The sequence below is a fragment of the Micromonospora sp. NPDC050686 genome, from assembly GCF_040654475.1.
Lineage (GTDB): Bacteria > Actinomycetota > Actinomycetes > Mycobacteriales > Micromonosporaceae > Micromonospora.
This window is the reverse complement of the sequence record NZ_JBFAID010000021.1, coordinates 1-90,328: the sequence shown is the minus strand read 5'-3', so window position 1 is coordinate 90,328 and position 90,328 is coordinate 1. Positions and strand designations below refer to the sequence as shown.

General features: G+C 73.6%; 90 protein-coding genes, 2 tRNA genes and 2 pseudogenes. 42 read left to right on the top strand and 52 right to left on the bottom strand.

What is annotated here, in order from left to right; genetic code table 11:
- Positions 1-90 precede the first annotated feature (90 nt).
- Positions 91-942 (bottom strand): 16S rRNA (cytidine(1402)-2'-O)-methyltransferase, encoded by an 852-nt coding sequence (rsmI, locus tag AB0H57_RS16505; RefSeq protein WP_357507129.1) that lies wholly within the window; start codon positions 940-942, stop codon positions 91-93.
- An 83-nt stretch (positions 943-1,025) separates the two neighbouring features.
- Here rsmI and AB0H57_RS16500 point away from each other — a divergent pair, with 83 nt between their 5' ends.
- The 3 genes from AB0H57_RS16500 (at position 1,026) to AB0H57_RS16490 (ending at position 5,047) form a co-directional block, all read left to right on the top strand.
- Entirely contained in the window at positions 1,026-2,696 is a 1,671-nt protein-coding gene (locus AB0H57_RS16500; protein ID WP_357507127.1) for a phospholipid carrier-dependent glycosyltransferase, read from the top strand.
- Between the two features lie 288 nt (positions 2,697-2,984).
- On the top strand, positions 2,985-4,265 hold the full coding sequence (locus tag AB0H57_RS16495) for a VWA domain-containing protein (RefSeq protein WP_357507125.1): 1,281 nt from the start codon (positions 2,985-2,987) through the stop codon (positions 4,263-4,265).
- Positions 4,266-4,267: 2 nt separating this feature from the next.
- Entirely contained in the window at positions 4,268-5,047 is a 780-nt protein-coding gene (locus tag AB0H57_RS16490) for a peptidase (RefSeq protein WP_357507123.1), read from the top strand.
- Positions 5,048-5,124: 77 nt separating this feature from the next.
- Here AB0H57_RS16490 and AB0H57_RS16485 read toward each other — a convergent pair whose 3' ends face one another.
- Positions 5,125-5,394 carry a hypothetical protein gene (locus AB0H57_RS16485; RefSeq protein WP_357507121.1) on the bottom strand — a complete coding sequence of 90 codons (270 nt, stop codon included), beginning with the start codon at positions 5,392-5,394 and terminating at the stop codon, positions 5,125-5,127.
- Positions 5,395-5,620: 226 nt separating this feature from the next.
- Here AB0H57_RS16485 and AB0H57_RS16480 point away from each other — a divergent pair, with 226 nt between their 5' ends.
- Positions 5,621-6,277: a 4'-phosphopantetheinyl transferase superfamily protein gene (locus AB0H57_RS16480; RefSeq protein ID WP_357507119.1), complete on the top strand. Its 657-nt coding sequence runs from the start codon at positions 5,621-5,623 to the stop codon at positions 6,275-6,277.
- Positions 6,278-6,414: 137 nt separating this feature from the next.
- On the opposite strand, the gene AB0H57_RS16475 is transcribed toward AB0H57_RS16480, so the two are convergent.
- The 4 genes from AB0H57_RS16475 to AB0H57_RS16460 all read right to left on the bottom strand — a co-directional run bounded on the left by AB0H57_RS16475 (position 6,415) and on the right by AB0H57_RS16460 (position 9,870).
- Positions 6,415-7,305 (bottom strand): aminoglycoside phosphotransferase family protein, encoded by an 891-nt coding sequence (locus AB0H57_RS16475; RefSeq protein WP_357507146.1) that lies wholly within the window; start codon positions 7,303-7,305, stop codon positions 6,415-6,417.
- A 156-nt stretch (positions 7,306-7,461) separates the two neighbouring features.
- Positions 7,462-7,773: an NIPSNAP family protein gene (locus tag AB0H57_RS16470; RefSeq protein WP_357507117.1), complete on the bottom strand. Its 312-nt coding sequence runs from the start codon at positions 7,771-7,773 to the stop codon at positions 7,462-7,464.
- A 306-nt stretch (positions 7,774-8,079) separates the two neighbouring features.
- Positions 8,080-9,306, bottom strand: coding sequence for an MFS transporter (locus AB0H57_RS16465; RefSeq protein ID WP_357507115.1), 1,227 nt, complete (start codon positions 9,304-9,306; stop codon positions 8,080-8,082).
- A gap of 78 nt (positions 9,307-9,384) precedes the next feature.
- The gene (locus tag AB0H57_RS16460; RefSeq protein ID WP_357507144.1) at positions 9,385-9,870 is read right to left on the bottom strand and encodes a hypothetical protein; all 486 of its coding nucleotides are present in this window, start codon (positions 9,868-9,870) and stop codon (positions 9,385-9,387) included.
- Between the two features lie 437 nt (positions 9,871-10,307).
- Between AB0H57_RS16460 and AB0H57_RS16455 the strand changes: the two genes are divergently transcribed.
- Positions 10,308-10,784 (top strand): hypothetical protein, encoded by a 477-nt coding sequence (locus AB0H57_RS16455; protein WP_357507113.1) that lies wholly within the window; start codon positions 10,308-10,310, stop codon positions 10,782-10,784.
- Positions 10,781-10,999: a hypothetical protein gene (locus AB0H57_RS16450; protein WP_357507111.1), complete on the top strand. Its 219-nt coding sequence runs from the start codon at positions 10,781-10,783 to the stop codon at positions 10,997-10,999. Before AB0H57_RS16455 ends, AB0H57_RS16450 begins: the two co-directional genes overlap by 4 nt.
- Positions 11,000-11,127: 128 nt before the next feature.
- On the opposite strand, the gene AB0H57_RS16445 is transcribed toward AB0H57_RS16450, so the two are convergent.
- Positions 11,128-11,508, bottom strand: coding sequence for a MerR family transcriptional regulator (locus tag AB0H57_RS16445; RefSeq protein ID WP_357507109.1), 381 nt, complete (start codon positions 11,506-11,508; stop codon positions 11,128-11,130).
- A gap of 89 nt (positions 11,509-11,597) precedes the next feature.
- On the opposite strand from AB0H57_RS16445, the gene AB0H57_RS16440 reads away from it, so the two are divergent.
- Together AB0H57_RS16440 and AB0H57_RS16435 are read left to right on the top strand one after the other, a co-directional pair.
- Positions 11,598-12,503, top strand: a complete 906-nt coding sequence (locus AB0H57_RS16440) for an MBL fold metallo-hydrolase (RefSeq protein ID WP_357507107.1) — start codon at positions 11,598-11,600, stop codon at positions 12,501-12,503.
- On the top strand, positions 12,398-12,790 hold the full coding sequence (locus AB0H57_RS16435) for a tyrosine-type recombinase/integrase (RefSeq protein WP_357507105.1): 393 nt from the start codon (positions 12,398-12,400) through the stop codon (positions 12,788-12,790). The genes AB0H57_RS16440 and AB0H57_RS16435 overlap by 106 nt, the downstream gene beginning before the upstream one ends.
- On the opposite strand, the gene AB0H57_RS16430 is transcribed toward AB0H57_RS16435, so the two are convergent.
- From AB0H57_RS16430 to AB0H57_RS16395, 8 genes are all read right to left on the bottom strand, one after another.
- Entirely contained in the window at positions 12,791-13,459 is a 669-nt protein-coding gene (locus tag AB0H57_RS16430) for a hypothetical protein (RefSeq protein WP_357507103.1), read from the bottom strand.
- Positions 13,460-13,591: 132 nt separating this feature from the next.
- Complete coding sequence (locus tag AB0H57_RS16425) at positions 13,592-14,107, bottom strand: hypothetical protein (protein WP_357507101.1); 516 nt, start codon at positions 14,105-14,107, stop codon at positions 13,592-13,594.
- Positions 14,108-14,998: 891 nt separating this feature from the next.
- Positions 14,999-15,072: transfer RNA gene (locus AB0H57_RS16420), tRNA-Ala, on the bottom strand.
- A 133-nt stretch (positions 15,073-15,205) separates the two neighbouring features.
- The gene (locus AB0H57_RS16415; RefSeq protein ID WP_357507099.1) at positions 15,206-16,000 is read right to left on the bottom strand and encodes a hypothetical protein; all 795 of its coding nucleotides are present in this window, start codon (positions 15,998-16,000) and stop codon (positions 15,206-15,208) included.
- A 181-nt stretch (positions 16,001-16,181) separates the two neighbouring features.
- Positions 16,182-16,826 carry a GNAT family protein gene (locus AB0H57_RS16410; RefSeq protein WP_357507097.1) on the bottom strand — a complete coding sequence of 215 codons (645 nt, stop codon included), beginning with the start codon at positions 16,824-16,826 and terminating at the stop codon, positions 16,182-16,184.
- 16 nt (positions 16,827-16,842) lie between these two features.
- Complete coding sequence (glp, locus tag AB0H57_RS16405) at positions 16,843-18,156, bottom strand: gephyrin-like molybdotransferase Glp (protein WP_357507095.1); 1,314 nt, start codon at positions 18,154-18,156, stop codon at positions 16,843-16,845.
- A complete protein-coding gene (locus AB0H57_RS16400) occupies positions 18,153-19,106 on the bottom strand; it encodes a UTP--glucose-1-phosphate uridylyltransferase (protein WP_357507093.1) in 954 nt (317 codons plus the stop codon). The genes glp and AB0H57_RS16400 overlap by 4 nt, the downstream gene beginning before the upstream one ends.
- 9 nt (positions 19,107-19,115) lie before the next feature.
- Positions 19,116-21,323, bottom strand: coding sequence for a diguanylate cyclase (locus tag AB0H57_RS16395; RefSeq protein ID WP_357507091.1), 2,208 nt, complete (start codon positions 21,321-21,323; stop codon positions 19,116-19,118).
- Between the two features lie 81 nt (positions 21,324-21,404).
- Between AB0H57_RS16395 and AB0H57_RS16390 the strand changes: the two genes are divergently transcribed.
- The 3 genes from AB0H57_RS16390 to AB0H57_RS16380 all read left to right on the top strand — a co-directional run bounded on the left by AB0H57_RS16390 (position 21,405) and on the right by AB0H57_RS16380 (position 23,396).
- Positions 21,405-22,091 (top strand): 5-formyltetrahydrofolate cyclo-ligase, encoded by a 687-nt coding sequence (locus AB0H57_RS16390; protein ID WP_357507089.1) that lies wholly within the window; start codon positions 21,405-21,407, stop codon positions 22,089-22,091.
- 40 nt (positions 22,092-22,131) lie between these two features.
- On the top strand, positions 22,132-22,521 hold the full coding sequence (locus AB0H57_RS16385) for an FmdB family zinc ribbon protein (protein ID WP_357507087.1): 390 nt from the start codon (positions 22,132-22,134) through the stop codon (positions 22,519-22,521).
- A gap of 359 nt (positions 22,522-22,880) precedes the next feature.
- Positions 22,881-23,396: a flagellar biosynthesis protein FlgA gene (locus AB0H57_RS16380; RefSeq protein ID WP_357507085.1), complete on the top strand. Its 516-nt coding sequence runs from the start codon at positions 22,881-22,883 to the stop codon at positions 23,394-23,396.
- 5 nt (positions 23,397-23,401) lie between these two features.
- On the opposite strand, the gene AB0H57_RS16375 is transcribed toward AB0H57_RS16380, so the two are convergent.
- Positions 23,402-23,617 (bottom strand): hypothetical protein, encoded by a 216-nt coding sequence (locus AB0H57_RS16375; protein ID WP_357507083.1) that lies wholly within the window; start codon positions 23,615-23,617, stop codon positions 23,402-23,404.
- Between the two features lie 109 nt (positions 23,618-23,726).
- Here AB0H57_RS16375 and AB0H57_RS16370 point away from each other — a divergent pair, with 109 nt between their 5' ends.
- The gene (locus AB0H57_RS16370) at positions 23,727-24,071 is read left to right on the top strand and encodes a hypothetical protein (protein ID WP_357507081.1); all 345 of its coding nucleotides are present in this window, start codon (positions 23,727-23,729) and stop codon (positions 24,069-24,071) included.
- Between the two features lie 64 nt (positions 24,072-24,135).
- Here AB0H57_RS16370 and AB0H57_RS16365 read toward each other — a convergent pair whose 3' ends face one another.
- Entirely contained in the window at positions 24,136-24,618 is a 483-nt protein-coding gene (locus AB0H57_RS16365; protein ID WP_357507079.1) for a DUF2231 domain-containing protein, read from the bottom strand.
- A gap of 181 nt (positions 24,619-24,799) precedes the next feature.
- On the opposite strand from AB0H57_RS16365, the gene AB0H57_RS16360 reads away from it, so the two are divergent.
- Both AB0H57_RS16360 and AB0H57_RS16355 read left to right on the top strand, forming a co-directional pair.
- Complete coding sequence (locus tag AB0H57_RS16360) at positions 24,800-25,228, top strand: Fur family transcriptional regulator (RefSeq protein WP_357507077.1); 429 nt, start codon at positions 24,800-24,802, stop codon at positions 25,226-25,228.
- A gap of 46 nt (positions 25,229-25,274) precedes the next feature.
- Entirely contained in the window at positions 25,275-26,129 is an 855-nt protein-coding gene (locus AB0H57_RS16355; RefSeq protein WP_357507074.1) for an oxygenase MpaB family protein, read from the top strand.
- A gap of 18 nt (positions 26,130-26,147) precedes the next feature.
- Here the strand turns inward: AB0H57_RS16355 and AB0H57_RS16350 are convergent, their stop codons facing one another.
- The 11 genes from AB0H57_RS16350 to AB0H57_RS16300 all read right to left on the bottom strand — a co-directional run bounded on the left by AB0H57_RS16350 (position 26,148) and on the right by AB0H57_RS16300 (position 34,456).
- Positions 26,148-26,969: a PD-(D/E)XK nuclease family protein gene (locus AB0H57_RS16350; RefSeq protein ID WP_357507142.1), complete on the bottom strand. Its 822-nt coding sequence runs from the start codon at positions 26,967-26,969 to the stop codon at positions 26,148-26,150.
- A 165-nt stretch (positions 26,970-27,134) separates the two neighbouring features.
- Positions 27,135-27,749, bottom strand: coding sequence for a MarC family protein (locus tag AB0H57_RS16345; protein ID WP_357507072.1), 615 nt, complete (start codon positions 27,747-27,749; stop codon positions 27,135-27,137).
- A gap of 32 nt (positions 27,750-27,781) precedes the next feature.
- Positions 27,782-28,642 (bottom strand): PHP domain-containing protein, encoded by an 861-nt coding sequence (locus AB0H57_RS16340; protein ID WP_357507070.1) that lies wholly within the window; start codon positions 28,640-28,642, stop codon positions 27,782-27,784.
- A 20-nt stretch (positions 28,643-28,662) separates the two neighbouring features.
- On the bottom strand, positions 28,663-29,871 hold the full coding sequence (locus AB0H57_RS16335) for a hypothetical protein (protein WP_357507068.1): 1,209 nt from the start codon (positions 29,869-29,871) through the stop codon (positions 28,663-28,665).
- A gap of 56 nt (positions 29,872-29,927) precedes the next feature.
- A complete protein-coding gene (locus AB0H57_RS16330; protein ID WP_357507066.1) occupies positions 29,928-30,653 on the bottom strand; it encodes a SigE family RNA polymerase sigma factor in 726 nt (241 codons plus the stop codon).
- A 104-nt stretch (positions 30,654-30,757) separates the two neighbouring features.
- A complete protein-coding gene (locus AB0H57_RS16325; protein ID WP_357507063.1) occupies positions 30,758-31,621 on the bottom strand; it encodes a PH domain-containing protein in 864 nt (287 codons plus the stop codon).
- A gap of 6 nt (positions 31,622-31,627) precedes the next feature.
- A complete protein-coding gene (locus AB0H57_RS16320; protein ID WP_007455302.1) occupies positions 31,628-31,786 on the bottom strand; it encodes a hypothetical protein in 159 nt (52 codons plus the stop codon).
- 117 nt (positions 31,787-31,903) lie between these two features.
- The gene (locus tag AB0H57_RS16315; RefSeq protein WP_357507140.1) at positions 31,904-32,587 is read right to left on the bottom strand and encodes a DUF6758 family protein; all 684 of its coding nucleotides are present in this window, start codon (positions 32,585-32,587) and stop codon (positions 31,904-31,906) included.
- A gap of 80 nt (positions 32,588-32,667) precedes the next feature.
- Complete coding sequence (locus AB0H57_RS16310) at positions 32,668-33,291, bottom strand: RNA methyltransferase (RefSeq protein ID WP_357507061.1); 624 nt, start codon at positions 33,289-33,291, stop codon at positions 32,668-32,670.
- A gap of 61 nt (positions 33,292-33,352) precedes the next feature.
- Positions 33,353-33,841, bottom strand: coding sequence for a hypothetical protein (locus AB0H57_RS16305; RefSeq protein ID WP_357507059.1), 489 nt, complete (start codon positions 33,839-33,841; stop codon positions 33,353-33,355).
- Positions 33,842-33,940: 99 nt separating this feature from the next.
- The gene (locus AB0H57_RS16300; RefSeq protein WP_357507056.1) at positions 33,941-34,456 is read right to left on the bottom strand and encodes a MaoC family dehydratase; all 516 of its coding nucleotides are present in this window, start codon (positions 34,454-34,456) and stop codon (positions 33,941-33,943) included.
- A gap of 577 nt (positions 34,457-35,033) precedes the next feature.
- Here AB0H57_RS16300 and trxA point away from each other — a divergent pair.
- The 3 genes from trxA (at position 35,034) to AB0H57_RS16285 (ending at position 37,093) form a co-directional block, all read left to right on the top strand.
- On the top strand, positions 35,034-35,396 hold the full coding sequence (trxA, locus tag AB0H57_RS16295; protein WP_357507054.1) for a thioredoxin: 363 nt from the start codon (positions 35,034-35,036) through the stop codon (positions 35,394-35,396).
- Positions 35,397-35,546: 150 nt separating this feature from the next.
- The gene (locus AB0H57_RS16290; protein WP_357507052.1) at positions 35,547-35,984 is read left to right on the top strand and encodes a hypothetical protein; all 438 of its coding nucleotides are present in this window, start codon (positions 35,547-35,549) and stop codon (positions 35,982-35,984) included.
- The gene (locus AB0H57_RS16285; protein ID WP_357507050.1) at positions 35,981-37,093 is read left to right on the top strand and encodes an HTTM domain-containing protein; all 1,113 of its coding nucleotides are present in this window, start codon (positions 35,981-35,983) and stop codon (positions 37,091-37,093) included. The genes AB0H57_RS16290 and AB0H57_RS16285 overlap by 4 nt, the downstream gene beginning before the upstream one ends.
- Positions 37,094-38,271: 1,178 nt before the next feature.
- Here the strand turns inward: AB0H57_RS16285 and AB0H57_RS16280 are convergent.
- Both AB0H57_RS16280 and AB0H57_RS16275 read right to left on the bottom strand, forming a co-directional pair.
- Positions 38,272-40,119, bottom strand: a complete 1,848-nt coding sequence (locus AB0H57_RS16280) for a dynamin family protein (protein ID WP_357507138.1) — start codon at positions 40,117-40,119, stop codon at positions 38,272-38,274.
- A 102-nt stretch (positions 40,120-40,221) separates the two neighbouring features.
- Positions 40,222-41,139, bottom strand: a complete 918-nt coding sequence (locus AB0H57_RS16275) for an IniB N-terminal domain-containing protein (RefSeq protein WP_357507048.1) — start codon at positions 41,137-41,139, stop codon at positions 40,222-40,224.
- Between the two features lie 298 nt (positions 41,140-41,437).
- Between AB0H57_RS16275 and AB0H57_RS16270 the strand changes: the two genes are divergently transcribed.
- The 3 genes from AB0H57_RS16270 to AB0H57_RS16260 all read left to right on the top strand — a co-directional run bounded on the left by AB0H57_RS16270 (position 41,438) and on the right by AB0H57_RS16260 (position 46,315).
- Positions 41,438-42,703: an Hsp70 family protein gene (locus tag AB0H57_RS16270; RefSeq protein ID WP_357507046.1), complete on the top strand. Its 1,266-nt coding sequence runs from the start codon at positions 41,438-41,440 to the stop codon at positions 42,701-42,703.
- A gap of 5 nt (positions 42,704-42,708) precedes the next feature.
- Entirely contained in the window at positions 42,709-45,282 is a 2,574-nt protein-coding gene (locus AB0H57_RS16265) for a LuxR C-terminal-related transcriptional regulator (protein ID WP_357507044.1), read from the top strand.
- Between the two features lie 307 nt (positions 45,283-45,589).
- Positions 45,590-46,315, top strand: a complete 726-nt coding sequence (locus tag AB0H57_RS16260) for a cellulose binding domain-containing protein (protein ID WP_357507042.1) — start codon at positions 45,590-45,592, stop codon at positions 46,313-46,315.
- A 37-nt stretch (positions 46,316-46,352) separates the two neighbouring features.
- Here the strand turns inward: AB0H57_RS16260 and AB0H57_RS16255 are convergent, their stop codons facing one another.
- Complete coding sequence (locus AB0H57_RS16255; RefSeq protein ID WP_357507040.1) at positions 46,353-46,769, bottom strand: DUF393 domain-containing protein; 417 nt, start codon at positions 46,767-46,769, stop codon at positions 46,353-46,355.
- Between AB0H57_RS16255 and AB0H57_RS16250 the strand changes: the two genes are divergently transcribed.
- The 3 genes from AB0H57_RS16250 (at position 46,768) to AB0H57_RS16240 (ending at position 50,167) form a co-directional block, all read left to right on the top strand.
- Positions 46,768-48,927, top strand: a complete 2,160-nt coding sequence (locus AB0H57_RS16250) for an intein-containing Rv2578c family radical SAM protein (protein WP_357507038.1) — start codon at positions 46,768-46,770, stop codon at positions 48,925-48,927. The two genes, AB0H57_RS16255 and AB0H57_RS16250, sit on opposite strands and share 2 nt — an antisense overlap.
- Positions 48,928-48,954: 27 nt before the next feature.
- Complete coding sequence (locus AB0H57_RS16245) at positions 48,955-49,674, top strand: hypothetical protein (RefSeq protein WP_357507036.1); 720 nt, start codon at positions 48,955-48,957, stop codon at positions 49,672-49,674.
- Positions 49,675-49,759: 85 nt separating this feature from the next.
- Positions 49,760-50,167 carry a CoA-binding protein gene (locus tag AB0H57_RS16240; protein ID WP_357507034.1) on the top strand — a complete coding sequence of 136 codons (408 nt, stop codon included), beginning with the start codon at positions 49,760-49,762 and terminating at the stop codon, positions 50,165-50,167.
- A gap of 10 nt (positions 50,168-50,177) precedes the next feature.
- Here AB0H57_RS16240 and AB0H57_RS16235 read toward each other — a convergent pair whose 3' ends face one another.
- The gene (locus tag AB0H57_RS16235) at positions 50,178-50,780 is read right to left on the bottom strand and encodes a TetR family transcriptional regulator C-terminal domain-containing protein (RefSeq protein WP_357507032.1); all 603 of its coding nucleotides are present in this window, start codon (positions 50,778-50,780) and stop codon (positions 50,178-50,180) included.
- A 96-nt stretch (positions 50,781-50,876) separates the two neighbouring features.
- Between AB0H57_RS16235 and AB0H57_RS16230 the strand changes: the two genes are divergently transcribed.
- Positions 50,877-51,524 carry a hypothetical protein gene (locus AB0H57_RS16230; RefSeq protein ID WP_357507030.1) on the top strand — a complete coding sequence of 216 codons (648 nt, stop codon included), beginning with the start codon at positions 50,877-50,879 and terminating at the stop codon, positions 51,522-51,524.
- Positions 51,525-51,954: 430 nt separating this feature from the next.
- On the opposite strand, the gene AB0H57_RS16225 is transcribed toward AB0H57_RS16230, so the two are convergent.
- Positions 51,955-53,151, bottom strand: coding sequence for an acyl-CoA dehydrogenase family protein (locus AB0H57_RS16225; RefSeq protein WP_357507028.1), 1,197 nt, complete (start codon positions 53,149-53,151; stop codon positions 51,955-51,957).
- A 178-nt stretch (positions 53,152-53,329) separates the two neighbouring features.
- Here AB0H57_RS16225 and AB0H57_RS16220 point away from each other — a divergent pair, with 178 nt between their 5' ends.
- Positions 53,330-53,758, top strand: coding sequence for a DUF4190 domain-containing protein (locus AB0H57_RS16220; protein WP_357507025.1), 429 nt, complete (start codon positions 53,330-53,332; stop codon positions 53,756-53,758).
- A gap of 9 nt (positions 53,759-53,767) precedes the next feature.
- Here AB0H57_RS16220 and AB0H57_RS16215 read toward each other — a convergent pair whose 3' ends face one another.
- Positions 53,768-54,604: an SDR family NAD(P)-dependent oxidoreductase gene (locus tag AB0H57_RS16215; protein ID WP_357507023.1), complete on the bottom strand. Its 837-nt coding sequence runs from the start codon at positions 54,602-54,604 to the stop codon at positions 53,768-53,770.
- Positions 54,605-54,787: 183 nt separating this feature from the next.
- Between AB0H57_RS16215 and AB0H57_RS16210 the strand changes: the two genes are divergently transcribed.
- Complete coding sequence (locus tag AB0H57_RS16210; protein WP_357507021.1) at positions 54,788-55,321, top strand: DUF4190 domain-containing protein; 534 nt, start codon at positions 54,788-54,790, stop codon at positions 55,319-55,321.
- 46 nt (positions 55,322-55,367) lie between these two features.
- Here the strand turns inward: AB0H57_RS16210 and AB0H57_RS16205 are convergent, their stop codons facing one another.
- On the bottom strand, positions 55,368-56,324 hold the full coding sequence (locus AB0H57_RS16205; protein WP_357507019.1) for a CoA ester lyase: 957 nt from the start codon (positions 56,322-56,324) through the stop codon (positions 55,368-55,370).
- 116 nt (positions 56,325-56,440) lie between these two features.
- Here AB0H57_RS16205 and AB0H57_RS16200 point away from each other — a divergent pair, with 116 nt between their 5' ends.
- Complete coding sequence (locus AB0H57_RS16200) at positions 56,441-57,265, top strand: SDR family NAD(P)-dependent oxidoreductase (RefSeq protein WP_357507136.1); 825 nt, start codon at positions 56,441-56,443, stop codon at positions 57,263-57,265.
- 40 nt (positions 57,266-57,305) lie between these two features.
- Positions 57,306-57,617, top strand: a complete 312-nt coding sequence (locus AB0H57_RS16195; protein ID WP_357507017.1) for a hypothetical protein — start codon at positions 57,306-57,308, stop codon at positions 57,615-57,617.
- Here AB0H57_RS16195 and AB0H57_RS16190 read toward each other — a convergent pair.
- Positions 57,607-59,778 carry an APC family permease gene (locus tag AB0H57_RS16190; RefSeq protein WP_357507015.1) on the bottom strand — a complete coding sequence of 724 codons (2,172 nt, stop codon included), beginning with the start codon at positions 59,776-59,778 and terminating at the stop codon, positions 57,607-57,609. The two genes, AB0H57_RS16195 and AB0H57_RS16190, sit on opposite strands and share 11 nt — an antisense overlap.
- An 87-nt stretch (positions 59,779-59,865) precedes the next feature.
- Positions 59,866-60,807, bottom strand: a complete 942-nt coding sequence (locus tag AB0H57_RS16185) for a DMT family transporter (protein ID WP_357507013.1) — start codon at positions 60,805-60,807, stop codon at positions 59,866-59,868.
- Positions 60,808-60,919: 112 nt separating this feature from the next.
- Between AB0H57_RS16185 and AB0H57_RS16180 the strand changes: the two are divergent.
- Positions 60,920-61,432 (top strand): annotated as a pseudogene (locus tag AB0H57_RS16180) (HAD-IA family hydrolase); the annotation flags it as partial.
- Positions 61,433-61,607: 175 nt separating this feature from the next.
- On the opposite strand, the gene AB0H57_RS16175 reads toward AB0H57_RS16180, so the two are convergent.
- The gene (locus tag AB0H57_RS16175) at positions 61,608-62,123 is read right to left on the bottom strand and encodes a hypothetical protein (protein ID WP_357507011.1); all 516 of its coding nucleotides are present in this window, start codon (positions 62,121-62,123) and stop codon (positions 61,608-61,610) included.
- A 54-nt stretch (positions 62,124-62,177) separates the two neighbouring features.
- Positions 62,178-63,047, bottom strand: coding sequence for a PhzF family phenazine biosynthesis protein (locus AB0H57_RS16170; protein WP_357507009.1), 870 nt, complete (start codon positions 63,045-63,047; stop codon positions 62,178-62,180).
- Positions 63,048-63,080: 33 nt separating this feature from the next.
- On the opposite strand from AB0H57_RS16170, the gene AB0H57_RS16165 reads away from it, so the two are divergent.
- The 3 genes from AB0H57_RS16165 to AB0H57_RS16155 all read left to right on the top strand — a co-directional run bounded on the left by AB0H57_RS16165 (position 63,081) and on the right by AB0H57_RS16155 (position 66,212).
- Positions 63,081-64,364 (top strand): CBS domain-containing protein, encoded by a 1,284-nt coding sequence (locus AB0H57_RS16165; protein WP_357507007.1) that lies wholly within the window; start codon positions 63,081-63,083, stop codon positions 64,362-64,364.
- Positions 64,357-64,956, top strand: coding sequence for a DUF1003 domain-containing protein (locus tag AB0H57_RS16160; protein WP_357507005.1), 600 nt, complete (start codon positions 64,357-64,359; stop codon positions 64,954-64,956). The genes AB0H57_RS16165 and AB0H57_RS16160 overlap by 8 nt, the downstream gene beginning before the upstream one ends.
- Before the next feature lie 110 nt (positions 64,957-65,066).
- A complete protein-coding gene (locus AB0H57_RS16155; protein WP_357507003.1) occupies positions 65,067-66,212 on the top strand; it encodes an Mrp/NBP35 family ATP-binding protein in 1,146 nt (381 codons plus the stop codon).
- A gap of 282 nt (positions 66,213-66,494) precedes the next feature.
- Here the strand turns inward: AB0H57_RS16155 and AB0H57_RS16150 are convergent, their stop codons facing one another.
- Positions 66,495-66,938, bottom strand: coding sequence for a preprotein translocase subunit TatB (locus tag AB0H57_RS16150; RefSeq protein WP_357507001.1), 444 nt, complete (start codon positions 66,936-66,938; stop codon positions 66,495-66,497).
- 74 nt (positions 66,939-67,012) lie between these two features.
- Entirely contained in the window at positions 67,013-68,332 is a 1,320-nt protein-coding gene (locus AB0H57_RS16145) for a trypsin-like peptidase domain-containing protein (protein ID WP_357506999.1), read from the bottom strand.
- Positions 68,333-68,597: 265 nt separating this feature from the next.
- Between AB0H57_RS16145 and AB0H57_RS16140 the strand changes: the two genes are divergently transcribed.
- Positions 68,598-69,218, top strand: coding sequence for an O-methyltransferase (locus tag AB0H57_RS16140; protein ID WP_357506997.1), 621 nt, complete (start codon positions 68,598-68,600; stop codon positions 69,216-69,218).
- Between the two features lie 77 nt (positions 69,219-69,295).
- Here AB0H57_RS16140 and AB0H57_RS16135 read toward each other — a convergent pair whose 3' ends face one another.
- A complete protein-coding gene (locus AB0H57_RS16135; protein WP_357507134.1) occupies positions 69,296-70,765 on the bottom strand; it encodes a leucyl aminopeptidase family protein in 1,470 nt (489 codons plus the stop codon).
- A gap of 145 nt (positions 70,766-70,910) precedes the next feature.
- Entirely contained in the window at positions 70,911-71,078 is a 168-nt protein-coding gene (locus AB0H57_RS16130) for a DUF3117 domain-containing protein (RefSeq protein WP_013283866.1), read from the bottom strand.
- 190 nt (positions 71,079-71,268) lie between these two features.
- Here AB0H57_RS16130 and AB0H57_RS16125 point away from each other — a divergent pair, with 190 nt between their 5' ends.
- On the top strand, positions 71,269-72,087 hold the full coding sequence (locus AB0H57_RS16125) for a PaaX family transcriptional regulator C-terminal domain-containing protein (protein ID WP_357506995.1): 819 nt from the start codon (positions 71,269-71,271) through the stop codon (positions 72,085-72,087).
- A 3-nt stretch (positions 72,088-72,090) separates the two neighbouring features.
- A complete protein-coding gene (locus tag AB0H57_RS16120; protein ID WP_357506993.1) occupies positions 72,091-72,882 on the top strand; it encodes an enoyl-CoA hydratase-related protein in 792 nt (263 codons plus the stop codon).
- Positions 72,883-72,903: 21 nt separating this feature from the next.
- Here AB0H57_RS16120 and AB0H57_RS16115 read toward each other — a convergent pair whose 3' ends face one another.
- The 5 genes and pseudogenes from AB0H57_RS16115 to AB0H57_RS16095 form a co-directional block, all read right to left on the bottom strand.
- Positions 72,904-73,656 (bottom strand): SDR family NAD(P)-dependent oxidoreductase, encoded by a 753-nt coding sequence (locus tag AB0H57_RS16115; RefSeq protein WP_357506991.1) that lies wholly within the window; start codon positions 73,654-73,656, stop codon positions 72,904-72,906.
- Between the two features lie 67 nt (positions 73,657-73,723).
- On the bottom strand, positions 73,724-74,368 hold the full coding sequence (locus tag AB0H57_RS16110; RefSeq protein WP_357506989.1) for a hypothetical protein: 645 nt from the start codon (positions 74,366-74,368) through the stop codon (positions 73,724-73,726).
- A gap of 63 nt (positions 74,369-74,431) precedes the next feature.
- Entirely contained in the window at positions 74,432-75,019 is a 588-nt protein-coding gene (locus AB0H57_RS16105) for a DNA-3-methyladenine glycosylase I (protein ID WP_357506987.1), read from the bottom strand.
- A gap of 34 nt (positions 75,020-75,053) precedes the next feature.
- On the bottom strand, positions 75,054-75,551 hold the full coding sequence (locus AB0H57_RS16100; RefSeq protein ID WP_357506985.1) for an SRPBCC family protein: 498 nt from the start codon (positions 75,549-75,551) through the stop codon (positions 75,054-75,056).
- Positions 75,552-76,051: 500 nt separating this feature from the next.
- Positions 76,052-76,402, bottom strand: a pseudogene (locus AB0H57_RS16095) (DivIVA domain-containing protein); the annotation flags it as partial.
- 174 nt (positions 76,403-76,576) lie between these two features.
- Here AB0H57_RS16095 and folP point away from each other — a divergent pair.
- Positions 76,577-77,446 (top strand): dihydropteroate synthase, encoded by an 870-nt coding sequence (folP, locus tag AB0H57_RS16090; protein ID WP_357506983.1) that lies wholly within the window; start codon positions 76,577-76,579, stop codon positions 77,444-77,446.
- 44 nt (positions 77,447-77,490) lie between these two features.
- On the opposite strand, the gene AB0H57_RS16085 is transcribed toward folP, so the two are convergent.
- Positions 77,491-77,868: an NADH-quinone oxidoreductase subunit A gene (locus AB0H57_RS16085; protein ID WP_357506981.1), complete on the bottom strand. Its 378-nt coding sequence runs from the start codon at positions 77,866-77,868 to the stop codon at positions 77,491-77,493.
- A 132-nt stretch (positions 77,869-78,000) separates the two neighbouring features.
- Here AB0H57_RS16085 and AB0H57_RS16080 point away from each other — a divergent pair, with 132 nt between their 5' ends.
- From AB0H57_RS16080 to AB0H57_RS16070, 3 genes are all read left to right on the top strand, one after another.
- Positions 78,001-79,473 (top strand): hypothetical protein, encoded by a 1,473-nt coding sequence (locus AB0H57_RS16080; protein WP_357506979.1) that lies wholly within the window; start codon positions 78,001-78,003, stop codon positions 79,471-79,473.
- Positions 79,474-79,757: 284 nt separating this feature from the next.
- Positions 79,758-81,605 carry a 2-oxoacid:acceptor oxidoreductase subunit alpha gene (locus AB0H57_RS16075; protein WP_357506977.1) on the top strand — a complete coding sequence of 616 codons (1,848 nt, stop codon included), beginning with the start codon at positions 79,758-79,760 and terminating at the stop codon, positions 81,603-81,605.
- Positions 81,598-82,632 carry a 2-oxoacid:ferredoxin oxidoreductase subunit beta gene (locus AB0H57_RS16070; RefSeq protein WP_357506975.1) on the top strand — a complete coding sequence of 345 codons (1,035 nt, stop codon included), beginning with the start codon at positions 81,598-81,600 and terminating at the stop codon, positions 82,630-82,632. The genes AB0H57_RS16075 and AB0H57_RS16070 overlap by 8 nt, the downstream gene beginning before the upstream one ends.
- 82 nt (positions 82,633-82,714) lie before the next feature.
- Here the strand turns inward: AB0H57_RS16070 and AB0H57_RS16065 are convergent, their stop codons facing one another.
- A complete protein-coding gene (locus tag AB0H57_RS16065) occupies positions 82,715-83,746 on the bottom strand; it encodes a potassium channel family protein (RefSeq protein ID WP_357506973.1) in 1,032 nt (343 codons plus the stop codon).
- A 156-nt stretch (positions 83,747-83,902) separates the two neighbouring features.
- Here AB0H57_RS16065 and AB0H57_RS16060 point away from each other — a divergent pair, with 156 nt between their 5' ends.
- On the top strand, positions 83,903-84,538 hold the full coding sequence (locus tag AB0H57_RS16060) for a helix-turn-helix transcriptional regulator (RefSeq protein ID WP_357506971.1): 636 nt from the start codon (positions 83,903-83,905) through the stop codon (positions 84,536-84,538).
- 131 nt (positions 84,539-84,669) lie between these two features.
- Positions 84,670-85,266: an ATP-dependent Clp protease proteolytic subunit gene (locus tag AB0H57_RS16055; protein ID WP_357507132.1), complete on the top strand. Its 597-nt coding sequence runs from the start codon at positions 84,670-84,672 to the stop codon at positions 85,264-85,266.
- An 832-nt stretch (positions 85,267-86,098) separates the two neighbouring features.
- Here AB0H57_RS16055 and helR read toward each other — a convergent pair.
- Positions 86,099-88,300, bottom strand: coding sequence for an RNA polymerase recycling motor ATPase HelR (helR, locus tag AB0H57_RS16050; protein WP_357507130.1), 2,202 nt, complete (start codon positions 88,298-88,300; stop codon positions 86,099-86,101).
- 624 nt (positions 88,301-88,924) lie between these two features.
- Positions 88,925-89,000, bottom strand: a tRNA-Arg gene (locus AB0H57_RS16045).
- An 851-nt stretch (positions 89,001-89,851) separates the two neighbouring features.
- Between AB0H57_RS16045 and AB0H57_RS16040 the strand changes: the two genes are divergently transcribed.
- Positions 89,852-90,103, top strand: a complete 252-nt coding sequence (locus tag AB0H57_RS16040) for a hypothetical protein (RefSeq protein ID WP_357506969.1) — start codon at positions 89,852-89,854, stop codon at positions 90,101-90,103.
- Positions 90,104-90,328: the final 225 nt, after the last annotated feature.

The window sequence follows — 90,328 nt, the reverse complement described above, 5'->3', positions numbered from 1 at the left end:
TCAAAACCGGCACGCCCTACAACGAGACGACCGCCTGGCCACACCACACCGCCGAACCCGCTACTTGACACTCGTACGTCCTGGGATGTCTTACACCTCGTGCACGAGGCCGTAGACCTCGCGGCGGCGCAGCCCGTATCCGGCGGCGACCTCGGTGATGGCGTCCCGCCGGGACAGCCCGGCGGCCTCCCGCTCGGCCACCGCGGCGCGCAGCGCGTCGTCGTCCGGCCGCTCTGCCGGCGTCGCCGGCGCCCCGGCGACCACCAGCGTGATCTCGCCGCGCGGCTCACCCGCCGCGGCCCACTCGGCCAGCTCACCGAGGGGCCGGCGGACGACCTCCTCGTACGTCTTGGTCAGCTCGCGGCAGAGCGCGGCCGGACGGTCCGCGCCGAAGGCCGCGGCCAGATCGGCCAGCGCCCCGGTGATCCGGTGCGGGGCCTCGAAGAAGACCAGCGTGCGCTCCTCGGCGGCGAGGGCGCGCAGCCGGGAACGCCGGCCGCCGGGGCTGCGGGGCAGGAACCCCTCGAAGCAGAACCGGTCGCAGGGCAGGCCGGACAGGGCCAGCGCGGTGGTCACCGCGCTCGGCCCGGGCGCCGCGGTGACCGGGAAACCGGCGTCGAGCGCCGCGCGGACCAACCGGTAGCCGGGATCGGAGACGCTGGGCATCCCACCGTCGGTGACCAGCGCGACCGTGTAGCCGGCGGCCAGCACCTCGACCAGTTCCGGGGTACGCCGTTCCTCGTTGCCCTCGAAGTAGGAGACGATCCGGCCGGGCACCGACACGGCAAGGTCCCGGGCCAGCCGGGTGAGCCGGCGGGTGTCCTCGGCGGCGACCACGTCGGCGGCGGCGAGCACCTCCCGGAACCGGGCGGAGGCGTCGGCGGGGTTGCCGAGCGGCGCGCCGAGCAGGATCAGGCGGCCGGTTTCGGACATAGCACCCACTGGCGGCACTCCTTCGTCGAGATCGGTCCCGGCTTCGGGGACGACGTACGCCACCGGGCACCTCCGCAGCCTACGATCGCCGGGTGACGAGTGCGTCGACAGCGCAGAGCGCGAGCACGGACCCGGCCGGCCCGGAGGCGACGGCGGGTGACCCCGGGGCCGGGCGGCCGCCGGCGGCGAGCGGCGGTGGCGTCCCCGCCGTGGTACGCCGCCGGCTGGCGACCGTCGAGGCGGGCCTGGCCCTGCACTCCTGGCTGGCCACCGGGGTGGTGGTGGCGATCGCGGCGATCCTGCGTTTCTTCAGGCTCAGCCACCCGCCGGGCAAGGTGTTCGACGAGACGTACTACGCCAAGGACGCCTGGGGCCTGGTCGACAAGGGCGTCGAGTGGAGCTACAAGGACAACGGCCCGTCGTACGTGGTCCACCCGCCGCTGGGCAAGTGGCTGATCGGGCTCGGCGAGTGGGCCTTCGGCTACCAGGACGCGGAGAGCGGCATCTCGGTGCCGGGGCACCTGATGACCACCGCCCCGGAGTTCGGCTGGCGGGTCTCCGCGGCGATCGCCGGCACGCTGTCGGTGCTGCTGCTGGTACGCATCGGCCGGCGGCTGTTCCGGTCCACCATGCTCGGCTGCGCCGCCGGGCTGCTGCTCGCCCTGGACGGCTTCCACCTGGTGCTGTCCCGCACCGCCATCCTCGACATCTTCCTGCTGCTGTTCGTGCTGGCCGCGTTCGGCGCGCTGGTGCTGGACCGGGACGCGCGCCGCCGCCGCTGGACGCGGGCGCTGGCCGGCGGGCTGGATCCGGCCACCCCCGGGCGGGCGGGCCGGCCCGCCAACGGATGGCGGGACTGGCCGTGGTGGCGGCTGGTCGCCGGGGTGCTGCTCGGCTGCGCCTGCGCGGTGAAGTGGAGCGCGGTGTACTTCGTCCCGGCGTTCGCCCTGCTGGTGATCCTCTGGGAGGTCGGCGTCCGCCGCTCGGCCGGGGTACGCCGCCCGTGGCGGGACGCCCTGCTCGACGAGCTGCCCTGGCTGGCCGTGGCCGGCGTGCTGATGGTGTTGACCTACGTCGCCACGTGGTCGGGTTGGCTGCTGACCGACATCGGCTACTACCGGGACGCCGCGCGCTACCCGAACAGCGGGCTGAGCGACAACCCGCTGTACAACCTCTGGAAATACCACGAGGCCGCGTACGGGTTCCACAAGCAGCTGGACGACCCGCACAAGTACCAGTCGTGGCCGTGGCAGTGGCTGCTGCTGGGCCGGCCGGTGGCGTTCTACTGGTCGGGGGTGGGCGCCTGCGGGGCGCCGAGCTGCGCGTCGGAGGTGCTGCTGCTCGGCACGCCGCTGCTCTGGTGGTCGTTCCTGCCGGCGCTGGCCGGGCTGGCCTGGCTGGGCGCGGCCCGCCGGGACTGGCGGGCCGGTGCGATCCTGCTCCCCGTGGCGGCCGGGCTGCTGCCCTGGTTCTGGTTCGCGCTGGACGGCCGGACGATGTTCTCGTTCTACGCCGCGCCGGTGCTGCCGTTCCTGGTGCTGGCCGTGGTCTACGTGCTGGGCGCGATCATCTCGCCGGCCGGCGCGTCGGCCGTCTCGGCCGAGGACGGCTACGACCGCCGGCTGGTGGGCGGGGTGATCGCCGGGGCGTACCTGCTGCTGGTCGCGCTCTGCTTCGCGTACTTCTACCCGGTCTTCGTGGGGCAGGTGCTGCCGTACGACGGGTGGTCGGCGCGGATGTGGCTGGACGGCCGCTGGATCTGATCCGCCCAGGGGCCGGCGGATACCCGGGGTTGGCAGATACGAAGACGCGCGCCCCGATCGCCTGCCACGGGGGAAGCGGGCGATTGGGGCGCGCACGAAAAGCTTAACCACGGATGCAGCACCGGCACAACGGGTCGAGTTAAGTCAGATTTCTGACGCCTACCTCACCCGTCAAGAGGTTTACGACCAGGAAATGACCGTACGCCATCCGCCGACCACCGTCCGACACGAGCGACGGCCGGCCGCCCCCGATGATCATCCAAAGTGGATCTCACTACACTTCGCCCGGTGATCAACAAAAGAAGATCAACGGTCGTCCTTCTCGGACTGCTGGCCGCGACCGTGCTGACCGGCCCCCCGCCCGCGGCGGCCGACGACACCACCGAGCCGGCGGCGGAGCCGCCGAAGGTCGAACTGGTGCTCGACGTCAGCGGCTCGATGCGGGCCCGGGACATCGACGGCCGGAGCCGGATCTCGGTGGCCCAGCAGGCGTTCAACGAGGTGGTCGACGCACTGCCGGAGGAGACCCAGCTCGGCATCCGGGTCCTCGGCGCCACCTACCGGGGCAAGGACAAGAAGCAGGGCTGCCTGGACACCCAGCAGATCGTGCCGGTCGGCCCGGTGGACCGTACGCAGGCCAAGGCGGCGGTGGCCACCCTGCGGCCGACCGGCTTCACCCCGGTCGGGCTGGCGCTGCGCTCCGCCGCGCAGGATCTCGGCACCGGTGCCACCGCCCGGCGGATCGTGCTGATCACCGACGGCGAGGACACCTGCGCCCCGCCCGACCCCTGCGATGTGGCCCGGGAGCTGGCCGCCCAGGGCACCCGGCTGGTGGTGGACACCCTCGGCCTGGCACCGGACGCGAAGGTACGCCGGCAGCTGCTCTGCATCGCCGGCGCGACCGGCGGCACGTACACCGCGGCGGAGAGCGCCGAGGAGCTGACCGGCCGGATCAAGCAGCTCGTCGACCGGGCCAAGGACACGTACACCGCCGCGCCGACGGTGGTCGACGGCGCCAACGGCTGCGCCGGCGCCCCGCTGCTCTCCCCCGGCGTCTACACCGATCGGCAGGAGTTCTCCGCGCACCGCTGGTACCGGGTGCCGGTGCCGCCCGGCCAGGAGCTGCGCGCCTCGGTCAGCGTGGCCCTCGACCGCCCGGTACGCCCCGACTACGGCATTCTGTTGCGGGCCACCACCGGCGACGGCCGGGAACTGGTCCGGGGCGTGGACGCCGGCAGCGGCCGGACCGACGTGATCTCCACCGGGCTGCGCTGGTCCGACGCGTCCGCCTCACCGTCGCCGCGACCGAGCGCGGGCACCCTGGTCGAGCCGGACGTCGTCTGCCTGGTGGTGAGCAACGCGTTCGCCCCCCGGTCGGGCACGGAGGCCAAGCCGGGCATGCCGCTGGAGCTGACCATCGGCGTGGTCGCCGCCTCCCCGGCGCCGACCGGGCCGGACCTGGGCCGGGGTTGGCTGCTGCTCGCCCTGCTGACCGTGGCCGGGCTGCTCACCGGGCTGCTCGCCGGGCTGCTCACCCGCTGGTGGGTCGCCACCTGGAGGGAGAACTGAGGATGCGTACCCTGTCGATCGCCGCGGCGGCGCTGGTCGCCGCCGGGGGCCTGGCGCTGCCGGCCACCGCGGCCGGCGCCGCGCCCACCCCCTCGCCCGGCGCCGAGACCGTCACCAAGGCCGGCACGGCGTTCCTGACCGCCACCCCGATCACCGCCGGCCAGCCGGTCCGGGTCGGCGCGTCCACCGGCGACCACCTCTACTGGTCGTTCACCGCCGGGGCCGGCCAGGTGCACGAGATCACCGCCACGGTCTCCTTCCCCCGGGCGCGCACCGGCCCGTCCACCTGGTCGGTGGACGTCTTCGACGGGCTGCGCCGCCGGCAGGCCTGCACCGCCGGGGCGCAGACCCCGACGGTCGACGCCGCCGCGGACAGCGTCACCCTCGGCTGCCGGCTGCCCGAGGTGCGGCCGTGGGCCGAGGCGTGGTCCGCCGACCCGTTGCCCGGCACCTACTACGTCCGGCTGTCCGTGGTGAACCTGCCGGAACCCGACCTCGGCCTGCCGGTCGAGGTGGACCTGCTGCTCTCCGCCACCGGCCACGGCGGGTCGTCGGCCGAGGACGGCGAACTGAAGGCGTCGCTGACCGCCGACAACCGGGCCGGCAGGGTGCTGACCGCCGAACCGACCCCGGCGCCGGTCGCCGAGAACACCGGCACCGGCCTCACCGGCTGGCTGCCCCAGCCGGGCTCGCGGTGGGTCTGGACCACGGCCGGCGGGATCCTCGCCGCGGTGGCCGGGGTGGTCGGCTTCGCGCTGACCCGCCGCCCGCGCCGCCTCTGACCCACCTCCGCGTCCCCGGACTCCGGCCGGCCGGAGTCCGGGGCCCGGCCGAACCGGCAGCGGCCCCGGCCGTGGCGTCAGGCGCCGCGCGGGCCGCGCGGCACCCAACCGATGAAGCGGGTCCGCAGCACCGGCATCGAAGCCCCGCGCAGGTCCTCGGCCGCGGCCGCCAGGCAGGAACCCAGGTAGACGCTGAGCGAGGCGCGGTCGATTCCGTACTCGCGCAGCAGCCGCTCGCGTTTCGGCGGGCAGGGCCAGTCCTCGCCGCAGGAATCACAGCTCCACCCGGGTGTCACCGGGACGTGCTCGTCGGGCCGTCGGCCGGGTGGTTCCGCGCCTGCGGTCATGCAACTCCCCTTCGCGCCTGGCTCGTCGACGCCGGCTCGAGCCGTCCCTCGACAATGGAGGCAACCCTGCCGGTGTCGACCAAGAGGCGTCACGCGACGCTCCGGCGTTACATGCGTGCGGTACGTTCACCTGCCATGGCCCTCCCCACCCTGACCGCCGGGCGGATCCCGGCCCGGCGGACCGCCGGCCGGGACCGGGCGCGGGCGTACCCGAGGGGTGCCGGCGATGCGTGACCTGCTGCCGCCGGCGGTCGCCGTGGCGGTCGCCGGGCCGGCGGACTGGGCCGGCGAGCTGCTGCCGGACGAGCGGGCCTGCCTCGGCGAGCGGGCGGTGGCGAGCCGGCGGCGGGACTTCACCGCCGGGCGGGTCTGCGCCCGGCGGGCGATGGCCACGCTGGGCCTCGCGCCGGCCGCGGTACCGGCGGCGGCCGACCGCTCGCCGGTCTGGCCCGCGGGGGTGGTCGGCGCGATCACGCACACCCGGGACTACTGCGCCGCCGCGGCGGCGCGGTCCGCCGACGTCCGGTCCGTGGGCATGGACGCCGAGCGGCACAAGACCCTGAGCCCGGAGGTACGCCGGGTGATCTGCCTGCCCGAGGAGGAGGAACACTGTGCCCGGCTGCCCGCCGGCACCTCCTGGCCGATGGTGATCTTCAGTGCCAAGGAGACCGTCTACAAGGTGTGGCACCCGATCGTGCGGGGCTGGTTGGACTTCCTCGACGCCCTGGTGGAGCTCGACCCGGCGGCGGGCACCTTCACCGCCCGGATCGCCCCGGCCCGGCTGGACGCCGCCGCGGCGCTGCGCCCACCGGCGGTGCTGACCGGGCACTTCGCCGTGGCCGACGGGCTGGTCCGCACCGCCGCCGTCCTGCCACACCACTGACCCGGCCAAGGCGCACCGGCCGCGCCGGTCCGGATGGCCGGTAACGCGCCGGGTGGCTTCTGCCGTCGAAGGCGGCGTTCGTTGGACCGCGAGGCGGACCCGGCGACCCGCGAGCGGGTGCGGCGTTTCGCGGCGGCTCAGCCCTCGGCCAGCAGTCGGTCCAGGGTGCGCCGGCCCAGCCGGCTCATCGGCGGGTTGGTCTCGGCGTAGTACCAGACCAGCCCCATCGCCTGCTGGAACGCCCAGGCCATCCCGCGCCCCCACTCCACGTCACCGCAGCCCAGGGCCCGGCGGAGCGCCGCGCGGGGCGGCCCGTCGAGCAGGTGCCAGCCGGCGACGAGATCCAGCGCCGGGTCCGCCGGCCCGAACCCGCCGGTGTCGAGTACGCCGACGAGCCGCCCGTCGCGCACCAGCACGTTCCCCGGTATCAGGTCCGTGTGGGACATGACGTCCGGTCCGGTGCGCGGCAGCGTACGGAGCTCGCCCCAGAGCCGGCGCAGCCGGGCGACGTCGAGCAGCCCTTCGCTCTGCCGGAAGCAGGTCTCCATCCACTCGTCGTGATCCGGCAGGTTCCCGCCCCGGCCACCGCCGGAGAACCGGCGGCCCCGGGTGTCGGCCGCCCGCAGGGCGGCGATGAAGTCGGCGAGATCCTGGGCGAAGGCGAACGAGCCGCCCGGGTCGTCCAGGGTGGCGACCCGGCCGGGCAGCCAGGTCTGCACGCTCCACGGCAGCGGGAAGCCGTGCCCGGGGGCGCCCAGCGCGATCGGCACCGGCACCGGCACCGGGCTGCACCCGGCCAACTCCCGGGCCGCGTCGGCCTCCGCCGTCAGCCACGCCAGCGCCTCGGCCGGGTCCATGGCCCGCAGCGGGAAGCGCGCGGCCAGTTCGTCGCCGACCCGGAAGATCGCGTTCACCGTGCCGTCGGACTCGACCGCGCGCAGCGGCAGGTGCCGCCACTGCGGGAACTGGTCGTCAACGAGCCGCCTGGCCATCTCCCCGGTCAGCTCGACCTGGTCCTCATGCATCATCACGCCGCCACCCTGGGCGACCGGCACGCCCCTGACAACACAATTCCCCGCCGGCCCCCACTCCTCGCCGCCAGATCACCCGCGATCTTGGGCACTTACCGTTCCGCGCGAACGGTAGGTGTCCAAGATCTGCCGGCGGCACCCGCAGCGCACGGGTCAGTCGGTGGGGAGGAGGGGGCGCATGAAGGTGCGCTCGTAACGGAGCACGCAGCCCGACTCGTCGCGGATCCGGTCGGCGGCGACGAACTCCGGGTCGGTGCCGAACCGGGCCCGGTAGCGCTCGTACGCGGCCAGGCTCTCGAAGCTGAACAGCGCCTCCGCCCGGTCGCTGGCCCCCTCGGCGGGCAGGAAGTAGCCGTGGTGCACCCCGCCGTGCTTCGCGACCAGCCGCATCCACTCCCGCGCGAAGCGTTCGAACGCCTCGATCTGCCCGGGGTCGATGGTGTAGTGCACCACGCAGGTGATCATTGGCTCACCCTACGGGCCGGGATCGGTTCGGCCGGGGCGGCACGACCTCACCGCAGGGCCTTCACGAAGCGGGCCTACCGCGCGCAGGCGTCCTGGAATCCCAGCCGTCGGTAGAGCCGATGGGCGCCACTCCGACCAGCCCCCCACCGAGGTCGGCGCCGATGAGTACGCTCGCCGGGTCGCCGAGCCAGTGGTTCAACCGCTCGTCCACTGCCGACGCTTCGACCGGATAGCCGAGTTGTCCCAGCAACGTGGCCAGTCGCGGGGCGTCCGGCCGGGCGACGGGGCGCAGGTGCAGTCGTCCGCTCAGGGATGGCCCCCGGTGACGGTCGCGGGCGGGACGACGGGGTCGCCGGAACTCCCGTCCCGTTCTTCTCGCTCGGGCGGGATCGGCCGGCGGGCGGCGACGGCCGCGGCGGTGAGGCAGAACGCGGCGGCAGCGATCAGCGGCGTGGCGCTGCCGAGCTGGACGGCCGCGGCGCCGAGCGGGATGGCGAGGGCGATGGGCCCGAACATCACGGTGTTGGCTGTTCCGGAAATCCGCCCGAGCAGCTCCGCCGGGGTGTGCGTCTGGATCGTGGTGACCGCCGCGACCAGCGCCCACGGCAGGCCGACGCCCGCCACCACCGACGCGGCGACGGTGCCGGGCCACCAGGGCAGGCAGCGGCCCAGGCAGCCGGCGGCGAACAGGACCGTACCGGCCACCGCGATGGCGGTCGCGCCCCGCCGGGTGATGAGGCGGCCGACGATGAGTCCACCGAGGATGGAGCCGAGGCCCTGGGCGCTGACCAGCACGCCGAGGAACGTCGCCGGCAGGTTCAGCTCTCTGGTGACCACCGCGTAGAAGCCGGCGGTCGCGAAGCCGGACATCGAGATCGAGACGGCGGCGAGCAGAACGGGCACCCGGATCGCCGGCCGCTCGAACACGGCGGCGAGCCCGGCGCGCAGGTCGTGCCGCCGCTCGACCGGCGGTGCGGGCGGCTGCTGGGCCAGCCGCAGGGTGGCGTACAGGCCGGCGACCAGGACCGGCATGAGCGCGCTGATCGCGACGACCGGGTGGGCACCGCGCCACGCGTAGAGGCCTGCGCCGGCCAGCGGGGCGACCAACTTCATGCCCTCCTGGGCGCTGGACCGCCACCCGTTGACATCGGCCAGTTCGGCGGCGGAGAGCGCGGACGGCAGTAGGGCCGTCTCGCCCGCGTCGATCAACACGTAGCTGACGCCGTACGCGAACGAGACGGCGAAGATCAGCCATGCGTCGCTCGGCCCCCGTACGGCGAACAGGGCCGACAGGGCGGCGGCGAGCGCGAGGTTGACCCCGATGATCAGCGGTCGCCGGGGGGCCCGGTCGAGCACGCCGCCGAGCCATGGCCCGGCGAGCACGGGGGCGTAGACGCAGAGCTGGGCGAGCGCGGCGAGGCCACTGGAACCGGTGAGGTCGAGGATCCAGATGCCGGACACCAGCGACATGGCGCTGCTCCCGAAGCCCGACACCAGCGAGATCGCCACGAACAGGCCAGGGTTGCGACGCACGAGTCCTCCACACTTGAGCCGGGACGACTCACATCCTCGGATCCTGAGAGCGTCGACGGCAATACCGTGGAGACTGCGTCAATCTTCTGTTGACAGCGCCGTCGCCAGGCGATCGGCCACCGCCCGCACCGGCAGGGGCAGCCGCTCCCGCCCGGCGCCGGCCAGGTCCTCGGCGAGGTGCGCCGCCAACGCGTACAGCGAGCCCGGTGCGGCGTCGAGGGCCAGCGCCGTCGTATGGCGCACCAGCGCCGCCCGTGGGAACCGGCCGTCCCACCCACGGTCCGCGTCGCACCACCGCTGGAGATCGGCGAGCACCCCGCGCAGCACCGCGATGCGGTCGGAGTAGCCGAGATCAAGCTGCCGTCGTCTCGACCGGCGGGCCGCCGCGAGGCGTTGGCGGCGCTGCTCGGCGGCCTGCCGGCTGCCCAGGCCCAGCGCGGCGGCTATCTCGGCCCAGGTGGCGCCCGCATGGCGCGCCCGGTCGATGAGATCGAGCTCCTGCTCGTCCAGGCGGATCCGGGTGTCGCCGAGTTCGGCCAACTGAGCTACCTCTACCTCAGGGATCACCCGTCAACAGTACGTTGACAAACGCGACCGCCTACACCCTTCCTTCTGCGATCATCGCCAGCGCCCGGCGCGGGACTCGTGCCGCAGCGCGGCCCCGCCGAGGAACGCACCCCCTGTCACGGCGAAGACCTCCCCGAGGCCCCATGACGCCGGGCTCCCGCCGAACGGGTGGTCCCCCGCCCACAGCTCGATTCAGCAACACCGTCATCCGCGCCGGCGGCCCGGGCCGAACCCCGTTGGGGAAGTTGCCTCACCGCGCTGCCAGGGTGGGTGCCCGGTTGTTGGCCTAGCTGCCGTCCGAGAGTCCCCTCCTGCGCGGGCAGGACGGGATTCTCGTCCGGAGCAGCGAACGGGCCGACACCTGTCGGGGTGTAGGCAGGCGCGACGCCGGGTACCTCGCGCCCGACCCCCGTACCCCTGCCCAGGAGGACCGCATGACCGTCGTACTCGCCGTCGTCTGCAGCGACGGGGTGGTGATCGGCGCGGACTCCCAGATCACCGAGAGCGACCGCGGTCTGAGCTTCCCCGCCCAGAAGCTTCACCCGCTGGGCTCCTGCGCCGCCTGGGGCGGCAGCGGCCCGCGGGGAGTACTCAACGACCTGCGCCCCCTCCTCCAGGACTCGGCCACCGCCATCCTCGAAGCACCCGACATCGGCGGCGAGTTGCAGGAGCGCGTCCTGCCCGTCTTCAAGAAGCACTACGAGAACTACATCCCGGACCTGCCCGGCGAGGACGGCGGCGGCGGGGTGTCGGCGTACCTGCTCGCGGCCGGCTACAGCCAGGGCGGTGGGTCGTGGAGATCAACCCCAACGGGCTCATCGGCCGCTACGAGGACGTGGGCTTCCACGCCATCGGCTCCGGCGCGCCCATGGCCCAGCAGGCCGGCGCGCTGCTGTCCCACTTCCGGATGACCACGCGCACCGCCGAGTACGGCGTGGTGGGCGTGGTACGGGTGCTGGAGGCGCTGGAGCGGACCTCGCCGTCGGTCGGCGGGCCGTTCAGCGTCGCGTCCATCCGCGAGGAGGGCGCCCACCACCTCGACGAGAAGGAGATCGCCAAGGCGCTGAAGTACGCCCAGCGCTGGCGCGACCTCGAACAGGAAGCGCTCGACCGGCTGTTCGACTGACGCCGGCGGGGGTCGGCGACGACCGGCATTGGTGGCGGCCCGTCGGGGCGTCCCCGGTGCCATGAGGGCGAGTTGCCGGCTTGAGCGGATCGCCGGGGTACCCGTCGGGGTCAACTGGAGTGTCCTGGTCATCTTCGCCCGGCGGCGAAGCTGCTGCACTCGGGGCAGGTCGACACCATCGGGTGCGCGCATGCGAGTACGTGATCAAGGAAGTCCTGCGCGGCGTGTAGTCGGCGGATCTGGTCGGCGATCCGATTCCGTCGGTCACGCACCAGCGCGGCGCGGCGCTGACCGTCGCCGCGATACAGGTCTCCGATCTCGGTCAGTGACATGCCAGCTCGCTGGCAGAGCCGGATCAGACGCGCCTGCGTGATCGTCTCGTCGTCGTAGATCCGGTGCCCGTTGGCAAGCCGGGCCGGTTCGAGCGCCCCGACCTCCTCCCAATGCCGCAGCACATGGGTCGGGACGCTGACCAGCGCCGCCGCGTCTCCGATTCGCCACGTCGTCACGCAGGCTCCTTACGAATTGACTTCAGGTCAACCTGAACTTCTACGGTCCACCCATGGCGCGCGATGCGCCAGGGTAAGGGGAGAAGCTCATGATCCACACGATCCGCCAGGCCACGGTGGCGGCCGGTGCGCTGGCTGCGGTGCCGTACCGCCTGATCCGGCCGCGTCCGATCGACCGGCGCTTCCTGGCCGGGCTGTCCGACGCCGGTCTCCCGCGCGGGGATGTCGAGGTCGAGCTGATCGCATTGAACCAGACGGTGCGGCCGGTGCCGACGCCACTGATCGCCGAGGCCGTCCGGAAACCGCGCCAGGTCGGCAACGCCCTGACCACGTACGTGATCCGGCATCCGGAGGTCACCGTGCTGCTCGATCCGTCGGTCTGTGTCGACGTCGGCGACCGGGTGATCGGCGAGTTGCCGTGGACGTTGCGGCCGGCGGTGCGGCCGCGCTATCAGGTGCTGCCGACCACGACGGCGCTGGAACGGGCCGGCATTCCGGCCGACACGATCGACTTCGCACTACCCACCCATCTGCACTGGGACCACGTCTGCGGGCTGCTCGACCTTCCCGGGCTGCCGGTCATGGTGCGGGAGCGGGAACGGGACTGGATGATGTCCGGCGACGCTGCACCAGCAGGCGGCGTCCGAGCCGCGCTGCAGGGCCGCCGGCTGGACAGCTACGAGTTGGAGGGGCCGCCGGTGCTCACCTTCGAGCGCAGTCACGACCTGCTCGGCGACGGGTCAGTGATCATGGTCGAGCTGGCCGGGCACACGCCGGGGAGTGCCGGTGTCCTGCTGCGTACCCCCAACGGACCAGTGCTGGTCGCCGGTGACGCAGCCTGGCACGGGCTGCAGATCGAACACGTCCGGCAGAAGGCGCCGTACCCGGGGTGGCTCGTCGACGACGATCGCGACGCAGCCTTCCGTACACTGCACCGGCTGCACGCCGTCCGGAACCAGGTCCGCATCATCCCGACCCACGATCCGAGCGCCTGATCCTGATCTTCACCACCCGCCTCGGGACGCCGGTCGAGCCGAGGAACTTTCACCGGAAGTTCAAGACCCGCTGCCGCAAGGCCGGCGTCCGGGAGATCTCTGTGCACACCACCCGGCGCACCTGCGCCACCCTGCTGGTGGCGCTCGACGTCCACCCCCGGGACATGATGCGGATCCTGCGGCACAGCCAGATCGCCTTGACCATGAACATCTACAGCGAAGCCACCTCGGAGGCGGCCCAAGCCGCCTTGAAGCGACTTGGTGGGCGGCTCGATCCCTGTCCGTAGTCAGCCGACCGAAGCCAGCAAATCTTCAACCAAAGCAGAAGCAGCGGCCGAAACGACGGGGGGATCTCCGATACCTTCCTCAGCTCTACCCGCCATTACCGATCCGAGCGCATCGGGGCCTGCCGCGAATAGGTCCGCAGCAAATCCCAGGGCTTGGTCAGTAACTTGTCCAGCTAGATCATCAGCCCGCAACTCCCGTAGCTTGGCAGCAAGCTGCCCAGTTGGCACGGCTACGAGCAGACGGTAAATATCGTGCGCATCCTTGTCTACAAGGCGCTTAGGCGTTTCCTGGCGCTCGCCGATCTTGTGCAACTTGGCCACGAGCAAAGCGGCAGGGCCTGCAACATTGGCCGTATAGACCCGGCTGTCCCCCGGGGCGAGCGCATGTATTTCAACCGCATCATTGTCGACGACCGCAGCCTCCAATCCGACCGCTCGCCTCGCAGCACTTTTGGAGTGAGGTGGGATTTTCACTGCGCGGCGACTTGATCCCCCAGCAAGCGCTTCCGGAACCATCAAGTCAACGGGAATGCCTTTGGGGTTCAGCCACGCTCCAGGCTGGTGCGCTTGAACATCGAGATGAAAGCCGGCTGCGCGCATGGCCTCCTCTAGCAACGGCTCCTGCGGGAGCGCACGTGCGTCGAGCGCAAGGTCACAATCCTTGGTCACCTCAGCTAAGGCGATCGGCGCGGCCCCGTGTGCAGATATATGGCTTGCGCTCCCACTACGACCACAGCGTCGGCATGCTCACGGAGGGCTTCCAGTGCATCCAGTAACGCGCTACGTGCGGCTACCAGTAGGTCAGCGTCGCCAAGCCCGCTCATGCTTCTCCATCCAATCGAGGAGTTCTTGTCCCTCAGCAGGAGTCCGCCCAGGACCTGTTAGTAGATCGACAGCAGCTTGGCTCGGAGCCACATAAAGTAGACCGTCATCCTGCACCAGTCGATCGAATACGACGTCATATTTGCCTTGAGCGACAAGTACGTTTGCGCCGGTATCAACGGCGCGCAGCTTGAGTCTTTCAGCGGCTTGGTCTACGTCGTCTACATAAACCATCGCTAGTTTGGCGGGAGCATACGGTGCTAAGCGATGGGCCGCCAGAGAACCAGTCAAGGCGTAGCGCAACCCCTGGGCTTCCCGCAGGCTTTCCTGCAACGCCGGCAGACCTCGCAGACTCAAGTAAGAGTTGACAGTGTTGCTGCGCTGAAAACCGTAATCCTCGCTCCATCGCTCTAGGATTCGACGCCACTCGACGTCCACCATCGGGCCGCGTCCATCACGTCTAACAAGCGCTTCGCGCTCAAGGAACTCAACCACTCGGTACGTCGCACCTGTCGACGCCCCAGACAGGCGTATCAAGTCCGGAACGGTCATGGGCTCAGCGATATCGACCAAGGCACGCACAACACGGGCTGCTGGAGCCCCCTGCAAAGTTCCGCGCGGCCTGCCTGGCCCACGCCAGGGATCTCGATCAGCGCCCCTGTCACGCAGGTACAACGCTGGACGTTCAAGCAGGACGTGCATGTTCCCAGTAGCGTCAACGTAGGAAACCCTGCGTTCTTCTAGCCATGCGCGAGCGGAAGATCCGATGTATCGCGCGGCGAGCATAGGCACCGGACGATCGATGTGAGGCAGGCTGTAGGAGCGAAGTTGGTCAAGGGCCGCAGCAAGATCGCTCGTGACGACTGAGCGCTTTGCCTCAATGAAGAAGACCGCTTGCGTCCCATCAGGAGCGGTTAACTCGGCTACACCGTCGATCCGGCGGTCCACCCCATGACCAGCAAGGCGGATCGACCACCCAGGCGGCAGGCGATCCTCCACGAGTGCCACGGCGCGGCGGAGGACATCGACCTCGCGCTCCGGCGGCGCATCAAGGGAAGCTTTGCGTGAGGTTCGCACGCCTCACCCCCGTCACTTGGTTCGGGTAATTAGTTAGTTCCGTTCCGAACGGAAACATCATATATCCAGAACCCGTCAAGGTCGACCATCGCGCCGAAACCCGGCACGCTTGCCTCCTTGGCCAGGCGGAATTCAGAGACGAACGCTAGGAAGATGCGACTCAACCTGGAGAGACTCGCGGTCGAGCCCACCTCGCAGCCCCCTCTGGCCACCTCGTCCTGGCGACCCAGCTCGCATGACTGCTGTACTTCGCTGCTGTACAAGACAAAAAGGCCGTCTCCCACCACGGGAAACGGCCTTTGAACTGGGTGGAGCTGAGGGGATTTGAACCCCTGACCCCCTCGATGCGAACGAGGTGCGCTACCGGTCTGCGCCACAGCCCCTCCGCTGGCGTACCAGCGTCGATCCCGCCCGGCTTTCACCAGGCGGGCCGGCGACAAGGCTAACAGGTCACCGACCCGCCGTGCGAATCGCCCCACCGGACACGGGATCTTGCCCGTCGAGGGGACGCAGTTCTCAGGCGCTGTGCGAGCCCCGGCCCGCCTCGTAGGCCCGCCCGCGCAGGCCACCGGCGCGCCGGTAGGAGACCGAGCCGCCGTTGGCCGCCGCCGGCAGGTCCGTCGGCCGGTCCAGGCCCATCGCCGTACGCCGGACCGCCTCGCGCTGGGCGGCCAGGCGGCGCTGCGCCTCCCGGCGGGCGGCCGCGCGGCGGGCCTGCTCGCGGCGCACCTCGGCCTGCCGGGCGGCCAGCCAGGCGGCCTCCCGGGCCTGCGCCCGACGCCGGCGCCGCTCGGCGAGCGCCCGGCTGCGCAGGTGGCCGACGTAGACCAGCAGCAGCGCGCCGGTGACCGAGACGCTGATCCAGAAGCCGGGCCCGACGGCGATCACGCCGATCAGCTCGACGAAGTTGAGCAGCAGCAGCGCGGCCAGCACCCGCCGCCGGCGGTAGACCGCCGGGGTGTGCGGACGCCGCCGTGGCGGGTTCCGTCGACGGGACCGCCGGTCGCTTGGGGGGACCGCGCGCAGCCGGCTCGGCCGACGCGGGGCCGGCGGCCCGGAGACCGGCGCGGAGAGACCGCCAGTAGCCACGTCTTCACTCAGGGTGACAACGAGCGCACGCGCCGGATTGACCGGTCGGCGGCCCGGGACAGTACGGCGCCGCCGGCGGCGCTGGAGCACCCGCGCCGTCGACTGCGCCCGCTCCGCCACCAGCCGCTCGGTGGCGTCGTACCGGCGGACCAGCGCCGGAGCGAGGGCGAGCAGGCCGGCGGCGGCGAGGACGGCGAGGAGCACCGAGGTCGGCACCCTCACCCCTCCCGTCGCCGAAACTCTTCGGCGAGCGCCACTCGGCCGCAACTTCTTCCGCTGACCGTCGTTTGCGGCGCAGATCGTACGGGTGGGCAGCGCTTGCCACAGCTTGCAGTTACTTGAGGTTACGGGCCGCCGACCCGGTTGGCAGCGCGCCGCGCCGGGCGGGGCGGTCGGGAACGCGTCACGCCCCGCCAGGGCGTACCCGGTGCCAGCGGGCCAGCAGGCCGCCTTCCCCGGCGACCTCCTCGCTGGTCATCGCGTATCCGATGTGGTCACGCCAGGCGCCGTCGATGTGCATGTACCGCACGTGGTACGACTCCTCGCGGAAGCCGAGCTTCTCCACCACCCGCCGGGACGGGCCGTTCTCCGGCCGGATGTTCACCTCGACCCGGTGCAGCCCGCCCGGGCCGAACGCGTGGTCGACGGCGAGCGCCATCGCGGTCGGGATGACGCCCCGGCCGGCGACCCGGGAGTCCACCCAGTAGCCGACGTAGCCGGAGCAGAACGCGCGGCGCACGATGCTGCCCACGTTCAGGTGGCCGACCAGCCGTTCCCGCCCGCCCTCGCGCAGGCAGACCGCGAACGGCATCCCCTCGCCGGTACGCGCCGAACGCTGCTGGTCCTTGCGGACGTAGCGGAACGAGGCCGGCGAGTTCACCTCCGCCCAGCTGCCCGGCAGGTGGGACTCCCAGGGAGAGAGCCATCGCTCGTTGGCCCGGCGCACCTCCGACCAGGCCGCCGCGTCCGACCGCCGGTACGGGCGCAGCAGCACCGGCCCGTCGGCGAGCACCACCGGCCACCCCGGCGGCCGGCGCAACAGACTCACCGCGGTCCCGCCGGGCTCATCGACGGCGGTCCAGCAGGAGCACGTCCACGGTGGAACCGGCCGCCGCCGTGTTGACCCGCTCGCCGAGCACCATCAGCCCGTTCGCCTCGGCCAGCCCGGACAGGGTGAACGGCCCGCCGGGCAGCGGCTGGACCGTGTAGCCGCCGCCGCGCCGCTCGGCCACGTGGGCGGGGCGGAACTCGCGCAGCCCGACGGGCGAGGTGATGGTCTCCAGCAGGTGCGCCCGCACGCTGGGGCGGAACACCGGTTCCGCGCCGGCCAGCAGGTTGATCGCCGGCCGGGCCAGCACCTCGAAGCCGATCAGCGCCGCACCGGGATCACCGGGAAGACAGACCACCGGCACCTCCTCGGCGCCGACCGTACCGAATCCGAGGGCCGTACCGGGATAGAGGGCCACCTCGGTGAAGGTCACCGGCCCGGCGCGGGTGCCCTCCCGCCGGGACAGGATCCGCCGGACCATGTCGCCCGGCCCGGTGCCGGTGCCGCCGGTGGTGATGATCAGGTCGGCCCGCAGGGTCTGGTCCTCCAGCAGGCCGCGCAGCCCCTCCGGGTCGTCGTCGCAGATCCCCACCCGGTACGCCAGCGCGCCCACCTCGGCGGCGGCGGCGGTCAACGCGTGCGAGTTCGCGTCCACCACCTGGCCGGGTTGGCTGCCCCGGCCCACGTCGACCAGTTCGTCGCCGGTGGCCACGATGACCACCCGCGGGCTGGGCCGGACCACCACGTGGCCGATGCCGGTGGCGGCGAGGACGGCGACCAGCGCCGGCGACACGTACGTGCCGGCGCCGGCGAGCAGCGTGCCGGCGGACAACTCCTCACCGGTGCGGCGCAGGCCGTACCCCCGCTTGGGGGCGCGGAAGATCTCCACCGCGGCCATGCCCTGGTCGGTCCACTCCACCGGGACGACCACGTCGGCGCCGGCCGGCAGCGGCGCCCCGGCGGCCACCGAGAAGCACGAGCCGGGGGTGAGCCGGACCGGGCGCCAGCTCGCCGCGCCCAGGTCGCCGACCACGTTGAGCCGGATGCTGCGCCCGCCGGGCGCTCCGGAGGGGGCCGGGATGTAACCGGGCCCCCGGCTCCCCCCGGAGATGTCCTCCCAGCGGGCCGCGTACCCGTCCACCGCCGCCTGGTCGAAGGCGGGGAACGAGTGCGGCGCGACGACGTCCTCGGCGAGGACGTTGCCGTACGCCTGGGTGAGGTCGAGGTCGAGCGGAGGCAGCGCGCGTAACCTGCGCAGCACGCTGCCCAGGTAGTCGGCGAGCGGCGTCAACTCGTTCGCGGCCGCCTCGGCGTCGGCCGTCGCGGTCATGTACTGGAACCGCCCGACGCGTCGGCGTTGACGAACTCGGCGAGCCACTTGCGGAACTCGGCGCCCAGGTCCTCGCGCTCGACCGCGATCTGGACCACGGTCTGCAGGTAGCCGAGCGGCATTCCGGTGTCGTAGCGGGTGCCCCGGTAGACGATGGCGTGCACCGGCACCCCCTCGGTACGCAGGATCTCCATCGCGTCGGTCAGCTGGATCTCACCGCCGCTGCCCGGCTCGGTCCGCCGGATGGCGTCGAAGATCCGGCCGGGAAGGACGTACCGGCCGAGGACGGCGAGGTTGCTCGGCGCCTCCTCCGGGCTGGGCTTCTCCACCATCCCGGTGACCTTGACGACCTCGCCGACGTCCGCGTACTCCGGCTCGGCCGGCTCGACGGAGGCGATGCCGTAGCGGCTGGTCTCGGCCGGGTCGACCTCGAAGAAGGCCAGCACCACGCCGCCGGTGCGGGCCTGCAACTCCAGCATGGCCGGCAGCAGCGGCTCGGACTGCTTCACGAACTCGTCACCGAGCAGCACCGCGAAGGGGTGATCGCCGACGTGCGACTCGGCGTACCCGACCGCGTGGCCGAGGCCGAGCTGCTCCGGCTGCCGGCAGGTGTAGATCGCGGCCAGGTCCTCGGTCCGCTTGACGGCCGCCAGCAGCTCGGGCTTCTTCTCCAGCCGCTCCTCCAGGTCGGGGCGGCGGTCGAAGTGGTCCACCATCGACGTCTTGCCCCGGCCGGTGATCAGCAGGACGTCGTTGATCCCGGCCTGGACGGCCTCCTCGACGATGTACTGCAGGACCGGACGGTCGACCACCGGCAGCAGCTCCTTCGGCACCGCCTTGGTGGCCGGCAGGAATCGGGTGGCCAGCCCGGCGGCCGGGATGACGGCCTTGACCGCACGGGGGCGGCCGGTGGCGGCAGCCGCTGAGGGGTTCGCTGAGTGCTCCGACATGTCGCGAGACTATCGGCCACGGCTCTGCCGCGGCGGGTGAGGACCGGAAGACGCGCCGCCCGGTGACGGCGCCGGCGCCGGGCGGACGGGATCGGTCCGGGCCGGGCCGGGTTCGGCCGCACCGGCCCGGGGCAGGCCGTCCGCCGGGCTGGCCGCCCCCGCCGGTACGGCGATCTCCTCGGTCAGCGGCCGGGGCCGCGGCTCCGCCACCCGGTAGGTGTCCCGGCCGGCCGCCTTGGCGGCGTAGAGCGCGTCGTCCGCGGCGTCCAGCACCCGCTGCCCGGTGGTGGCGTGGTCCGGATAGACGGCGATGCCGATGGAGACGGTCACCCGCACCGGCACCGGCGCCCCGGACTGCCCGTCGACCGGGATCGGGCTGTCCCGGACCACCGCGCCGAGCCGCTCGGCGACGATCGCCGCCCCCCGGGCGTCGGTCTCCGGCAACAGCAGCACGAACTCCTCGCCGCCCTGCCGGAAGGCCAGGTCCACCTCGCGGATCTCGCCGCGTACCCGGCGGGCGAACTCGGCCAGCACCGTGTCGCCGGCCGCGTGCCCCCAGGTGTCGTTGACCTCCTTGAACCGGTCCAGGTCCAGGGCGAGGACGCTGAGCATCCGGCCGAACCGGCTGGCCCGCTCCACCTCGCGCCGCAGCGACTCGCGCAGGTAGCGGCGGTTCCACAGGCCGGTCAACGGGTCGGTGAGGGAGAGCCGCTGGGCCTCCTCGTGGACCCGGACGTTGTCCACCGCCACCGCCGCGTGCCCGGCGAAGGTGCGCAGGGTGCCCAGGTCGTCGTCGTCGAACTCCTCGCCGCCGAGCCGGTCGTAGAGGGCCAGCACCCCGAGCGCCGCGCCCGGGCCGCCGCCGTCCGGTGGCTCCGCGCCAACCCGGCCCACCGGGTCGGTCCCGCCGGGCGCCGCGAAGGGCACCGCGACGTACGTCTCGCAGCGCGGCTCCCCGGCGGACGCGGCAGCGGGCTCCCACCGGCCGCGCCGCGGCACTCCGGTGGCGGCCACCGCACCGAGCACCCCAGCGCCCAGCGGCACCCGCAGCGCGGCCGGTTCGGCCCGCAGCCACCGCCCGTCCAGGCCCTCGGCGCACTGCCCGACCAGCTCCCCGCCGCCGTCGAGCAGCAGTACCGCGCCGGCCCGGGCGCCGGTGGTGGCGATCGCGCTGTGCAGGATCAGCCGCAGGATCCGTTGCAGGTCGTGGGTGCTGGCCAGGGTGTCGCCGAGCACCCCCAGGTGCCCGCGCAGCTGGTCCCGGCTGCTGGTCAGCGCCGCCACGTAGGTGCCGGTCTCCCGGGCCATCCGGTTGAACGCGCCGGCCAGCCGGCCCAGCTCGTCGCGGGTGCGCACCGGCACCCGGGCGGTCAGGTCGCCGCGCGCCACCCGGTCCACCGCGCCGGCCAGCTCGACCAGCGGCCGGGTGGTCACCCGGGCCAGCCGCCCGGCCACCAGCACGGCCAGCAGGGCGGCGAGCAGCACCGCGCCGGCCAGCGCGGGCCACCGGCCGGGCGGGCGCTCGCCGGGCACCGAGAGCACCAGCGGCAGCGGCTGGTCGGGGGACGGGCCGACCCGGCGCACGTACCGGCCGTCAGTGGTCTCGACGACCCGGTCCCCGACCGTGGCCGGCGCGGCGGCGAGCACCGCGTCGCGTACGTCGGTGGGCTCGGTGGTCTGCGCGACCCGGTCGGGACCGCCGTCGAGCAGGGTGACCCCGGCCCCGGTCGCGGCCCGCAGCCGGGCCAGGAACCCGGCATCGACCGGCTGGGCGGCGGCCACCGTGCCCAACCCGACGCCGGCCCGGTCGCGCAGCTCCACCCGGGCGGCGAGCGCGGGCACCGCACCGGCGGTCGCCGGGCCGCCCGAGCAGTCCCACCAGGGGGCGGCGGGCCCGCCCGCGGTGGCGTACGTGGTCCGGCCGGTCCCGTCGGTGACCGTCACGGCGGCGGCCAGCCCGCGGCCGACCAGTTGCTCCGCCGCGGCGGACCGGCCGGCCGGGTCGGCGTGCAGGGCGACCGCGTCGGCGGCGGCCCGCAGCTGCTGGCAGAGGGCGTCCACGGAGGTCCGGGCGGCCGCCGCGGCGAGGCCCAGCCGCTCGGTGGCCCGGCTCCGGTCCAGGGCGGTCAGCGTGGACCCGATGAAGAAGGCGCCGAGCAGCACCGGGCCGAGCACCACCGCGAGGAAGGCGGCGGTCAGTCGCCCGCGTAGCGTCACGCTAACCCCCGGAAGTTCCACCCGATGCTGCGATGCTGACACAGGGCGACCGGCGGACCCACGTTGCGTCAGGAGTGTTGCGTGCCGGATTTTTCTGATGGAGCGGAACCGGCCCACGAGGCGAAGCGGCGGGCGCGGGTGGACCTGCTCGCCCACCGCCACCGGCTCGACCCGGCCGACCGGGCGGCCGCCGCCGCGCTGGTGCAGGCCGCCCTGGCCGCCCTGGTCCGCCGGCTGCGCCCGGCGCGGATGACGGCGTACGTCCCGGTCGGCTCGGAGCCCGGCGGGCCGGACCTGCCGGAGGCGCTGCGGGCGGCGCTGCCGGCGGGGGCCGAGCTGCTGCTGCCGGTGCTCCGCGACGACCTGGACCTGGACTGGGCCCGGTACACCGGGGCCGGCTCGCTGGTGGCGGCGGGCCGCGGGCTGCGCGAGCCGGCCGGCCCCCGGCTCGGCGTGGCGGCGGTCTCGACGGCGCGGCTGGTGGTGGTGCCGGCGCTGGCGGTGGACCGGCGCGGGATCCGGCTGGGCCGGGGCGGTGGCTCCTACGACCGGGCGCTGGCCCGGGTGCCGGCGGCGACGCCCACCGTGGCCCTGCTGCACGACGGCGAACTGGTCGAGCGCGTGCCCGGCGAGCCGCACGACCGCCCGGTGCGGGCGGTGATCACCCCGGCGGGCGGGCTGCGCCCGCTGGACCCCGGTCCGGTGTCGCTCCCGGCACTTCCGCTGGACGAACCCGGGTCCGATGACGCAACATTGGCACTCGAATAGTGCGAGTGCCAAGAGGCCGACCCACGATCCGGAGGAGAACGTGCCCACGTACCAGTACGCCTGCACGACGTGCGGCCATCAGCTCGAGGCGGTGCAGTCGTTCTCGGACGACCCGCTGACCGAGTGCCCGGCGTGTGAGGGGCGGCTGCGCAAGGTCTTCAACTCGGTCGGGGTGGTCTTCAAGGGCTCCGGCTTCTACCGGACCGACTCCCGCTCGTCCGGCTCGGAGAGCAAGGGCACCCCGGCCACCGGCGGCGCCAAATCGGACTCGTCCGGGGGCTCCTCGACGTCGTCCGGCTCCTCGGGCGGCGGCTCGTCGAGCCCGGCCACCGGCGGCTCCGGCTCGTCCTCCGGCGGCTCGTCCTCCGGCGGCTCGTCCTCCGGCGGCTCGTCCGGCAAGGCCCCGGCCGCCAGCACCGCCGCCTCCTGACGGCGGTCCCGGGCCCGGAACCTGTTCCGCTTCGCCTGGCCGGCCCGCGCCGGCGGTCAGGCGAAGTCCTCCGGGGTGAATTCCCGAGGCTCGACCAGCACCAGCCAGTTGCCCGAATTGTCCCGGGGCCCGGTTCATCGCCGAGACCATCTCCGGCGAGTACGGCGGACCGGGCCGGTCCAGATCCCGTCGCACCCGGCGACGCATAGCAGATCATCGGGCAGCGCGGGCGTTGTCCACAGCCGCCCCGGTTGTCCACAGGCCGGCGCCGGTGGCCCGCCGCGCTGACCGCTCCACCCCTAGCGTGCCACCCGGGGCTGCGACGGTCCCGGGGGCGACGCGGGGCGAACGGGGGCGGCATGGGTGGCGGTGCGGATTCGCTGCGGCCGGTACGCCGGCCACGGCTGCCCCGGGGCGGCACCCTGTTGCGGATCACGCTGGTGGCCGCCCTGCTCGGGCTGGCGGCGGCGGTCCTGCGGACACCGGCCGGCTGCCCGACCGCTCCCGCCAGGCCCGGGGCGCGGCCGGTGGCTCCCGCCACCACCGCCGGCGGGCCGGCCGCCGTACCGCAGCCGTCCCCCGGCGGCGCGCTGCCGCTGCCGCCCGGCGCGGTGGGCGTACCGGTCCGGTTGGCCGAGCCGGCCGCGCTGGCGGTGCTCCGGCCGGGCGCCCGGGTGGATCTGCTGGTGGTGCCGGCGGGCGGGCGGACCGCCGAGGCGGTGCTGGTCGCCGCCGACGCCCGGGTGCTCGACGTGGTCGGGGCGGGCGCGGCGGACGGCTCCTCGGCGCTCTATCTCGCGCTCACCCCGGAGCAGGCGCGGCGCGCCGTCGGCCAGCCGGAGGGCAGCCGCTTCGCCGTGGTGGTACGCGGCTGACCGGCTCAGCCCCAGTGCGGCGGGCGCTCGGCCAGCAGCCACTCGTCGCTGCCGCCGCCGTGCTCGCCCCAGCCCCGGTCGGTGTCGTCGGCCGTCTGCTCGGGCAGCACCACGAAGTCGTCGCCGAGGTCGACGGCGCGGTCGTCGTCGCCGCGGGCGACCGCAGGATAATCGTCGCCGGGTGCCTGAGTGCCGGGGTCCTCGCTGCTCACGAAGGGCAAGACTAGCCGAGGTCCGGGTGCCGGCGCGGATCCGTCCGGCGGCGGGCCGGCACCGCCCGGCGGCGCGGATCCGGGCGGCCCGGGTCGCGCGTTGGTAGCGTCGGACGGCGTGACGACCCCCAGCGGCGCCAGCCCCGACGACGACTACTGGCGGCGGCCGGACCCGACCGCCACCGGCACCCCCGGCGCGGCGACCGGCGGGCCGCCGGGCCCCGGCACCGGGCCGGGCGGGTACGCCGGGCCGCCGGCGACCACCCCGCCCCCACCGGGCTGGCGACCGCCGGTGCACGTGCAGGGCACCCCGCCCCGGCGGCTGCCACCCCAGGACATGGCGGCGCTCGACGCCGACGAGCAGCAGGCCCAGCGGGTCACCTGGGTGCTGGGCGCGGTGGCCGGCGTGGTGCTGCTCGGGCTGCTCTGCCTGCTCTGCTCCCGGGCCTTCCTGCGCGGCTGACTCCGCCCGGCCCGATCCGACGGAGCGGCTACTCCGGGCGGCCCGGGCGCCGGACGAACGCCGTCTACAGCGTGTTGCCCCAGACCGACTGGGCGCCGGAGTCCCCGGTCCAGTAGACGTAGAGCAGCGACAGGGCCGCCAGCACGATCACCACCACGGTCAGCGCCGGCACGGCGAACCCGGGCAGCCGGGGCACCCGGGGGTGGCCGCTGGTCAGCACCAGCAGCACCAGCGCGGCGATGGCCAACCCGACGACGAACCAGAGCAGGTTCTCGCCGTACTCGGCATGCTCGTGGATCTTTTGGAGGGCGTCGGCCGGGTAGCCGCGTTCCGCCAGCGCCTCCTCGAAGGCCTCGCCGGACTCGGTGGCCACGAAGGCGAAGATCGGGGTCACCACCGCAAGCGCGGCCACCGCCCAGCCGAGCCGCGACCGCCAGCGGGGCAACACCCCGTACGCCACCGACAGCAGCGCCAGCAGCGGCACCAGCACCACCACGGCGTGCACGATCAGCACGTGGCCGGGCAGACCGGCAATCTCCCTGAACACCGACACCTCCGATGGTCGACGTGGGCTGGCGCGAAGAGCAGAGTACGACGGATGGGTCCCGTCGATCGATTACACGCCCGGGCGCCCGGATCGGTTCAGCCGGTCTTCGGCCGCTGTGGCCGTCGCCACCCCCGACCCCGGGTCGGTTGTCGCCCCGTCGGCCGCGTGCTGTCATTGCCGCGTGACCAGCGGCGAGGAACTGCTCCGGTCGAGGGGCCTGCGGGTCACCCGGCCGCGCCTCGCCGTACTCGACGTGCTGGCCGGTGGCGGGCACCTGGAGGTCGACGAGATCAGCCGGCGGGTGCGCGAACGCCTCGACTCGGTCTCCACCCAGGCCGTCTACGACGTGCTCGGCGCCCTCTCCCGGGCCGGCCTGTCCCGCCGCATCGAGCCGGCCGGGAGCCCCGCCCGGTACGAGGCCCGCGCCGGCGACAACCACCACCACGTGGTGTGCCGGGGCTGCGGCGAGATCGCCGACGTCGACTGCGCGGTCGGCAGCGCGCCCTGCCTCGACCCGGCCGGCGCGGGCGGCTTCGAGGTCGACGAGGCGGAGGTGACCTTCTGGGGCCTCTGCCCCGCCTGCCGGGCCCGCCGCTCCACCGACCGCTGACCCTCGCGGCATCCGGCGCGCCGGCCGGGCGTGGCACGCTTGGTCGGTGGACTCCGATGACCTCGGCCTGTTCGGTCCCGGATCGGTCACGTGGAAGCTGCACGAGGAACCGATCCTGATCGTCGCCGGCCTCCGCTCGCTCTACCTCCAGGCGTTGCATCCCCGGGCGATGGCCGGGGTGGCGCAGAACAGCAACTACCGGCGGGACGCGTGGGGCCGGCTGGTCCGCACCGCCGAGTACGTGGGCACCACCGTGTACGGCACCACCGCCGAGGTCGAGGCGGCCGGCCGCCGGCTGCGCGCGCTGCACGCCCGGCTGCGGGCCACCGACCCGGTCACCGGCGAGGTGTTCCGGATCGACGAGCCGGACCTGCTGCGCTGGGTGCACGTCACCGAGGTCGAGTCGTTCCTCAGCACGGCCCGCCGGGCCGGGGTGCCGCTGACCGGCGCCGAGGTGGACCGCTACTACACCGAGCAGCGGCGCTCGGCCGCCCTGGTCGGCCTGGACCCGGGCGACGTGCCGGGCACCGCCGCCGAGGTCGCCGACTACTACCGCCGGGTCCGTCCCGAGCTGCGGATGACGAAGGAGGCGGCCGAGACCGCGCTCTTCCTGACCGCGCCGCCGATTCCGTGGAAGGTCAGCCTGCCGGTGAAGCTCGGCCTGCACCTGGGGCCGCCCCGGTGGGCGTATCTCGGGATCGCCGGCACCGCCCTGGCGCTGCTGCCGGCCTGGGCCCGCCGGATGTACGGCGGCCTCGGGCTGCCGACCACCGCGCTCTCGGCGGACCTCAGCGTCCGCGCGCTCCGGCTCGCCCTGGCCGCCCTGCCCCGCCGCTATCGGGAGGGCCCCCTCCAGCAGGCCGCCAAGGCCCGGGCGGCCCGCCTGTCCGCCGCGGCCTGACCGAGCCTGGGGGGCCGGTCAGGTCGAGGCGGCGATGGCCGACCAGGGATCCTTGCCGGGGGTCTGGGCGCCGGTGGGGCAGGTGCGGCGGTAGTCGCACCAGCCGCAGCGCGGCCCCGGGGCGGTCGGGAAGGAATCGTCGGGGTCGCCGCCCTCGGCGACCGCCCGCTCGGCGGCCATGATGTCCCGCGCGGTCGCCTCGGCCCGGTCGAGCTGCCGGGCCAGCGAGTCGGCGGTGTGCTCGTGCCCGGCGACCGTGCCGGTGGGCAGGTGGTGCAGCTCGACCCGTCGGCAGGGCCGGCGGAAGGTCCGCTCGGCCGCGTACGCGTAAAGCGCCAGCGCCTGCGAGCCCCGGGCGTCGTCGGCGTCCAGCCCGGTGCGGCCGGTCTTGTAGTCGACGATCACCAGCTCCGGCCCGTCGGGGCCGGGGCGGGAGTCGATCCGGTCGGCGCGGCCGTTGAAGGCCAGCACCCCGGTCTTGACGGCGACCACCCGCTCGACGCCGAGCGGATCCTCGGCCGGGTCGAGGGTCGCCACGTAGGACTCCAGCCAGCCCAACGCCCGCCGGTACGCCGCCCGCTCCTGCTCGTCGTCGCGGTAGCCCTCGCGCACCCAGGTGCCCTTGAGCAGGGTCGGCAGCGCCTCGGGGCGGCGCCGGTCGGCGGGCAGCGCGTACCAGTTCTTGAGGGCGGTGTGCACGCTCGCGCCGAGCGAGTTGTGCGCCCACGGCGGCCCCTTGGGCGGGGCGGGCCGGTCGACGTAGGAGTAGCGGTAGCGGCGGGGGCAGTCCTCGTAGGCGCCGAGCTTGCTGGGGGTGCAGACGAACAGCCGCTCCGGCATGCCCTCGAAGCCGAGCTGCTCGGGCTGCTCGGCCCGGGGCCGGGGAGCCCGGCTGCGGTCCTGAGGCCGGGAAGCCCGGCCGCTGGTGGTGGGTCGCCCGGAAGGGGAGGATCCTCGCACACCGCCGATCCTGCCATCCCGGTCCGACAGCGACCGGCCGGGGCGTCAGGCCATGTTGATGTACTGGGTCACGAAGGCGGCCACCGCGTCCGCGATGAGCTGCACCGCGATCGCGGCCAGCAGCAGGCCGGCGATCCTGGTCAGCACCTCGATGCCGCCGGGCCGGAGGACCTTCACGATGCCACCGGAGAAGCGCAGCACGACCCAGACCGCGACCATCACCGCGACGATGGCGGTGGCGATCGCCGAATAGTCGCCGAGCCCCTCGGCCTGCTGCACGAAGAGCATGGTCGCCACGATCGCACCCGGGCCGGCCAGCAGCGGCGTGCCGAGCGGCACCAGCGCGATGTTCGACGTCACCTGCTGGCTCGGGTCGTCCGCCTTGCCGGTCAGCAGTTCCAGCGCGACCAGCACCAGCAGCAGGCCACCGGCGGCCTGCAGCGCGGGCAGGTCGACGTGCAGATAGGCCAGCAGGGTCTGGCCGGCCACCGCGAAGATCACGATCACGCCGAGCGCGAGCGCGACGGCCTGCCAGGCGGCCCGGTTCCGGTCTCGCGCGGCCAGCGGCCCGGTCAGCGCGAGGAAGATGGGCATCATGCCCGGCGGGTCGACGATGACCAGCAGGGTCACGAAGACCTCGCCGAAGAGCTTGACATCCACTCGGACACGGTAGCGGCGTGGGTGCCGGTGGATCAGGTCGAGATGACCGGCGTCACCCCGCGGGCCTCGGCGATGATCCGTTCGTACGCCTCCTCCGCGGTGGTCTGCGCGCCCAGCCGGACCGTCTTGTGGCTGCCGTGGAAGTCCGACGAGCCGGTCACCAGCAGGCCCAGCTCGGCGGCGAGCCCGCGCACGTGCGCCCGCTCGGCCGGGGAGTGGTCCTCGTGGTCGGCCTCCAGACCGGCCAGCCCGGCGGCGGCCAGCTCGGCGATCAGCTCGTCGGGCACGATCCGGCCGCGCCGGGTGGCCCGCGGGTGGGCGAAGACCGGCACCCCGCCGGCGGCCCGGACCAGCGCCACCGCCCGGAACACGTCGATGTCGTCCTTGGGCAGCCGGTACCGCTCGCCCAGCCAGTCCGGCCCGAACGCCTCGGCGGTGGTGGCGACCAGCCCGGCCCGGATCAGCGCCGCGGCGATGTGCGGGCGGCCCACCGTCCCGCCGCCCGCCCCGGCCAGGATCTCCGGCCAGCTCACCTCGATCCCGTCGGCCTGAAGCAGCCGGACGATCCGCTCCCCGCGCTCCCGCCGGGCCTGCCGGACCCGGGCCAGCTCGGCGACGAGTTCCGGCTCCGCCGGGTCGAACAGGTATGCCAGCAGGTGCAGCGGCACCGCCGGTTCCGTCCCGTGCCACCGGCAGGACAGCTCCGCGCCGCGGACCAGGGCCAGGCCGGGCGGCAGGGCCCGGACCGCGGCGTCCCACCCGGCGGTGGTGTCGTGGTCGGTGAGCGCCACGACGTCCAGCCCGGCGTCGGCGGCGGCCCGGACCAGCTCGGCCGGGGTGAGGGTGCCGTCGCTGGCGGTCGAGTGGGTGTGCAGGTCAATCCGCGAGGTCATCGGCCGACGCTACCGGGCGGTCAGCCGACCTCGCCGGGCACCACCACCGGGCGGTCGGCCGGCGCCACGGCGGCCACGTCACCGGTGGCCCGCTCGCCGGCGAGCACCCGGTCGACCTGGAACCGTTTCAGCGCGCCCTCGCCGGCGACGTACACCGCGGCCTGCGGCGACGCCCAGGCGACGTCGCCGGTGAGCTCGGGGCCGGCGGGCCGGGCGACGGCCCGGCCGAGGGCGGCCAGGTCCACCAGGTACGCCCCGGTGGCGCCGTCCTTCTCGCCGTTCACCAGCAGCCAACGACCGTCGGGCGACACCCCGCCCCGCCCGTCGGCGCGCAGCGTCAGCTCGCAGTCGGTGCGGACCGGGGCCAGGTCACGGCTCGGGTCGAGCAGCGCCAGGCAGGCCCGGTCACCCTGGTCGGGGACGATCTGGCCGACCACCCGCCCGTCCGGCAGCACCCCGTAGACGGCGGTGGTGCGCCGGTCCGGGCCGGCCGTCAGTGGACCGGCGGCCGGGCGCCACACCGTGAGGCCCGGTTCGAGTTCGTCCCGCTTCACCAGGACGGCGTTGCCGACGAAGGCGGCGGGCGCCGCGCGGACCGGCGCGGCGACCCGGGTCGCGGCCACCAGCTGGTTACCGACCAGCATGGCGGTGGCCAGCTGGTGCCCCTCCCGCCAGGCGACGTGACGCCCGTCGGGCGCGAAGACGATCGACTCGGCGCCCGCCAGCAGCACCTGCGGGGGCGTGTCCCGGCGCACCAGCCACAGCGTCCGCCCGGCCACCGTCCGGGCGCCCGCCACCAGCCAACTGTCGGTGCCGGCGACGCGCTGCGCCCGGTCGACCGGCCCGAGGCCGGCCAGGTCCACCCGCCAGCCGCCGCGCGCGTGCAGGCTGCCCGCGATGATCAGGTCGACCTCGGCGCGGACGGTGCCGCCGGCCGCCGCCGAGCGGGGGGCGGCCGGGGTCGGTGCGGCGGTGACATCCGGGTCGGCCAGCACCACGACCGGGGCGGCCGGCCCGCCGGCCAACCCGCTGAACTGGCCCAGCCCCACCGAGCCCAGGACGGTGGCGACCGCGGCCAGCGCGGCACCGGCGAAGGTGCGCCGACGCCGCCCCCGGTTGGCGCGGCGGATGGCCAGACCGGCGTGGTCGGCGACGCCGGGCGTCCGCCGCTCACCCGCCTGCCGGGAGAGCATCTCCCGCAGCGCCCGCTCCAGCTCGTCCTGTCCCACGGCTGTAGAACGCTCCGGTGGGGCCGTCCGGTTGTCGGTGTCGGGGCGGCCGGCGTTCACGAGGTCTCCCGGGCCGCGCCGACGGTGGAGGCGGTCGCCGTCCCGCCGGCCAGGGCCGCGCTCCGGGCCGGGCCCGTCGGGGCCGGCGGCACGCTGGGCAGCGGCGCGGCGAGCGGCGCCGGGGCGGGGCGCCGCGCCGGGCGGGCCGCGGTCGGCGCCGGCCGTTCGGGCGTACGGGGGGCGGGCCGGGCCGGTGCCGCCGACTCCCGCTCGGCCAGCTCCGCCGCCTCGGTCTCGCCGAGCCGGCGGCGCAACGTGGCGAGGGCCCGGGAGGTCTGGCTCTTGACGGTGCCCGTGGAGATCTCCAGCAGGGCGGCGGTCTGCGCCTCCGACATGTCCTCGTAGAAGCGGAGCACCAGCACGGCCCGCTGCCGGGCCGGCAGGGCGGTCAGGTGTCGCCAGAGGACGTCCCGGTCGAGCTGCTGCTCGATCTCGTCGGCGCCGGCCCGCTCGGGCAGCACGTCGGTCGGGCGCTCGCCGTGCCAGCGCCGCCGCCACCAGCTGGTCGACGTGTTGACCAGGACCCGCCGGGCGTACGGCTCGATGGCCTCGATCCCACCGAGCCGCTTCCAGGCCAGGTAGGTCTTGGTCAGCGCCGTCTGCAACAGGTCCTCGGCGGTCGCCCAGTCACCGGCAAGCAGGTAGGCGGTCCGCAGGAGGGCCGGTGAGCGCGCCGCGACGAACTCGCGGAACTCCTCCTCCAACGGGTCCCTCGCCGCCACCGATCACCTCCTCGCCCCCGTTCCTGGAGGAAGGCTGCCACGGCCGGGCGGCCCGGGTCGAGGGCAAAAGGTGTGGAACTCCTCCGATCATCGGTCGGAAAGTTTCACGCCCCGTCGTCGGCCTTGGCCTCGTCCGCTTCCTTGCCCAGCCGCGCCTCGACGGCCTGCGGCTCGTACATCTCCTCGACCACGCGCAGGTAGAGCTCGTTGGGGTTGGGCAGGTTCTTGACCTCGCGCAGCGCCTGCTCCTGACCAGCGGACTCCAGCACGAAGGTGCCGTAGTTGAGCGCCCGGCCGGTCGGGGTCTGCTCGTACTTCATGTCGGTGACCCGGACCAGCGGCATCATCGCGACCCGGCGGGTGACGATGCCGTTGACCACCATCACCCGCTTGTTGGTCAGGATGAACCGGTCGTACCACCAGTCGGCGACCCGCCAGGCCACCCAGCCCATCACCGCGAACCAGAGCAGCACCGCGACCGTGGTGAGCGCCCCGACGTCCTGCCCGGCCAGGAAGCCGGAGAGGTAGCCCAGGACGAAGGTGGCGCCGATGCCGATCAGGATCGGCGTGGTGAGGTGGATCCAGTGCCGCTTCCACTCGCCCCGGTAGCGCTCGGTGGGGAAGAGGTAGCGGGCGACCAGGGAGCTGGGCTCGTCCTCCAGGGGCAGCACCCGGCGGGGGCCGAGCGGCATGCCGGAGGCGTCCACCCGCAGGCCGGCCAACTCCTCCTCGGAGATGACCGGCGGCTCGTCCGGGTCGCGGGCCCAGGTGCGGCCCTCGCCCGCGTAGCCCGGCCCCGGCCCGTAGCCGACGTCGTCGGAGAAGGAGGCGCCGTCGGACAGCCCGGCTCCCGACCCGTAGCCCGGCCCGTCGTCCGGGCGGTGCCGCGGGATCGGCTCCGTGTCGCGCTCCCGGCGCTCCCGATCGGGGTCGTCGGGATCGAAGGGTGGTCCGGAGGGGCTTCCCATCGGCGGCTAGGCCACGAGGCTGGTGAAGAAGTCGCCGAAGCCCTGGGCGATGTCCATGATGCCACCCCCGAGGGACTTGAACACGTCCGCCGCGGAGTTGGGCCGATAGGCGACGAAGAAGATCAAGAATGCGATTCCGGCCCAGGTGAGGACCTTCTTGACCATGGCGGGCCATCCTCTCGCGCGGCGCCGGGTCCGTTTACCGCAGCGGCACCCAGAGTATCAGCATCGTGTCTTACAGTGAATATCTGCGCACCGGCTCCGACGCACTCGGGTCGGCCGTCAGGCCGCACCGTGCAGGTACGGAGATGGTGCGCCGTACACGAGCTCGGGTGGAGTCCACTCGGCAAGGTCGTGCAGCATGACCTCTTCCGCGAGGAGGTGACCCGCGCTCGCCGGCCAGGCTATCGCATGCAGCCACATTCCCCGAGCCTCGCCGGCGTACGCGCTTCGATTCGTCGAGGAATTCACCAGCCACAGTGGAGTGGGGTGCCCGGCGACCCGGATCTTCGCGTGGGCCACCCGTTCCGGGTGGCCCCGCCCGGGCTCGGCCAACGCCTCCGCCAGCTCCGGACCGGGATCCGGGCCGGCCGTCCCGGCGAACCGGCTGCCCAGCCCCACGCCCGGCTCCTCGGCGACGAAGACCAGGTCGGCCGGCCCGCCGCCGAGCGGAGCCGGGCCGGCGCAGGCCACCGCCGTGGCCCGCACCCCGCCGCCCTCGTCCCCCGCCCAGGCCACCCCGGTCATGGTCCAGCCCGGAGGCAACGGCCACGGGCACCACAGCGGCGGCCGCGGCCCTTCCGGCTCGTCGGCGCCGGTGATCCGCTCGACCACGCTCGCCACGATGTCCGGGTTGATGTGCTCGGGGACGTGCAGCGGGGGGACCGGCCCGCACCGGGCACAGCGCGAGCCGCTGTGCATCAGGTCCGGCGCCCGCACCGCGCCACCGCACCTGGGACAACTCACCGCGACAGTCACCACTCCACGGTCACCCCGGGCCGCCCGCCCGTCAAGCGGAGCGGCTCCACGACACCCGGCCCGGCGACTCAGTCCGGCGGCGGTCCGGCGTACGCGCGGACCCAGGCGTGCATGGCGATGCCGCTGGCCACCCCGGCGTTGATGGACCGGGTCGAGCCGTACTGGGCGATCGAGAAGAGCTCGGCGCAGGCCGCCCGGGCCGGCTCGGACAGCCCCGGCCCCTCCTGACCGAAGAGCAGCACGCAGCGGCGCGGCAGCACGCTGCTCTCCAGCGGCTTCGAGCCGGGCAGGTTGTCGATCCCGACCATCGGCAGCCGCTCCCCCGCCGCCCAGGCGACGAACTCCTCGATCGTCGGATGATGCCGGACGTGCTGGTAGCGGTCGGTCACCATGGCCCCGCGCCGGTTCCACCGCCGCCGCCCCACGATGTGCACCTCGGCGGCGAGGAAGGCGTTGGCGTTCCGGACCACGGTGCCGATGTTGAAGTCGTGCTGCCAGTTCTCGATCGCCACGTGGAAGCCGTGCCGGCGGCGGTCCAGGTCGGCCACCACGGCCTCCCGGCGCCAGTACCGGTAGCGGTCGACCACGTTGCGCCGGTCGCCCGCCGCGAGCAGCTCCGGGTCGTACCGGGGGTCGTCGGGCGGGTCGCCGGGCCAGGGGCCCACCCCCACGTCGAACTGGTCGTCGGTCACGGTTTCCAGAGCGTACGGTCCGGCCGGCCGGCCGCGGCGCGAGGGTTGCGGGCGGCCGGGCTCAGCCCAGACCCAGCGCGTCGGCGAGCCGGTCGAGCAGGCGCTGGTCGGCGGGGACCGCCCCGGCGCCGGTGCGGCAGACGCGCCCGGCGACCGACTGCACCCACTGCCGGTAGGCGGCCGAGTCGGCCGGGTCCGCCCGGCGGCCCAGCACGCGGACCGCCGCGCGGCAGGCGGCCAGCAGGTCCACCACGTCGGCGAGGCGGTCGGCCGGCGGCTGGGTCCCGTCGTGCCGGGCATAGATGGCGGCGACCACGGCGCGGACCAGATCGCTGTCGAAGGCCCGGCCGGCGGCCACCGCGTCGAGGCCGGCGAGCCCGGCGGCGACCCCCCGCGGCGGGCGCCCGGGCCCGGGCGCCGCGGCGGCCACCAGCACCCGACCGGGCAGGCTGGTCAACAGCTCCCACTCGGCGGCGGAGTAGACGGCGGTGGTCAGCGGAGCGGCGCGGCGGCCGGCGGCGGGCGGCTCTCCGGCGCGGGAGTGGCTCATGGGAACCTCCGGCGTCAGCATATGCCCCGAAAGACGGAAAGGACCCCGTTCCCGCGACAGACACCGGGCGGGACGGGACCCTGGGCCGCGCGCGGCGACTCAGCGTGGCTGGGGGAAGCTGGGCCGCTCCGGGTCCACGCCGTCCGGGACGGCCGCCGCCGCGTACTCCCGCTTCGGCACCATGACCTTGCGCCGGAAGACGCAGACCAGCGTGCCGTCCTGGTTGTAGCCGCGGGTCTCCACCGCGACCACCCCGCGGTCGGGCTTCGACGCGGACTCGCGCTTGTCCAGCACGGTGGTCTCGCCGTAGATGGTGTCGCCGTGGAAGGTCGGCGCGACGTGGCGCAGCGACTCGATCTCCAGGTTGGCGATGGCCTTGCCGCTGACGTCGGGCACCGACATGCCGAGCAGCAGGGAGTAGATGTAGTTGCCGACCACCACGTTGCGCTTGAACTGGCTCGCCGACTCGGCGTAGTGGGCGTCCAGGTGCAGCGGGTGGTGGTTCATGGTGAGCAGGCAGAAGAGGTGGTCGTCGTACTCGGTGACGGTCTTGCCCGGCCAGTGCCGGTAGACCGCGCCGACCTCGAACTCCTCGTAGTAGCGGCCGAACTGCATCCTGGTCCCCTTCGACGGGCGGCGATGGAGTTCGGCACAGCATGCCTTACCGCTTGTTAAGGCGGCACCGGGGGCGCTGCTGGCGAGGAAAAGTCACACCGGCCGGGCGCCCGAGCGACATCCGGGGGGCATCCGGGGGGAGACGCAATGAGCGGCGGGGCCCTCCCCGGCACCCGCCGCCCACGCTCTGATGGCCAAGATTCTGCCGTACGCGATCCCGGATCCGATAGAGAGCGACGTCACAGTTACCTTTTTGTGACACTACTCTCCGTCACTTGGCCTAGCATTCTGAGCGATCTCCATGAGCCCGATTGCGCCTCGTCAGAGGTGAAGTTACCGATTCGTAGCCGGATAATCGGACGATCTCTATGGAATCGCTCCCATCACCGATGGTCACGCAAGTGCGACGTGCACATGCGATCCGCAGGGAGTCGAATCCACTGACCGTCGTCGATGTCGTCCCGGGGTTGTCGGGGCCGGCGGCCGCTCGGCGTTTCGCCTACCCCGCGCCGGGAATTCCGAGAGACCGGACCTCGTTCCACGGGACGTAGGTGATAAGCGGTGATCGGAGATTGCAATGGCTACCGTTGAGTTGACCACGGCCAACTTCGACGAGGTGACCGAGCGCGACGGGATCGTGCTGGTCGACTTCTGGGCCGATTGGTGCGGCCCGTGCAAGCGGTTCGCTCCGGTCTACGAGCGTTCCTCGGAGAAGCACCCGGAGATCGTCTTCGGCAAGGTCGACACCGAGGCCCAGCAGGAACTCGGCGCGAAGTTCGACATCCGCTCGATTCCCACGATCATGGCGATCCGGGACGGCGTGATCGTCTTCGCCCAGCCCGGCGCCCTGCCAGAGTCGGCGCTGGAGAACCTGATCGAGCAGGTCGAGGCCCTCGACATGGACGACGTCCGCCAGAAGCTGGCCGGCCACAAGCACTGATCCGGACGGCACGCGCCGGCCGGGTCCCGCACGGGGCCCGGCCGGCATCCGTGCGCCCGGCCCAGCCCGGTATCTGGCGACACGGACAGCGACGAATGGACGACGGAAGGACCCCCTTCGGGGGTTGTCATCCCGTATCGTCACGACCCGATGGAGACCTTGACCAGCCGCGGACGCGCCGTACGGCTGGGTGCGACCGCGGTCGGTCTCGCGGTGGTGCTCGCCGGCACGCTCTGGGGTTCCGACGACGACTTTCCGTTCGGACCCTTCCGGATGTACGCCACCAGCAACCCGCCGGACGAGCCCGCCCCCGACACCCGGGTGGAGGGGGTCGACCGCACCGGCCGGGTGATCGAGCTGGGCCAGGCCGCGACGGGCATCCGGCGGGCCGAGATCGAGGGCCAGCAGAGCCGCTACCGCAACGACCCGGAACTGCTCACCGAGGTCGCGAACGCGTACGCCGAACGGCACCCCGACGGCCCGGCGCTGACCGAGGTACGCATCGTGGTGCGCTGGCACGGCATCGCCGACGGCCGCCCCACCGGCAGGTACGTCGACCAGACCGTGGCCCGCTGGGAGATCCGGTGAGCCGGCTGGCCCGCTGGCTGACCGAGCCGGTCCCGCTCGGCCGGCTCGCCGCCTTCCGTACCCTGATCCACCTCTTCGTCGTCGGTGACCTGCTCTTCTTCACCCCCTGGGTACGCACCCACGCCAGCGTGCCGGGCGAGCTGTACCGGCCGCTGCTCATCGGCCGGCTGCTGCACCTGCCCACCCCCACCCCGACCCTGGTCACGGTGATCTTCTGGGTGCTGCTGGCGCTCGCCCTGCTGGCCGCCACCGGCCGGGCACCCCGGCTGCTCGGCTGGACCGTCTTCGCGCTCTACCTCGAGTGGATGATCATCGCGATGAGCTACGGCAAGGTCGACCACGACCGGCTCGGCCTGCTGGTGGCGCTGGCCGCGCTGGCCACGGTCGGGCGGGCCCGGCACGGCGACCCGACCCGCAGCGAGGCGGCCGGCTGGGCGTTGCGGGTCACCCAGATCGCGGTGATCTGCACGTACTTCCTCGCCGCCTGGGCGAAGCTGCGCTTCGGCGGGGTGGACTGGCTGACCGGCTCGACGCTGGCCCGGGCGATCATCCGCCGCGGCACCGACCTCGCCGACCTGATCGCCCAGGTGCCGCACCTGCTGATCCTGGCCCAGTTCGGCATCATCGCCTTCGAACTGCTCAGCCCCGTGGTCTTCCTGCTGCCGGCACGCTGGCGACTGGCCGTGGTCGGCTTCTTCTACGCGTTCCACGCAGTGACCATGGCGACCATCACCATCTCGTTCGCGCCGCACCTGGTGGCGATGACCAGCTTCCTGCCGTTGGAGCGGGTTCGGCCGGCGCACCGGCTCCGCCAGCACCTCTCACCGGCCGCTCGTGGCCAACTCGGCGAGCATCCCGGCGCAACTGCGGACGACGACCTGCGCCCCGCGTCGTTGGGCCAGCCGGAGCAGGGGGTCCTCGGCCCGGTGCCGCCATCGCCGGTGCGCCTCGGCGGTGGCCTCGCGGAGCCGCTGAACGGTCGCGTCGTGCTCGACGCCGAGCCGGGCGACCAGCGCCGGCCCGTCGCCACCGAGCAGCCGTCGCGCCTCGCCAGCCAGTTCGGCGTCGAAGCCGAGCCCGGAGTTCCGCAAGGCCGCGAGCAGACGTAGCTCCTGGAAGTCGTGGGCTTCGGCGAGGATCCGCTCGACCGCGCCGAGCAGTTCGGCGGAGCCCGGGCCGGGCTCGGCGCGGGCCAGTTCCTCCACCGCGGCCAGCGCCGACCGCGCCTTGAGCGTCTCGTGCCGTTGGACGAAGAGGTGGTTGACCGAATCCCGCAGCTCGGTCAGACCGCTGCGGCGGATGAGTTCGGCGGAGAGCTTCACCCGGCTGTCACAGCCGGCACGGATCAGCGTGGTGGCCAGCCGGACCCCGAAGATCCCCAGCCGGCCCAGCAGCGTGGCACGCACCGAGCCGTCCAGGCGTACCGGCAACTCGCCACGGGCGAACCGGTCGGCCGAGAGCAGGTGCGCCGCCAACTCCGCCCGGGGCACCCGGGCCAGCTCCGCGAGCGCCAGGAAGTCCGACTCTCTGAGTACCCGCCCGGCGAGACCGATCAGCCCGCTGCATGCGACCACGTCGACGCAGAGCGCGTTCACCCGCGGATCGCGCTGCGCCTGCCGAGCGAGCTGGCGGGCGGTGATCAGGGCGTCCAACCGTCCTCCGCCGGTCTCGTCCGGCCGCGACAGCACCAGCATCACGTGCACCGGGGCGGCCTGTCCGACCACGGTGTCCCGGATGGGCTCCAGCATCCGCAGGTCGGCGTCGCGGCCGTCGCGGCTGAGATGCAGCACCGCATCCGCCTCGCCCAGCACCCGGTCCAGCACCGGCACCCGGGTGTTCTCCCCGGCCCCGGTGATCCCGGGCGTATCAATCAGCGTCACCTGCCGCAGCGCCCGGGTCGGCCACCGCATCACCACGTCCCGCAGCTCCCCGGGGCGCAGGCCGAGCAGGTCCACCCGGGTCCCGGCGGCCGACCTGACAACGGGCAGTTCCTGAGGCGGCTGGTCGGCCGGGTATGCGACGGCACACGGCTGGGGGCCGTTCTCGTACCAGGTGAAGACACCGGTGCCGGTCAGTCCCTCGACCGGCGCCAGCTCCTCGCCAAGGATCGCGTTCAGCAGGGTGGACCTGCCGGACCGCCCAGGGCCGGTGACGGCGATGCGTAACGGCTGCTCCAGCCGGACCAGCTGACTTCGCAGGTGGTCCGCGGCCCAGGGGTGTTCGCGGTAGAGCTGGAGAGCCCGGTGCAACAGCCCCCACGCCGCCTCGTCCAGCCGGATCCCGACGGTCACGCCCCGGGCTCCAGCGGCACCGGAGCCGGGCGGGCGGCGTTCAGCTGCCGCGCCTGCTCGTAGAGGGCGGCCAGCCGGGTCATCGCCTGCCGCAGTTCCCGCTGCCGCTGATCGCGGACGGCCGCGTCGGTGTCGGCGGCCTGCTTGGCACTGCGGAACGACTGCACGATCGCTTCCTGCAGTTCCTCGGTCAGCCCGGTGAAGTGGTCCCGGAGGAGCCGCTGCACCTGACGGGCGGTGTCCCGGCAGTCCCGCGCCGTCCGGACGAAGAAGTCGTCGACGTGCCGCTGGACGGCGGTCTTGACGGTCGCCTGACGGCGCCGAAGCAGTTGCTTGCTCTCGTCGTGGATGCTCTTGCCGCCGAACAGCGCGCCGGCCCCGATCGACACGGGGTTGATCATCGGCATCCCGGCCAGCGTCAGCGCCAGACCGAACATCAGCAGGCCACCGTACGAACCCTTCATGCCGGTGATCACCTTCTGACTCGCGGTGAACCGGTCGATACGCGGACGCTCAAGCTTCGGAACCTGGTCGGCGAGTTCCTCCGGCACCGTGATCGACCACGGCGGCAGCACGTCGCGACCGTACCGGGCGAAGTTGGCGGCCACCCGACGGGCGACCCAGTCGCAGCGCTGGGCCAGCCATTCGCGATTGATCTCCGCCGCCTCCAACAGGCTGCTCTCCAGCCACTCCTGGAAGGTGTCCCAGGCAACCAGCGGATCGGCCGTGTCGAACGCCTCCTCGACCGTCCGCCCGATCTGCCGGGTCCGGTCGCGCAGGTCGTACTCGATGTCGGAGATCAGGTTGGCCATCTCGTCCGTGAGCGTGTTCTGCCAGCGGATGGAACAGCGGCGCAACTCGTCGACCTCGCGCTGGGCAGCATGCAGCCGGGAGATCGGTCCGGACTGCTTCTCGGCCTCCTGGCGGTCGAGCTCGGCCCGCAGCGGCGCAGCCAACTGCTCCACCACTGTGCGCGCGACCATGCCGACCGACGCGCGGGCCAGCGCGTCTCCCTTACCGGACAGGTCCCGGCGCAACCGCGCGATGAGGACGGGGAAGCCCGACTCGGCATTGAGCTGGTGGTCGTCGGCGGCGGCCGCCCGCAGCCGCAAGGCCGCCGAGACCGGGATCAACGCGGCCTGGATCCCGGCCTCGGCCAGCTGCCGCCGGTTCTGCTCGGCGACCGTCCGCCAATCGGGTACGAGGTCCGTTCTGGTCTGCGCCACGACCACGTTCGAGTGCAAGCGGGTCAGGTGCAGCAGCATGTCCAGCTCGGCGACGGAGAGGTCACGGGTGGAGTCCGAGACCAGCAGCACCAGGTCGGCCCGGTTCACCGCGGTGACCGTGGCGCCACCGCCAAGCCCGGTCACCTCGTCGACGCCGGGCGTGTCCACCAACACCAACCCGGCCGCCAGCAACGAACGGGGCAGTCCGATCTCGACATACCCCGGGTCTGCGCCGGGAGCGCGCCCGACCGCCCCGCTGACCCCAACGGCGATCCGGTCCACCGGCAGCGGGATGCGTGCGGCGGCCGGCGGGGCCGGACCGTCGACCGACCGGCCCGGCGCCGCCTGGACCACCGCCGCCGACGGCACCTCGGCATGCTGGACCACGGTCGGCAGAGCGGTGGTCCGGCCGTCGCCGACCGGGCAGACCGGAGCGTTGACGATCGCGTTGATCAGCTGGCTCTTGCCCTGGTTCGGCTCGCCGACGACCAGGACCCGCAGCTTGGGGTCCAGCAGTTGGGCACGCCGCTGGCGTACCGCCTGGAGCAGATCGCCCCGCCCGTGGGCATGGCACGTCCGGGCGATCTCGTCGAGCACGTCCAACCAGAGCCCGGCCATCACCGCAACAATTGTGCGGATACCAGCTCAAATAGCAAGTGGGGGAAGGGAAAGTGGGCTGGTTTCGTCCGCACGGAGCCAGCCCACCGCCAACCCGAACCGTCAGAACGGGCCGTCGCTGAGACCCAGCAGACCGCCGGTGGACGCGGCCACCTCGCCGTGGGCGCCGTCGCCACCCACCCCGGCACTGCCGCCGGCGCTCACGCCGCCGACCGCGCCGGTGATCCCGGAGACGGTGCTGTTCACCTCGTCGGTCACGCCACCCACCGCGGCGGGCCCGGCGATCGGCGGGACCAGGTCGTCGACGGTCTCGCCGGCGCCGTACACCGTGCCGTGGAGACCACTCACCGTGTCGGGCACGCTGGGCACGACGTTGTCGACGCCGAGCGAGCCGACGACGCCCTCGACCTGGCCCGGCGTGCCGGACAGGCCGCCACCGACGACGCCGAGGTCACCGTTCAGCACAGCGTCCGGAGCACCGAGCAGGCCGTCCACGTCGCCCACGGAGCCCGTCAGGCCGCCGACGACCGGGTCAGCCACCGCGTCCGCGCCGCCCACCACGTCGGCGTCGAGGGTGTGCGCCACGTCGTGCGCCCCGCTCAGGTCGGCGCCCACGCCGCCCGGTCCGAACCCCAGGCCGACCCCCGGGAACAGGGTCGCCCCGGCGGCGACGCTGCCCGGGTCGACCACGATGGCACCCAGCGCGCCAGCATTCGCGTCCAGCCCGGTGTAGGAGCCGCCGATGCTGATCTGCTGCGTCACGGCCTGAAGCTGCCCGACGGCGTCGACCCCGAGCAGGTCAGGCCCGAACTGCCCGGTCGCCTGGGCCAGCGGCGCGAGATCCTGCGCCGGGGCGTAGTCGACCACCAGCGGCACCACGTCCCGCACGTCGGCCGCGGTGATGTCGCTGAGCCCCGCGGCCCGCAGCGTGCCCTCCGGGTCCAGATCGAAGGCCGACCGGGCGTCGGGGTCGGTGAGCAGGTTGAACACGAAGTCGTGCAGGGTCTGGTGCGATTCCATCTGCCGGTTCACTCCTCGGACGTGGCATTCCACGACGGTCGGTCAATTCCGTTGTCACGCTATGACCCCCGCCACCGATGTACATCGGGGACGAACCCGCAGCCGGACCGTCCTGATCGGGGCAGCGACCCCTCGCCCGTTAGGGGGATGGGGGGATCCTGGCTGGCCGGAGTTAGGGGACCGAGGCGGGGGCGATCTCTGGTACGAACGTAGGAACCCACGGGATTCGCCGGAGTGGAGCCACGCGGTACGGGCACCGTCACCGGCGGCCGCCGCCTCCGGCCGAGGAAAGAAGCGAATGCCGTACGTCCTGGGGATCGACATCGGTAACAGCACCACCGCCGCGGCCGTCGCCCGGCGGCGCGACGCGACCTGGGCCCGCCCCGAGGTCGTCCCGCTGCTCGGCAGGTCGGCGACCATGCCGTCGGTGCTGCACCTGGCCATGGACGGGTCGCTTGCCGTCGGGCAACCCGACCTGGTCGGCGCGGACCGAGCCGCCCGCGGTTTCGTCCGTCGCGTCGGCGACGACGTCTCCTACCTTCTCGACGGCGAAGCGTGCCCGCCGCACACGCTGACGGCGGTGCTGGCCGCGTGGGTGGTCGAGCAGGTGGCCGGCCGGGAGGGCGTGGCGGCCGAGGCCGTGGTACTCGGCCATCCGGCGAGCTGGGGGCCGTACCGACGGGAACTGCTGCACCAGGCGCTGGCGGAGCTCGGCCTCCCCGACGTCATCCTGCTCCCGCACACCATTACGGTGGCCGAGAGCCACGCGGCCCGGGGATTTCCCGGCAGCACGGCCGCCGTGTACGTCCTGGGCGGGGAGACCTTCGAGGCTGCCCTGGTCCGCCGCACCCCGCACGGCACGTACGAGGCCTTCGGCCTTCCCCAACACCTGGAGGGGATCGGCGGCGTCGATTTCGACGAGGCGCTGGCCGAACACGTACGCAGGGTGCTCGCCCGGGAACTCACCACCGTCGGGCACCCAGCGGCGGACCCGGTACTACGCACCCTGCCGGCACAGTGCGACCGGGCCAAGCACGAACTGGCGGTGAGCACGGAGACCGATGTCCTGCTGACCCTGCCGACCGGGCCGGCCCGGGTGCCGGTGAGCCGCGTACGGTTCGAGGACATGATCCGGCCGACTGTGCGGACGACCGTTGACCTGCTGGTCCGGGCTGTCCACTCGGCCGGTCTGACCCCGGCTCAGCTCGACGGCGTCCTGCTCAGCGGCGGCTCCACCCGGATTCCGCTGATCACCGAGCTGCTCACCGCCACCCTCGGCGTCCAGGTGGAGATGGAACCGGACCCTCAGCTCACCGCCGCCAACGGGGCGGCGCTGGCCGCCTGCCAGGTGGTCGCACCGCGCCCCCGTCCGGACCCGCGACCCGGCCGCGAGCCGGACGGCAAGCGGCGCCGGGCCGCCACGAGCGTCACCTCAGGGCACCCGGACCAACACCCAGGTGTCCTGGGCGACCCACCACCCCGGCCCCCGATCCGGATTCCCCCGCTGGAGCTGCCCAGGGCATCCCGGCGGATGCTGGCCCGAGCCCGTGGACGCGAAGGATGACCACCATGATCACGAGTAGCGCCACGGAGAGCCGGCTCACCTGGGCGGACGCGCCCCGAGCCCTGCTCCGCGCGGTCACGGACGACCCCGCGGCGCCCCTCGCCGTCGCGGTCACGGGCCCCGGCGGGCACGGCAAGAGCGCGCTGCTCGAGGCCCTGGCCCGCGCCTACCGGCCGACCGGGATCGAGGTGCTCAGCACCGTTCCGGATCCGGCCGCCCCGGTCGCCCCGGATGCGGTGCTGCTCATCGACGACGCTCACCTGCTCGACGAGGCACGGCTGCGGACGCTGCGCCGGCTGGTCGCCACCGGGTGGCAGCGGGTCGTCGTCGCGTACCGGCCCTGGCCCCGGCCGGCTGCGCTGGTCGACCTGGTCGGCGCGCTCGGCCGGGAGCGGCAGCCGCTGTTGCTCACGCCGTTCGACCGCCGGCGGACCGACGCCTTCCTCGCGGCCCTGCCCGAGTCGGACCGACGACCCGACCTGGCCGGGTTCGTGACCGAACAGACCGGTGGCGTTCCGCGGGACGTGGAACGACTGCTCCGTGGCCTGCGCGAGCAGGACGGTGCGGCGGTCGTCCCGCCCGTCCCGCCCCGGCCGGTCGTTCTCGATTTCGCCCCCGACCTGGCGAACCTGGCTCCCGACGTCCAGCGTCTCCTGCTCGCCCTCGCCTCGGACGTACCGCTGCCGCCGGACCTGCTCGCCGCGGCGCTCGGACGGGAACAGCAACTGGTGGACGAGCTGTTCTCCGCCGCCACGGCGGCCGGGCTGCTCGGCGCCGACCACCGGCTGACACCGGTCGTCCGGCGGGCCGTCGTCACCCTCACCCCCGCCACGGACCGTGCCGCCGTCTGGCGACGGCTCACGGAACTCCAGCTCGCCCGCGCCGGTGCGGTGCTGCCGATGGTCCGCGCGCTTTCCGCCGCCGGGGTGGCCAGCGACTGCCCGGCGCCGGCCCTGGTGGCGGCTGCCGAGGAGGCGCTGGCCGAGGAGCCGGCGCTGGCGGCCGAACTGTTCGCCTCGGCCACCGCCGCCGGGCACCCGGCCACCGGCCGGCAGGCCGTCGCCAGCGCGCTCGCCGGCGACCTGGACGCCGCCCTCCGGCTGGCCGACCGGTTGCTGGCGACGGCCCCACAGACCGAACGGGCCGAGGCCGCCGTGGTCGCCGCGGTGGCGCTGGCGCACCGCGGTCACCTCGGCCGGAGCATCGAGCTGTATCGGTGGTCGGCCGTCCCGGCATCGACGGCCTTCGCCGCGGTCGGCGCGCTCGCCACCGGACAGCCCGCCGCGAGCTCGACCGCGCACGCGGCCGACACCACCGCTTCCCCGCCGACCCTGCACACCACCGCCGCACGGCTGACAGCCCAGGGCGTACGCGACAGCATCGGTGGCCCGCCAACCGCCGCGCTCTCCACCCTGGTGCGGGCGGCGGCGCTGCTGGAGCCGGACGGCCGGGCGGTGCTCCTGCCGGACAGCCCGGCCGCCCTCGCCGCGTTGACCGCGCTGCACTGCGGTGAGCTGGACATCGCCGAGCGGGTGCTGGACCGGGCCGAGGCCGGCCGAGTCGGCGGACCGCTGATGGCGCGGCGGCACCGCCTGCTGCAAGCCTGGATCATGATGACCCGGGGCCGTACGGCCGCCGCGGCCGAGCAGCTCAGCGCAGTGGCCACTGCTGAGGAGCCGCTGGAGGCACGGGACCTGCTCTTCGCCACCACACTCCAGGTGGGCCTCGCCCGGCGCAACAGCGACCTCGGCGCGCTTCGGCTCGGCTGGGAGCACGCGCTCGAAGCCATCGTCCGGCACCCCGTCGACCTGTTCACGCTGCTCCCCTTGGGCGAGCTGGCCGTCGCCGGCGCCCGGCTCGGCGACCTGGTCCGGGTGGAGCCGCACCTACGGCAGGCGCGAGAGCTACTGGGCCGGCTCGGCGACCCGCCACTGTGGGCCACGCCGCTGCACTGGAGTGCGCTGCACGCGGCGATCCTCGCCGAGGATCCGGCGGCCGCCGACGCCCACGTGGCCGTGCTGCTCGCCACGGCCGACGACAACCGGTACGCCGGCGCCGTCGCTGCGGCGGCGGCGAGCTGGGTAGACGTGCTCCGTGGCGTGGTCGATCCGGTACGGGTGGAGGCCGCCGCCCGTGGGCTGCACGACGCCGGGCTCCACTGGGACGCTGCCCGGTTGGCCGGGCAGGCCGCCATCCGCACCTCCGACCGGCGCGCGATGACCACACTCCTGGATTGTGCCCGTACCTTGCAGGGGTGGCCGGCGGGTACGGGTTCCGCACACCGCGCCAGGGCGGGCGGCCCGGAGGAGCAGGTTGTCGGCGCGGTCACCAGCGCACCGCACCGGCTCAGCGACCGGGAGCACGAGGTGGCCGAACTGGTCGTGGCCGGGCTGACCTACCGGGAGATCGGCGACCGGCTCTTCATCTCGGCCAAGACGGTGGAACACCATGTGGCGCGGATGCGCTCCCGGCTGAACTGCGCCAACCGGGCCGAACTGCTGGCCCTGCTGCGTACCGTCGTCGCGGACCGGTCGAGCGGTGCGGCCACATCTCCCTGGCCGGCCCGGACCGTGCCGTAGCCGGCCCGGATCCGGGAGGTGCCCTCCCCACCGGCAGAGGCCGATGCCGGGCCCGGCCGGCCGGCCGGCCGTTGGTACCGTCGGATACCGCCCGGCGGCCGGCCAGGCAGCCGGGCCGATCGAGACGCGCCTGTCGCCCCCAAGCGACCGACGCCCGTCCGCCGCGCTGCGGAAGGCACTACCAGGCCCGGTACCGCGACGGGGCGGGTCGCCACGGACCGAGAGCGGGCGACACGTTCGGCGGACGAGTCGAAGGGTGGACGCATTGCCGGCATCACGACGCCGACCACGAACGGTGGCGATCATCGTGCTGGACGCGACCGTGGCAGCGGCCAGGTCGGTACGGCGCGTGCTGGCCGGCGCCGGCGTCCCCTCGCTGGCCATCCGGGGGGCGGTGCTCGCGTGGTTGGTAATCGTCGGCACGGCGGCGGTCGCCGTCGTCATGGTGCTGCGGGCCCCGGAGCGGATGCCACCGGCGGCGCTCCGTCCATCGGCGGGATTCCCCTGGGTGAGCGAGCCGGCGACGAACACGCCGAGCGCGGCGGCTCGACCGACCTACCGGCCGGTCGCCCCGACGCGGCCGACGCCCGCCGGAGCGCCGGCGGGGCCCCTGGCCCGCGCTGCGTCCACCGCCGTCCCAACTGCCGCCACCCCGTCACCGGTCAGTGCGCCCCCGGCGTCGCCGGCACCGTCACCCACGCCGATCCCGTTGGGCGCCGAGTTCGCCGTCGAGCGCAACGGCCTGTTCAGCTACGACGCCGCCGTGACGATCGACAACACCGGACCGAGCAGTGCCCCGGAGTGGACCTTGGTCGTCATACTTCCCCGGGAATCCCTCCGGATGACCTCGGTCGAGGGCGCGCGGGCCAGCCAGGAAGGTGCGACATGGACACTGGTGCCGGACGGGAGTGCCGGTCCGGTGCCCGCCCGGGGCTCGATCCGGGTGACGTTCCGGGTGGAGGGCTCACCGATCAGTTCCACCCCCACGGCCTGCACCATCGACGGGACCGCCTGCCGGGGCCTGCCGGAGTGAGGGGCGACCGCGGCCCGATCGATCGCCGGAGTGCCGGTCAGGTGCCCGTGGGTGGGCGGCCAGAGGGCCCGTAGAGGCGCTCCCTCGCCTCTTGCGGCAGCGAGCAGGCAGCCGTCCCGCCCGGCATCCGGTGCCGGTTGCGGGCCACCCAGCGGTACGCCGGCCAGGCAGCCGTCCGGACCGGCGCGAGACCCAGCCCCGCGCCGACCACCCGCCAGAGCGGGCCGCTGTCGCCGAGCAGCTTCGCGATGGCGTCCGGGCCGGCGGCTCGAGACCCGTCGGCGCCGACCCACTGCACCGCCTCCTCGCACTCCACCTCGGTCAGGGCCAGCGCGGCGAGGTCGGCGAACTGCCAGGGCACCACCCGGGCGGCGGTGGGGATCCGGCGCTCGACGAACTGCGCGCAGCGGGTGCAGAAGGCGCAGTCGCCGTCGTAGACGAAGGTCGACTCCATGGCTCCATCCTGCACCCACCGGATGCGCGGCGGGGCCCGGTGTCCGGCGCGTCACTTGCAACCAACTCGAACGCATGTTCGAATGGGGGTCATGCGCTGGGAGAACCTCTCCGCTCCCCCGGACGAGGGGCATCCCGACGGGTCAGCGCCAGCGACGCCACCCCTGCCGCTGGCGCTGCCCGGCGCGACCGTGCGCACCTTCGACACTCCCGGCTTCGCGGGGATGACTTTTTACGAGGTGCGCGCCAAGTCGATCATCAATCGGGTGCCCGGCGAGTCCCGGGTGCCGTTCCAGTGGACGATCAACCCGTACCGGGGCTGCTCCCACCAGTGCGTCTACTGCCTGGCCGGCGACACTCCGATTCTCATGGCGGACGGGCGCACAAAGCCGATCAGCCAACTGGAACCCGGTGACCGGATCTATGGCACCGAACCGCAGGGCGCCTACCGGCGATACGTGGTCACCACCGTCTTGGACAAGTGGTCCACGGTGAAGCCCGCCTACCGCGTCACGCTGGCGGACGGGACGACCCTGGTCGCCAGCGGCGATCACCGCTTCCTGTCTGACCGGGGCTGGAAGTTCGTGACCGGCACGATGAACGGCGCAGGGCAACGCCCCTACCTCACCACCAACAACCACTTGATGGGCACCGGTCGCTTCGCCACCGCTCCAAAGGACTCAACCGACTATCGTGTTGGCTATCTCTGCGGCACGGTCCGGGGCGACGCACACCTCGCCAGCTACGCGTCTGCACAGGGGACGGTGCACCGATTCCGATTGGCACTCGCCGACGGCGAGGCGCTGCACCGTACAGAACGCTTCCTGTCCGACGCGGGGGTGGAGACACGACGGTTCTCCTTCTCACCTGCCAGCGCCACCCGACGGGCAATGGCCGCAATTCGCACGTCCAAGGAGCGGGACGTCCGGGCCATAAACGAGCTGATTCGTTGGCCTGAGAATCCGACCGACGAGTGGCAACTCGGCTTTCTTGCTGGCATCTTCGACGCCGAGGGAAGCTGCAGCCGGGGCATCGTGCGGATCAGCAACAGCGACGACGAGATCCTCGATCGGGCCGCAGCAGCTTTCCGCCGATTCGGGTTCACCGCCGTCCTGGAGGATCCTGGTCGTCCCAACCGGGTCAGGCAGCTACGCCTGACGGGAGGCCTGCCGGAGCGGCTACGGTTCTTCCACCTGACCGATCCCGCCATCACCCGTAAGAGGTCGATCGAGGGCGCGGCGCTGAAGTGCCAGGCCCGGCTGAGAGTGACCAGCATCGAGTCGCTGGGACTGGAGCTGCCCCTGTGGGACATCACCACCGGCACCGGTGACTTCATCGCGAACGGCGTGGTGAGCCACAACTGTTTCGCGAGAAATACGCACACCTACCTCGACCTGAACGCCGGGGAGGACTTCGACCGGAAGGTGATCGTCAAGGTCAACGCCGGTGAGCTCGTCCGCCGCGAGCTGGCCGCGCCACGTTGGCGCGGCGCGCACATCGCGATGGGCACCAACGTGGACTGCTACCAGCGGGCCGAGGGACGCTACCGGCTGATGCCGCCGATCATCGAGGCGCTGCGCGACTTCGCCAACCCGTTCTCGATCCTCACCAAGGGCACGCTGATCCTGCGCGACCTGCCGCTGCTGCGCCGGGCCGCCGAGGTGACCCGGGTCGGGGTCTCGTTCTCGGTGGGCTTCGTCGACGAGGCGCTGTGGCGGTCGGTGGAGCCGGGGACGCCCAGCCCGGAGCGCCGACTGGACGCGGTACGCGCCTTCGCCGACGCCGGTTTCGAGGTGGGCGTGCTGATGGCGCCGATCCTGCCGGGGCTCAGCGACAGCGACGAGTCGATCGAGGCCACCGTGTCGGCGATCGCCACGGCCGGCGCGTCGAGCGTGACCCCGCTGGCGCTGCACCTGCGCCCCGGTGCCCGCGAGTGGTACGCGCACTGGCTGGGCCGGGAGCACCCGCACCTGGTCCCCCGCTACCGCGAGTTCTACCGCGCCGGGTCGTACGCGCCGCAGGCGTACCAGCGGGAGCTGACCGCGCGGGTGCGGATGGCGGCCCGCCGGCACGGGCTGCACCGGGCCGAGGTGGGCGACAACCGGCGGCTCGGCGACGAGCCCGCGCCGCCGGCGACGGAGCAGCTCACCCTGCTGTAGTGGTCCGCCGCGCCTACGGTGTCGGGCGTGCGGGAGAGCATCGCGGCGGCACGCCGCCGGCAACGTGTCCTGATCGTGTCCGCCCTCGTCGGCGGCGCGCTGCTCGCGCCGCTGGTCCGCTGGGGGTACGCGGTGGGCGGGCCAGCCATAATGCTGGGCCTGCTGCCGCTCGTGCTCCTGCTCGGCGCGGTGGTGCGCCTCCTCCGCGCCCGGCCCGGCGGCCGGGGGCTGCGGGTGGACGCGCGGGAGGGCGCCTTCTACGTCCCGCCTCGCGCCGGCTTCGGCTTCGCGCCCCTGGTGGTCGGCTTCGCCACGTACCAGGCGGTCGACACCGCACTGCGGGCCTCGTCGCCGACGCTGGCGGCGCTGTTCGGGATCGTCGCCGTCGGCATCGCCGCCGGCTGCTGGCGTCGGGCGCCCGGGGTGGAGGTGACTCCGGAAGGCATCACTCATCGGCACCTGGAACGCGAGGTCTTCGTGCCCTGGGCGGCGCTCGACCCGGCCGGCCGGGTCGGCTCGCCCCGCGGCAACGGGCTCATCTCGCTGCCGGTGAGCCGGCCGGAGCTGCTCCGCATCCGGGGCTGGGCCCGCAACCGGGAGGCCGTGGCGGTGGCCGAGCTGGACGCGGCGCCGGCCGAACTGGCCGCCGCGCTGCGGCACTACACGACCCGACCCGCGGACCGGGCGGCCATCGGCACCGACGAGGAGTACGCGCGGCTGCGGCAGGTGCTCGACGAGGCCGGCTGATCCGCTCCGGGTGTGTTAACAAGGGGCCCCTGCTACCGAAAGCGTTAACCGGGGCCCCTCCTTACCTGCGGGATACGCTCGGGAGATGCGTAGCGCTCGCGAGATCCTCACCGACTCCGCCGTGATCGCCGTCGTGGGCGCGTCCCGCGACCCGGGCAAGGCCGCCCACCGGGTGCCGCTGGAGATGCAGCGGCACGGCTGGCGGATCATCCCGGTGAACCCGACGGTCGACGAGCTGTTCGGCGAGAAGGCGTACCCGACGCTGGCCGACATCCCGCACCCGGTGGACCTGGTGGACGTGTTCCGGCCGGCGCGGGACGCGGTGGAGGTGGTCCGGCAGGCGGTGGAGATCGGCGCGCCCGCCGTCTGGTTGCAGCTCGGCATCGTCTCGGCCGAGGCACGCCGGCTCGCCGAGGAGGCGGGGATCGACTACGTCGAGGACCGGTGCCTGATCGTCGAGCGGGCGGCGGGCGGCCTCACCCGGGTGGGCTGAGCGCCCCTGGTCAGCCGGGGCGCCCGAAGATCAGGCCCAGCTGGGCGTCGAGCGCGGCGAGGGCCGTCCCGGCCGGATGGTGCCCGCCCAGCAGACATACCCCGAGCCCCTCCAGGACGGCCAGCAGCGCCGTCGCGCCGGCGTCCGGGTCGACGTCCGGGGGCACCCCGGCGGCCTGCGCGGCCCGGATCTGCCCCGCGACGAACGCCAGCAACACGGCGGTCTCCTGGTGCAGGGAGGCGGCGACCGCCGGCCGGACCGCCGTGTAGGCGAGGAAGGCCAGCGCGACCCGGCCCTCGGCGCGCCGGACCGGGTCGAGGGGCAGCAGCTCGACCAGCATGGCCCGCAGCAGCGTACGCGGGTCCGGGTCGGCGCCGAGGGCGGCGACGGCCTTCCCCACCCGGGCCTCGCCGCGTTCCCGGACCACCGACAGGGCGAAGGTCATCATCTCGTCCTTGGTGCGGAAGTAGTGCTGCACCATGCCCGACGACACGCCCGCCTCGGCGGCCACGTGTCGCAGGCTGACCGCCTCCAGCCCGCGTTCCGCCGCGACCCGCATCAGCGCGTCGGCGATCAGCGCTCGACGCTCCGCGTGGTCCACCCGCTTCGGCATGGGCTCGATGTTTTCACATTGCGATTGCATTGACACGTTACCGACGAGCGTTTTACATTGCAGTCGCAATGCAAAACGAGCGGGGGTGGGTGAGGCATGCCGACGACGGACCGAACGACGCCGTCCCGGTGGCGACGGGCGGTGGCGTACGAGGCGGGCATGTGGCGGAGCCTGGCCCGCTGGATGTTCCGCCGGCCGGTGGAGGTGCCACCCGGCGCGGAGGCGTTCGGTTACGTCGGGGTGGTGACCCCGATTCTCGGTGTCTTCATCGGCCTCTCCGTGATCGAGATACCGATCCTGGAGCTGATCCTGCGGCACACCGTGCCCTGGACCTGGGTCCGGTACGCCGCGCTGGCGCTGGGCGTCTGGGGTGTGCTGTGGATGATCGGGCTCTTCGCCAGCCTGCGCCTGCATCCCCACCTGCTCGGCGAGGAAGGACTACGGATCCGCAACGGCACCTCGGTCGACGTCACCCTGCCCTGGTCGGCCGTCGCGACGGTCGCCGCCCGCTACCGTTCGCTGCCCTCCAGCCGCGCGGTGCAGGTCGAGGACGACATCCTGAACATCTCCGCCGGCAGCCAGACCAGCGTGGACGTCGTCCTCTGTGCACCGTTGCAGGTCCCGCTGCCGACGGGGCCGAGTCGTCCGGTGCGCGAGATCCGGCTCTACGCGGACGATCCGAAGGCGCTGGTCGCCCGGGCGCGCCGGCAACTGCCGGCCCGGCTGCCCGGTCAGGACGGCTGAGCCGCCGCCGGTGCGCGGCCCGCGTACCCTGCCGGCCTGCCACAGACGCGGACCGGGCGTTGCGGCGACAGCGGATCGCGCTGGTGGCCGCGCTGGCGCTCGGCGTCCTCGGCGGGCTGCTGGTACGGCGTCAGCCGGCCGGCCCGCTGGGCGCGGCGCCGGCAGTGCTCGCGTTGCTGGCCAACCTGGTGGTCGCCCAATGGCGGCGCACTCCCCGGATCGCGCTGACCCCGGCCGGGATCGTCGCCCGGCAGTGGGTACGGCCGGTGCGGGTGCCGTGGGCCGCGCTCGACCCTTTCGGCACCGGCCGGAGGCGTTGTCGGTCGGCCTGCCGGTGGCCGCGCCTGAGCCGGCCGGGTGACCGCACCCGGGTATCAGGCGGTGCCCCCGCCTATACAGAATGCGTTAACAGGGGGCCCCTCCTTGCACCTCAGAGCTTGTATTCCTTGAGGAGGCCGCGGGAGATGATGGTCTTCTGGATCTCCGAGGTGCCCTCGCCGATCAGCAGGAACGGGGCCTCCCGCATCAGGCGCTCGATCTCGTACTCCTTGGAGTAGCCGTAGCCGCCGTGGATGCGGAACGCCTCCTGGACCACCTCGGCGCAGTATTCCGAGGCGAGCAGCTTGGCCATGCCGGCCTCGACGTCGTTGCGCTGGCCGGCGTCCTTGAGCCGGGCCGCGTTGACCATCAAGGCGTGCGCGGCCTCGATCTTCGTGCCCATCTCGGCGAGCTTGAACGCGACGGCCTGGTGCCGGGCGAGCGGCTGGCCGAAGGTCTTGCGCTGCTGGGCGTACGCGACGGCCAGCTCGAATGCCCGGATCGAGATGCCGCAGGCGCGGGCGGCCACGTTGACCCGGCCGACCTCGATGCCGTCCATCATCTGGTAGAAGCCGCGGCCGACCTTCTCCGCCCCGCCGAGCACGGCGGAGGCGGGCACGGTCACCCCGTCGAGCACCATCTCGGTGGTCTCGACGCCCTTGTAACCCATCTTGTCGATCTTGCCGGGGATGGTCAGGCCGGGCGCGGTCTCGCCGAAGCCGGGCTCCTTCTCTAGCAGGAAGGTGCTCATGTTGCCGTAGACCGAGTCGGCCCCGGTGTCGGTCTTGACCAGGGTGGCCACCACTGACGAGTACGCCCCGTTGGTCAGCCACATCTTCTGGCCGTTGAGCACGTAGGTGTCGCCCTCACGTACGGCCCTGGACCCGATCGCCGCCACGTCCGAACCGCAACCCGGTTCTGACATCGAGAAGGCGCCGCGCACCTCGCCGGTGGCCATCCGGGGCAGCAGCCGGGCCTGCTGCTCGGCCGAGCCGTGCTGGGAGATCAGGTACGCCACGATGAAGTGCGTGTTCACGATGCCGGAGATCGACATCCAGCCCCGGGACAGCTCCTCGACCACCAGGGCGTAGGTCAGCAGGGACTCACCGAGGCCGCCGTGCTCCTCCGCGATGGTGAGCCCGAACAGCCCCATCTCGCGCATCCCGTCGAGGATGTCGGTGGGGTACTCGTCCGCGTGTTCCAGCCGCTGGGCGTGCGGGATGATCTCCTTGTCGGCGAACTCCCGGACGGTTTCCAGGATCGACCGCTGCACGTCGGTCAGGCCGGGCGTCTGGGCGAGTCGGGCCATCTCAGCCTCCGGGGATCGGCGCATTACTCGGGGGTAACTGAACGCTCGGTCAGTATCGGCCCCGCGTCCGGCGAGGCCAAGGTGACCGGTCCACACAACCGCTGTGAAAAGGTTCACCGCTGCCGGTAGCGTCCGCAAGAGAGAGGGTTTCTGACCTGCGGCGGACGGGGTGAACGTGATGGGACATCCACCACCACCGGGCGAGCCCGAGCAGCCGCCGTCGCCGTACGAGCGGCCCGCCGAGGGGCCACCGGCGTGGGGACCGCCGGCCGGCGAGCAGCCGCCACCGTACGGGCAGCACGGCCCGCCCGGGCAGCAGTACGGCCCGCCCGGGCACCACGGACCGCCCGGCTGGCCCGGGCCGGTGCGCGGCACGAACGTGCTGGCGATCCTGTCGCTGGTCTTCGCCTTCGTCTTCTCGCCCGCCGGGATCGTCCTCGGCTACCTCGCCAAGCGGCAGATCCGGCAGACCGGCGAGGAGGGCGACCAGCTCGCCACCTGGGGGCTCATCCTCGGCTTCGTCTTCACCGGGCTGGGCCTGCTGGCCTGCTGCGGCTGGCTTGCCTTCGCCGTCTGGGCCGGCTCGAACCCGAGTCACGGCTACTGACCGGGCGGCTCACCGGAACTGCGACTCGCGGACGCTGTTGCCACCGTCCACCACCAGCAGCTGCCCGGTGATGTACGACGCGGCCGGCGAGCAGAGGAAGGCCACCGCCGCGGCCACCTCGTCCGGCGTACCGGGGCGGCCGACCGGGGTGCCGTGGCCCTGCTTCAGCTCGGCCAGCGTCGAGGCGGCAGTGTGGATGGTGCCGGGGGCGACCGAGTTCACCGTCACCCCGTCGGCGACCATCTCCATCGCCAGCGCCCGGGTCAGCCCGACCACGCCCGCCTTCGCCGCCGCGTACGCCGCCTCGGTGGGCAGGGCATTCACCGCGCCGGCCGTGGCGGCGAGGTTGACCACCCGACCCCAGCCCCGCTCGGCCATCCCGCCGATGAACGCCCGACTGCACAGGAACGCCGTGGTCAGGTTCCGGTCGATCTCGCCGCGCCACTCGTCGTAGCTCAGCTGGGCCACCGGCCGGAGCACCTCCGGGCTCGCCCGGCTCGCCAGCCCGGCGTTGTTGACCAGCACCTCGACGTCGCCGAGCTGCTCGGTCACCGCGTCGGCCAGCGCACCCACCTCCGACTCGTCGGTCAGGTCGGCGACGAACCCGGTCACGCCCAGTTCGCCGGCCCGGTCGTGGATCCGCCGGGTGGTGGAGACGATCGCGACCCGAGCGCCCAGGTCGGCCAGCCGGCGGGCGATCGCGTACCCGATGCCGTCCGGGCTGCCGGCCCCGGTGACCAGTGCGACCCGGCCGTCGAGCCGCGTGGTCACCGGCTCGGGCAGCGGCACCCGCTCGTCGCGGCCCGCCACCGTGGCGCCGGCTGCGAGCCGGCTGCGCCGGGCCACGCCAGGCCGGCTGACGTCCCGTCTCGGTCGACCTCGTTCGGCGCCCCGCGCGTCATGTGCCATGCCGAGATCCTGCCGCCTGCGGCCGTTGCGGGCAACGCGGCACCCGGTAAGCCGGTGCCCGGTTCTGGTCGGCGCTGGCTACCCTGACCGCGCATCCCAAGCTGAACGGAAGAGAACCGCATGAGCTATCCCCCGCCGTCCGGTGGTTGGCACGACCCCGCCGCGCCCACTCCGCAGTCGACTCCCCCGGCCGACCCGACCCTGCCACTGAGCGCAGGCCCGGTGCCGGCCCAGCCCGGCCCGGCCGATCCGTACGCCGGACTGAAGGCCGCCGACCCCTACGCCGCGCCCGGCTACCCGCCGCCCGGCGGCGCCCCGTACGGCCATCCGCAGGCCGGGTACCCACCGCCCGGTTACCAGCCCGGTCCGCCGCAGAACGGCCTTGCCATCGCCGCGATGGTGGTGTCGATCATCGGCGCGCTCGGCCTGTGCGCGTACGGCCTCGGCGGCTACATCGGCATCGTCGGGCTGGCCCTCGGCTACGTCTCCCGCCGGCAGATCCGGGAGCGGGGTGAGGGCGGCGAGGGCTTCGCGACAGCCGGGATCGTCGTCGGCTGGATCGCCACCGTCATCGCGGTGCTGGCGACCGTCGTCATCGTGGGCCTGATCATCTTCGCGGCGACCCAGGCCCCCTCGTCCAGCAGCGGCTACTGACGCGGATCCGGGCCGCCCCGGCACCCCCGGGGACGGCCCGGATCGCTCACTCCGCCGGTGGGGTGAAGGTCGAGGTGCGCGTCATCCCGGCCGCGCGGCCCTTGGCGGAGATTACCAGCGCCATCTTCCGGGACGCCTCGTCGATCATTTCGTCGCCGAGCATCACCGCGCCGAGCCGGCCGCCGGCCTCCGAGGTGTAGTGCTCGTACGCGTCGAGGATCAGCTCGGCGTGGTCGTAGTCGGCCTGGGCCGGCGAGTAGATCTCGTTCGCGGCGTCGATCTGGCCGGGGTGCAGCACCCACTTGCCGTCGAAGCCGAGCGCCGCGGACCGCTTGGCCACCTCGCGGAACGCGTCGACGTCCCGGATCTGCAGGAACGGCCCGTCGACGGCCTGCTTGTCGTGCATCCGGGCGGCCATCAGGATCCGCATCAGGATGTAGTGGTACGGGTCGCCCGGGTAGTCCGGGATCAGCGCGCCCACCACCAGCGACTTCATGTTGATCGAGGCCATGAAGTCGGCCGGGCCGAAGATGATGGTCTCCACCCGCGGCGAGCCGGCGGCGATCTCGTCCACGTTCACCAGGCCGGCGGCGTTCTCGATCTGCGCCTCGATGCCGATCCGCCCGACCGGGAGGCCCAGGGTCTTCTCGATCTGGGTGAGGGTCAGGTCCAGCCACTGCACCTGGCCGGCGTTCTGCACCTTCGGCAGCATGATGCAGTCGAGGTTCGCGCCCGCGCCCTCGACCACCTCGATCACGTCCCGGTACGTCCACGGCGTGGTCAGGTCGTTGACCCGGACCACCCGGGTCTTGCCGGCCCAGTCACCCTCGTTCAGCGCGGCGACGATGTTCTTGCGGGCGTCCGGCTTGGCCAGCGGGGCGACCGCGTCCTCCAGGTCGAGGAAGACCTGGTCGGCCGGCAGTCCCTGGGCCTTGCCGAGCATCTTGACGCTGGAACCGGGTACCGCGAGGCAGGACCGGCGGGGGCGACCGACAGCGGCCATGGATGCGCTCCTTCCAGCGTCCGGCGGGCACGCCGGCGAAGATGACGGACCTTAACGATCCCAAAGGCTTGTTGACGCCACGGTAACCTCGTGCCGTGACCGGGGTGAATGGAGCTGTGGAAGATCTCACTGGGCGCCGGATCGTGGTGGTGACGGGAGCCAGCTCCGGCATCGGGCTGGCCGCCGCCGTCGACCTGGCACGGCGCGGCGACCGGGTGGTGCTCGTCGGCCGGGATCCGGCCCGCCTGCAGGCGGCCGGCGACCGGGTACGCGACGCGTCCGGCGAGCGGCCCGAGCTGTTCCGGGCCGACTTCGCCGTGCTGGACGACGTACGGGGGCTGGCGGAGCGGCTGCGCGCGGCGTACGACCGGATCGACGTGCTGGCCAACAACGCCGGCGCGATCGTGCTGCAACCGGTCACCACCGTCGACGGCTTCGAGCTGTCCATCCAGGCCAACCACCTGGCCCCGTTCCTGCTGAGCAACCTGCTCGCCGACCGGGTCGGCCGGCTGGTGGTGACCGCCTCCGGCGCCCACCGCAGCGGCCGGCTCGACCCCGACGAGCTGAACGCCGCGCTGCGCCACTACCGGCCGATGCGGGCGTACGGGACCAGCAAGCAGGCCAACATCCTGTTCGCCGCCGAGGCCGCCCGGCGCTGGCCGGACGTCCCCGCGTACTCCTTTCATCCCGGCGTGGTGCGGACCCGGTTCGGGGCGGACAGCCGGCTGGTCGCGGTCGGCATGCGGCTCCTGCCGTTCCGCAGCCCGGAGAAGGGCGCCGAGACCCTGGTCTGGCTGGCCAACCAGGATCCGGACCGGCTGGTCGACGGCGGCTACTACGCCGACCGCCGGCCGCGCCGGCCGCTGCGCAAGGCGGCCGACCCGCGACTGGCCGCCCGGCTCTGGACGGCCAGCGCCAAGGCCGTGGGCATCGACGACTGACCGGGCCCCCGGTGGCCCGCCCCGCTGCCATACTTCCGCCATGACGACGGGGAACTCCGGGGTGCTGCTGGTCGCCCTGGTCGAGATGGCCGGCAGCGCGGTCGAGGCGGGCCAGCGCTACGAGGACGCGGTGCTGGCCCTGCTCGGGCGGCACCACGGGCAGCTGGAACGGCGGCTGCGCACCGACGACGGCAACGAGGTGCACGTGATCCGGTTCGCCGACCGGGCCGGCTACGACTCGTTCCTGGTCGACCCGGAGCGGGTCGCGCTGCGCGCCGCGCTCGGTGACGACGCGCCGACCACCCGGGTGCTGGAAGTACGCGAGGTCTCAGCCCGCTTCCTCAGTCGGTGACGTGCACCGGGACGCTGGTCACCACCACGCCGGGCAGCGCCCGCAGGGCGTCCCGCAGCCGGTGCTCGGCGCCGCTGTGCAACGGCCGGTGCCGGCGGCGACGCGGCACCACCTCCGGCACGATCACGGTCAGCGTCAGCTCCGGCCCGGCGGCGTGCAACGCCTCCAGGTAGTGCGCCAGCGGCCCGATCACCGCCCGGTACGGGGAGACGATGATCTCCAGCCGGACGTGGTCGCCCCAGGCCCGCCACTGCTCGCGGAACCGCTCCGCCTCGGCGTCCTCCGGCGCCACGTGCACCGCCAGCGTGGGCTGGCCGAGGGACACCGCGTACGCCAGGCCCCGCAGCGAGGCCCGGTTCAGCCGGGCCATCGGCACCACCACCAGGTGGCGTACCTGCTGGGGTAGCTCCTCCCCCTCGGCGGGCCCGGGGGTGGCCGGGACCCCGGGCCCGGGGGTGGCCGGCGGGCCCGTGGCCGGCGGGTGCAGGGCCAGCGCCCGGTGCAGCCGGGCGTAGTGCCGGTGCACCCGGTGGAAGAGCAGCACCAGCAGCGGCACCGCGACCACCACCACCCAGGCGCCCTCGGCGAACTTGGCCACCGCGGCGGTCAGCAGCACCAGCCCGGAGAGCACCGCCCCGACCGCGTTGAGCCCCAGCCGACGCCGCCAGCCCCGCCCCTGGTGGCGCCGCCAGTGCACCACCATGCCGCTCTGCGACAGGGTGAAGGCAAGGAACACCCCCACCGCGTAGAGCGGGATCAGCGCCTCGGTGTGCCCGCCGAACGCGACGAAGACGACCGTCGCCGTGGTGGCCAGCGCGACCAGCCCGTTGCTGAACGCCAGCCGGTCCCCCATGTGCAGGAAGCGGCGCGGGGCGTGGCCGTCCCGGGCCATGAAGAAGAGCAGCCGGGGGAAGTCGTTGAAGGCGGTGTTCGCCGCCAGCAGCAGGATCAGCGCGGTGGTGGCCTGGAGCAGCGGGTACCAGGGGCCGGCCGGGAAGGTGAGCCGGCCCAGCTGGGACAGCAGGGTCTCCTCCGGGCGGGGCACCAGGCCGTCCAGGTGGATCAGCACGGTCAGCCCGGCGAAGAGGACCACCAGCATGGCCACCATCCAGCCGAGCGTGGTCCGGGCGTTGCGCCACTCGGTGGGGCGGAACGCCGGCACCGCGTTGGAGACCGCCTCGATGCCGGTCATCGACACCGCCCCCGAGGCGAAGGCCCGCAACACCAGCAGCAGGCCCAACCCTTCGGCCGCCGGCACCGGCGGCGGGGGCATCGGCGCGAACCCCCGCCCGGCCGCCCGCCACCAGCCGACCACGAGCAGCGCCAGCACCGCGACCACGAAGGCGTACGTGGGCAGCACGAAGATGTTGCCGGCGGTGCGCACCCCGCGCAGGTTGCCGGCGAGCAGCACGAGGATCACCAGCACCCCGAGCGGCACGTTGAACGGCGCCAGCGCGGGCAGCGCCGAGGTGACCGCGTGCACCCCGGCGGCCACCGACACGGCCACGGTCAGCACGTAGTCGAGCATCAGCCCGGCGGCGGCGGCCAGCCCCGGCGTGACGCCCAGGTTCGCCGAGGCCACGATGTACGAGCCGGCGCCGTGCGGGTAGGCCGGGATGGTCTGCCGGTACGACAGCCCGACCGCGATCATCAACACCACCAGCAGGGCGGCCAGCGGCAGCGACAGGCCCAGCGCCCCGCCCCCGGCCAGCACCAGCACGGTCAGCATCGCCTCCGGCCCGTACGCCACCGAGCTGAGCAGGTCGGACGAGAGGATCGGCAGGGCGACCAGTTTGCGCATCCGCTCGTACAGCACGGCGGAGCTGCGCAGCGGCGGCCCGAGGACCACCCGGCGCAGCCGGGTCAGGGCCCGGGCCGCCCGCGAGCCCGGCTCGTGGGCCGGCCCGGTGGCGACCAGCTCGCCGGGCTGCCCGGCGAACATCTCGATCGGCGCCAGCCGGCCGAACCGGGTGGGGGCCGGCCGACCCCGGTACCGGTCCAGGGTCGGGTCGACGGGCAGCCCTTTGGGCGGCCGGCCCGGCTGCCAGCGGACACCGATCCGGCGCAGCGTGGCCACCTCGTCGGGGCGCAGCGGCGGGAACTCGGCCGACGGGGTGACGGCGGTACCGCGCCCGGCCTCGTCCGCCTCGTCCGACTGCATCAGCACCCCCTGCCCGTACGGCTTCCTTCCTGCACTGTCACGGAAGCAGCGCCGCCGGGCGGCCGAAACGCAAGGAGGGGACCCTTGTTAACACACGTCTGTTAACAAGGGGCCCCTCCTAACACGGGCGGCGCGGGTGCCGCCGATCACCACCACGGCCACCCCGACCAGCAGCAGCGCCAGCCCGGGCAGGGCCAGCGGGCGGGGCACCTGCCCCAGCCACCACCAGGCGATCAGGGCCGCCCCCGGCACCTCCAGCAGGATCAGCACGCTGATCGTGGTGGCCGAGACCCGGTGCAGGGCGTAGTTGAACATCGAGTGGCCGAGCAGTTGGGCGCCGGCCACCAGCCCCAGGATGGCCAGCCAGGTGCCGCCGTCGTACCCGGTCAACGGCAGCCCGGCGGCCAGGCAGACGACCAGCAGCAGCGCCCCGCAGACCCCGTAGCAGACGGTGGTGTAGGTGGTGGTGCTGAGCGACCCCCGGGCCCGCTCGCCGAACGCGGTGTAGACCGCGGCGAACATCCCGCCGGCCACCGCGAGCAGGTCACCGGCGACCGTCCGGCCCGAAACGGTGACGTCGGCGCCGGTGGCGAGCGCCGCGCCGGCCACCGCCACCGCGATGCCGGCCCAGACCGTTGCCGGCAGCCGCCGCCCCTGCCCGCGGGCGATCAGCCCCTGCCACACCGGCTGGGTGGCGCCCAGCGCGGTCGCGGCGGCGACCGAGGTGAGCTGCACCGCCGACATCCAGGTGGCGAAGTGCGCGGCGAGCGCCACCCCGGAGAGTACGCAGTACCAGCCCTCCCGCCGGCCGGCGCCGACGGTCAGCCGGCGGAACTCCGCCCGCCGCCGGAGCAGCGAGAAGGGACCGAGCACCGCGACGGCGAGCGTGTTCCGCCAGAACGCGATCGCCAGGGCCGGCGCGGCGGCGAAGGCGATCAGCGGTCCCGAGGAGGAGACCGCGACCACGGCGAGCGCGACGGCGGCGCCGGTCAGCGGATCGAGCGGCGGGCGGGGTGAAGATGGCTGCACGGGGAGCAATCCTCACACGTCCGGTGGGCACCACAGAGGGTCAACATGTGGTTACGATCATGGGCGTCCGCGCGCCGCTGGCGTCCCTCGACCGCCCGGAGGCGTTCCCCCCATGCCCAGCTACCAGGCGGTGCTGTTCGACTTCTTCGGCACGCTGACCTGTCCCGCCCCCCGGGGCCGGGGGCACCGGCTCACCGCCGAGTTGCTGGGCTGCCCGGACGAGCGGCTCACCGAGGTGCTCGACCGCAGCTACTACCAGCGGGCGAGCGGGTCGCTGGGCGGGGCCGAGGCGACCCTGCGCTGGGTGTGCGACCAGCTCGGCGTACGACCGTCGGCGGATGCGGTGCGCGCGGCGCTCGCCTCCCGGCACCGGGCGGTACACGCCGACACCCGGCTGCGGCCCGAGGCGGTGCCGGTGCTGGCGGCGCTGCGCCGGCGGGGCGTACGCACCGGCCTGGTCAGCGACTGCACCCACGAGCTGCCGGCGTTCCTGCCCGAGCTGCCGGTCGCGCCGCTGCTCGACGTACGGGTGTTCTCGGTCCGGGTCGGGCGGTGCAAGCCGGATCCCGAGCTCTACCTGACCGCGTGCCAGCGGCTGGGCGTGGCCCCCGAGCACTGCCTCTACGTCGGCGACGGCGGCAGCCGCGAGCTGACCGGTGCGGCGCGGGTGGGGCTGACCGCCGTCCGGTTGGCCGCCCCGGACCTCGCCCGGCACCTGGTCTTCGACCCCGAGCCGGACTGGACCGGCCCGGCGGTGACCGCGCTGCCCGGGGTGGTGGAGCTGGTCGACCGGGTGCCGGTCAGCGCCGACGGACGCGATGCAGCCGGAACGGCCGGCGGGTCACCCGGACCACCGGCGCGCCGCGCGGCGGCTCGGCCAGTGAGCCGGCCGGCAGGTCGGGTCCAGCTGCCGGCGGCCCGGCCGGGCTGAGCCGGTTCAGCGCGCAACCGTCGGCGGCCCACCGGGCGACCAGGTCCGCGACCGCTCCCCGCGCGTTCAGCCGCTTGGCGGCCACCAGCGGCGCGGCCGTCTGCCAGCCGTCGCTGCCGGGCGCCACCCGGGTCACCCGGGCCGGCCAGGTGACGATCCGACCGCCGTGGTCGCCGCGCAGGGTGACCCGGGCCTCGGTGGCGTCGGCCAGGCCGGGGGCGGACTGCTCACCGGGGCCGCTGACCACGAAGAGGTCGCCCTCCAGCGGCATGCACCACAGCGCCAGCGCCGGGCCCTCGGCGACGCTCACCCAGGCGACGGCCGCCTTCTTCGTGGCCTCGTCGACCAGCGGCGTGCTCTGGCGGGCCTGCACCTCGTCCGTCATTCCGGCATCCTCTCGCACCACGGCCCGCCCGGACACCCGGACCGGCCGGTGCGGTCAGCCGACGAACGGTGGAATCAGGATCTCGCCGCGGGCCACCGGCATCACCTGGCCGGCCACGGTCGCCCCGACCGCCGCGCCGCCGCTCGTGGTCACCGTGCAGGCCAGCACCGACGGGCGGTGGATCTCGATCCCCTGCCGCACGGTGTACGGGTGGGTACCGTCACCGGGCAGCAGCCCGCTGGCGACCAGCCACACCCCGAGGCCGAGGGCGGCCGAACCGGACGCCGGGTCCTCGGGCACCCCGAGCCCCGGCACGAAGACCCGGGCGTGCGCCGTTTGCGAGGCGGCGTCCCAGGAGAAGACGCTGACGTGCTCCACGCCGTACCGCTCCGCCGCCGCCGCGTTCACCCGGGCCCGGGCCACCGCGTCCGGCCGCACCGGCAGGTACGGGAACTCCAGCCCGCACCCGGCCACCCGGGGCGCCGGTCCGGCGTGGTCGGCGGCGGCCAGCCCGGCCATCTCCAGCAGCGGCTCCGGGTCCAGCTCCGGCCCGAGGGTGGGCGTGCCGCCGGTGAGCGTCGCCCCGGTGGCGGTGACCTCTATCGGCAGGACGCCGGCGCCGCACTCCTGGGCGACCCGACCCGCCGCGAACATCCCGCGCCGGCTGGCGGTGACCGCCGCGCCGACGCTGGGGTGCCCGGCGAAGGGCAGCTCCGCGGCCGGGGTGAAGATCCGCGCCCGGTAGGTGGCGCCGACCTGCGTGGACGCCAGCACGAACACCGTCTCGGAGAGGTTGAACTCCACCGCGAGCGCCTGCATCTGCTCGGTGGCGAGCCGTTCGGCGCCGAACACCACCGCCAGCGGGTTCCCCGCGTACGGGCGGTCGGTGAAGACGTCCACGATCTCGTAGGCCAGGGTCGACATGTTGATAAACACTAGGCGCTTAGGCTGGTGCCCGTGAGCACGCCGACCCGGGTCTACATCGCCCGACTCGCCGGGGTCGCCGTTTTCGATCCGAACGGTGACCAGGTGGGTCGGGTCCGTGACGCGGTGGCACGGATCCGGGCGGCCCAGCGACCGCCGGAGGTCGTCGGCCTGGTGGCCGAGATGCCGATGCGTCGGCGCATCTTCCTCTCCATCAACCGGATCACCACCATCGATGCGGACGCGGTGGTGCTCGGCAGCGGCACGCTGAACCTGCGCCGGTTCGAGAAGCGCCCGAACGAGCTGCTGGTTCTCCAGGAGCTGCTGGACCGCCGGGTGCGGTTGGAGGGCGGCCAGCCGGGCGCGGTGGTCGACGTGGCGATGGAGGCCCGCCGCGGCGGCGAGTGGACGCTGACCCGGGTGGCGGTCCGCGAGCAGACCGGCCGGCTGGGCCGGCGCGGCCACCTGCACCAGGTCGAGTGGGACCGGGTAGGCGGGCTGAGCGACGTCGGCGAAGGCCGGGGCACCGCCAACCTGCTTGCCGTGCTGGAGGACATGCGCCCGGCCGACCTGGCCAACGCCCTGCAGGACCTGCCCGACGACCGCCGCAACGAGGTCGCCGCGGCGCTCGACGACGAGCGGCTGGCGGACGTGCTGAGCGAGCTGCCCGAGCACGACCAGGTGGAGATTCTCGCCGCGCTGGACCGGCAGCGGGCCGCCGACGTCCTGGAGGAGATGGACCCGGACGACGCCGCCGACCTGCTCAACGAGCTGCCCCCACCCGAGCAGGACGTGTTGCTGGACCTGATGGAGCCGGACGAGGCCGACCCGGTGCGCCAGCTGCTGAAGTACAGCGCGGGCACGGCCGGCAGCGTGATGACGTCGGAACCGGTGATCCTGCCCCCGGACGCCACCGTCGCCGAGGCGCTGGCCCGGATCCGGGAACCGCAGCTCTCCCCCGCGGTGGCCGCCCAGGTGTTCGTGACCCGCGCCCCGATGACCACGCCGACCGGGCGCTACCTCGGCATGGTGCACTTCCAGCGGCTGCTCCGGGACCCGCCGGCCGACCTGCTCGGGGGCCTGGTGGCCAACGACATCGACCCGCTGCGACCGGGCACCCCGCTGCCGGAGATCACCCGCCGGATGGCCACCTACGACCTGGTCGCGATGCCGGTGATCGACCGGAACAACCGGCTGGTGGGCGCGGTGACGGTGGACGACGTGCTGGACCACTCGCTGCCGCGGGACTGGCGGAACCGGGACGCCGGACGGGTTTCGACCCCGGTCGAGGAGATGCCGGACGGCGCGCATGACTGAGCAGCGACGGGCGGAGCGGCTCGACCAGCCGCGCGAGCCCCGCGGCGTCAAGCTGCCCCGAGTCGACCAGGAGACCTTCGGCAGGTGGGCCGAGGGCATCGCCCGGGGCATGGGTACGGCGAACTTCCTCGTCTACATGACCCTGGTCCTCGCGGCCTGGTTCCTGTGGAACACGCTCGCCCCGGCGAGCCTGCGGTTCGACCCGTACACCTTCACGTTCCTGACCCTGGTGCTCTCCCTGCAGGCCTCCTACGCGGCGCCGCTGATCCTGCTCGCGCAGAATCGCCAGACGGACCGGGACCGGGTGGCGCTGGACGAGGACCGCCGGCAGGCGACCATGCAGAAGGCGGACACCGAGTACCTGGCCCGGGAGATCGCCGCGCTGCGGATCGCCATGGGCGAGGTGGCCACCCGGGACTTCCTCCGCTCTGAGCTGGCCCGGCTGGCCGAGGAGTTGGACGAGGCCGCCGAGCGGCGGCACAAGCTGGAACGGCGCCAGCAGGAACGGACCATGCGGGTCGACGAGCCGCTCGGCGAGCCCCACGACGATCTCGACGGCGACTATGCCCGGGACGGCCGGTCGGAGCGCTGAGCGTCCGGGCCGGCCGCACCGATCGTCCCGGTCCGTACGATTCCGGGGCGGACATCGATTGGCTCACACCGTGGCGGGGAGGCGATCCCCGCCGACGTAGCATTGCGGGTATGTCAGCATCCGTCAGCACCATCTCCGACGCGATCCAGGCCGCCCTGGCCACCGTCAACGACCCGGAGATCCGCCGGCCGATCACCGAGCTGGGCATGGTCCGCGCCGCCACGGTCGGCGACGACGGCGTCGTCCGCGTCGAACTGCTGCTCACCGTGGCCGGCTGCCCGCTGAAGGACAAGCTGCGCGCCGACATCACCGCCGCGGTGGGCGGCGTCCCGGGCGTGGCGGGTGTCGAGATCGAGTTCGGCGTGATGAGCCCGGAGCAGCGCCAGGAGCTCCAGTCCAAGCTGCGCGGCGGCGGCGGCGCCGAGCCGGTCATCCCGTTCGCCCAGCCCGGCTCGCGGACCCGGGTGTACGCGGTCGCCAGCGGCAAGGGCGGCGTCGGCAAGTCCAGCGTCACGGTCAACCTGGCCGCCGCGCTGGCCGCCCGGGGGCTCTCCGTCGGCGTGGTCGACGCGGACATCTACGGCCACTCGGTGCCCCGGATGCTCGGCGCCGAGGGCGCCCCGACCCGGGTCGAGGACATGATCATGCCGCCGCAGGCGCACGGCGTGAAGGTGATCTCGATCGGCATGTTCACCCCGGGCAACGCCGCCGTGGTGTGGCGCGGCCCGATGCTGCACCGCGCGCTCCAGCAGTTCCTCGCCGACGTCTACTGGGGCGACCTGGACGTCCTTCTGCTGGACCTGCCCCCGGGCACCGGCGACATCGCCATCTCGGTGGCGCAGCTGCTGCCCAACGCCGAGATCCTGGTGGTCACCACCCCGCAGACCGCCGCCGCCGAGGTGGCCGAGCGGGCCGGTGCGATCGCCCTGCAGACCCACCAGCGGGTGGTCGGCGTCATCGAGAACATGTCCTGGATGGAGCTGCCCGACGGGTCCCGGATGGAGGTCTTCGGGGCGGGCGGGGGCCAGGCCGTCGCCGACTCGCTGAGCCGGACCATCGGCGCGCAGGTGCCGCTGCTGGGTCAGATCCCGCTGGACACCCGGGTCCGCGAGGGCGGCGACGCCGGCCTTCCGATCGTGCTGGCCCAGCCGGACGCCGCCGCCGCCCAGGCGATGGGCGCGGTGGCCGACCGGCTCGCGGTGCGCCGCGAGTCGCTGCTCGGCAAGCCGCTGGGGCTCAAGCCGGCCGGCCGCTGACCGACGCGACACGACCGGCCTCCCCGCGCGGGAGGCCCGTTGTCACGTCCACCCGCGGGACGGTCATCGTTCCCGGGCGGAGGCATGCCGGGCATGAGCGTGATACCCCAGAGTCATAAAGATGCCTCAGAGGTATCGCGCTCGGAAGCGCCTGGGCTGCCGGCGGCGGATCCGGCGGCCCGGCCGAGCGCGCCGGGCGGGCGAGCTCCCTGGGTGGACGGCCGGCGGCGGACCGGGCCGGTGAGCCCGCCGGCGGCCGGTGACCGCGCGGCGCCGCCGGAATCAGGTGGCGTCGTCGTCGTAGGCGTGCGAGCGGGGTGCGGGTGCCGCGGCGGCGGTGACGTCGCCGGTGGCGGTGGCGGCCGTGCCCCGCCCGCCGGTCGACCTGAGGTCGGCGGCGGAGGCGACGTCCTTCAGGTCGTTGTGCACGCCCGTCACGTCAGCCCGGAGGTTGTCGTAGACGCCCTGGAGCGGCTTCCGGATCGCCTGCTCGTCCTCCTCGCTGAGCAGGTGCTTGCGGATGAACGCCTTCGGGTGCAGATCCTCCAGCTGAATGTCGGTGCCCAGCTCGCGGCTCAGGTCGCCGGTGGCGTTCTGCGCCATGCTGCGCAGGTTGCGCACCATCCGCAGCCCTTCGGAGATCACCTGAGGCAGCCGGTCACCGAAGATCAGCAGTGCCAGGAGCAGCAGCGTCCCGATCTCCCACCAGTTCAGGTTCTCGAACACGGCTGGGCCTCCTCGTCGGCGTCAGGCAAAGACTACGCACCTGGGAGGCCGATTCGGCAAGAGGTGCGGGACGTTCACTTGGCGTCTGCGGCGAGTGTCACGGAGGTGTTCTGCCGGGTGGAGCCCCGCCGGTACTCCACCGTCACCACGGAACCGGGCGCGAACTTGCGCACCAGCGCGATCAGGTCGGTCGGCGCGCTCATCGGCCGGCCGTTGAGGCGCAGGATCACGTCGCCGGCCCGCAGCCCCGCCCCGGCCGCCGGCCCGGACGGCTCCACCTGCTGCAAGCGGACGCCGTCGCCGCTGCCCGCGTTCGGGCCGCCGACCTGGGCGCCGATCACCGTACGGCGGGCCTTGCCGGTGCCGATGATGTCCTGGGTGATCCGCTTCGCCTGGTTGATCGGGATGGCGAAGGCGAGACCGATGTTGCCCGCCTCCTGCCCGTCGGCGACCAGCGACTTGATCGTCGAGTTCACCCCGACCACCCGGCCCGCCCCGTCGACCAGCGGGCCGCCGGAGTTGCCGTGGTTCACCGCCGCGTCGGTCTGGATCGCCGCGTAGTAGCGGGTCGGCCCGCCCGGCTCCCCCGCCTGCATGGTCCGGTCCAGGGCGCTGACGATGCCGGCGGTGACCGTGTTGGCCAGCGAGAGCGGCGAGCCGATCGCCAGCACCGGGTCGCCGACCGCCAGCGAGTCGGAGTCGCCGAACTCCACCGGCCGCAGGCCGCTCCGGGCCACCTTGATCACCGCGATGTCGGACTCCGGATCCTGCCCCACCACGGTGGCCGGCGCCGAGCTGCCGTCGTTGAAGATGACCGACGCCTTGCCGACGCTGCCGGTGACCACGTGGTCGTTCGTGATCACGTGTCCCTCGGGGCTGACGATGAAGCCGGAGCCCTCGCTGGTCCCGCCGAGGCTGGTCACCCGGACCGTCACCACGCTGGGCAGCACCCGCTCGGCCACCCCGGCCAGCGACTCCGGCTTGCGCTGGGCCAGCGCCGGCGCCTCGGCGGGAGCGCCCAGGGTGGCCCCCCGGCCGGCGCCACCGTGCACCGCGAAGGCGTAGCCCAGCGCCCCGCCCAGGGCGCCGGCGAGCAGCGCGGTGATCAGCGGGATGAACAGCAGTTGCCGCAGCCTCGGTCGGCCCGCGGCGTCCGGGTCGGTGACCGGCTCCGGCTCGGCCGCGCCGTCCGGGCCGGGGGCCGGGACGACCACCGCGGCCGGAGCGTACGGGTCCCGCCACGGGTCGGCCAGGGCGTCGGACCACCAGGGTGACGTCGTGCCGCCCCCGGCGCCCGTCGACGCCGGCGTGCCGGCCGGTGGCGTCCCGGGTCCCGGCTGTCCCGCCGGCGCCCGGGTACCACCGGGCCGGCGCCAGTCCCACCCGTCGGTCACGTCGGTGCCCTCCCACTCGGTCCCGGGTCCCGTCCGCCGCGGCGGAGGCCGGAACCGAACCCGCCGCGCCCATCGGGACACCGCATCCAGGATTGCACGGATGCCGCGCGTCGAGTCACCGGTTGCCCGGCGTGATCGCCAACGGCGGACGCGCGGCTGCGCCCGAAAGGCCTCGCCTCTAGGCTCATACCGCCAACCCGCCCCTCGCACCACTCCCGCCGCCCGGAGGTGTCCCATCGCCACGGTCGCCAATTCCGGCAGCTCGATGGCCCAGGTGTTGCAGTTCGCCGAGTCGTACGTCACCGAGGACCTCGTGCTGCGCACCGCGCGCAGCCTGGCCCACGAGGTGGGCGTCGACGCGGTCACCCCGGGGGCCGGTGCCGCGCTGCGGCTGCTGGCCGCCGCCGGCAACGCCCGGGCGGTGGTGGAGATCGGCACCGGCACCGGGGTCAGCGGCGTCTGGCTGCTGCGCGGCATGCGCGCCGACGGGGTGCTCACCACCATCGACGTCGAGGTGGAGCACCAGCGGATCGCCCGCCGCATCTTCGTGGAGGCGGGTTTCCCGTCCGGCCGGACCCGGATCATCACCGGCCGGGCGCTGGACGTCCTGCCCCGCCTCGCCGACGGGGCGTACGACCTGGTCTTCGTGGACGCGGAGGTGACCGGGTACAGCGCCTGCGTGGACGCCGCGCTGCGGCTGCTGCGCCCGGGCGGGGTGCTGGCCCTCAACGGCGCGCTGGCCGCGGGCCGGATCGGCGATCCCGCCGCCCGCGACGTGGAGACGGTGACCGTGCGCGAGACGATCAAGGCGATCCGCGAGTCCGAGCACTGGGTGCCCGCGCTGCTCCCGGTCGGCCACGGTCTGCTGGCCGCGGTGCGCTGCTGAGCCGTCGCCGGGCCGCCGCCCGCCACGGCGGCGGACCCGGGCGGCGCGCCGCCGCGTGACCGGTCCCGCGCCGCCGCTCAGTCGAGCGTGGCCAGCCAGCGCAGCAGGCCGCGTACGCCCCACCCGGTCGCACCCTTGGTCAGCTCGGCGTCGTCGCCCTCGGCCCAGGACGGCGCGGACATGTCCACGTGCACCCACTGCTCGCGCAGCTCGCCGGTGAACTCGCGGAGGAAGAGCGCCGCGGTCACCGAGCCGGCGCCGGCGGCGGGCGAGCTGTGCAGGTCGGCCAGGTCGCTGCCGAGGTGTTCGAGGTAGTCGGCGGCCAGCGGCATTCGCCAGGCCGCCTCGCCGGCCGCCGCGATGGCGGCCAGCAGTTCGTCGGCCAACTCGTCGTTGTCGCTGTAGAGCGCGCCGGTGCGCTTGCCCAGCGCCACCGCGTTGGCGCCGGTCAGGGTGGCCAGGTCGACCAGCAGGTCGGGGCGCAGCTCGGCGGCCGCGTACGCGAGGGCGTCGGCGAGCACCAGTCGGCCCTCGGCGTCGGAGTTGGTGCTCTCGCTGGTCAGCCCGCCGTAGTGGCGGATGATGTCGCCCGGGCGGAAGGCGGACCCGCTGACCATGTTCTCGGCCAGCGGCGCCAGCGTGGTGACCCGCACCGGCAGCCCCAGCCTGGCGGCGCCCAGGGTGGCGGCGATCACGGCGGCGGCGCCGGCCATGTCCTTGCGCATCAGCTTCATCGCGTCCCGGGGCTTGATCGAGATGCCGCCGGTGTCGAAGGTGATGCCCTTGCCGACCAGGACGACGTGGCGCTTCGCGTCGGCCGGCCGCCAGTCCAGCTCGACCAGGCGGGGGCCGCTGGCCGAACCGCCGCCCACCGCCAGGATGCCGCCGAATCCCCCGGCGGCCAGCTCCTCGGGGCCGCGTACCCGCAGGTGCAGGTCGGGCGTGCCGGCGGCGGCGGCCTCGACCTGGCCGGCGAACCACTGCGGGTTCTTCACCGAGGACGGGGTGTTGGTCAGGTCCCGGGCCAGCCGGGTCGTCTCGGCGGTCGTCCGGGCCAGGTCGACCACCGCCCGGTACGCCTCGGCGTCGGCCACCAGCAGGTCGACCTCGCGCAGCGCCGGGGCCTCTCCGGCCTCGGTCAGCCGGAACCGGTACGAGGCGAGCAGCAGCCCCTCGACCAGGCCCCGGACCGCCGCCGGGGCGCCGTCGGGCAGCGCCACGACGATCCGTGGCTCGGCCCGGGCGGCCCGGGCCAGTGCCGCGCCCGCGACCCGCCACCCGTGCTCGTCGCCGTCGCCGACGCCGAGCAGCAGCAGCCGCTCCGGCGTGCGGGTCGGGCGCAGATGTTCCCGGGTCTGTCCGGCCCGGCCGGTGAGCCGGGCGGCCGGGGCCAGCGCGGCGGCCTCGGCCAGGACGTCGTCGGGAAGCGCCGACGGGGTCGGCACCAGCTCGGCGGAGGCTCCGACGTCGGCCGGCCCGCCGGGTCGGACGGGCAGGACGAGAGTGTCGAGCCGCTCCGGCCCGGTGGTCAGACGGATCGCCAGCACGCTGGACCGTACCTCCGAAAAGATCATGGGCGGGCAACTCCGGGCCCGCACCAGGGTGTGAAGGCCCTGAGCCACCGGCGGAGGCCGGTGGCTCAGGGATTGACGAATCGCCCGGACACAGCTGCCGCCCGGTACGCGCCGTCGATCAGCCGGCGGCTGCCTTCAGCGCGTCGCCGAGCGCGGTGGCCTCGTCGGGAGTCATCTCGACGACGAGCCGGCCACCACCCTCCAGTGGGACCCGCATGACGATGCCGCGGCCCTCCTTGGTGACTTCCAGCGGACCGTCGCCCGTCCGCGGCTTCATCGCCGCCATGTTGTCTCCCCTCAGACCTACACCTGGGTCGGTGGGTTGCCCCACAGCCTCTTCGTCGTAAACCGCCGCAGCCTTCGCGGGGGTGTCGACCAACGATTTTCCCTGATGAACACCGCCGGACCCAAACCGAAGCTGCATTGATGTAACAGCATCTAGCTTATCTTGAGAAGGCCTGTCACAATGTGCGGTCATGCAGGCACGGTCGGCACTCTTCGACCTGTACGGCGACCACCTCCGGCCGAGGGGTGGCCGCGCACCGGTCGCCGCCCTGGTCAAACTGCTGTCGCCGCTCGGGATCGCCCCTCCGGCGGTGCGCACCGCGGTCTCCCGGATGGTCCGCCAGGGCTGGCTCGACCCGCTCCGGTTGGCCTCCGGACCCGGATATTCGATCACACCAAAAGCGGCCCGGCGACTGGACGAGGCAGCCGCCCGGATCTACCGGACCGGACGGGTCAGCTGGGACGGCCGGTTCGACCTCCTGGTCCTCCAGGCCCCCACCACCCGGCGGGAGCGGCAGCGGCTGGCCGCCAACCTGAGCTACCTCGGCTACGGCACCCTCGACGAGCAGACCTGGGTGGCCACCCGTCCGGGCGAGGACGTGGACGTGCTGCTCACCGAGGCGGGGGTGCGCTACGAGCGGTTCAACGCCGCCCACCACGCGGGCACCGCGGGGGCGATGGGCGTGGTCCGCCGGGCCTGGGACCTGGCCGAGATCGGGCAGGCCTACGAGCGGTTCGTCGCCGAGCAGCGCCCGCTGCTGTCCGGGGTGACCGTGCGCAGCGGCGACGAGGAGGCGTACGCCGCCCGGTTCCGGCTGGTGCACGCGTGGCGTACCTTCCTCTTCCGGGACCCGCAGCTGCCCCCGGCGCTGCTGCCCGAGCGCTGGCCCGGCACCGCCGCGGCCAGCTTCTTCGACCGGCACGCGGCCCGGCTCCGGCCGGCCGCTGACCGGTACGTCGAGCAGTGCCTCGACGCCGCCGACCGGACCGCCCGACAGAAGGGTCGTTAGAACGTGACCGAGCCGCTGCTCGTCGACCGCACCGACGCCGTGGTGACCCTGACCCTCAACCGCCCCACGGCGATGAACTCGCTCGACGTGGCGCTCAAGGAGGCCCTCCGGGACACCCTGGCCGAGCTGGAGACCGACCGCTCCTGCCGGGCGGTGGTGCTCACCGGGGCGGGCGGCTCGTTCAGCGCGGGGCAGGACCTGCGCGAGCACGTGCAGACCCTGGAGACCGGCGCGACCAACCCGTTGGACACCGTGCGCGCCCACTACAACCCGATCGCGGCCCGGCTGGCGAACCTGCCCAAACCGGTCGTCGCGGCGGTCCGGGGGATGGCCGCCGGCGCCGGCGCCTCGCTGGCCTTTCTGGCCGACTTCCGGATCGGCGGCCCGAAGACCCGCTTCCTGATGGCGTTCGCCGGGGTCGGGCTCGCCGCCGACACCGGCGCCTCCTGGACGCTGCCCCGGCTGGTCGGCCACGCCAAGGCCGTCGAGCTGCTGATGCTCGCCGAACCGGTCTCCGCCGACGAGGCCGGCCGGCTGGGCCTGCTGAACACGCTGGTCGACGACGACGAGCGGGTGCTGCCGGCCGCGCAGGAGCTGGCCGCCCGGCTCGCCGCCGGCCCGACCGTCGCGTACGCGGCGATCAAGCGGCAGCTCTCCATCGCCGACGCCGGCACCCTCGCCGACGCGCTGGCCGCCGAGGCGCAGGCCCAGGCGATCTGCGGCGCCACCGCCGACCACCGGGCGGCGACCATGGCCTTCGTCGAGAAGCGGAAGCCGGTCTTCGAGGGCCACTGACCGCCCTCGCGGGGCGCCCGGTCAGCGGGCCACGTAGCCGCCGTCGATCGGGATGGTGTGGCCGGTGATCCAGGCCGCGTCGTCCGAGGCGAGGAAGAGCACCACCCCGGCCACGTCGTCCGGGGTGGGGATGCCGGGCTTCGGGTTGAACGACTCCATCTGCCGGCGCAGCTGGCCCGGGTCCGGGGCGCTGTCGATGAAGTGCTCGACCAACGGGGTCAGCACCACCGTGGGCGCGACCGCGTTGACCCGGACGCCGCGGGCCGCGTACTCGATCGCCGCGGAGCGGGTCAGGCCGATGATGCCGGCCTTGGTGAAGGTGTACGGGGAGATGTTCTCCTGGGCGGCCAGCGCGGTGGTCGACGAGGTGTTGACCACCGCGCCCCCGCCGCCCCGCAGCAGCGCCGCGATGCCGTACCTCAGCACGTGGAAGACGCCGTCGCCGTTGATCCGGCGGACCCGCTCCCAGTTCGCCACGTCCATCTCGTGCAGCGGCTGCTGCTGCCCGTCGATGCCCGCGTTGTTGAAGATCACGTCGAGCCGGCCGTACCGCTGCATCGCGTCCGCGACGCCCTGCTCCACCGAGGCCGCCTCGCCGGTGTCCACCCCGACCGCCCAGCCGTCCGGCAGTTCGGCCGCGACCTGCTCGGCCCCGTCCCGGTTGATGTCCGCGACCACCACCTTGGCGCCCTCCGCGGCGAACCGGCGGGCCGTGGCGGCACCGAGCCCGGAGGCGCCACCGGTGACGAACACGACCTTGTCCTGGAACCGCATCGGATCCCCCTCGGCGCGGGCCGGCGGCCGCCGGCCGTCCCCCGCACGGTAACCGGGGGCCGGTGGCTCAGTCGTCCTCTTCGGGATCCTGGTTGGCCACCTCGCCCAGCACGAACGCCTGCATGGCCAGCTCCTCGCCGGTCGGGGAGACGAAGGCCGGCAGCTCGCGGGGGCCCAACTCCTGGACGTACGACCAGAACAGGCCGACCGCCTCCGCCGGGGAGGCCGCCTCGATCGGCAGGTCCAGGCTGACCAGCCAGGACCGGCGGCGCGGGGGCGGACCCAGCCGGTCGGCCAGCCGTCGGAAGGTCGCCTCGTCCAGCGCGCTGACCGGCCCGGCCAGGGGCAGCTCCGCGACCGGCACCGGCGCGTCGAAGGCCCGCCGCGTGTAGGTCACCAGCAGCGCCACCGGACCCGACTCGGAATCCGGGTCCTCCGGGTCCTCCGGGGCCGCGCGCCCCGCCCGGCCGGCCGGACCCACCCGGCCCAGCGCCACCAGCCGGGGCGGCTCGTCGGCCAGCACCGCGACCCGGTCACCGGGCCGGGGCAGGGCCGCCTCCGCCAGGCCGGTGAGCTCCAGCACGTCGTGGTGGACGAGCCGCTCCGCCTCGTACCGGCCGGGGGGCAGCAGCACCGCCCAGGCACCCGCGCCGGTCGGGCCGCTGCCGTCCGGGTCCGTCGTACCGGTGATCCGGTGGTCGGTGTCGGTCATGCCCGCAATCCCATCACGGCCGGCCGGCGACCCGCCCGGCACGTCGGCCCGACGCCACCCGGATCACGCCCGGCTCGGCACGGGCGCCGGCACGTGGCAGCCGGCCAGGTGATCGTCGACCATCCCGGTGGCCTGCATCAACGCGTACGCGGTGGTCGGGCCGACGAAGCGGAAGCCCCGCTTCTTCAGGGCCTTCGCCAGCGCGGTGGACTCGGGGGTCAGCGCCGGCACCGCCGCGAACGACTCCGGCCGGGCGGCCCGGGCCGGCGGCGCGTACGACCAGAGCAGGGCGGAGAGCCCGGCGGGCAGCTCCAGCGCGGCCCGCGCGTTGGCCACCGCCGCCTCGATCTTGGCCCGGTTGCGGACGATCCCCGCGTCGGACAGCAGCCGGGCGACCTCCGCCGCGCCGTAGCCGGCCACCGCCTCGATCCGGAACTCGTCGAAGGCCAGCCGGAAGGCCGGTCGCTTGCGCAGGATGGTCAGCCAGGACAGCCCCGACTGGAACGCCTCCAGCGTCAGCCGCTCGTAGAGCGCGTCGTCGCCGTGCAGCGGCCGGCCCCACTCCTCGTCGTGGTACGCCGCGTAGTCGGGGGTGCTCGCCCCCCAGCCGCAGCGGGCCAGCCCGTCCGCACCGATCACCAGGTCAGTCACGTCCTACACGGTAGGCGGCCGCACCGACACCCGGTCAGGGCAGGCGGCCCTGCTCCACCAGGCGGCCGAACTTGCGCAGCGCCTGGGTGAGGCCGAACTTCGAGCCCGGCCAGAGCACCGGCCAGGCCACCCGGCCCGCCGGGCCGCCCGGCAGGTGGAACCACTCGTGCCAGACCACCTGGGTGCGGTCTCGCGCCATCGGGGTGCAGCGCAGCACGCCCGGGCCGCGCAGCATCCGGCCGCAGTGCACCACCCCGACCTCGTACGGGGCGTCCACCCGGACCACCCGCATCTCGTCCCGCAGCACCGCGGGCCCGACCGCGGTGACCGCCTCGACCAGGCTGCCCTCGCCGCCGTCACCCTCGACCACCCGCACGGTGGTGAACGGGATCCAGTCGGACTGCCGTTCCCAGTCGGTCAGCGCGGCGAAGACCCGCTCGGCCGGCGCGTCGACGATCACCGTCGCGGTCACCTCGCCGGCCCCGGGCCGGGCGGCCTCGCGCAGGCCGTCCCCGCCCTCCGGGCCGGTCACACCGACTCCGACCGGACCGTCTCGCCGGGCCGCCCGGCCGCCTCCGGAGCGTCGTCCGGCGCCGCCGCCCGGGTCGGCGCCTCCTCGGTCGGGTCCGTCACGGCCGTGGCCGCGGTCCGGTCGGCCGCCCGGGTCGACTCGCCCTCGGTCGGGTCCGCCACGCTCGTGGGCTCGGCCGGGCCGACGGCGGTCGCCCGGTCGGCGCCAGCCCTCTCGGTGGTCGCCCCGGTGGTGGTCGTCCCGGCGGTGCCCGGCCCGGCGCTGGTCGCCTCGGTGGTGGTCGCCTTGGTGGTGGTCGGGGCGCTGGTGTCGCCGTCGCCGGGCCCGTCGCTCGCCCGGTCGGTGACCCGGGCCGCGTCGCCCGCGCCCGCCTCGCCCGCGCCCGCCTCGCCCGCGCCCGCCTCGCCCGCGCCCGTGTCGACCGCGTCCGTGTCGTGCACACCCGCGTCGGCCGAACCCGACTCGGCTGAACCCGACTCGGCCGCAACCGCCTCGACCGCCTGCTCGCGGGCCTGCCGGAGCGCGTCGGCATCCGCCGTGCGCCCCTCGCGGAGCGCCGTGACCTCGGCCTCCAGCACGTCGATCAGCTCCGCTTTGTAGCCGATGTCGTACGCCGCCCTGCGCAGCGCCTGGTCGACCTGGGCCATCCGGTAGCCCCGCAGCGCGGTGTCGAAGCGGACCTCGCCGACGTCCGACTCGCGTAACGGGCGGGTGCCCGGCAGCGGGACCGCGCGCCCGTCCGGCTCGACCGGCGCCAGGCCGGGATCGCGGCCGGAGACCAGCACGGTCACCCCGAACACCACCGCCGCCACGGTCAGCGCGACGACCAGAAGGAGCAGAACCTGACCCATGGAGAGAATCGTGGCATGCGGATCGCGCCGGAGCGACCCCACCACCCGCTCCGGTACCGGGTCGTGCCGTCCGGCCACCGGAACCGCCCGGCGGCGGGAGGCGGCGGTGGACCGGTTAGCGTCGGGGGCACCGGCGGCGTGGCCGACGGCGGACGGGGAGGCGGGAGGCGCGGCATGGCCGGGACGCTGCGGCTGGGTGGGCGGACGTTCGCCCCCGGTGAGCTGGTGGTGATGGCGATCGTCAACCGCACCCCGGACTCGTTCTTCGACCGGGGCGCGACGTTCGCCGCGGACAGTGCCCTGCGGGCCGTCGAGCGGGCGGTGGCCGAGGGCGCCGGCATCATCGACATCGGCGGGGTGAAGGCCGGACCGGGCGAACAGGTCGACGTGGCCGAGGAGATCCGCCGGACCGTGGACACCATCGCCGCCGTCCGGGCCGCCTTTCCCGACGTGGTCATCTCGATCGACACCTGGCGGGCCGAGGTGGCGGTCGAGGCGGTCGCCGCCGGCGCGGACCTGCTCAACGACACCTGGTCCGGGGCGGACCCGGCGCTGGCCCGGGTCGCCGCGCGGACCGGCGCGGGGCTGGTCTGCTCGCACGCCGGCGGGCTGGCGCCGCGTACCCGGCCGCACCGGGCCGCCTTCGACGACGTGGTGGCCGACGTGGTGGCCACGGTGACCGGGCTCGCCGAACGCGCGGTCTCGCTCGGCGTACGGCGGGACGGCATCCTGATCGACCCGGCACACGACTTCGGCAAGAACACCCGCCACTCGCTGGAGATCACCCGCCGCCTCGGCGAGCTGGCCGACACCGGGTGGCCGCTGCTCGTCGCCCTCTCCAACAAGGACTTCATCGGCGAGACGCTGGACCTGCCGGTGGCCGAGCGGCTGGAGGGCACGCTCGCCGCGACGGCGGTCTCGGCCTGGCTGGGAGCCCGGGTGTTCCGCGCCCACCAGGTGGCGCCGACCCGGCGGGTGCTCGACATGGTGGCCTCGATCCGGGGCGACCGCCCGCCCGCGGCCACCCGACGTGGCCTCGCCTGACTGTCCCCCCACACCTGTTAAGCCCTCCTAACAGGTGGTGGGGGTCAACTCCAGCGGAGCACGTTCTTGCGCCACGCGTAGAGGATGCCGAGGGCCAGCACGCCCACGAAGACCGCCATCTCGACCACGGTCACCACCCCGAACCCGGGCCGGTCGAAGACCACCGCCCACGGAAAGAGGAAGACCGCCTCCACGGCGAACAAGACGTAGAAGAAGGCATACACGTAGTAACGGATCTGCACCTGGGCCCAGTCGCCGCCGACCGGGTCGAGGCCGCATTCATAGCTCGCCCGTTTGCCGACGGGTTCGGCCGGTCGGGCAGGACGTAACAACCGATTGGCCGAGAACGCCATACCGAAGAAGGCGACGCCGGCGAGCAGCAACAGCCCGAGCGTCAGGTAAGAGCCCAGGTAACCGGTCACGGTGGGTCAGCCTACCGTGCCGGAACGCGCAGCAGCCCGGACCTGTTACGCATTTGTTTCCATCCGGGCACTAGTGATCTGAGACAACTGTTACCGACGATAAACATCTTCACCCAGAGTCACGGAGGTCAGATGGCGCGCGACGACGACGTACGCCAGGTCGGCCGCGCCGGTCGGCGCAGCGGACCGGCGCTCGCGGTCGCCCTCGCCGCCGCCGGCGTGCTGGCCGCCGCCGCGCTGCCCGGCCCCGCGTCGGCCGCGCCGGTCCACCACAGCGCCGCCGTGGCCGCCGTGGCCGCCGTGGCCGCCGGTCTGAGCGTGGCACCGCCAGACCCGACCACCGAACCGGGCGGCGACGACCCCACCCCGGAGCCGACCGTCACCACCGACCCGGTGCCGACCAGCGCCCCGCCCACGGTGAGCCCGCCACCGGAGACCACCCCGCCGGCACCCACCACCACCGCCCCGACACCGACCACCACCGCTCCCTCCCCCGGCCGGCCGGCGCCCTCCACCACCTCGCCGACCGCGAAGGACCCGGTGCCGTCACCGCCGCCACCGCCGCCGGCCGCGCCGCCCGCCGGCCCGCCGGCCCCGGCGCAACCGCCGCGCGGCGAGCTGGGCGTCCGGGTGACCACCGAGGACTTGGTGCTGGACGACGGGTACTGGAACGCCCGCAGCACGCCGGCCACCCTGCGGGTCACCGTGGCCAACACCGGCACGCTCACCGAGCAGGTCCGGCTCGGCTACACGCTGCCGCTGGGACTGGACGGCGCCGGCACCCCGGGGTGCGCCCCGGTGGGCACCCGCACCTACCGCTGCGGGGAGTGGACGGCCGCGCCCGGCGCCCGGTTCAGCACCCTGGTCCGGGTACGGGTCAACGGCGACGCCTGGCGCCGGATGCCGCTCAGCGGCTCGGTACGGGTCACCGCGTACTCCCCGTCGGCGAGCGGCACGGCCGCCGACGACGAGGGCTTCGCGGTGCTCTTCCCGCCCGGCCCGCCGGTGCCCGGCATCTCGCTGCACGCCGATCCGCTGGCCTTCGACATCACCGGCGCCCCGAGCACGCTCGCCGTCCGGCTGCGCAACACCGGTCGGGTGGACGCGCGGGGGCGGATCGAGCTGACCCTGCCCGCCGGGGTGACCGTGCCGGACCTGCCGGCCGGCTGCACGGCGCAGCCGGATGGGCGTGCCCGGTGCGACGCCGGGCCGGTGGCCGCCGGCAGCAGCGTCGAGCTGCGGTTCACCGTGGCCGCGACCCCGGCGGCGCAGCGGCAGAGCCCGCTGGCCGGCGCGGTCTCCGGCCTGCTCGACCCGCGCAACGGGCCGTCCCGGATGATGCAGATGAGCTTCCGGATCACCGCCGCCGCGGCCCTGACCACGCCGCCGGTCGCCAGGGTCGCGCCGACCGGCTCGCAGGGCGTGCTGGCCGCGGCCGGGCAACGCGGCGCCGACGGCGGCGGCCTGTCGGTACGGCACACCGCCGTCCTGCTGGTCACGGTCTCCGGCCTGCTGGTGGTCCTCGCCCTCGGGTTGGCCACCACGTCGCTGCGCCGGCGGTTCACCGATCCGCCGGCCGCGCCGGCGCCGGGTTCCACCGACTGAGGCCGGGGTTCGCCACCGGGAGCGTGATCTGGATTACGGCGGGTGGCGGCAAACGTCGCGAATCGGCATATTCCATCGTGCGAACCTGTCCCGTACGTCGGGCCTCCGGCGGAGTCGCCCCGGCCATTCGACGTAGGCTCTGACTGAGAAACCAAGCGGGCCGGACCAGCCATCCGTGGGCCGGGCGCAGCGGCGCGTCAGGGAGGTCACGTGGCGGGGCACGGCGGGGTCACCATCATGTTCAGCCGCCCCCGAGAAGGCGCTGGACGAAACGAGGTGCAGGCGTGACCAAGCAGATCCGTCAACTGGACCGGGTGGTCATCCGGTTCGCCGGCGACTCCGGCGACGGCATGCAGTTGACCGGCGACCGGTTCACCTCCGAGACAGCGCAACTGGGCAACGACATCTCCACGTTGCCGAACTTCCCGGCGGAGATCCGCGCCCCCGCCGGGACCCTGCCGGGTGTGTCCAGCTTCCAGGTGCACTTCGCCGACTACGACATCCTCACCCCCGGCGACGCGCCCAACGTGCTGGTGGCGATGAACCCGGCCGCGCTCAAGGCCAACCTGGCCGACCTGCCGCGCGGCGCGGACATTATCGTCAACACCGACGAGTTCACCCGGCGCAACCTGGCCAAGGTGGGCTACGCGAGCAGCCCACTGGACGACGACTCGCTCGCCGGCTACGTGGTGCACCCGGTGGCGCTGACCTCGATGACGGTCGGGGCGCTGGCCGAGCAGGACGTGTCCAAGAAGGACGCCGAGCGGGCCAAGAACATGTTCGCCCTCGGCCTGCTCTCCTGGATGTACTCCCGGCCGTACGACTCCACCCTCCGGTTCCTGGAGCGCAAGTTCGCCGCCCGGCCCGAGCTGGTGGCCGCGAACGTGGCCGCCTTCAAGGCGGGCTGGAACTTCGGCGAGACCACCGAGGACTTCGCCGTCCGGTACGAGGTCAAGCCGGCGAAGATGCCGGCTGGGACGTACCGGAACATCACCGGCAACGCCGCCCTGTCGCTGGGCCTGGTCGCCGCCGGGGTCCGCTCCGGGCTGCCGGTCTTCCTCGGCGCGTACCCGATCACCCCGGCGTCGGACATCCTGCACGAGCTGAGCAAGCACAAGAAGTTCGGCGTGATCACGATGCAGGCCGAGGACGAGATCGCCGCGGTGGGCGCCGCCCTGGGCGCCTCGTACGGCGGCTCGCTCGGGGTCACCACCACCAGCGGTCCGGGCGTGGCGCTCAAGAGCGAGACCATCTCGCTCGCGGTGGCGCTGGAGCTGCCGCTGGTCATCGTGGACGTGCAGCGGGCCGGGCCGTCCACCGGCATGCCCACCAAGACCGAGCAGGCCGACCTGAACCTGGCCCTGTACGGCCGGCACGGCGAGGCGCCGGTCGCGGTGATCGCGCCGAAGTCCCCGTCGGACTGCTTCCACGCGGCCATCGAGGCGGCGCGGATCGCGCTGACCTACCGCACCCCGGTGATCCTGCTGTCGGACAACTACATCGCCAGCGGCTCCGAGCCGTGGCTGCTGCCCGACGTGGCCTCCCTGCCCGACCTGCGGGTCGAGTTCGCCAGCGCGCCCAACGGCGAGGACGGCACCACCTTCCTGCCGTACCTGCGCGACCCGGAGACGCTGGCCCGGCCGTGGGCCGTCCCGGGCACGCCCGGGTTGGAGCACCGGATCGGTGGCCTGGAGAAGGCCGACAAGACCGGCGACATCTCGTACGACCCGGCGAACCACGACTTCATGGTGCGTACCCGGGCGGCCCGGATCGAGACCATCCCGGTGCCGGACATCGAGGTGGAGGATCCGGACGGCGACGCCCGGGTGCTGGTGCTCGGCTGGGGCTCCACGTACGGGCCGATCGGGGCCGCCTGCCGGGGGCTGCGCCAACGCGGGCTCGCCGTCGCCCAGGCGCACCTGCGCCACCTGGCCCCGATGCCGGCCAACCTGGGCGAGGTGCTCCGCTCCTACGACCGGGTGGTCATCCCCGAGATGAACCTCGGCCAGCTCGCCCACGTGATCCGGGCGCGGTACCTGGTCGACGCGATCGGCTACAACCAGGTCCGCGGCCTGCCGTTCACCGCCGCCGAGCTGGAGACGATGCTGGAAGAGGTCCTGAAGAATGTCTGAGCCCGTCGCCCTCAAGCTCACCGCCAAGGACTTCAAGTCCGACCAGGAGGTGCGCTGGTGCCCCGGCTGCGGCGACTACGCGATCCTGGCCGCCGTCCAGCAGTTCATGCCGGAGCTGAACATCCCCCGGGAGAACATCGTCTTCGTCTCCGGGATCGGCTGCTCGTCGCGCTTCCCGTACTACATGAACACGTACGGGATGCACTCGATCCACGGCCGCGCGCCGGCGATCGCCACCGGCCTGTCGGTGTCCCGGCCGGACCTGTCGGTCTGGGTGGTCACCGGTGACGGCGACGCGCTGTCGATCGGCGGCAACCACCTGATCCACGCGCTGCGCCGCAACGTCAACCTGAAGATCCTGCTCTTCAACAACCGGATCTACGGCCTGACCAAGGGGCAGTACTCTCCGACCTCCGAGGTCGGAAAGATCACCAAGTCGACCCCGGTCGGCTCGGCGGACGCCCCGTTCAACCCGCTCTCGCTGGCGCTGGGCGCGGAGGCGACCTTCGTCGGCCGCACCATCGACTCGGACCGCAAGCACCTCCAGTCGGTGCTGCGGGCCGCCGCCGAGCACCAGGGCTCGGCGTTCGTGGAGATCTACCAGAACTGCAACATCTTCAACGACGGCGCGTTCGAGACGCTGAAGGAGCCGGCCACCCGGGACGACTTCCTGATCCGGCTGGAGCACGGGCAGCCGATCACCTTCGGCAAGGACGGCCAGTTCTGCGTCGTCCACCCCCCGGGCGGCTTCGGCCTGGAGGTCCGGGAGACGGCCACCACCGCGGCGGAGGAGATCGTGGTGCACGACGCCACGGTCGCCGACCCGGCGTACGCCTTCGCGCTGTCCCGGCTGCCCGGGCTGGACCTGCGCAACACCCCGATCGGGGTGTTCCGGAACGTCGACCGCCCGTCCTACGACGGCGTGGTGCAGGAGCAGGTGGCCACCGCGAGGGCCAAGGTCACCGAGACCCCCGAGCAGCAACTCGCCGCCCTGCTCGCCACCGGCGACACCTGGACCATCGGCTGATCCACCCGCAACAAGATCCGGACAACGACGAAGAGTGGGCCACTCCCGCGGGAGTGGCCCACTCTCTCCGTGCAGCAGGGGGTCAGGCGCGAGGGGAAGATGTGGTGGTGGCGGACGCGGTCGGGCGGTCGTCACGAACGTGGACCAGCATGTCGCCGGTCTCGATGACCGCGCCGGCCCGGTCCGCCAGGGTGACCACCTTGCCCCGCCGGACCAGCGCGATCACCAGCGACTCCAGCTCGCGTGGAGACCTGCCCACCTCGTGCCGTTCGGCCGAACGCATCGCCAGCGCCATGCCCTGACCCGGGGTGAGCAGGTCCTCCACCACGTCGATCAGGGGCGGCGCCGAGGTGGAGAGACCGAGCAGCCGGCCCGCGGTGGCCGACGAGACGATCACGTGGTGCGCGCCGCTCTGCCGCAGCAACGGGGCGTTCTCCGCCTCGCGGACCGCCGCGATGATCCGGACCTGGCCGGCGGTGAGCTGCCGGACGGTCAGCGCCACCAGCACCGACGCGTCGTCGCTGTCGGTCGCGATGATCACCGACTTGGCGGTACGGACGTGCGCCTCCTCCAGCACCGTGGAGCGGGTCGCCGAGCCCTCGATCGCCACCAGGCCGGCCGAGGTGGCCTGCCGCAGCGCCGCGCCGTTGCGCTCCACCACCACGATCCGCGACTTGTCGAGACCGTTCTCCAGCAGGGCGGTGACCGCGCTACGGCCCTTGGTGCCGTAGCCGCAGATGATGACGTGATCCTTCACGGTCCTCCTCCACCGCGACAGGCGACGGCCGGTCCGGTACTGCTCGGTCAGCACTTCCAGGGTGGTGCCGACCAGGATGATCAGGAAGATCACCCGGGCGGGCGTGATGAGCAGGACGTTCGCCAGCCGGGCCGACTGGGACACCGGGGTGATGTCGCCGTACCCGGTGGTGGAGAGCGACACCACCGCGTAGTAGAAGCAGTCGAGGAGGGTCAGGCCGTCCTCGTTGACGTCGCGGTAGCCGTCCCGGCCGATCCAGACCACGCCGACCGCGAGGAACACCAGACCCAGGGCGGCGAGCAGGCGCAGACTCAGCGCGCTCAGCGGCCCCCGCCGTTGCGCGGGAAAATGGATCACTCTCGGACCCACCCCGCCACCGTCACCTGCACGAGCACAACATAGCCCGTGCCGAGGATTCCGCACGGCGGGGTCGCCGACCGGGGCCGACGCGGCCGACCGGGGCGGGGCATGATGGTGAGGTCGGCGAGGTCGAGGCGCGAGAGCGAGGTCCGCATGTCGTTGCTGCGACGGGTGATCGGCGGGGTGCTGCGGCGGATCAGGCTGCGGCAGCGCCGCACGCTGCGCGAGGTGGCCGAGGCCGCCGGCGTCTCGCTGCCCTACCTCTCCGAGGTCGAACGCGGTCGCAAGGAGGCCTCCTCCGAGGTGCTCGCCGCGATCTGCCGCGCCCTCGGGATCAACCTCTCCGACCTGCTCGAAGAGGCCCGCAACGACCTGCGCCGGGTGGAGCCGCGCATCCCGGCCGCGCCGCGGGCCGGCGCGGGGCGACCGGAGCCGTGGGCTGCCCGCCAGCCGGTCGCCGGCGCGAACGTGCCGGCCGGCCGCCAGCCGGCCGGGCCCGGCGTACGGGTCGGCTTCCATGCCCCTGCGCCCCGGCAGCACCTCGCCCGCCCGACCGCGCCGGCGCCGCAGGTGGGTGCCGCGCTGCCGCACGTGGTGGCCGCGCTGCCCCGCATCGGGGACCCGCTCGGCGCCCCGCCGGCGGCGCGGCTCGGCTCGCCGGTGGGCGGGGCCGGGCTGCGGGTGTGGCTGACCGCCTCCGCGCCGGCCGGGCGCACCGGTCCGCGTACGTCGGCGGTGCTGGCCCGGCGGCGGGCCCGGGCGCGCCGGCGGCGGCTGACCGCCGGATAGCCGGCGCGGTTCTGCCCACGGCGGATCTGCCCCCGGCAGAACCGCTGGGGCCCTGGCCACACCGCGCCGCAGGCTGGAGGGGCCGGTCCCGGGGCGGCGTAGGTCGCCCGCCGGCGCGGAGGGCGGTCGTGATGTTCGACAACGGCGTACGGATGTTGGACGGTGGCCAGCCGTCCTTCGGTGACCAGGTGTTCGAGCGGCTGCTGCGGGAACGCATCGTCTTTCTCGGCACCGAGGTCACCGACGGGTCGGCGAACCAGATCTGCGCCCAGATCCTGCTGCTCGCGGCGGAGGACAGCGACCGCGACATCACGCTCTACATCAACTCGCCGGGCGGCTCGGTCACGGCGGGGATGGCCGTCTACGACACCATGCGCTATGTGAAGAACGACGTGGCGACCCTGGCGCTGGGGCTGGCCGGCTCGATGGGGCAGTTCCTGCTCTGCGCGGGCGCGGCGGGCAAGCGGTTCGCGCTGCCCCACTCGCGGATCATGATGCACCAGCCATCCGGCGGCTTCGGGGGCACCGTCGCGGACATCACCATCCAGGCCGAGAACATGCTGCACGTCAAGCGGACCATGCAGGAGCTGATCGCCCGGCACAGCGGCCGTACGTTCGAGGAGATCCAGCGCGACTCGGACCGGGATCGCTGGTTCACCGCCGAGCAGGCCCGCGAGTACGGCCTGATCGACCAGGTGATCAGCTCGGCCGTCGAGATCGGTCGCTGACCGGCCGGCCGGCACGGGGGGCCGGCGCCGGAGGGCGGCCGGCGGGGAGGACCCGCCGGCCGGTGCGGCACCTCGATCGCCCGGTCGCAGCGGATGTCGACCCCCTGGTTGAAGTACGAGTAGACGCCGAGTCCCCACGCCTCGTGCCGGCGCACGTGATCGGCGACCTGGTACGAGGCCCAGCCCCGGCCGTTCGGGCCGGACCAGGCGGCCTGGCTCGGCGGGTCGTAGGGCAGCTCGCTCTGGTAGAAGACGGTCCGCCCGCGCTCGCCGTTCCACACCGTCTGGTACCGCTGGTAGTGCTCGACGAAGAGCCCGTACGCGGTCACGTCGTCGCCGTTGACCACCACGCCGGTGGTGGCGGTGTTGGCATCCCAGCCGATGCCGTCGCCGTGGTCGCCACGCCACGCCCAGATGTTGTCCACGATGGTGTGGTCGCTGTTGACGACCAGGCTGGTCCGGGCCCGGCCGACCCACGGTCCGCCGATCCGGAAGAAGACGTCGTGCAGCGAGGTCGGGTTGCCGGCGGCGGTGCGCCGCCCGTGTTCCCGGCCCACCTCGACCAGCACCTCGGACTCGACCGGGCCGGCGTCGACCAGCACCCCGGCGATCCGCACCCCGGGCACGTCCTCGATCCGCAGCGCGGCGTCCCCGGTGGCGGGCGCCAGGCTGGGCATGCCCAGGCCGAGCACGACGGTGTCCGGGTGCTTGACCCGCAGCGCCCGGTCCAGGTGGTAGACGCCGGGGGTGAGCAGCAGGTGCCGGCCGGGACGGGACAGTTCCTGGTTGATCCGCTTGGCGCTGTCCGTGGGCCGGGCCAGGTAGAAGTCGCTCAGCGGCAGCGACCGGACGGCCCCGGCCCCGCCGGCCCAGGTGGTGTGCGGCCGGCCACGAGGTCAGAGGTGAGGACGACGAGTTGCCGGGTGGCCCGGGTCATCGCCACGTAGCGGTCGACTGCGCCCTCGACACCGGTGCCGAACGCCTCGGGGTCGACGAGGACGACCAGGTCGAACTCGAGCCCCTTCGCCAGCTCGGGAGTCAGCGAGCGGACCCGGGCCGTCTCGCGGAACGTGGGATCGCCGATGACACACGCCGTCCCCTCGGGGTGCGCGGCGAGCCAGTCGTCGAGGATCCGGCCCAGCTCCGACGCGGACCCGTGCCCGACGGGCACCTCGCCGTCGCGGACGGACGTCGGCACGTTGGCGTCCGGCAGCACGGCCCGGATGACCGGCTCGGCCTCCGCCATGACCTGCTTCGGCGTCCGGTAGTTGATGCCCAGGGAGGCCAGGCTGATCCGGTCGAACCCGACCCGGGCGAGCCGTTCCTGCCACGACTCCGGGAACCCGTGCCGGGCCTGGGCGCGGTCCCCGACGATGGTGAAGCTGCGCGACGGGCAGCGGAGCAGCAGCATCTGCCACTGCGCGTCGGTCAACTCCTGGGCCTCGTCCACCACGATGTGCGCGAACGGGCCGGCGAGCCGGTCCGGGTCGGTGTGGAGCAGTGCGTCCTCGTCGACCAGGGCGTCCCGCAGGTCCTGTCCGTGCAGCATCGTCAGCACCCCCTCCCCGTCGTCGTACGCGTCGGCCTCGATCAGGTCGTCGACGACCGTGGCCATCCGGGCGCGTTCGGCGGCGACGGCTGCCTCGTGGCGGCGCCGGCGTGCGGACGCCTCCCGGTCGCCGAGCCGCTGACGCGCCGCGTCCAGCAGCGGCAGGTCGGCCACCGTCCAGGCCCGGGGGTCGTCGCGTTGCAGCTTCCGGATCTCGTCGACCGTGAGCCAGGGGGCGCACCGACGCAGGTACGCGGGAACCGACCAGAGATCGGCGACGAGGTCGGTCGGGTCGAGCAGCGGCCAGGCCCGGCTGAACGCGGTGGCCAGCTCGCGGTCGCGCAGCAGCGACCGGCGGACCAGCTCCGCCGGTTCGTCGCCGGAGTACTTGTCGACCAGGATGGTGAGCAGTTCCGCCCAGATCTCGTCGCGCGCCTCGTTGTGCGGGGTGCCGGGGCCCGGCGCCTGGAACGCCTCGGCCCAGTCGCCGGCACTCAACCAGATGTCCGAGTCGTCGGTCGGGACCGTCATGCCCCTGGCCGGCGGCTCCTCGTAGAACCGGACGGCCGCCTCGACGGCCCGCACCAGGTCCGCGGACGACTTCAACCGGGCCACGTCCGGGTCGGTCTCGACCCCCGCCGTGGCCCCCTCCGGGACGAGGTCCCGCAGGGTGCAGATCTGCACGTCCTCCTCCCCGAGGCTGGGCAGGACATCGGAGACGTACGCCAGGTAGGGCTGGTGCGGGCCCACGAACAGCACCGCACCACGGCGGCGGCCCAGCCGAGGATCGGCGTAGCGGAGGTACGCGGTGCGGTGCAGGGCGACGACCGTCTTCCCCGTACCCGGACCGCCGTCGACGACGAGCGCGCCGCTCGACCCGGCGCGGATGATCGCGTCCTGGTCGGCCTGGATGGTGCCGAGCACGTCCCGCATCCGGTGCGACCGCGAGCCGCCCAGGCTGGCGATGAAGGCGGACTGGTCGTCGAGCGCGGCGTGCCCGACCAGCCCGTCCGCCGTGAACACCTCGTCCCAGTAGTCGCTGATCCGGCCCCGGGTCCAGCGATACCTGCGGCGGCTGGTCAGGCCCATCGGGTTGGCGTGCGTCGCACCGAAGAACGGCTCAGCCGCCGGGGTACGCCAGTCGAGCAGCAACCGGCGGCCGGCGCCGTCGATGAGGCCGAATCGACCGACGTACACGGGCTCCTCGCCGTCCGCGACCATGCGCCCGAGGCACACGTCCAACCCGAAGCGACGCAGGGCGCGCAGCCGAGTGGTCAGCCGGCGGACCTCCTGGTCCCGGTCCAGCGCCCGGCGGCCCTTGCCGCCAGCCTCCCGGCGGGCGGCGTCGAGCCGGTCGGACAGGTCGGCGATCGACCGCTGGAGGCTCTCCGCGACGGCCGCGAAGTGCCGCTCGTCGGCGGCGATCAATGCCGGGTCGGCCTTGGCGGCGAGGCGGCCGGGAAGGTCGAACGCACTCTTGGTCATGTCGTACGTCGGCAACTCGCGCATCTCGCGCATCTCGCGTCCCCCATTTGCGTAGATTCTGCGCTTCGGCCGACGATTGTGCGCCAGAACCGGGGCCTTGCCACAAGCCCCCGGTCGCGCTATACGTTAAGAGTGGCAGGGATTTTCCCCTGCCTTTTTGATGCGAAGCCCTCGCTCCACTCGTCGTGGCCGAGCGGGTAGCCCGCGACGTAGAAGCAGTCCGGTTCCTCGCGGAAGCCCGGCGGCGCCCTGGCTTGCCGCGTCCGCACCTCGGCTCACGCGTCCGGCGTCACACTCCGCCCTGGTCCCAGACCAGCTCGCCGGCTTCGTCCAGATGGGTTGCGGCCGCCCGTCGAGCGACCGCACATGCCAGAGCAGGAAGACCTCCATGCGGCCGGACGTCATCCAGGCGCGTGAAGCCTGCTCAATCGGCTTGCGTCGCGCGCCGCCCGTGCCCGCCGGCTACTCGCCGATGGCTGGCCCGTCGGAGCCGGCCTGGCGCTTGGCCCGCCAGTCGGGCTGTCGCCCCGAGGCGGCACTGGAGGCAGCCAGGGAAGCACCTCGTCGGGCACCGGGCGACGCTGACCGAACGGCCGGACGTGATTGTTGATCAAAGGTGTGACCTGGTGCCCCCGGCAGGATTCGAACCTGCGACACACGGTTTAGGAAACCGTTGCTCTATCCCCTGAGCTACGAGGGCGCGAGGGCCCAGTCTAGCGACCTGGGCGTTCACCTGGGGTGGCAGGGAGTGGCCCACGTTCACCCACGTTCCCCGGACCACCGTTCTCCCAGCCCAGGAGCACACCCCGAGCACACGAACCCCGGTTTGCGACCGGCGGTCGGCTGCGGTGACCCGCGTTGGCACCGGTTGCCCCCCGTTGGCATCCGTTGGAGAGCACACACTGCGCACATCATCGAGGGTCATGACTACGCTGCCCCGCCAGGGGCCCGCCAGCAGGCAGGAGTGTGGCTCGGCGGCAATCTCCGGCGAGCAGGTCGTCGAGGTAGTTTGGCGCGCCCACACTGATCTGGCCGTGCGCGCCGCGGCGGACAACCAGGGCAATGGCACTCGGGCCAGGTGGCGACTGCGCCGACGGTGAGCCTCATCGTGATCAAAGGGGGCCTGAGCAGGCCCGCAGCGGCGTGTCGGTGTTCCAGGAGGACGAAGCTCGCGGTAGGACAGTAGTCGACCAAGACGCACCGCCCAGCACGGGAGCTTCGTTGCTGAACTGTTCTGCCAGCATCCCGCTGTCCACGCGCAGCCTGACCCGCCGTCCGAGCTGATCAGCAGCCGCCACCGCGCGCTGCGCGGCCGTTGGCGTCGGCTGCCCGCGCCGCAGCAGGCGCTGATGACCCTGGCCACCTGCGCAACAGCGATACCCTCACCCGCCCCGCGACCGTGAGCGCCCTTCAGTAAGCACCAATGGGCTGAAAGCAGAGCAAACCGGCGGCCGGGTGTCGGGTTAGCGACGATATGCCCGCAGGCGCCGGTGCCTCTCGAAGGCGCCGCTCGCGGCCGTCGACATCGCCGTGCGCCGTCTGCCCACTCTGGTGATCGCCATAGCGGCAGCGGCGGTCTTCGCCATCCTCGGTGCCGAGGCGGCCATGGCCGCTGACGGGCGGCGGATCGTCATCGCTGCCGCGGCCGGCGCGGCGGTCGGCGGCGGATACCTGCTGCTCGCCCTCCTCGCCGGCAGCGGCATGGGACTCGGCGAGGTACGGCTCGCCGCTCAAGTGGCTGGCAAGCAGCTGCTGGAGCGGCTGCTGATGTGGCAGGCGCACTCATTCCCGGAGCCCGTTTAACTCGAAGCGTCTCCAGAATGAAGAGCTTCAGCAGGACACGATACGTTCGCGGGTGGGGCGTAACCAAGGTCAAATGGAGGGCATCCGTTAGCCGCAATCGCAGCTACTCACTGAGCCTTTCCGAGTAACGGTTGGTGGCGTTGGGTGATCACGTTGTGCGGTCGTGGTCGATGTGGAGCAGGACCAAGGCGGCAGCGGTGATCCGGCCGATGCTCCAGGGACACA

Excerpts from the sequence above, each read along its gene's own strand:
- AB0H57_RS16490 (WP_357507123.1), top strand. The coding sequence starts at position 4,268 with ATGCGTACCCTGTCGATCGCCGCGGCGGCGCTGGTCGCCGCCGGGGGC.
- AB0H57_RS16485 (WP_357507121.1), bottom strand. The coding sequence starts at position 5,394 with ATGACCGCAGGCGCGGAACCACCCGGCCGACGGCCCGACGAGCACGTC.
- AB0H57_RS16480 (WP_357507119.1), top strand. The coding sequence starts at position 5,621 with ATGCGTGACCTGCTGCCGCCGGCGGTCGCCGTGGCGGTCGCCGGGCCG.
- AB0H57_RS16475 (WP_357507146.1), bottom strand. The coding sequence starts at position 7,305 with ATGATGCATGAGGACCAGGTCGAGCTGACCGGGGAGATGGCCAGGCGG.
- AB0H57_RS16470 (WP_357507117.1), bottom strand. The coding sequence starts at position 7,773 with ATGATCACCTGCGTGGTGCACTACACCATCGACCCCGGGCAGATCGAG.
- AB0H57_RS16455 (WP_357507113.1), top strand. The coding sequence starts at position 10,308 with ATGACCGTCGTACTCGCCGTCGTCTGCAGCGACGGGGTGGTGATCGGC.
- AB0H57_RS16450 (WP_357507111.1), top strand. The coding sequence starts at position 10,781 with ATGACCACGCGCACCGCCGAGTACGGCGTGGTGGGCGTGGTACGGGTG.
- AB0H57_RS16440 (WP_357507107.1), top strand. The coding sequence starts at position 11,598 with ATGATCCACACGATCCGCCAGGCCACGGTGGCGGCCGGTGCGCTGGCT.
- glp (WP_357507095.1), bottom strand. The coding sequence starts at position 18,156 with ATGACCGCGACGGCCGACGCCGAGGCGGCCGCGAACGAGTTGACGCCG.
- AB0H57_RS16400 (WP_357507093.1), bottom strand. The coding sequence starts at position 19,106 with ATGTCGGAGCACTCAGCGAACCCCTCAGCGGCTGCCGCCACCGGCCGC.
- AB0H57_RS16380 (WP_357507085.1), top strand. The coding sequence starts at position 22,881 with ATGGGTGGCGGTGCGGATTCGCTGCGGCCGGTACGCCGGCCACGGCTG.
- AB0H57_RS16350 (WP_357507142.1), bottom strand. The coding sequence starts at position 26,969 with ATGCCGGAGCGGCTGTTCGTCTGCACCCCCAGCAAGCTCGGCGCCTAC.
- AB0H57_RS16340 (WP_357507070.1), bottom strand. The coding sequence starts at position 28,642 with ATGACCTCGCGGATTGACCTGCACACCCACTCGACCGCCAGCGACGGC.
- AB0H57_RS16325 (WP_357507063.1), bottom strand. The coding sequence starts at position 31,621 with ATGGGAAGCCCCTCCGGACCACCCTTCGATCCCGACGACCCCGATCGG.
- AB0H57_RS16320 (WP_007455302.1), bottom strand. The coding sequence starts at position 31,786 with ATGGTCAAGAAGGTCCTCACCTGGGCCGGAATCGCATTCTTGATCTTC.
- AB0H57_RS16305 (WP_357507059.1), bottom strand. The coding sequence starts at position 33,841 with ATGAGCCACTCCCGCGCCGGAGAGCCGCCCGCCGCCGGCCGCCGCGCC.
- AB0H57_RS16300 (WP_357507056.1), bottom strand. The coding sequence starts at position 34,456 with ATGCAGTTCGGCCGCTACTACGAGGAGTTCGAGGTCGGCGCGGTCTAC.
- trxA (WP_357507054.1), top strand. The coding sequence starts at position 35,034 with ATGGCTACCGTTGAGTTGACCACGGCCAACTTCGACGAGGTGACCGAG.
- AB0H57_RS16290 (WP_357507052.1), top strand. The coding sequence starts at position 35,547 with ATGGAGACCTTGACCAGCCGCGGACGCGCCGTACGGCTGGGTGCGACC.
- AB0H57_RS16280 (WP_357507138.1), bottom strand. The coding sequence starts at position 40,119 with ATGGCCGGGCTCTGGTTGGACGTGCTCGACGAGATCGCCCGGACGTGC.
- AB0H57_RS16275 (WP_357507048.1), bottom strand. The coding sequence starts at position 41,139 with ATGGAATCGCACCAGACCCTGCACGACTTCGTGTTCAACCTGCTCACC.
- AB0H57_RS16270 (WP_357507046.1), top strand. The coding sequence starts at position 41,438 with ATGCCGTACGTCCTGGGGATCGACATCGGTAACAGCACCACCGCCGCG.
- AB0H57_RS16265 (WP_357507044.1), top strand. The coding sequence starts at position 42,709 with ATGATCACGAGTAGCGCCACGGAGAGCCGGCTCACCTGGGCGGACGCG.
- AB0H57_RS16250 (WP_357507038.1), top strand. The coding sequence starts at position 46,768 with ATGGCTCCATCCTGCACCCACCGGATGCGCGGCGGGGCCCGGTGTCCG.
- AB0H57_RS16255 (WP_357507040.1), bottom strand. The coding sequence starts at position 46,769 with ATGGAGTCGACCTTCGTCTACGACGGCGACTGCGCCTTCTGCACCCGC.
- AB0H57_RS16240 (WP_357507034.1), top strand. The coding sequence starts at position 49,760 with ATGCGTAGCGCTCGCGAGATCCTCACCGACTCCGCCGTGATCGCCGTC.
- AB0H57_RS16235 (WP_357507032.1), bottom strand. The coding sequence starts at position 50,780 with ATGCCGAAGCGGGTGGACCACGCGGAGCGTCGAGCGCTGATCGCCGAC.
- AB0H57_RS16230 (WP_357507030.1), top strand. The coding sequence starts at position 50,877 with ATGCCGACGACGGACCGAACGACGCCGTCCCGGTGGCGACGGGCGGTG.
- AB0H57_RS16225 (WP_357507028.1), bottom strand. The coding sequence starts at position 53,151 with ATGGCCCGACTCGCCCAGACGCCCGGCCTGACCGACGTGCAGCGGTCG.
- AB0H57_RS16220 (WP_357507025.1), top strand. The coding sequence starts at position 53,330 with ATGGGACATCCACCACCACCGGGCGAGCCCGAGCAGCCGCCGTCGCCG.
- AB0H57_RS16210 (WP_357507021.1), top strand. The coding sequence starts at position 54,788 with ATGAGCTATCCCCCGCCGTCCGGTGGTTGGCACGACCCCGCCGCGCCC.
- AB0H57_RS16205 (WP_357507019.1), bottom strand. The coding sequence starts at position 56,324 with ATGGCCGCTGTCGGTCGCCCCCGCCGGTCCTGCCTCGCGGTACCCGGT.
- AB0H57_RS16195 (WP_357507017.1), top strand. The coding sequence starts at position 57,306 with ATGACGACGGGGAACTCCGGGGTGCTGCTGGTCGCCCTGGTCGAGATG.
- AB0H57_RS16190 (WP_357507015.1), bottom strand. The coding sequence starts at position 59,778 with ATGCAGTCGGACGAGGCGGACGAGGCCGGGCGCGGTACCGCCGTCACC.
- AB0H57_RS16175 (WP_357507011.1), bottom strand. The coding sequence starts at position 62,123 with ATGACGGACGAGGTGCAGGCCCGCCAGAGCACGCCGCTGGTCGACGAG.
- AB0H57_RS16170 (WP_357507009.1), bottom strand. The coding sequence starts at position 63,047 with ATGTCGACCCTGGCCTACGAGATCGTGGACGTCTTCACCGACCGCCCG.
- AB0H57_RS16160 (WP_357507005.1), top strand. The coding sequence starts at position 64,357 with ATGACTGAGCAGCGACGGGCGGAGCGGCTCGACCAGCCGCGCGAGCCC.
- AB0H57_RS16155 (WP_357507003.1), top strand. The coding sequence starts at position 65,067 with ATGTCAGCATCCGTCAGCACCATCTCCGACGCGATCCAGGCCGCCCTG.
- AB0H57_RS16140 (WP_357506997.1), top strand. The coding sequence starts at position 68,598 with ATGGCCCAGGTGTTGCAGTTCGCCGAGTCGTACGTCACCGAGGACCTC.
- AB0H57_RS16130 (WP_013283866.1), bottom strand. The coding sequence starts at position 71,078 with ATGGCGGCGATGAAGCCGCGGACGGGCGACGGTCCGCTGGAAGTCACC.
- AB0H57_RS16125 (WP_357506995.1), top strand. The coding sequence starts at position 71,269 with ATGCAGGCACGGTCGGCACTCTTCGACCTGTACGGCGACCACCTCCGG.
- AB0H57_RS16115 (WP_357506991.1), bottom strand. The coding sequence starts at position 73,656 with ATGCGGTTCCAGGACAAGGTCGTGTTCGTCACCGGTGGCGCCTCCGGG.
- AB0H57_RS16110 (WP_357506989.1), bottom strand. The coding sequence starts at position 74,368 with ATGACCGACACCGACCACCGGATCACCGGTACGACGGACCCGGACGGC.
- folP (WP_357506983.1), top strand. The coding sequence starts at position 76,577 with ATGGCCGGGACGCTGCGGCTGGGTGGGCGGACGTTCGCCCCCGGTGAG.
- AB0H57_RS16080 (WP_357506979.1), top strand. The coding sequence starts at position 78,001 with ATGGCGCGCGACGACGACGTACGCCAGGTCGGCCGCGCCGGTCGGCGC.
- AB0H57_RS16070 (WP_357506975.1), top strand. The coding sequence starts at position 81,598 with ATGTCTGAGCCCGTCGCCCTCAAGCTCACCGCCAAGGACTTCAAGTCC.
- AB0H57_RS16060 (WP_357506971.1), top strand. The coding sequence starts at position 83,903 with ATGTCGTTGCTGCGACGGGTGATCGGCGGGGTGCTGCGGCGGATCAGG.
- AB0H57_RS16055 (WP_357507132.1), top strand. The coding sequence starts at position 84,670 with ATGTTCGACAACGGCGTACGGATGTTGGACGGTGGCCAGCCGTCCTTC.
- helR (WP_357507130.1), bottom strand. The coding sequence starts at position 88,300 with ATGACCAAGAGTGCGTTCGACCTTCCCGGCCGCCTCGCCGCCAAGGCC.